The organism is Pedobacter sp. N23S346, from assembly GCF_048515415.1.
In the GTDB taxonomy this organism is placed as follows: domain Bacteria; phylum Bacteroidota; class Bacteroidia; order Sphingobacteriales; family Sphingobacteriaceae; genus Pedobacter.
The window spans coordinates 115,344-230,686 of the sequence record NZ_JBLYEE010000006.1 but is presented as its reverse complement, the minus strand read 5'-3'; the positions used below and the strand labels follow the sequence as shown (position 1 = coordinate 230,686).

General features: G+C 37.3%; 106 protein-coding genes and 1 tRNA gene (2 of these 107 cut by a window edge). 57 read left to right on the top strand and 50 right to left on the bottom strand.

From position 1 onward, the window contains the following. Positions 1 to 650, top strand: the 3' portion of a protein-coding gene (locus ACN1CD_RS12920; protein WP_419130807.1) for a flavin reductase family protein. 238 nt of this gene lie to the left of the window's left edge; only the last 650 of its 888 coding nucleotides appear in the window; its start codon lies off the left edge, out of view; it ends in the stop codon at positions 648 to 650. Positions 651 to 814: 164 nt separating this feature from the next. Next, entirely contained in the window at positions 815 to 1,414 is a 600-nt protein-coding gene (locus ACN1CD_RS12915; protein ID WP_419130806.1) for a YdeI/OmpD-associated family protein, read from the top strand. Here the strand turns inward: ACN1CD_RS12915 and ACN1CD_RS12910 are convergent, their stop codons facing one another. The 10 genes from ACN1CD_RS12910 to ACN1CD_RS12865 form a co-directional block, all read right to left on the bottom strand. Then, the gene (locus tag ACN1CD_RS12910; RefSeq protein ID WP_419130805.1) at positions 1,415 to 1,963 is read right to left on the bottom strand and encodes a C40 family peptidase; all 549 of its coding nucleotides are present in this window, start codon (positions 1,961 to 1,963) and stop codon (positions 1,415 to 1,417) included. A 115-nt stretch (positions 1,964 to 2,078) separates the two neighbouring features. After that, positions 2,079 to 2,444: a DUF4870 domain-containing protein gene (locus ACN1CD_RS12905; protein ID WP_419130804.1), complete on the bottom strand. Its 366-nt coding sequence runs from the start codon at positions 2,442 to 2,444 to the stop codon at positions 2,079 to 2,081. Between the two features lie 57 nt (positions 2,445 to 2,501). Further along, positions 2,502 to 3,203 (bottom strand): SDR family oxidoreductase, encoded by a 702-nt coding sequence (locus ACN1CD_RS12900; RefSeq protein WP_419130803.1) that lies wholly within the window; start codon positions 3,201 to 3,203, stop codon positions 2,502 to 2,504. 196 nt (positions 3,204 to 3,399) lie between these two features. Further along, the gene (locus ACN1CD_RS12895; RefSeq protein ID WP_419130802.1) at positions 3,400 to 3,645 is read right to left on the bottom strand and encodes a hypothetical protein; all 246 of its coding nucleotides are present in this window, start codon (positions 3,643 to 3,645) and stop codon (positions 3,400 to 3,402) included. Positions 3,646 to 3,663: 18 nt separating this feature from the next. Beyond that, entirely contained in the window at positions 3,664 to 5,445 is a 1,782-nt protein-coding gene (locus ACN1CD_RS12890; RefSeq protein ID WP_419130801.1) for an aromatic amino acid hydroxylase, read from the bottom strand. 144 nt (positions 5,446 to 5,589) lie between these two features. Then, positions 5,590 to 6,093 carry a GtrA family protein gene (locus ACN1CD_RS12885; RefSeq protein WP_419130800.1) on the bottom strand — a complete coding sequence of 168 codons (504 nt, stop codon included), beginning with the start codon at positions 6,091 to 6,093 and terminating at the stop codon, positions 5,590 to 5,592. Between the two features lie 115 nt (positions 6,094 to 6,208). Next, complete coding sequence (locus tag ACN1CD_RS12880; RefSeq protein WP_419130799.1) at positions 6,209 to 6,907, bottom strand: CAP domain-containing protein; 699 nt, start codon at positions 6,905 to 6,907, stop codon at positions 6,209 to 6,211. 130 nt (positions 6,908 to 7,037) lie between these two features. Further along, positions 7,038 to 7,802, bottom strand: coding sequence for an SDR family NAD(P)-dependent oxidoreductase (locus ACN1CD_RS12875; RefSeq protein ID WP_419130798.1), 765 nt, complete (start codon positions 7,800 to 7,802; stop codon positions 7,038 to 7,040). 65 nt (positions 7,803 to 7,867) lie between these two features. Then, positions 7,868 to 8,272: a helix-turn-helix domain-containing protein gene (locus ACN1CD_RS12870; protein WP_419130797.1), complete on the bottom strand. Its 405-nt coding sequence runs from the start codon at positions 8,270 to 8,272 to the stop codon at positions 7,868 to 7,870. Positions 8,273 to 8,615: 343 nt separating this feature from the next. Next, positions 8,616 to 10,259, bottom strand: coding sequence for a glycine--tRNA ligase (locus ACN1CD_RS12865; protein ID WP_419130796.1), 1,644 nt, complete (start codon positions 10,257 to 10,259; stop codon positions 8,616 to 8,618). A 328-nt stretch (positions 10,260 to 10,587) separates the two neighbouring features. Between ACN1CD_RS12865 and ACN1CD_RS12860 the strand changes: the two genes are divergently transcribed. The 9 genes from ACN1CD_RS12860 (at position 10,588) to ACN1CD_RS12820 (ending at position 19,084) form a co-directional block, all read left to right on the top strand. Then, on the top strand, positions 10,588 to 11,505 hold the full coding sequence (locus ACN1CD_RS12860) for a glycerophosphodiester phosphodiesterase family protein (protein ID WP_419130795.1): 918 nt from the start codon (positions 10,588 to 10,590) through the stop codon (positions 11,503 to 11,505). Between the two features lie 105 nt (positions 11,506 to 11,610). Continuing rightward, the gene (locus ACN1CD_RS12855) at positions 11,611 to 12,318 is read left to right on the top strand and encodes an ATP-binding cassette domain-containing protein (RefSeq protein ID WP_419130794.1); all 708 of its coding nucleotides are present in this window, start codon (positions 11,611 to 11,613) and stop codon (positions 12,316 to 12,318) included. Positions 12,319 to 12,430: 112 nt separating this feature from the next. After that, entirely contained in the window at positions 12,431 to 13,129 is a 699-nt protein-coding gene (locus ACN1CD_RS12850; protein ID WP_419130793.1) for an outer membrane beta-barrel protein, read from the top strand. Between the two features lie 128 nt (positions 13,130 to 13,257). Then, on the top strand, positions 13,258 to 13,983 hold the full coding sequence (gldF, locus tag ACN1CD_RS12845) for a gliding motility-associated ABC transporter permease subunit GldF (RefSeq protein WP_419130792.1): 726 nt from the start codon (positions 13,258 to 13,260) through the stop codon (positions 13,981 to 13,983). Further along, positions 13,947 to 15,668 carry a gliding motility-associated ABC transporter substrate-binding protein GldG gene (gene gldG, locus ACN1CD_RS12840; RefSeq protein WP_419130791.1) on the top strand — a complete coding sequence of 574 codons (1,722 nt, stop codon included), beginning with the start codon at positions 13,947 to 13,949 and terminating at the stop codon, positions 15,666 to 15,668. The genes gldF and gldG overlap by 37 nt, the downstream gene beginning before the upstream one ends. A gap of 33 nt (positions 15,669 to 15,701) precedes the next feature. Then, the gene (dnaN, locus tag ACN1CD_RS12835) at positions 15,702 to 16,826 is read left to right on the top strand and encodes a DNA polymerase III subunit beta (protein ID WP_154279445.1); all 1,125 of its coding nucleotides are present in this window, start codon (positions 15,702 to 15,704) and stop codon (positions 16,824 to 16,826) included. An 80-nt stretch (positions 16,827 to 16,906) separates the two neighbouring features. Further along, positions 16,907 to 17,584, top strand: coding sequence for a DUF4397 domain-containing protein (locus tag ACN1CD_RS12830; RefSeq protein ID WP_419130790.1), 678 nt, complete (start codon positions 16,907 to 16,909; stop codon positions 17,582 to 17,584). Between the two features lie 59 nt (positions 17,585 to 17,643). After that, on the top strand, positions 17,644 to 18,336 hold the full coding sequence (locus tag ACN1CD_RS12825) for a DUF4397 domain-containing protein (protein ID WP_419130789.1): 693 nt from the start codon (positions 17,644 to 17,646) through the stop codon (positions 18,334 to 18,336). 61 nt (positions 18,337 to 18,397) lie between these two features. After that, the gene (locus tag ACN1CD_RS12820; protein WP_419130788.1) at positions 18,398 to 19,084 is read left to right on the top strand and encodes a DedA family protein; all 687 of its coding nucleotides are present in this window, start codon (positions 18,398 to 18,400) and stop codon (positions 19,082 to 19,084) included. A 47-nt stretch (positions 19,085 to 19,131) separates the two neighbouring features. Here the strand turns inward: ACN1CD_RS12820 and ACN1CD_RS12815 are convergent, their stop codons facing one another. From ACN1CD_RS12815 to ACN1CD_RS12800, 4 genes are read right to left on the bottom strand one after another with little or no spacing between them, the layout of a single operon-like run. Continuing rightward, positions 19,132 to 20,088: a zinc dependent phospholipase C family protein gene (locus ACN1CD_RS12815; protein ID WP_419130787.1), complete on the bottom strand. Its 957-nt coding sequence runs from the start codon at positions 20,086 to 20,088 to the stop codon at positions 19,132 to 19,134. A 43-nt stretch (positions 20,089 to 20,131) separates the two neighbouring features. Continuing rightward, positions 20,132 to 21,253: a suppressor of fused domain protein gene (locus ACN1CD_RS12810; protein WP_419130786.1), complete on the bottom strand. Its 1,122-nt coding sequence runs from the start codon at positions 21,251 to 21,253 to the stop codon at positions 20,132 to 20,134. A 10-nt stretch (positions 21,254 to 21,263) separates the two neighbouring features. Next, positions 21,264 to 22,496 (bottom strand): DUF3999 family protein, encoded by a 1,233-nt coding sequence (locus ACN1CD_RS12805; RefSeq protein ID WP_419130785.1) that lies wholly within the window; start codon positions 22,494 to 22,496, stop codon positions 21,264 to 21,266. Then, positions 22,474 to 24,846: a DUF2339 domain-containing protein gene (locus ACN1CD_RS12800; protein ID WP_419130784.1), complete on the bottom strand. Its 2,373-nt coding sequence runs from the start codon at positions 24,844 to 24,846 to the stop codon at positions 22,474 to 22,476. Before ACN1CD_RS12800 ends, ACN1CD_RS12805 begins: the two co-directional genes overlap by 23 nt. Before the next feature lie 179 nt (positions 24,847 to 25,025). Between ACN1CD_RS12800 and ACN1CD_RS12795 the strand changes: the two genes are divergently transcribed. After that, positions 25,026 to 25,466: a DUF4395 domain-containing protein gene (locus tag ACN1CD_RS12795; protein WP_419130783.1), complete on the top strand. Its 441-nt coding sequence runs from the start codon at positions 25,026 to 25,028 to the stop codon at positions 25,464 to 25,466. A gap of 2 nt (positions 25,467 to 25,468) precedes the next feature. Here the strand turns inward: ACN1CD_RS12795 and ACN1CD_RS12790 are convergent, their stop codons facing one another. Next, the gene (locus tag ACN1CD_RS12790) at positions 25,469 to 26,500 is read right to left on the bottom strand and encodes an Atu2307/SP_0267 family LLM class monooxygenase (RefSeq protein ID WP_419130782.1); all 1,032 of its coding nucleotides are present in this window, start codon (positions 26,498 to 26,500) and stop codon (positions 25,469 to 25,471) included. Positions 26,501 to 27,659: 1,159 nt separating this feature from the next. Beyond that, positions 27,660 to 29,516 carry a molecular chaperone DnaK gene (gene dnaK, locus ACN1CD_RS12785; protein ID WP_419130781.1) on the bottom strand — a complete coding sequence of 619 codons (1,857 nt, stop codon included), beginning with the start codon at positions 29,514 to 29,516 and terminating at the stop codon, positions 27,660 to 27,662. Between the two features lie 269 nt (positions 29,517 to 29,785). On the opposite strand from dnaK, the gene ACN1CD_RS12780 reads away from it, so the two are divergent. Further along, complete coding sequence (locus tag ACN1CD_RS12780; RefSeq protein ID WP_419130780.1) at positions 29,786 to 32,521, top strand: TonB-dependent receptor; 2,736 nt, start codon at positions 29,786 to 29,788, stop codon at positions 32,519 to 32,521. 72 nt (positions 32,522 to 32,593) lie between these two features. Here ACN1CD_RS12780 and ACN1CD_RS12775 read toward each other — a convergent pair whose 3' ends face one another. The 3 genes from ACN1CD_RS12775 to ACN1CD_RS12765 all read right to left on the bottom strand — a co-directional run bounded on the left by ACN1CD_RS12775 (position 32,594) and on the right by ACN1CD_RS12765 (position 37,606). Then, positions 32,594 to 33,739, bottom strand: coding sequence for a PepSY-associated TM helix domain-containing protein (locus ACN1CD_RS12775; protein WP_419130779.1), 1,146 nt, complete (start codon positions 33,737 to 33,739; stop codon positions 32,594 to 32,596). Positions 33,740 to 33,744: 5 nt separating this feature from the next. Continuing rightward, on the bottom strand, positions 33,745 to 36,225 hold the full coding sequence (locus tag ACN1CD_RS12770; protein ID WP_419130778.1) for a TonB-dependent siderophore receptor: 2,481 nt from the start codon (positions 36,223 to 36,225) through the stop codon (positions 33,745 to 33,747). 151 nt (positions 36,226 to 36,376) lie between these two features. After that, entirely contained in the window at positions 36,377 to 37,606 is a 1,230-nt protein-coding gene (locus tag ACN1CD_RS12765) for a glycosyltransferase (RefSeq protein ID WP_419130777.1), read from the bottom strand. A gap of 180 nt (positions 37,607 to 37,786) precedes the next feature. Here ACN1CD_RS12765 and ACN1CD_RS12760 point away from each other — a divergent pair, with 180 nt between their 5' ends. Further along, positions 37,787 to 38,368: a tRNA-(ms[2]io[6]A)-hydroxylase gene (locus tag ACN1CD_RS12760; protein ID WP_419130776.1), complete on the top strand. Its 582-nt coding sequence runs from the start codon at positions 37,787 to 37,789 to the stop codon at positions 38,366 to 38,368. A 55-nt stretch (positions 38,369 to 38,423) separates the two neighbouring features. Here ACN1CD_RS12760 and ACN1CD_RS12755 read toward each other — a convergent pair whose 3' ends face one another. The 4 genes from ACN1CD_RS12755 to ACN1CD_RS12740 form a co-directional block, all read right to left on the bottom strand. Next, on the bottom strand, positions 38,424 to 39,497 hold the full coding sequence (locus tag ACN1CD_RS12755) for a DUF3810 domain-containing protein (protein WP_419130775.1): 1,074 nt from the start codon (positions 39,495 to 39,497) through the stop codon (positions 38,424 to 38,426). Between the two features lie 31 nt (positions 39,498 to 39,528). Next, entirely contained in the window at positions 39,529 to 39,726 is a 198-nt protein-coding gene (locus tag ACN1CD_RS12750; protein WP_419130774.1) for a DUF2683 family protein, read from the bottom strand. A 231-nt stretch (positions 39,727 to 39,957) separates the two neighbouring features. Further along, positions 39,958 to 40,140 (bottom strand): hypothetical protein, encoded by a 183-nt coding sequence (locus ACN1CD_RS12745; protein ID WP_419130773.1) that lies wholly within the window; start codon positions 40,138 to 40,140, stop codon positions 39,958 to 39,960. A 75-nt stretch (positions 40,141 to 40,215) separates the two neighbouring features. Further along, positions 40,216 to 41,550: a dihydroorotase gene (locus ACN1CD_RS12740; protein WP_419130772.1), complete on the bottom strand. Its 1,335-nt coding sequence runs from the start codon at positions 41,548 to 41,550 to the stop codon at positions 40,216 to 40,218. Positions 41,551 to 41,874: 324 nt separating this feature from the next. Between ACN1CD_RS12740 and ACN1CD_RS12735 the strand changes: the two genes are divergently transcribed. The 4 genes from ACN1CD_RS12735 to ACN1CD_RS12720 all read left to right on the top strand — a co-directional run bounded on the left by ACN1CD_RS12735 (position 41,875) and on the right by ACN1CD_RS12720 (position 44,588). After that, positions 41,875 to 43,221, top strand: coding sequence for a DEAD/DEAH box helicase (locus ACN1CD_RS12735; protein ID WP_419130771.1), 1,347 nt, complete (start codon positions 41,875 to 41,877; stop codon positions 43,219 to 43,221). Continuing rightward, a complete protein-coding gene (locus ACN1CD_RS12730) occupies positions 43,222 to 43,494 on the top strand; it encodes a hypothetical protein (RefSeq protein WP_419130770.1) in 273 nt (90 codons plus the stop codon). It abuts the gene before it with no gap. A gap of 132 nt (positions 43,495 to 43,626) precedes the next feature. Further along, positions 43,627 to 43,962 (top strand): gliding motility protein GldC, encoded by a 336-nt coding sequence (gldC, locus tag ACN1CD_RS12725; RefSeq protein WP_056871223.1) that lies wholly within the window; start codon positions 43,627 to 43,629, stop codon positions 43,960 to 43,962. Positions 43,963 to 44,165: 203 nt separating this feature from the next. Continuing rightward, positions 44,166 to 44,588 (top strand): hypothetical protein, encoded by a 423-nt coding sequence (locus ACN1CD_RS12720; protein WP_419130769.1) that lies wholly within the window; start codon positions 44,166 to 44,168, stop codon positions 44,586 to 44,588. Here the strand turns inward: ACN1CD_RS12720 and ACN1CD_RS12715 are convergent. The 3 genes from ACN1CD_RS12715 to ACN1CD_RS12705 form a co-directional block, all read right to left on the bottom strand. After that, entirely contained in the window at positions 44,566 to 45,069 is a 504-nt protein-coding gene (locus tag ACN1CD_RS12715; RefSeq protein ID WP_419130768.1) for a lipocalin family protein, read from the bottom strand. The genes ACN1CD_RS12720 and ACN1CD_RS12715 overlap by 23 nt on opposite strands. A 569-nt stretch (positions 45,070 to 45,638) precedes the next feature. Then, a complete protein-coding gene (locus ACN1CD_RS12710) occupies positions 45,639 to 46,025 on the bottom strand; it encodes a hypothetical protein (RefSeq protein ID WP_419130767.1) in 387 nt (128 codons plus the stop codon). Positions 46,026 to 46,037: 12 nt separating this feature from the next. Next, positions 46,038 to 46,523 carry a methylated-DNA--[protein]-cysteine S-methyltransferase gene (locus ACN1CD_RS12705; RefSeq protein ID WP_419130766.1) on the bottom strand — a complete coding sequence of 162 codons (486 nt, stop codon included), beginning with the start codon at positions 46,521 to 46,523 and terminating at the stop codon, positions 46,038 to 46,040. 157 nt (positions 46,524 to 46,680) lie between these two features. Here ACN1CD_RS12705 and ACN1CD_RS12700 point away from each other — a divergent pair, with 157 nt between their 5' ends. From ACN1CD_RS12700 to ACN1CD_RS12685, 4 genes are all read left to right on the top strand, one after another. After that, complete coding sequence (locus ACN1CD_RS12700) at positions 46,681 to 47,346, top strand: heme exporter protein CcmB (protein ID WP_419130765.1); 666 nt, start codon at positions 46,681 to 46,683, stop codon at positions 47,344 to 47,346. Between the two features lie 281 nt (positions 47,347 to 47,627). After that, entirely contained in the window at positions 47,628 to 48,290 is a 663-nt protein-coding gene (gene ccsA / locus ACN1CD_RS12695; protein WP_419130764.1) for a cytochrome c biogenesis protein CcsA, read from the top strand. Between the two features lie 137 nt (positions 48,291 to 48,427). Beyond that, positions 48,428 to 48,646, top strand: coding sequence for a CcmD family protein (locus ACN1CD_RS12690; RefSeq protein WP_419130763.1), 219 nt, complete (start codon positions 48,428 to 48,430; stop codon positions 48,644 to 48,646). Between the two features lie 133 nt (positions 48,647 to 48,779). Next, the gene (locus ACN1CD_RS12685) at positions 48,780 to 50,201 is read left to right on the top strand and encodes a Glu/Leu/Phe/Val family dehydrogenase (protein WP_419130762.1); all 1,422 of its coding nucleotides are present in this window, start codon (positions 48,780 to 48,782) and stop codon (positions 50,199 to 50,201) included. A gap of 195 nt (positions 50,202 to 50,396) precedes the next feature. On the opposite strand, the gene ACN1CD_RS12680 is transcribed toward ACN1CD_RS12685, so the two are convergent. The 4 genes from ACN1CD_RS12680 to ACN1CD_RS12665 form a co-directional block, all read right to left on the bottom strand. Then, positions 50,397 to 52,001, bottom strand: coding sequence for a Na+/H+ antiporter (locus ACN1CD_RS12680; protein WP_419130761.1), 1,605 nt, complete (start codon positions 51,999 to 52,001; stop codon positions 50,397 to 50,399). A 70-nt stretch (positions 52,002 to 52,071) separates the two neighbouring features. After that, on the bottom strand, positions 52,072 to 53,418 hold the full coding sequence (locus ACN1CD_RS12675) for a hypothetical protein (protein WP_419130760.1): 1,347 nt from the start codon (positions 53,416 to 53,418) through the stop codon (positions 52,072 to 52,074). 128 nt (positions 53,419 to 53,546) lie between these two features. Beyond that, the gene (locus ACN1CD_RS12670) at positions 53,547 to 55,541 is read right to left on the bottom strand and encodes a hypothetical protein (protein WP_419130759.1); all 1,995 of its coding nucleotides are present in this window, start codon (positions 55,539 to 55,541) and stop codon (positions 53,547 to 53,549) included. A 1-nt stretch (position 55,542) separates the two neighbouring features. Continuing rightward, entirely contained in the window at positions 55,543 to 56,223 is a 681-nt protein-coding gene (locus ACN1CD_RS12665) for a hypothetical protein (protein ID WP_419130758.1), read from the bottom strand. A gap of 309 nt (positions 56,224 to 56,532) precedes the next feature. On the opposite strand from ACN1CD_RS12665, the gene ACN1CD_RS12660 reads away from it, so the two are divergent. From ACN1CD_RS12660 to ACN1CD_RS12615, 10 genes are all read left to right on the top strand, one after another. Then, positions 56,533 to 56,967 (top strand): cytochrome c maturation protein CcmE, encoded by a 435-nt coding sequence (locus tag ACN1CD_RS12660; protein ID WP_419130757.1) that lies wholly within the window; start codon positions 56,533 to 56,535, stop codon positions 56,965 to 56,967. Positions 56,968 to 56,972: 5 nt separating this feature from the next. Continuing rightward, the gene (ccsA, locus tag ACN1CD_RS12655; protein ID WP_419130756.1) at positions 56,973 to 59,441 is read left to right on the top strand and encodes a cytochrome c biogenesis protein CcsA; all 2,469 of its coding nucleotides are present in this window, start codon (positions 56,973 to 56,975) and stop codon (positions 59,439 to 59,441) included. Between the two features lie 3 nt (positions 59,442 to 59,444). Then, complete coding sequence (locus ACN1CD_RS12650) at positions 59,445 to 60,209, top strand: Rossmann-like and DUF2520 domain-containing protein (RefSeq protein ID WP_419130755.1); 765 nt, start codon at positions 59,445 to 59,447, stop codon at positions 60,207 to 60,209. A 40-nt stretch (positions 60,210 to 60,249) separates the two neighbouring features. Beyond that, positions 60,250 to 60,582, top strand: a complete 333-nt coding sequence (locus tag ACN1CD_RS12645; protein ID WP_419130754.1) for a 2Fe-2S iron-sulfur cluster-binding protein — start codon at positions 60,250 to 60,252, stop codon at positions 60,580 to 60,582. A gap of 126 nt (positions 60,583 to 60,708) precedes the next feature. Then, positions 60,709 to 60,954, top strand: coding sequence for a Fe-S cluster assembly protein IscX (gene iscX / locus ACN1CD_RS12640; protein WP_419130753.1), 246 nt, complete (start codon positions 60,709 to 60,711; stop codon positions 60,952 to 60,954). 75 nt (positions 60,955 to 61,029) lie between these two features. Continuing rightward, entirely contained in the window at positions 61,030 to 61,557 is a 528-nt protein-coding gene (locus tag ACN1CD_RS12635) for a KdsC family phosphatase (RefSeq protein WP_419130752.1), read from the top strand. A gap of 351 nt (positions 61,558 to 61,908) precedes the next feature. Further along, positions 61,909 to 62,292: a hypothetical protein gene (locus tag ACN1CD_RS12630; protein ID WP_419130751.1), complete on the top strand. Its 384-nt coding sequence runs from the start codon at positions 61,909 to 61,911 to the stop codon at positions 62,290 to 62,292. A 68-nt stretch (positions 62,293 to 62,360) separates the two neighbouring features. After that, complete coding sequence (locus tag ACN1CD_RS12625; protein WP_419130750.1) at positions 62,361 to 62,927, top strand: Maf family protein; 567 nt, start codon at positions 62,361 to 62,363, stop codon at positions 62,925 to 62,927. An 82-nt stretch (positions 62,928 to 63,009) separates the two neighbouring features. Next, positions 63,010 to 63,609, top strand: coding sequence for a hypothetical protein (locus ACN1CD_RS12620; RefSeq protein ID WP_419130749.1), 600 nt, complete (start codon positions 63,010 to 63,012; stop codon positions 63,607 to 63,609). A 71-nt stretch (positions 63,610 to 63,680) separates the two neighbouring features. Further along, on the top strand, positions 63,681 to 64,358 hold the full coding sequence (locus ACN1CD_RS12615) for a hypothetical protein (protein ID WP_419130748.1): 678 nt from the start codon (positions 63,681 to 63,683) through the stop codon (positions 64,356 to 64,358). A gap of 3 nt (positions 64,359 to 64,361) precedes the next feature. Here the strand turns inward: ACN1CD_RS12615 and ACN1CD_RS12610 are convergent, their stop codons facing one another. The 8 genes from ACN1CD_RS12610 to ACN1CD_RS12575 form a co-directional block, all read right to left on the bottom strand. Next, positions 64,362 to 65,276, bottom strand: coding sequence for an exopolyphosphatase (locus ACN1CD_RS12610; protein WP_419130746.1), 915 nt, complete (start codon positions 65,274 to 65,276; stop codon positions 64,362 to 64,364). A 205-nt stretch (positions 65,277 to 65,481) separates the two neighbouring features. Continuing rightward, positions 65,482 to 66,012 (bottom strand): hypothetical protein, encoded by a 531-nt coding sequence (locus ACN1CD_RS12605; RefSeq protein ID WP_419130745.1) that lies wholly within the window; start codon positions 66,010 to 66,012, stop codon positions 65,482 to 65,484. Next, positions 66,009 to 68,306: a patatin-like phospholipase family protein gene (locus tag ACN1CD_RS12600; protein WP_419130744.1), complete on the bottom strand. Its 2,298-nt coding sequence runs from the start codon at positions 68,304 to 68,306 to the stop codon at positions 66,009 to 66,011. Before ACN1CD_RS12600 ends, ACN1CD_RS12605 begins: the two co-directional genes overlap by 4 nt. A 49-nt stretch (positions 68,307 to 68,355) precedes the next feature. Continuing rightward, positions 68,356 to 68,829 carry a TspO/MBR family protein gene (locus ACN1CD_RS12595; protein ID WP_419130743.1) on the bottom strand — a complete coding sequence of 158 codons (474 nt, stop codon included), beginning with the start codon at positions 68,827 to 68,829 and terminating at the stop codon, positions 68,356 to 68,358. Positions 68,830 to 68,872: 43 nt separating this feature from the next. After that, positions 68,873 to 70,222 (bottom strand): M28 family metallopeptidase, encoded by a 1,350-nt coding sequence (locus ACN1CD_RS12590; RefSeq protein WP_419130742.1) that lies wholly within the window; start codon positions 70,220 to 70,222, stop codon positions 68,873 to 68,875. A 137-nt stretch (positions 70,223 to 70,359) separates the two neighbouring features. After that, entirely contained in the window at positions 70,360 to 70,875 is a 516-nt protein-coding gene (locus ACN1CD_RS12585; RefSeq protein ID WP_419130741.1) for a hypothetical protein, read from the bottom strand. 1,139 nt (positions 70,876 to 72,014) lie between these two features. Then, positions 72,015 to 72,848: an alpha/beta fold hydrolase gene (locus ACN1CD_RS12580; RefSeq protein WP_419130740.1), complete on the bottom strand. Its 834-nt coding sequence runs from the start codon at positions 72,846 to 72,848 to the stop codon at positions 72,015 to 72,017. 177 nt (positions 72,849 to 73,025) lie between these two features. Continuing rightward, the gene (locus ACN1CD_RS12575) at positions 73,026 to 73,553 is read right to left on the bottom strand and encodes an OmpA family protein (RefSeq protein WP_419130738.1); all 528 of its coding nucleotides are present in this window, start codon (positions 73,551 to 73,553) and stop codon (positions 73,026 to 73,028) included. A 227-nt stretch (positions 73,554 to 73,780) separates the two neighbouring features. On the opposite strand from ACN1CD_RS12575, the gene ACN1CD_RS12570 reads away from it, so the two are divergent. Continuing rightward, positions 73,781 to 73,969, top strand: coding sequence for a Sec-independent protein translocase subunit TatA/TatB (locus ACN1CD_RS12570; RefSeq protein ID WP_419130737.1), 189 nt, complete (start codon positions 73,781 to 73,783; stop codon positions 73,967 to 73,969). 532 nt (positions 73,970 to 74,501) lie between these two features. Beyond that, positions 74,502 to 76,610: an ATP-binding protein gene (locus ACN1CD_RS12565; RefSeq protein WP_419130736.1), complete on the top strand. Its 2,109-nt coding sequence runs from the start codon at positions 74,502 to 74,504 to the stop codon at positions 76,608 to 76,610. On the opposite strand, the gene ACN1CD_RS12560 is transcribed toward ACN1CD_RS12565, so the two are convergent. Beyond that, positions 76,602 to 78,305, bottom strand: coding sequence for an ArnT family glycosyltransferase (locus tag ACN1CD_RS12560; protein ID WP_419130735.1), 1,704 nt, complete (start codon positions 78,303 to 78,305; stop codon positions 76,602 to 76,604). The genes ACN1CD_RS12565 and ACN1CD_RS12560 overlap by 9 nt on opposite strands. 279 nt (positions 78,306 to 78,584) lie before the next feature. Beyond that, on the bottom strand, positions 78,585 to 78,917 hold the full coding sequence (locus ACN1CD_RS12555) for a winged helix-turn-helix transcriptional regulator (RefSeq protein WP_419130734.1): 333 nt from the start codon (positions 78,915 to 78,917) through the stop codon (positions 78,585 to 78,587). Between the two features lie 114 nt (positions 78,918 to 79,031). On the opposite strand from ACN1CD_RS12555, the gene ACN1CD_RS12550 reads away from it, so the two are divergent. Together ACN1CD_RS12550 and ACN1CD_RS12545 are read left to right on the top strand one after the other, a co-directional pair. After that, positions 79,032 to 79,928, top strand: a complete 897-nt coding sequence (locus ACN1CD_RS12550) for an SDR family oxidoreductase (RefSeq protein ID WP_419130733.1) — start codon at positions 79,032 to 79,034, stop codon at positions 79,926 to 79,928. 7 nt (positions 79,929 to 79,935) lie between these two features. Continuing rightward, complete coding sequence (locus ACN1CD_RS12545) at positions 79,936 to 80,325, top strand: nuclear transport factor 2 family protein (protein ID WP_419130732.1); 390 nt, start codon at positions 79,936 to 79,938, stop codon at positions 80,323 to 80,325. A gap of 59 nt (positions 80,326 to 80,384) precedes the next feature. Here the strand turns inward: ACN1CD_RS12545 and ACN1CD_RS12540 are convergent, their stop codons facing one another. Then, on the bottom strand, positions 80,385 to 81,251 hold the full coding sequence (locus ACN1CD_RS12540) for an AraC family transcriptional regulator (RefSeq protein ID WP_419130731.1): 867 nt from the start codon (positions 81,249 to 81,251) through the stop codon (positions 80,385 to 80,387). A 164-nt stretch (positions 81,252 to 81,415) separates the two neighbouring features. Here ACN1CD_RS12540 and ACN1CD_RS12535 point away from each other — a divergent pair, with 164 nt between their 5' ends. Both ACN1CD_RS12535 and ACN1CD_RS12530 read left to right on the top strand, forming a co-directional pair. Further along, the gene (locus ACN1CD_RS12535) at positions 81,416 to 82,255 is read left to right on the top strand and encodes an MBL fold metallo-hydrolase (protein WP_419130730.1); all 840 of its coding nucleotides are present in this window, start codon (positions 81,416 to 81,418) and stop codon (positions 82,253 to 82,255) included. A gap of 800 nt (positions 82,256 to 83,055) precedes the next feature. Further along, positions 83,056 to 83,127: transfer RNA gene (locus ACN1CD_RS12530), tRNA-Arg, on the top strand. Between the two features lie 203 nt (positions 83,128 to 83,330). On the opposite strand, the gene ACN1CD_RS12525 is transcribed toward ACN1CD_RS12530, so the two are convergent. The 3 genes from ACN1CD_RS12525 to glmS all read right to left on the bottom strand — a co-directional run bounded on the left by ACN1CD_RS12525 (position 83,331) and on the right by glmS (position 89,907). Further along, positions 83,331 to 84,728, bottom strand: coding sequence for a SusD/RagB family nutrient-binding outer membrane lipoprotein (locus ACN1CD_RS12525; RefSeq protein WP_419130729.1), 1,398 nt, complete (start codon positions 84,726 to 84,728; stop codon positions 83,331 to 83,333). Between the two features lie 22 nt (positions 84,729 to 84,750). Then, the gene (locus tag ACN1CD_RS12520; protein WP_419130728.1) at positions 84,751 to 87,762 is read right to left on the bottom strand and encodes a SusC/RagA family TonB-linked outer membrane protein; all 3,012 of its coding nucleotides are present in this window, start codon (positions 87,760 to 87,762) and stop codon (positions 84,751 to 84,753) included. Positions 87,763 to 88,068: 306 nt separating this feature from the next. Next, positions 88,069 to 89,907 (bottom strand): glutamine--fructose-6-phosphate transaminase (isomerizing), encoded by a 1,839-nt coding sequence (gene glmS, locus ACN1CD_RS12515; protein WP_419130727.1) that lies wholly within the window; start codon positions 89,905 to 89,907, stop codon positions 88,069 to 88,071. Positions 89,908 to 90,321: 414 nt separating this feature from the next. Here glmS and ACN1CD_RS12510 point away from each other — a divergent pair, with 414 nt between their 5' ends. The 17 genes from ACN1CD_RS12510 (at position 90,322) to ACN1CD_RS12430 (ending at position 107,688) form a co-directional block, all read left to right on the top strand. Then, entirely contained in the window at positions 90,322 to 90,828 is a 507-nt protein-coding gene (locus ACN1CD_RS12510) for a UpxY family transcription antiterminator (RefSeq protein ID WP_419130726.1), read from the top strand. Between the two features lie 11 nt (positions 90,829 to 90,839). Continuing rightward, positions 90,840 to 91,604 carry a polysaccharide biosynthesis/export family protein gene (locus tag ACN1CD_RS12505; RefSeq protein ID WP_419130725.1) on the top strand — a complete coding sequence of 255 codons (765 nt, stop codon included), beginning with the start codon at positions 90,840 to 90,842 and terminating at the stop codon, positions 91,602 to 91,604. A gap of 8 nt (positions 91,605 to 91,612) precedes the next feature. Further along, positions 91,613 to 94,015: a GumC family protein gene (locus ACN1CD_RS12500; protein WP_419130724.1), complete on the top strand. Its 2,403-nt coding sequence runs from the start codon at positions 91,613 to 91,615 to the stop codon at positions 94,013 to 94,015. Between the two features lie 41 nt (positions 94,016 to 94,056). Then, positions 94,057 to 95,055 (top strand): mannose-1-phosphate guanylyltransferase, encoded by a 999-nt coding sequence (locus ACN1CD_RS12495; protein WP_419130723.1) that lies wholly within the window; start codon positions 94,057 to 94,059, stop codon positions 95,053 to 95,055. A 26-nt stretch (positions 95,056 to 95,081) separates the two neighbouring features. Further along, positions 95,082 to 96,029 carry a GDP-L-fucose synthase gene (fcl, locus tag ACN1CD_RS12490; protein WP_419130722.1) on the top strand — a complete coding sequence of 316 codons (948 nt, stop codon included), beginning with the start codon at positions 95,082 to 95,084 and terminating at the stop codon, positions 96,027 to 96,029. A 26-nt stretch (positions 96,030 to 96,055) separates the two neighbouring features. Next, positions 96,056 to 97,153, top strand: a complete 1,098-nt coding sequence (gene gmd, locus ACN1CD_RS12485; protein WP_419130721.1) for a GDP-mannose 4,6-dehydratase — start codon at positions 96,056 to 96,058, stop codon at positions 97,151 to 97,153. Between the two features lie 52 nt (positions 97,154 to 97,205). Continuing rightward, positions 97,206 to 98,561, top strand: a complete 1,356-nt coding sequence (locus tag ACN1CD_RS12480; RefSeq protein ID WP_419130720.1) for a nucleotide sugar dehydrogenase — start codon at positions 97,206 to 97,208, stop codon at positions 98,559 to 98,561. Positions 98,562 to 98,569: 8 nt separating this feature from the next. After that, positions 98,570 to 99,955: a lipopolysaccharide biosynthesis protein gene (locus ACN1CD_RS12475; protein ID WP_419130719.1), complete on the top strand. Its 1,386-nt coding sequence runs from the start codon at positions 98,570 to 98,572 to the stop codon at positions 99,953 to 99,955. 10 nt (positions 99,956 to 99,965) lie between these two features. Continuing rightward, positions 99,966 to 100,589, top strand: a complete 624-nt coding sequence (locus ACN1CD_RS12470; protein ID WP_419130718.1) for an acyltransferase — start codon at positions 99,966 to 99,968, stop codon at positions 100,587 to 100,589. Then, positions 100,586 to 102,001 (top strand): O-antigen polymerase, encoded by a 1,416-nt coding sequence (locus ACN1CD_RS12465; RefSeq protein WP_419130717.1) that lies wholly within the window; start codon positions 100,586 to 100,588, stop codon positions 101,999 to 102,001. Before ACN1CD_RS12470 ends, ACN1CD_RS12465 begins: the two co-directional genes overlap by 4 nt. Further along, complete coding sequence (locus tag ACN1CD_RS12460; RefSeq protein ID WP_419130716.1) at positions 101,895 to 102,761, top strand: glycosyltransferase family 2 protein; 867 nt, start codon at positions 101,895 to 101,897, stop codon at positions 102,759 to 102,761. Before ACN1CD_RS12465 ends, ACN1CD_RS12460 begins: the two co-directional genes overlap by 107 nt. Before the next feature lie 52 nt (positions 102,762 to 102,813). After that, a complete protein-coding gene (locus tag ACN1CD_RS12455; RefSeq protein WP_419130715.1) occupies positions 102,814 to 103,935 on the top strand; it encodes a glycosyltransferase family 4 protein in 1,122 nt (373 codons plus the stop codon). Between the two features lie 2 nt (positions 103,936 to 103,937). Beyond that, complete coding sequence (locus ACN1CD_RS12450; RefSeq protein ID WP_419130714.1) at positions 103,938 to 104,486, top strand: DapH/DapD/GlmU-related protein; 549 nt, start codon at positions 103,938 to 103,940, stop codon at positions 104,484 to 104,486. Positions 104,487 to 104,703: 217 nt separating this feature from the next. Next, the gene (locus tag ACN1CD_RS12445; RefSeq protein ID WP_419130713.1) at positions 104,704 to 105,468 is read left to right on the top strand and encodes a WecB/TagA/CpsF family glycosyltransferase; all 765 of its coding nucleotides are present in this window, start codon (positions 104,704 to 104,706) and stop codon (positions 105,466 to 105,468) included. Positions 105,469 to 105,502: 34 nt separating this feature from the next. Continuing rightward, complete coding sequence (locus tag ACN1CD_RS12440) at positions 105,503 to 106,126, top strand: hypothetical protein (protein ID WP_419130712.1); 624 nt, start codon at positions 105,503 to 105,505, stop codon at positions 106,124 to 106,126. A gap of 7 nt (positions 106,127 to 106,133) precedes the next feature. Further along, positions 106,134 to 107,489 carry an exopolysaccharide biosynthesis polyprenyl glycosylphosphotransferase gene (locus ACN1CD_RS12435; RefSeq protein WP_419130711.1) on the top strand — a complete coding sequence of 452 codons (1,356 nt, stop codon included), beginning with the start codon at positions 106,134 to 106,136 and terminating at the stop codon, positions 107,487 to 107,489. Further along, a complete protein-coding gene (locus ACN1CD_RS12430; protein WP_419130710.1) occupies positions 107,473 to 107,688 on the top strand; it encodes a hypothetical protein in 216 nt (71 codons plus the stop codon). The genes ACN1CD_RS12435 and ACN1CD_RS12430 overlap by 17 nt, the downstream gene beginning before the upstream one ends. 22 nt (positions 107,689 to 107,710) lie before the next feature. Here the strand turns inward: ACN1CD_RS12430 and ACN1CD_RS12425 are convergent, their stop codons facing one another. Beyond that, positions 107,711 to 108,076: a response regulator gene (locus ACN1CD_RS12425; protein ID WP_419130709.1), complete on the bottom strand. Its 366-nt coding sequence runs from the start codon at positions 108,074 to 108,076 to the stop codon at positions 107,711 to 107,713. Positions 108,077 to 108,476: 400 nt separating this feature from the next. Here ACN1CD_RS12425 and ACN1CD_RS12420 point away from each other — a divergent pair, with 400 nt between their 5' ends. Continuing rightward, positions 108,477 to 109,283, top strand: coding sequence for a sensor histidine kinase (locus tag ACN1CD_RS12420; protein WP_419130708.1), 807 nt, complete (start codon positions 108,477 to 108,479; stop codon positions 109,281 to 109,283). 278 nt (positions 109,284 to 109,561) lie between these two features. Here the strand turns inward: ACN1CD_RS12420 and ACN1CD_RS12415 are convergent, their stop codons facing one another. The 5 genes from ACN1CD_RS12415 to ACN1CD_RS12395 form a co-directional block, all read right to left on the bottom strand. Next, complete coding sequence (locus tag ACN1CD_RS12415; RefSeq protein WP_419130707.1) at positions 109,562 to 110,212, bottom strand: response regulator; 651 nt, start codon at positions 110,210 to 110,212, stop codon at positions 109,562 to 109,564. Between the two features lie 26 nt (positions 110,213 to 110,238). Then, positions 110,239 to 110,898, bottom strand: coding sequence for a hypothetical protein (locus ACN1CD_RS12410; RefSeq protein ID WP_419130706.1), 660 nt, complete (start codon positions 110,896 to 110,898; stop codon positions 110,239 to 110,241). Positions 110,899 to 111,728: 830 nt separating this feature from the next. Further along, positions 111,729 to 112,412, bottom strand: a complete 684-nt coding sequence (locus ACN1CD_RS12405) for a fibrobacter succinogenes major paralogous domain-containing protein (protein WP_419130705.1) — start codon at positions 112,410 to 112,412, stop codon at positions 111,729 to 111,731. 22 nt (positions 112,413 to 112,434) lie between these two features. Next, on the bottom strand, positions 112,435 to 113,067 hold the full coding sequence (locus ACN1CD_RS12400; RefSeq protein WP_419130704.1) for a hypothetical protein: 633 nt from the start codon (positions 113,065 to 113,067) through the stop codon (positions 112,435 to 112,437). Continuing rightward, positions 113,054 to 114,178: a hypothetical protein gene (locus tag ACN1CD_RS12395; protein ID WP_419130703.1), complete on the bottom strand. Its 1,125-nt coding sequence runs from the start codon at positions 114,176 to 114,178 to the stop codon at positions 113,054 to 113,056. Before ACN1CD_RS12395 ends, ACN1CD_RS12400 begins: the two co-directional genes overlap by 14 nt. A 390-nt stretch (positions 114,179 to 114,568) precedes the next feature. Here ACN1CD_RS12395 and mgtE point away from each other — a divergent pair, with 390 nt between their 5' ends. After that, a protein-coding gene (gene mgtE, locus ACN1CD_RS12390) for a magnesium transporter (protein ID WP_419130702.1) crosses the window boundary here: on the top strand, positions 114,569 to 115,343 show its 5' portion. Its footprint extends 602 nt past the window's final position; only the first 775 of its 1,377 coding nucleotides appear in the window; it begins with the start codon at positions 114,569 to 114,571; its stop codon lies off the right edge, out of view.

The following is a 115,343-nucleotide window of genomic DNA, read 5'->3' as shown; positions in this document are numbered from 1 at the left end:
TAAAGGAATGTGTGATCAATATTGTGAATTATGATATGGTTCAACAGATGAGCCTGGCCAGTACGGAATATGCGAAAGGGGTAAACGAATTTGAAAAAGCAGGTTTCACTATGCTTAAATCTGATTTGGTTAAACCACCTAGGGTTGCAGAAGCGCCTGTACAATTTGAGTGTGTGGTTAATCAGGTCATTCCGTTAGGAGATAGTCATGGCGCTGGGAACCTTATTCTGGCGGAAATTAAATTAATTCATATTAATGAAAATGTACTTAATAGCAAAGGTAAAATAGATCAGGAAAAAATAGATCTGGTTGCGCGTTTGGGCGGCGATTGGTATTGCAGGGTTACAGCAGATAATTTATTTAAAGTAGCGAAGCCTTTAGCAAAATTGGGCATTGGTGTAGATTCGCTACCGAAATCAGTACGGTTATCTAAAGTCTTAACCGGTAATGATCTGGGGATGTTAGGAAATGTAGAACATCTTCCAACAGATGAAGAGATAGATTTGATCGCTTCAGACCCACAAGTTAAAGAAGTTTTAGATGCAACCATTGGCGATACCACAAACAGGGAACGGGAGTTACATGAGCTCGCCCGGCAGTATCTCAGTACAGGGCGTGTGGAACTGGCATTGAAGGTCGTTTTGCTTTAATTTACTAGCCATGTAGTATTTTTATAATCCACAAATTCAAACAAAATAAAGTCAACGTTAGAATTGGAACTTTTAAGGAAATAATAAATACTTTAAATAACGAAGCGTACTTAGCGCTTGTTAACCTTAACAGTTCGAATTTGATTATTGTAATTCCCATAGCTATGCATACATCTGTACAAGTCGATCAATACATCATCAAATCGGCACCATTTGCCATTCCAATATTGGAGCATTTAAGAATGCTGGTGCACCATGCTGATGCCAGAATTGAAGAAAAAACCAAATGGGGGATGCCATTTTTTGATTTCAAAGGTTCCGTTTGTCATATGGCGGCTTTCAAGCATCACTGTGCTTTTGGCTTTTGGAAGGGTTCTTTAATAGAGGATGAATTCAATATTTTCGAAACGAGTAGTGCTATGGGGATGCTAGGCAAGATCAAATCTTTTGCAGATCTGCCTGCTGATGAAATTCTGATCGCCTATATTCAACAAGCCATTCAACTAAATGAAGACGGGATTAAACTTCCGGCGAAGCCTAAAGCAAATCCTCAGGAACTCATTATTCCACAATATTTCATAGATGCTTTGCAAAAAGATTTTATAGCTATGGATGTTTTCCAAAACTTCAGTGTTTCTAAAAAAAAGGATTATGTAATCTGGTTAGAAGAGGCGAAGACAGAAACGACCAGACAAAAGCGTTTAGAAACTTCAATAGAATGGATCAGCGAAGGAAAAAGCAGGATGTGGAAGTATGAAAAGTAATTAAATTATACTTACAATCTTCATAAAACGATTTCTGTAATGGCCATTAAGTTCGGTAATGGTAACGCTATGTGCTTTGCCAGAAGAGGCATGGATGAATTTTATTCCATTTTCATCGATTGAATAAACAATACCAACATGTCCGATTCTTCTCACTCTGGAATTGCTTCCGGTAAAGATCAATACATCGCCGACTTTAGCATTTTGCAGGGTAGTTTCTTTTCCTGCACCACTAAATTCTCTTGAAGAACGCGGAACCTTAAAACCAAAATTACTGAAAACATAACTTACGAAACCTGAACAATCAAAACCGATTTTCGGATTACTTGTAGCATAACGATAACGGATTCCGAGCATACTTTTGGCAAAGTCTATTAAAGTTTCAGAACTTGCTGTGGAACCGCTATTAAAGTTTGTTGAAGTATTTCTTGGTAAAGTAGCGACTAACTTTTTAACCAAATCCTGATATTGAGCAGGGATGATGTTTTGAGCATTCACTGCGCTTGCAGACAAAATGAAAAACAGAATTACAAATGTTATTTTCTTCATATGTTGATTGGCAAGATATAAAAAAAAAACAACCGAGGTTAGGAATGTGGAAAACTCGTTAAAACAATGAAGCCCGAACGATTGTCCGGGCTTCATTAAATATACTTTAAAAGTATTAAATACTTGAAAATAAAGTTTGTGCTTTATCGCCAATAACTGGCAAAGGCTTATTTTGTAAATTGCTTGCACTAATTGCACCCATTACGATAAATATCAAATAAATGATACCAATTGCGTAACTGATATAAGCTAAAAATGCTAATGGCGCAATCGTCAGGATTATCGTAATTAAAATATTAATAACGATAATGCTTAAGTGAAGCAATAATGACTGACGTAAGTGATAGGTTGATAAAGAAGTTTTATTTTCTTTATAAATTGCGAAAAAAGAGATCAGCCAGCCGATTAAAAAGATGTAGCTTACGATTGCAGCACCTTTACCGTTGTCTGTTGATGTTGTGAAATTTTTGTTTGTTTCCATATTATTATTTAGATTAAAGTGTTCTCTGGTAGCGTTTAATAACTTGTTAAAGTTTTATTATGGTGTTGAAACTGCAACTGGTATAATTTTTCCATTAAAAAATTTATTTCCTGTTTTTGCAAAGTCTGCAACATATTTACCCATTTCAAAAGCCATTACCGGGCTCTGATAACCCGGAAAAGCTGTTTCCAGCATCTCTGTTTGTGCTGAGCCCAAAGCTAAACAATTTATTTTAATTCCTGTTTCAGCTAATTCAAAAGCCAGACATTCTGTTAACGTGTGTAATGCCGCTTTACTGGCCGAGTAAGCTGATAAGCCTGGGAATTTAACACTGCCCTGAAAACCGCCCATACTGCCAATATTTACAATATGGCTGCCACTTTGTAATAACGGCAAGGTGTTTTGAATCATTCTGAAATGCGAAATTACGTTGCTTTGCAGCATTTCACCCAAATCTACCTCTGTTGTTTCTAAAAATGGCTTATTAATTAATGAACCTGCGTTGTTGATCAGGATATCGATATGCCCCAAATGTTCTTTCAAAAAAGGAATAAGTGCCGCATAATCATCATTTACAATATCGAATTCGACTGGTAGAAGGGTACAATCAGGATTAATTCCCCTGGCAATTTCCAGGAGTTTACGCAATTTATCTGCCGAACGGGCAATGGCAACAATCTTATTTTCTTTCTGTAAACTAAACTCTAATGCAGTTTCAAATCCTATTCCGCTACTCGCTCCGGTAATTATAATGTTCATTAAAAAATGTTAAAAATTGTTGTAAAGTTAAAAGGATGTAATGTTTTAGGACTATAATAATTTTTGAGTGGGTTTGAACAGCAAGTTCGTCATGCTGAATTTATTTCAGCATCTTTCATGCTATAAAGACCCTGAAATAAATTCAGGGTGACGACCGACTTTTAACTTATTCCCAATTTTAACTATTAGATTTCCGTTAATTAATTCCCCATTCATCCCTGATATCTTTTTGCCATTTTGAAGGGTCATCAATGTGCGTTAACACATCATTTCCATCTGCTTTGTCTATCGCTTGCTTGAGTTTTTGATAAGATCCTTTGGGCTCTTCAGCCAAGAAGGAATGATCAACATTAACGGTTTCAACAAACGACAAAGCCTTAAGCATTTTTTCTAAAAGTGCTGCATTTTGTTCATTGTCTACTTGTACCGTTACCGTTGTCATAACCGTAAAGTTAATAAATTATTCGTTAACAATTAATTGGCTCACTGGATTTTTAATCACATGCAAACCATCGTTAATGAGTTTTTTATGATCTGATTCTTTTCCTGCTTTTATTTCCAGGTAAACCTGGATTTCCTTTTCCAACTGATGATAAATCTTCTTATGAAAAATAATCTCTAAAACCTCTAACGCACAGAGCCAGTCTTGCCGGTGATTTCGTTTTAACTGATCAAAAATTTCGGTGAGTGCCTCCAGATTTTCACCACTTTCGCGAATTTCCCGTACGCGTTTGTATAATTGGTGCAACTTTACGGTTTTCTCATCGTAAACAATTTGATGTGTTTTTTCTTCGCTTATCAGCGTAATCACTTCAAAGGCATCCTTATCGGCAGCGCCATTAAAAACAGAAACAATTTTCTCGCCCACAGCCATATCATAATTACCCCATTCTGGTTTAAAAAGAATATTCTGATTGCTTTCGGTTACGGTACAGTTAACAAACGTAATCAGTAATATTTTCCCATCTTCCCTTAGAATTTCGGTGATTTGGCCTTCAACCTTTATTCCGCTTTCGAAGATCAATTGTGCTTTATCTCCATCAACATTTTTTAAGCACTTAACTTCATCATCGCTATAATCATCCAGGGCTTTAGTCGCATCTCTTAATCGGCCAACTGGCGATGAAAATCCATCTGCATGATAATTTTTCCCATGGCTATTTAATTGTTTTCCATTATAAGCCAGGGCAGAAGCACCTGTAGTTTTAAGGAAAGTAACCTCATCAGCTAAGCCTACTCCAATATCGGTAAACACGCCGCTCACCTGCAAACCTGATGAGTAAACGGCTGTAGCGACGTTTTTACAGGCAATGGCTTTCATAATGCTTTCCATGCCACCACGGCGGAAAGCCATGGTATCTGCAAATTGCTCCAAAACATCTTTTAAATTTTGAAAAGTTTCGGTTACGAAAAGCTGAGGCTGTGGTTTGGTAATGTCGTATTGATAATTGATGGTATCCATGTTATACCATAATTTTTTAACTTCTTTAGTCATACAGGATGCGCTTTCACCAATAGATGAAAGTAAGCCTGCACCATAAATTTTTGGGTTTTCCAGCGTTCCAATCAATCCATATTCAACGGTCCACCAGTGTAAGCGACCAAGCAAGGCCATTTCTGAAGGCTCGCCCATATTTTCGCTGATGTAACGCAATGTTTTTTCTGCTTTTGCGATTTGATTTTCATCTGCATCAATAGCCTCTTTCAGAATGGAAAGCTTCCTGATGGCTTCATATAGTTCGAAATCTTTAGCCGAAAACATTGCTTTTGCGCCTATAGAACCGAAATAACTCAGGTAATTGTTGTAATCGGTATCGGCAATAATTGGCGCGTGGCCTGCACTTTCATGGATAATATCTGGCGCCGGAGTATATTCTATATGATTAATCTGACGGATATCAGCCGCAATAACCAGCACCCGATAGGCCTGGTACTCCATAAAAGCCGCTGGCGGAATGAAGCCATCAACGGTAACAGCACCCCAGCCAATCTTGCCCAAGTTATCATTCATGGTTTGTAAATCAGGAATATATTCTATACTTAAGCCTGCTCTTTGCAAACCTTTAATATATGGGTAGTAGGCAACGTTTTTTAAATAGCTGTAGTTCTGACGCATTACGTAGCGCCATACAGCCTGATCTATCGGGGTATATTTTTCGTAATTCTGATTAACAATAAATTGCTTTAAATGATTAGGCAGTTTTGCTACCTGCGCATTATTAAAGTCATTAAAATGGCTCATAGTGGTCATGAAAATAAGTTGGTCGACCGCTAAGTTATGGTGTTGAATTTATCCAAACAAGAAAGCTAACGCCTAAATTGACAGCCGGGCGTAATAAATGCATCAAGCAGAATCTAAAAGATTAGAAATATGAAGTTCGAGTTTTTAGTTTTTATCGCTGCGGCCAAGTTTCTTTACGCTAAAAGTAAAATAATGCTGATATAGGTAACTAAAAAGGGCCATTAGAACGGAAACAGCAATTCTGGAAAGCATGGCTAAAGTTGGGTAATCCCTCAATAATTCCAGTAAAAACTTAAGCAACACGTAATTGGCAAGGATATTAATGAACTGAAGATTTAAAAAACGGAACAGTTGAACACTTCCCTTTAATTCGCTGTGCGTAAAAATAACATATTTATTCAGCAGGAAACTGGTTGGAATGGCTACGGCATAATCTACCAGTAAAGATGCGGTTTCCCGTTGCAATACAATAATTCCGAAATTTACTTCTGAGGTATTGAATATAAAAAAGTAAGCAAAATAATAACTTAAAATGCCAAGCAGCAATGTGCTGCCACCCGTTGCGAGATACCTGAAATTATGTGCAGAGATAAAACTTTTAAATGGTGGATAAAAAAAATCTATAAAGGCGAGAATAATTTTACGCATTGTTGTTTTAGGTAGTTTGGCTGCAAAGGTAAATTATTTTTTAAATTGTTGCTTTCCCGAAATAAAAAGTAGCAAAAGGCTTTGTTGCTTTGCAAAATGTTTAGGTTCTCTTCAATTAAAAATTTTGGTAGGATGGCGTAGTGTTTCCCGGGTTTGCCACATAATCAATCACCGCACACCAGTTGTAAGATGGATGACGCTGAATGCTAATACCCACCATATTTAATCTGCTTTTTTGATCAAGAATAGTGAGCCGATGGCCGAGCGATGGCACGCCGCAATCTAAAAGTAAATGACAAACAATTTCTAAACCATTGGCATTACCGAAATCGATATTTTCGCTCATGGTTTTGCTTGGGTAGTATTTGGAAATTCTTTTCGAGAATTTTTCACCATTGCTGCTCTCATGGGTATCTAAATTATTTCTGTTTAAATCCAATGCATGGTTCCGGCTTACCATTGATAATTTATCATCCGGATAAAACATTGGTAGGTTTTTTATGCCACGCAGATGTTTCAGCAGCGATAGGTAATAAGGGTTGTTTTTTGAGATTTTAAGATCGTTGTAATTGCGATATTTGCGGACTTTTAAATTGTAATCATCAATGTAATCTTCAATAATGGTATCATAAAACTTCTCGCCATCAATACGGGCTAAATTCATGTACAGCACAATGTTTTTCTCTTCACTACTTAAGTAAGGCACATTTGCGGCAGTGTTTGCCTGCTGGTATTCTGCATCTGTCCAGCTTTGTGCATGGGCCATGACGGCTGAGGAGAAGATTAAAAAGGCAGTTAAAACTTGCTTGATCATTAGGGGGCGATTTGTAGAGATAACGCCCGAAGAAATTGTTTATTTTAAGCTTTACAGTTTTGTAGGCTATCAGAACTTGTTGAAGCACCGTTTAGCGCTTCAACAAGTTCATTATCTGTTAGCTTTGATTTTACAAAAACATTCCGCCAGAAATTTCAATGCGTTGTGCATTGATCCATCTTGCTTCCTCTGTACATAAAAAAGCAACTACACCACCAATATCATCAGGTAAACCTACACGACCTAAAGCAGTTTGCGAGGCTATTCCAGCATTCATTTGTTTATTATCACGAACTAAGCCACCGCCGAAATCAGTTTCTATTGCACCTGGAGCAATAATGTTAGACCGAATTCCTTTTGCACCCAGTTCTTTTGCCTGGTATCTGGTTAGGGTTTCCATAGCACCCTTCATTGCACCATAAGCGGCGTATCCGGGTAAAGAGAAGCGGGCTAATCCCGAAGAAACGTTAATGATTGCACCACCATTGTTTATTATAGATAAGGCCTTTTGTGTGAGAAAGAATGGTCCTTTAAAATGGATGTTAACCAAATTATTGAACTGATCTTCGGTTGTTTCCATAAAAGATGTATGAATTCCAATCCCCGCATTGTTTACCAGAAAATCAAAGTAATCTGCATTAAACGTGTTTTTTAATGTCGCTTTTACATCGGCAATGAAATGATCAAAGGTACTGCTGTCTGCCACATCCAATTGAAGCGCTGCTGCATTTACACCTAACTTTTTGATCTCACTAACCGTATTTTCTGCTTCTTCTTTTTTAGATTGATAAGTAACGATGACATCAATTCCTTTTTCAGCAATTTTGAGTGCTGCATTTTTTCCTAATCCGCGGCTGCCGCCAGTAACCAGGGCAATTTTATTTTGTTTTTCCATGTTTTTTTAATTTGATAAACAAAGTTAAATGGAAAGTGATGGAAAAAATGGTGACAGCTTAAGTATTATGCAGTAATTATTTCTTTATCTAACAAAGACATTAAATATGCTTCCCTGTATTGCTTAGGCGTTTGGCCGGCAAAATGTTTAAAAAACTTAGTGAAATTTGAAGGATCGTAAGTTAAAATTCTGGCGATTTCTGAAATGGGCGTTTTTGCATTTTGTAACATGGATTTCGAAATTTCCATTAAGCGCTTTTCAAAGAAATAACATGGAGAATGGCCCGTTGCAGCTTTTACCGTATTGCTTAAATGGTTTGGATGCACATGAACTAAATCCGCGAAGTCTCGCACTTCAAACATTTCTGTCGTTCGGCCAGACACAATATCATCAAGATGTTTATCTAATTCTTTTAAATAATCTGCCGCAATTTCATGGCGACGAGCAAATAATTTTTGAGGAAGTTTCATCTAACTATTAATTAAGAACAAAACAAAGGTAATTTACAAATAATCAGTTTAGAACGCTAAAATTTTAATCACAGCCTTTTTGACTTTGGAATTAAAAAAAAATAATGGTTGGTGAGCCACCAACCATGGGATTCATCAACTTACGAAATTTCAAAGGCCTGAGCGGAGAAGAATTTCGTCAGTTTCAACAATAAACCTTAATGAATATAATTGGTTGGTGAGCCACCAACAGATAGATGAAGTGTGCTGATAAATTCATTTTTCCCAAAAAAAGTCGCAGGCCAAACCCGCGACTAAATATGATAACCTAACTAAGATGTTCTTAGGTTTCTAAGGTGGTCAACTATGCAAGAAGCGTCTTCCAGCTCACTGCTTTCCCAATAATATCTGCTAAATCTGCAATGGCTACGCGTTCTTGCTCCATGCTATCGCGATGACGAATGGTGACCGTATTATCTTCTAAACTTTGATGATCTACCGTGATACAGAATGGTGTACCAACAGCATCCTGACGGCGGTAACGTTTACCAATGGCATCTTTTTCTTCATAAATACAGTTGAAATCGAATTTCAATGCATCCATAATTTCACGAGCTTTTTCTGGTAAGCCATCTTTTTTTGTAAGTGGGAAAACGGCCACTTTATATGGTGCCAAAGCAGGGTGCAAACGCAATAAAGTACGGCTATCCTGTTTGTCTTCCGTGCTTAAATCCTGCTCTTCAAAAGCATTGATCATGGTTAACAAAAACATACGGTCTAAACCAATTGATGTTTCAATTACGTAAGGAACGTAGTTGCCATAAGGTTTACCATCTTCATTCAGTTCGTTATCGAAATATTGCATTTTCTTGCCAGAAAACTCCTGGTGCTGCGTTAAATCAAAATCGGTACGGCTGTGGATACCTTCCACTTCCTTAAATCCAAACGGAAATTCGAATTCGATATCTGTAGCCGCATTGGCGTAGTGTGCTAATTTAACATGATCATGGTAACGGTATTTTTCAGGAGCAGTTCCTAATGCCTTATGCCATTTTAAACGCGCATCCTTCCAGTATTCAAACCATTTTTTATCCTCACCAGGGCGAACAAAAAACTGCATTTCCATTTGTTCAAATTCGCGCATCCGCATAATGAACTGACGGGCAATTACCTCATTTCTGAAAGCCTTACCGATTTGTGCAATACCAAAAGGAATTTTCATCCTTCCAGATTTTTGAACATTTAAAAAGTTTACAAAAATACCTTGCGCCGTCTCCGGACGAAGATAAACCTCATCACTGCCCTCAGCCATGGCACCAAACTGCGTGCTAAACATCAGGTTAAACTGGCGAACATCCGTCCAGTTAGAGGTTTTAGAAATCGGGCAGATAACCTTATAATCAACAATTAAATCTTTCAGCTGTGCTAAATTTTCAGATTTAAGTGCCAGGTTCATTTCTACTTCAAGCACCAAACCCTTTTTAACAAATCTCCAGCTGGCCTCATCGATAAAAGGATATTTAGCGCTATCCAAAATTCCGTCTTCATCCTTAAAGCTTGGAATCCAGCTTGCTTGTCCTTCATCGCTTAAACCTAAAATTTCTTGTTGAAATTCCAGGAATTTAGCTTTGTTTTCTGTGCTGAAGTTGGCTAATTCTGAATATAATTCATCAATTTTATTTTCCAGTAACTGGTCGGCACGGTAACGTTTGTTCGAATCCTTATTGTCAATCATCGGGTCGTTAAAACCATCCACGTGTCCGCTCGCTTTCCAAACTTTCGGGTGCATAAAAATAGCAGAATCAATCCCTACAATATTTTCATGCATTTGTACCATGGCTTTCCACCAGTACGATTTAATATTATTTTTTAACTCAGCACCCAATTGCCCGTAGTCGTAAACAGCACTTAAGCCATCATATATTTCGCTGCTTTGAAACACGAAACCGTATTCCTTAGCGTGTGAGATTACATTTTTAAATTGTTCGTCGTTATTCTTTTGAGCCATAATGGAGGCAAAGATAATAAATATGGTAAAAGGTGAGCGGTAAAAGGTAAAAGGTTTTTGACCCTGGTTTTATAAATAGCTGACTTTAATATTTTGAATATTAACTTAGCTTTTGGAAGGTGCCTTAGGTATTTCAAGATTTTTAGAAAAGCAATTGTAATGCTAATCGGTTCCTATAGTCCCGCTGTACGCTTTACTTCGTTGCACTCCGTGTTCGCTGCCATCGGGTTTAGGTGGCAAAAATTGTAAATCTATTAACGTTTTAATGCATGGAGTGTAGCCTTCCATTTCGCACCCTACATCATCCATTTTTTCCTATTTTTGAAGCATGAAATTTCATCATCTCATTTTATTGGGTTTCCTGGCCGTTTTCTCTTCATGCAGCCAGGAAGAAACTCACCACTATATTAAATTTAAGAATACTCAGGAGTTATATCAATTCTTGAAATGGTCTCCCGAAAATCGCTTCCCATTAATCAGTGCACACCGCGGCGGACCAATGCCCGGCTTTCCCGAAAACTGCATCGAAACCTTTAAAAATGCAACCACCTATAATCCCATGATTATCGAATTCGATATTGCTTATAGTAAAGATTCGGTAATGGTTATTATGCACGATGATAATTTAGATCGAACATCAACAGGAAAAGGCCCGATTGGAAATTACACTTACGAAGAACTTAAGGCATTTAATTTAAAAGACGAGGAGGGCAAAGAAACGAGTTTCAAAATTCCTACTTTAGACAGCGTTTTAAGCTGGAGTAAAGGCAAAGTGCTTTTAACGATTGATTTAAAAAAGGGCGTTTCTTACGCTAAGTTGATTGAGAAAGTGAGACAATATCAGGTAGAAAGTAATTCCATTATCATTACTTATACAGCTAATCAAGCGGAAGAGGTTCATCGCCTTGCGCCAGATTTAATGATTTCTGCATCGGTACAGAAAAAATCAGAACTGAAGCGTCTGAATGATCTGGGCGTTCCAAATAATAGAATTGTGGCATTTGTTGGTGTTTCGGCTCCGGAAAAGGCATTGTATGAGTTTTTGCACGGAAAAGGAATCACCACTATTTTAGGAACAATGGGCAATATTGATAAAAGTGCGATTGCCAGTCCGGCCAGAAATATTTATTACCATTTAATTAATAATGGAGCAGACATTTTATCAGGTGATAATTTGCCCCAGGCATCAGAACAGCTCAATAAATTCAGGTATAATAAAAAGTTAAGTTCAGCAAATATTAATTAAATAATAGCATTGTCACTGCTTTCTGCATTATCATGATTGTAAAATTTTAAGCTTTGCCTTCTTTGCGGAAAACTTTGTGTTCTTTGCGGATAAATAATAAGTAAAATGAGTATTTCAGTTAGAAACCTGTCTAAACATTACGATACACAAAAGGCGGTCGATTCGATTAGTTTTGAGGCCAGGCCAGGTCGTATTTTAGGCTTTCTAGGGCCTAATGGCGCTGGCAAATCAACTACCATGCGCATGCTCACCGGTTATTTAATACCAACGAGTGGCGAGGCAGAAGTTTCAAAAAAAAATATCATCAGCCAATCCATCGAAGCAAAAAAACACATCGGTTATTTACCAGAAAACACACCCCTTTACACAGATATGTATGTAAAGGAGTTTCTCCATTTTGTTGGCCAAACTTATGCGCTAAATAACCTTTCCAGCCGGGTAGAAGAGGTAATCAAATTGGTTGGCTTAACGCCAGAGCAGCATAAAAAAATTAGTATGCTGTCTAAAGGTTATCGACAAAGGGTAGGATTGGCACAAGCCATTATTCATAATCCTGAGGTCTTGATTCTGGATGAACCTACATCAGGTTTAGATCCGAACCAGCTGGTAGATATTCGTGCGTTGATAAAAGAACTTGGCAAAAATAAAACAGTAATTATTTCCACTCACATTATGCAAGAGGTGGAAGCCATTTGCGATGATATCATCATTATTAATAAAGGTAAAATTGTAGCTAATGATTCTTTGGAAGGGATTAAGAAAGTCTACAATCAAGATTCGCTCGAAGATATTTTTAGAAAACTTACTTCCTGATTCTGGTTTAACAGGCTAATTTGGCTTTACATAATTATTCGCATTTCATTTAATATATTATTAATCTATGGCTTAAGTTTTTTTCATAACTTTATCTCCTCTAAAATAACTTATGAAAAAGCTCTTCACTACACTATCCATCCTGGTAATATCTGTTTGTGCATTCTCTCAAACCAATCAGGTTAAATTTGGCATCAAGGCCGGCGTTACTTTTCCAACAATTGCTGCCGAAGGCGGTGCATCTGCCTATGATGGGCCTGAACCCTTGGATTACAAAAACAATATTTCTTTTTACTTAGGCGGTACGGTAGATTTTCCGGTATCAGAAGTATTTTCGGTTCAGCCAGGTTTGACTTTAACCGGAAAAGGAGGTAAAGCTCAATATTATGATTCAAATTATGAACTCTTAAATTTATACGTTTTTGAAGGTTCGTATAAATCGAATATCATGTACGTAGAAATTCCTTTAAATGCAGTTTTAAATTTCAAGCTTGGTGGCGGAAAGATTTTTTTTGGCGGTGGCCCATATTTTGGATTTGGAATTAGCGGTAGAATTAAAACAGATGGCATCGCTCAGAGTGGTGGTAATTCGGTTAGTGAATCAACAGCACGGGATATTAAGTTTGGTAGTGATAAAGATTTTAAAAGAGGGGATGCTGGACTCAATTTTTTAGCCGGTTATCAGCTAAATAATGGTTTTAACATACACGCAGGGTACGGTTTAGGCTTAAAAACAATAACCGGACGTTCAATTAGTTATTACCAGGAAAAAAACAGGGTATTTTCTGTTGGGCTTGGTTACGCTCTTTAAATAAAAATCAAACCGAGTTGGCAGATGTTACCGATAGAGGATGCGACCAGACGATTTAATGCTACTTTAACAATTTAGTGCCTTTAATATGCCCAAATATTTAATTAACTTCGGCATTTTAACGTGGTATGTACGCAGTTTTTAAACGCGAGTTATATAGTTTCTTAAGTTCGATGGTTGCCTACATCACCATTGGTGTTTTTTTACTGGTATCCGGACTTTTGCTTTGGTTCTTTCCAGATACCTCCATTCTGGATTATGGCTATGCCGAAATGGGTGGCTTCTTTAGCCTGGTGCCTTACTTATTTATGTTTTTAATTCCTGCCATTACCATGAGGTCTTTAGCCGAAGAGCGCAGGGAAGGAACTTATGAACTTTTAATTACACGACCCATTACACTCTGGCAAATTATTTTAGCTAAATTTTTAGCCAGTTTAGTGCTGGTGTTTTTCGCCTTAATACCAACATTGGTTTATTATTATTCCATTTCAAAGCTGGGTTTTTCGGAAGGTAACATAGATTCTGGAGCAGTGATTGGATCTTACATTGGCTTATTTTTTTTAGGCGCCACTTTTACCGCGATAGGAATCTTCGCTTCTTCATTAACCAAAAACCAGGTGATTGCCTTTGTAATCTGTGCCGCATTGTGTGCCTTTGCATTTTTGGGTTTTGATTATACCAGCCAGGTTTCTGCCTTCAGCAGTTTTCAAAGTAATATTTTAAGCTTCGGCATTAATCAGCATTATACCTCCATGAGTAGAGGCGTGCTGGATACCCGGGATTTATTATATTTCATCAGCTTTACGATGCTGTTCTTATGGTTTACCAGATTAACAATGGGAGGGAAGCGTTAATGGTAAAAGGTAAGAAAGTACTGAACACAATACTCCTGTTAATCGGAATCATCGCCATCAATATTATTGGTAAATATGTTTTTTATCGTTTTGATTTTACTGCAGATCAGCGATTTACCTTAAGCGAAAAGACCAAAACCATTTTAGCTAATAACAAAAAGCCAATTATGGTCACGGTTTTTTTAGATGGAGAACTGCCACCTGCATTTAAACGTCTGCAGTCTGCCGTAAATGATGTTTTAACAGATTATCAAGCTTATTCAAAAGGAGATTTAAAAATTGTTTTCGTTGATCCATTGGCTGGATTAAATCAGTCAGACCAGGATACCGTAATCAATAACTTATACGAGAGAGGCATCGAGGCGACCAATTTAAGTGTGAAAACCGAAGCAGGATTAACGCAGAAACTGGTTTATCCGATGGCAATGATCGAAACTGATAACAAGGAATTCCCGGTTAAGCTCTTCCAGAATTTAGATACCCGTGGCAGTTACGAAGATAATATCAACCGGGCAATCGAAAACCTGGAATACGTGTTTACTTCGAGTTTAAAGAAAGTGATTGCAGGGAAAAATCCCCGGATTGGATTTACCGAATCAAATGGAGAACTAAACGATTTACAGCTTGGCGACGCCATTCGTATGCTTTCCAGTAGCTATGAAATTGGCCGTGTAGATTTAAACACGATAGATAAAGCCGGGCTGGATAAACTCAATATGTTAATTGTAGCGAAGCCCACTAAACCCTTTACAGAAACGGAAAAATACAAAATCAATTATTTCGTAATGAACAGCGGACGGATTGTTTGGAGTATTGATCAGGTAAAAGCGGAACTGGATAGTTTAAGGGGACGAAATGGGCAAATGGCCACTAATAGCAATTTGAATCTCGACGATATGCTCTTTATGTACGGAGCGAGAATCAATTATAATCTCATTGCCGATCCGGCAAACTGTGCAGAAATCCCAGTTTCTACTGGTGTTGTTGGCGGGCAAAGCCAGATGGAGCTACTGCCATGGATTTACTATCCGATTTTGCTTCCGGATACGAGCCAAAGTGTGGTTAAAAAACTTGATGGTGTGAAATCTGAATTTCCAAGCACCGTAGACAGTATTGGCGTAAGGGGTGTGAAGAAATCATTCATTTTAAGTACATCTGCATTTAATAAGGTTTACAATACTCCAAAACCGTTTAGTTTGCAAATGGTGAGTGAGCAACTGGATCCAAGAGCATTCCAAAGTGTGCCACAACAGGTTGGTTTGATGTTAGAAGGAAATTTTCCATCTGTGTTTGCCGGAAGGCCATTACCTGCTGCAATCGTTTCACCTTATAGCATGGAGACGAAAAGTAAAGCCACCAAAATGATTGTACTTGGCGATGGTGATCTATTTAAAAACCAGGTTTCGGAAAGAGATGGTTCGCCTTATCCCTTAGGTTTTGACCGCTACAGCCAGCGAACTTATGGAAACAAGGCACTGCTGTTGAATATTGTAGATTATTTTACAGATGATGATAACCTGATCTCGCTTAGAAATAAGGAAGTGAAGATCAGATTGCTGGATAAATCAAAAATAAAGCTCGAAAAAGCCAAATGGCAATTTATAAATATTGCAGTTCCTTTGTTATTGTTAATATTCTTTGCGATTTTTCAACATTATTACCGTAAATACAAGTACGCTAAATAATTTTTATATTTTTGAAGAAGACTAAATGATATCATGAGATTTATTGTATCCACATCAACTTTATTAAAACACCTGCAAACTGTAAATGGTGCTTCCAGCAGCAGTACAGTTTTACCTATACTAGAAAATTTTCTTTTCGAAATTAAAGACGGAAACTTAACGATCTCAGCTACCGATTTACAAACCAGCATGACCACCTCATTAGCTGTCGAGTCAAAGGAAGAAGGTAAAGTGGCTGTTCCATCGAAAATTTTATTAGATACCCTCAAAACACTTCCAGATCAACCCATCGCTTTTAATATCGATGACACCACTTTTGCTATCGAGATCAGCGCTGGTGATGGTAAGTATAAACTGAGCGGAGAAAATGGTGATGATTTTCCAAAAATTCCGGTGGTTGAAAATGCCTCATCGGTTAATTTGCCTGCATCGGTTTTAACAGAAGCCATTACCAAAACCATTTTTGCGGTAAGTAACGATGAATTGCGTCCGGCGATGACGGGTGTGTTTTGCCAGTTATCTCCCCAGCACATTACCTTTGTAGCAACTGATGCACATAAATTGGTTCGCTATCGCCGTATGGACAGTAAGGCAGATAAAGCAACATCATTTATTCTTCCTAAAAAAGCATTAACACTTTTAAAGGCTGCGTTGCCATCTACAGATATTAATGTCTCAGTAGACTACAATGCAACAAGTGCTTTTTTTAAATTTGATAACATTAATTTAGTGTGCCGTTTAATAGACGAACGCTATCCAGATTATGAGGCAGTTATTCCTCAGAATAATCCGAATAAATTGGTGATAGACAGGGGTTTGTTTTTAAATACCCTTCGTCGTGTAGTTATTTTTGCAAATAAAACTACCCATCAGGTAAGGTTGAAAATTAATGGCAGCGAACTTAATATCTCTTCAGAAGATTTAGATTTCGCTAACGAAGCTCACGAGCGTTTAAGTTGTCAATATGATGGTGAAGATCTTGAAATTGGCTTCAATGCCCGTTTCCTGATCGAAATGCTTACTAATTTAAGCGGTGATGAAGTAACATTAGAACTTTCAACTCCAAATAGAGCAGGTTTATTGATTCCTCAAACGAACGATGAAAATGAAGATGTTTTAATGTTGGTGATGCCAGTTATGCTAAACAATAGCTATTAGTCTACTAAGGCTTTAGTTCAAATATTAAAAATGGCTTGGTTTTTGACCAAGCCATTTTTGTTTATAACCAAACCTAACCTATGAAACGCTATTCTAACCGCCTGGCATTTGTCTTTCTTTCTGGAATTATATTTTCCTCCGTATTCACATCTTGTAAAAAAACTGATCCTAATACAGTAGTAAAGGGCGAATCGAAAGTGAAGCTGGTAAATGCGGTGCAAACGGAATCAGTGCAGGATATTTTTATTGATGGTGAAAAGGTATCTAATACCACATTAGCCTTTGCAGAATCTACCGATTATTTTAAGCTGGTGTCTGGAGATAGAAATGTAAAATTTACTGGCATTAACAATGCGGAAACAGAAAGTGCTGTAAAATATACGCCATCTATTACTTACACTACTTTTTTAGTGAGCGATCGGTCTGGCACTAAAGGGATTTTATCTTACGAAGACAATTTAAGTAATACTGAAGCTGGGAAAGCAAAAATTAAGCTGATTAATTTAACCCCATTCTTTACTACAGGAATTAACGTTAGCGTACTGGCAGGAACACTTTTTGTAAACGGTTTGCAGTACAAGGAAGCATCTACTTATTTTTCTGTAGATGCAAATTTAGATCTGAGGTATAATGTAGTAGGCTCCGGAACAACCAAAACCATCGATAATTCAAACTTTGTTGCCGGCAAAATTTACACCATTTGGTTTAGCGGCAATACAGTAGCAACCTTACAGGCGCATGTGATTACAGATAATTAATTTACCTGTTTTAATATGCTTTCTGCTATCTTTACGTTTTAATTGTGTTAAACCTATTTATGAAGAAAAAATCATTTCTAATTCCTAAACTCTTCCTTTTAGCGCTCGCAACTATTTGTTTAAGTGCTTGTATAAAAAATGATAATTTCATCAGGGGAGATGCGAAAGTTAGAATATTTAACAATGTTATTAACGATACTTCGCGAAATTTTTTCTTCAATAATGTGCTGCTCCAAACAGCCCTTACGTACAATACCAATTCAGCCTATCTGGTTGTGGAAGGTGATAAGAACTATACGATAGAGGCGAGAAATAATATTACATCGGCTGCCAGCGGTTCTTTGGTTTTGCAGGATAGTTTTAAATTGGGTAAAAATTATTCGATTTACTATACAAGAAAAGACACGCTGCCTGCAACTGTACCTAACATGGTCATGTTTGAAGACGATGTTAGGCAAAATATAAATGAGGCTCGTGTAATGTTTATTAATTTAGGATATACTTTAGGCTCTAACGTCCACTTTAGAAGTGAAGATAGAAAACTTGATCTGACCTTAAAAAAGGGTGATAAAACCGATTACATTTCCTTTACCAAGGTAGATTCTACTGCCCGTCTTTATTTCAACCTGGTAGATTCAGCCACTGTGATTGATACCATTTCGTACACTAATTTTGTCAGGGGCAGAGTTTATACCATACTTTTCGATGGAACCCGTCGTGGCAAGGTTAAATATAGAGTAGTAACAAATTAAAATTTTTTAATCTAACCGTTAATCGCTTTCATATTCATACTTTTGCCCAAAATTATATAAATTGGATTTACTACATCAACTCCTAGATTTTATACTTCATATTGACGTTCATCTAGCGCAAATCGTTAACGATTATCAAACCTGGACATACCTCATTCTTTTTCTGATCATCTTTGCTGAAACTGGTTTAGTGGTTTTGCCTTTCTTACCTGGCGACTCTTTACTTTTTGCCATGGGTGCATTAATTGCCGGAGAACATGAAACCGGATTAAGCATTTGGTTAATGTTGGTCATACTAACTGTCGCCGCAATTTTAGGTAATACAGTGAACTTTAAATTGGGAAGTGTTTTAGGAGCAGGAGTTTTTAAAGAGAATAATAAAATCTTGAAATTAAAGTACTACGAACAATCGCACGAGTTTTTCGAAAAACATGGTGGAAAGGCAATTATCTTCAGTCGCTTTTTACCAATTTTTAGAACGATTGCACCCTTTGTTGCTGGTATTGCTAAAATGCCTTTCGGGCGTTTTACCTACTTCAACGTAATTGGTGGTGTAGCATGGATTGTTGCATTATTGTTAGGTGGATATGTGTTAGGACAAATTCCGGTAATTAAAAATAATTTTGAACTCGTTATCGTGTTCATTGCGGTGGTAACCTTTGTGCCTGCGGTATGGGCGGCTGTAAAAAGCAGGTTGCAACCTAAGAAAATTGAAGAGATTATTGAAGGCGACGATGCCAAAAAATAAGATAAAATGAAAGAGGCGGCCATTTATGTTCGCCTCTTTGTTTTAACTCAAATCTCTCTCCCAATAATAATATCTTTTAGGTATTTCTTTTCTGTCTCAGATTCTTGCTTTTTATCGTCTGGTTCAAGTTCAATCTTAATCAGCTTCTTAAGCTCAGGTTGGCCAGCATCTACCCAAGCCGAAAACCAAAAATTACCGATTTCTAATATCGCAGATCGCATCTGTTTTTCTACCATGTTATTCATCCGATCATGATAAGCCTTTGAATAGGCAACAGAATACTGTTTCAAAATCACATTATTCCGTTCTGAGAAACTATATTTCTGATCTGAAGGAAAGGAGGCAGCCAGTTGAGCCTCAAAAGTTAACACCGTATCAACAAGGCTATGTGTGTGCTTTAATATTTTCCAGGCTTCTTTCAAAGGGTTTTCCAGATAGCTAGCCCTGCCAACAACGTAATTGTATTTTGTAGAGAACAGTTCTGGTAAACGGCTTTCCCAAAAAGCATGTATCCCAACCTGGTTGGTCAATTGCCCGTTGTGGTTAGATGTGGTGTGAAGTGGAACATGTGCATCACCAATGTAATGACCTAAGTCTGCAGAGTATTTCAAAATTTTAATAGAATCTCTTGTTTTAAATGCTTTTACCAGGCTATAGTAAGTTCGCTGAATTTGCCAGGGAAGAATACCGTTGGCGCTCAGTGATTTTGATCCATATTTTGCCAAAGCATCGTTCCATTTTTCAGGAATGCTGTCAATTTCCTGCTCATAATTTTCAACGTCCAGATAGTGTCGCGGAGGTTCCAGGGTATCTGCATACCTACGTTTATCAGGATCTACCGCATGTTCGGTAACGTATTTGATATTCTTTTTATAGAAACCAATCATGCCAGATGGCAAAGTGAAAATGGCGAGGTTGTTGATTCTTTGGTGTGCAAAGAAACCCCAGGATGTACAAAGAAGAAGCGGGATGATTAACGCTGTTAAAATCGCTAATCGTTTCATGCCCTAATATAAAAAAAAAATATCGCTGAAGATTTATTCCGATCTAATTTAAATCAATCTCATTTCTGTAGATATTAAAAATTTCTGATCCTATTCTATCTAATTTTTCATGGAAGGATTCAAATCCATTGTCCATAATATAAATTCTTTCATTTTCAGTAATGGGTACCATCCATAATATATTCATTTGGCTACCCCGGTAATCATCAAGTTCTATATCAGGTAGATTAGTTAAATGCTTTACCAGTACAACCGATGTCATTTTAGTATCGTTGAGAACATTAAATGTAACGGTGTGTCCATTTCCAAACCAAGAGATTCTTTTCCATGGAATACTTGCCTGGCCGCTAATCCAACTTCCGATAAGGTTAAGTTCTTCTTGAGGCAGACCAGCATTTAGAAGTAAGCCTAACTCTATTCTGTTAGTCTCATGAGGATGTTCATTATACATTTCAACTGTTGGCATAGGTAGTAGTGAAAGGCCTACCGTTACAAATACATCCTTAACTTCTCCTTTTTTTAAGAATAAGCCTCTGGGTGGCCACTCATTGCCATCTATCGCGAAATATTGATCGCTATTACCTAAATTATTTTCATATTGTTGAAGTAATTGAGGTTGAATAATCTGAAATGGATTAATTTCCTGATCCCACAATTGCCAGTATTCTTTTGCCTTTTCGACTCTTTCTAGTAAGGCATTAGAAGATTTAAGTTCCCAGCCATATTCTCCTTCTCCAACAGAATCTCTGGTATAACCAGAAAAACCATTTATACCTGCCCAGGATGGAATAATGGTAATAACTTGTCCCTTTTCCATTAAAGCCGCCCCGTCTCCTTCTTCAAACCAAACAATTTCCAAATCGTTTATTTGCAAAGGTGTCTGTCCTTCCGGAAATTTGCAGTATGCTTTGTTCAACATTGGTGGAATTCCTTCTTCCAATTGTTTTAAATCCGTATCAATCGGGGCTTCATCCAGATTTCTGATCCAGCATGCTTTAACCCCGAAATCTGAATCCTCATCACCCCACAAATAAAAATAAGCTACCTGATTATCCTGCTCAACAATGGCAGTAATCGGACAACTTGGACTTCTCAACTCTATGAGTACTTTTGGCTCTTCTCTCTTTGGAGAATCTGAACCAAATAACTTTTTTAAAAAACTCATTGTAATAATATTAATTCTTCAACATTTTAAAAGAAAACCAACCTAACAGCACAATGATTATGGTCATTAGTGCCCATAGCCAAATCTTATTTTCAAATAAGGGTTTTTCCGTTTTGATAGCATAAGCCGGGTTTTTTTCTTCCTCTCCAACCAGAACAGTAGTTAAGCCTGCAGGGATTTTACTTTCAAATTTTTCTATTTCATAACTGGGTGCAGTTGCCTTTTCATTACCATAATAAAGGGAATAATCGCTTTTTGTGTCATCAAAGCGTGCAATAATTTCGTAGACATTGCCTTTTATTTCTAAATGACTGATTCGTAGAGGCTTGTTGTCATTATTCTGAATGGTTATTCTAAGTTTTGAGGTGATGGTATTGGCAAAGGTAAATGCAGCTTCTTCTAACGAGCTGATTGTACCTTCATAAATCTGCGCATAGTTATACTGCATTCCTTTTTCGCTTTTAAAACTATCTGTTACCGCTTCAATTTTAAAAGAACGATAAAAGTCGAAATCACTTTGCGCCTTTAATTTCAAGTAGGAAAGTGGAACCGGATTCTTCAAGTTAACATCTATCATTGTTTGTTTTTGCGCAGCATCATTCGACAGATGATACGTTAACAAATTTGCCTGTTTATAAACACCGCTAACAGTGTCGGTTTTGTTAAGCTTGGCCGCGATCAGATCGGGTTGAATGCTACTTTTAATGGCAATTCGGAAATACTGATATTTCGAATCCGGAAATTTAAGTGTGGTGAATTCATAGTTCGTATCTGTATTTTGAATAGACAAAATCCGATAATTTTTCAAAATGGAAAACCATTCCTTATTATCATTACTTCCCTCAAGCGTTACCTGCCAATCGAAATTAGTTTGTTTAAAGCTCAGGTTAATTTGATTAATTGTATATCCACCAGGTGATTGAAAAGTATAATAATATCCTTTTTCATTGGCACTTTGATTAATCATTTTGAAAGAAATTTCCTTTGTATTAATCTGATCAGCACGCTGTTTAAGCAAATAGGGTACTTCAATGGTGTCTTTTCCGCTTATGCCAAAAATCCTTAAATCTTCAAAGCCGGCAGTTGCATTTTTATACAATTCATCAGGCAATGCTAGCTTATGCCAGGTCGCATTTATGCCAGTAATTTTTCGTTTAAACTTATAAATATTGGTCTGTGCATTTGCCATTCCAACGCAGAAGACCAATAAACAGAATACCTTAATTGTTTTCTTTAACATCATCAATAATTAAATGTTTGTACTTGTTATAAAGGAAAGAAATGATGAGCAATAATATTCCAAGCGATACAAAAACAATTGTTTTGGAAATGGTACTGAGGTAGGCAATATCGTAAACAAAGAGTTTAACCAATGTAATACCAAATAAAACCATGGCGCCGATTCGCAAATGTTTTTTGTTTTTCGCTATTCCCATGCTGATCAGGAACAATGAATAAATACCCCAAACAATGCTTAATCCGAGCTTGTAGCTATCTGTCAATCCTGATAATGATAAAAGGTTAATCAATTCACTGCTGATAATCCACAATAAAGAAGTGTAAAGCAGGTAATCGAACATGATTTTTAAATCGCTTTTCAAAAGGCCTGATTTCATTAATTTATAGCATTGATAAATTAACAATCCAAAAAAAGCGATACTTAAATAACGGATGCCGATATTAAATGAACCGACATTAAAATACTTGCTTTCATTAAATAAGTAAGCATCTCTAAGCTCACTTAATTGATATAGGCCATGGGTTAAAAATGCCACTATGGTAATAAAATTGATGATCAGGTTGGCTATGGCAAGTTCTCCGTTCCTTAATTTTTTGATATTTACAAATGTTAATAACGATACAAAAAATAGTGTGTAGATATAAGTCCAGGCCGTTTTAAGTTTGTCGTAATTATAATTGTATAAATAATTTGCATACTCTTTATTAGCGGTAGGGGTGGTGTTAATCTTGGTAAGTTCACTTAGGTTATTGAAATATTTAGAAATTTCTATGCTAAAGGTTAGATAAGTAACCAGCAACAAAACTGAAGGGATAAAATAAGTGAGTATCTGTCTCATCCATATCCATTCTGCAGGGTTTTCTACCGATTTCTTACCAACAAAATATATCCAGGTAAAGCATGTGATAAAGATTACGGCTGTTAAGAAACCCACATTAAATAGGGGTATAATGTTAGCATTGGTAGTGTAAGAATCTGTTTGGATGCTCCAGTCTTGGATCAAACTGAAAAAAGCAAGAATGATTAGTGGAAAAGAAAGCTTTTCATAGACGGCGATGAGCTTAACTCTGCCCAAATAAAATAATACGGCCGCTTCAACAGTCCAGAAAATGGTTACCCATCCACCATTCAGCTGAACAGGAATGGCCATCGTAATGAATGTAATCACTACGGCAAGAATGAGGTAAAACAGGTTTCTGTCAGCTAATTTCTTTTTGTAAATAATTACACTTACCACAAAGTGGATCACTGCATTGGCTAACGTAAACAAGCCTAATAACTCTGCGCTGTTCTTGTTTTCAGAGAGAATTAAGTAGCCTACGCCATAATAAATAAAAGCGTTTAAAAGAATAATGGCCACATCGCTTAAGCCAAAAACCTCTTTTTTGCTTACTTTATAAGCGAGATTAGTCACGTAAAAAGTAGCGAAAAATAAGGCTGAAAAGAGGAGGGATAAATAAAAGAAATTGGCTTCAAGACTTAAATTTAATCGCCATGATATAAATATAATCCAGGTTAAGGCAAAGGATGCATAAAACAACGGTTTCCAGTATTTTTTGAAACTTAAGATCAAAATTCCGATGTTAATGATCGTCATATAAGTAAACAAGACACCCACATTCCCTGATCCATTGCTTAATAAAAATGGAACGGCGTAAGCGCCAACCAGGCCAATATGTGCAATAACCTGCTTGTCGTATTTAATGGCTGCGACAACCGTAAACGAAGTAAAGACCACCATCAGGGCAAAGGCAAACGCCTGAGGAATAAGTGAATAAAAATCGTAAGCCGCATAGGTGATAAAATACATAATTGCAATCGCACCACTCACCAGCACAGCTGAAAAGTTCTCGTATTTGGCCTTGAGTTTAATTGCAAAAGCCATTAAACCCGCACCAACGGCATAACCCAACACAATTCTGGTAAGCGGACTGATCATTTCGTGATCAATGGCATATTTTGCGCCAATGGCTACCCCAATAATTAAAATCAGAATACCAATTTTGCTAATCAGATTTTCGCCGATAAACTTTTCAAAATCAGACTTAACCAGGTTTTCACGCTTAAATTTATCCGCAAAATTTGGTTGCTGCTGGTTATTTTTAGGTGGAATAGATACAGTACCAAGTTGTGGTGTTGTACTATTTGTGATTTCCGCAATGGGCGGAGCAATTTTGGGAGGCGGCGGTGCAACAATTGGTGTGCTTGCTATGTGTGGGAGGTTAACTCCAGGTGATTGCAATGCACTTACTTCATCCCTCAAAGCTTTTATCTCTTCTTCAAAACCTTGCTGCCTGAGTAATAAATTTTCTAGCTTGACTAATAACAGGTTTAACTTTTTCGAATCATCCATTCTATATTTTTAAGTGCGTTATTTACTTTTTTTAAATATAGGAATGAAACTTACAAAGTAAAGAAATTAATGTAACAGCCCGAAGAGATGAAAGGACAACTCATAATTTAAACGTAAAAAATTAGATCGCCGGATAAAGGCTTTTGAGAAAAATAATATCTTAGTCTAAAATTTTTAAAATGGAAGTTTCCTGCCCAATATCGGCTGAGCGAGTAAATGAAAACGTAGTCAGAATTATTGCTTTTATGGTTGCTGCAATTGCAACTTTCTGTTTGATTTTTTCAAACTATTGGGCTATGGTATTCTTATTGGTCGATTTTGCAGCAAGGGCGTTCGGTTCTGGTAATCTAAGTATGCTGAAGCTGATTGCCATGCAAATTGTAAAAGCTTTGGCATTAAAACCACAGATGAAAGATCTGGTGCCAAAGAAGTTCGCCGCAACTTTGGGCTTTGGATTTTGCTTACTCATTACGGCGATGTTCTTATTAAAATTACCGCTGCTGGCTATGATGCTAACCGCATTGATGGTTGTATTTGCATTGCTCGAAAGCCTTTTTGCAGTTTGTGTTGGCTGTTATGTTTACAGTTTTATTCAAATGTTAAAGAGAAAGAAAGTTTAAATCTATTTCTGTAACGCTTTTCTAACTGCGGGTGCAATTTCATTTCCGAAAATCTCAATAGATTTCATCATCGCTGCGTGAGACGGACCACCAACATCCATGTGTGCAGAGAAACGGGTTAGGCCAAATGTTTCTTCTAAGGCTAATATTTTATCAATTGATTCATTTGCATCACCAATAATTAAAGCACCGTCAGCACTTCTGCCCGCCTCAAATTGGTTTCTTTGGAATGGTGCCCATCCACGTGTTTTGCCAATTCTATTCATTTGTCCGGCATATAAAGGGAAATAATAATCTGAAATTTCCTGACTATTTTCTCCATACAAGGAATGGATGTGAACACCAACTTCAAATTTAGCCATATCATGACCGTAAGCTTGGTATACTTTTTTGTAATAATCGAAAAGTGGTTTAAACTGCGCTGGTGCACCACCAATAATGGCAAACATTACAGGTAGGCCCAATCTTCCTGCCCGTTCAACTGATTCTGGCGTTCCGCCAACTGCCACCCAGATTTTCAAATGATCATTTACTGCTCTGGGAAGTACCTCCTGATTAACCAATCCTGCTCTGAATTTTCCATTCCAATTAATTTTTGGAGTGCTGTTAATCTTTAACAGTAACTCGAGTTTTTCTTCGTAAAGTTCATCATAATCCTGAAGATCGTAACCAAATAAAGGGAATGACTCTATGAAACTTCCACGACCAGCCATTAACTCGGCTCGGCCATTTGAAATTAAATCTATTGTAGCGAAGTTCTGATACAACTTTACCGGATCTGATGAACTCAACACCGAAACGGCACTACTTAATTTAATATTTTTTGTTACAGTTGCTGCTGCGGCTAAAATTATTTCTGGGCTTGAAACGGCATAGTCAGGACGGTGGTGCTCACCAATACCATAAAAATCAAGACCAACCTGGTCCATCAATTTAATTTCTTCTATAATTTCCTGAAGTCTTTGTTGTGCGGGTTGAATTTCTCCTTTTGCGTTGATTTGCAAATCGCCAAACATGCCAATACCTAATTCCATAATTGCTAAAATTTGTTAAGCAAAGTTAATGGGTTAGGTGGTAGCGATTTTTGATGTATGGTAAGAAAAGATATTAAGATCATTAACTGCAAAATGACTCAACAAATTTAACCGCAAAGGGCGCTAAGTTTTTCGCTAAGTGCCGCAAAGGTTTTAACCACATAGGGCAAAGAGATTCTCACCGAGGAACACGGAAGTTTTTAGGCGCTATATCTTCGGACCTTGGACTTCTGACTAAAGACTTTTGACTATAATTAACCGCAAAGGTCGCTAAGTTTTTCGCAAAGTGCCGCAAAGGCTTTAACCACGGAGGGCAAAGAGGTTCTCACCGAGGAACACGGAAGTTTTTAGGCGCTATATCTTCGGACCTTGGACTTCTGACTAAAGACTTTTGACTATAATTAACCGCAAAGGGCGCTAAGTTTTTCGCTAAGTGCCGCAAAGGCTTTAACCACAGAGGGCAAAGAGAATTTTCACAGAATAGCACAGAGGTTTTATGGACTTATAATTAACCGTAAAGGGCGCAAGCCGTTCTGGCATTCCTGGTGCACAGTTGATGTATGATGATTTGAAACCAATGTTTCTCGGGGCGCAGTAAAAGTATTATAGCGTCAGAACAATAATTTATTTTTTTAAAAAAGCTCATTTTTTGTTATTTAAAAGTACCTCCGAAGACCAATTTGGTGTTCGGAGGTACAAAAAGGTTCTACTAAACTAGAAAGAATAACCCCAGAAGTAGAAAGAGGTTGCTTATAGGTAGAAAGATTACTCTCAAAGGTAGAAAAAGGTTGCTTCGAGGTAGAAATAATATGTTTATAGATAGAAAGAGTTCGTCCTGAACTAGAAAAAATAAGTTGAGAAATAGAAAAAGGTATCCTAATCTAGTGGTTGATGTCTCAATAACCACTCCAAGAGGCTTTTAACTACCTAGGGCAAAGAGATTTTCACAGACACAGAGGTTTTTAGTCGCTATATCTTCGGACCTCAGACTTCTGACTAAAGAGTTTTGACTATAATTAACCGCAAAGGTCGCTAAGTTTCCGCAAAGTAAAATAAAGGTTTAACCACCGAGGGCAAAGAGATTTTTACAGAGGAACACAGAGGTTTTAAGGCACCATATCTCCGGACTCCGGACTAAAGACTTCCGACTCAAACTAAATTACTCAATCTTCTTTCCTTTCATCGCTGTCGAAATCGCGGCATCCATCACGCGTTCTGCAAATGGACGGGTAAATTCGTTCAGTTCATCCGCTTTTTTGAGAATCGTATCTTTATCTGCACTCGCTAAAGCAGTTTTTAAGGCTTCAATATGAGTTTTAGTTTCCGAAATTTCTTCTTCAGTTAAATGTTCAGCATGTTTTTCAATAAAACGTTCTGCGGTGTAAAGCAACTGTTCACCTTCACTTCTGGCTTCGATTAACATCCGTTGTGCAACGTCGCTTTTGGCATGTGTAATACTGTCGATCAGCATTTTCTCTACCGTATCATCACTTAAACCGTAGCTCGGCGTAATTTCGATTTCCTGTTTCACGCCAGAACGTAACTCGATCGCCTGAACGGTTAATATCCCATCTGCGTTCAATAGAAAGTTAATATCAACTTTAGGTAATCCTGCAGGCATAGCCGGAATGCCTTTTAAGTCAAATTCAGCGAGTTTACGATTTTCCTGAACTAAATCACGTTCGCCTTGGTAAACTGAAATTTTCATGTTCACCTGTCCATCGATGGAGGTGGTGTATTGGCGGCCAGCTTTCGTTGGTACTTTACTGTTGCGGGCAATAATCACATCCATTAAACCACCCATTGTTTCGATTCCTAAGGAAAGGGGGGTTACATCAAGCAAAAGAATATCAGAACGGTTTCCGGCGAGAACATCAGCCTGAATAGCGGCACCAAGCGCCACAACTTCATCCGGGTTAATATTGTCTTGTGGACTTTTACCGAAGAAATTTTCTACCTGCTGTTTTACAAAAGGTGTACGGGTGGAGCCACCAACTAAAATCACTTCATCAATATCTGCGGCTGTTAAATCTGCATCTTTCAATGCATTTTTGCAGGCAGTGATGGTTTCTTCAACCTTTGAAGAGATTAGTTGTTCGAAAGTTTGCTTATCTAATGTACACCAGATTTCACCAACTTTTTCATTGTATAAATTTTGAGAAGATAATGCTTTCTTTGCTGCCTCGGCCTGTAAACGCAGGGTTTGCATTAAAATATTATCCTCAGCTAATACGTTAATATCTAAATTATTTTTCTCAATCCAGTGGTTTAAAATAGCGTTATCAAAATCATCGCCACCTAAATAGGTATTTCCATTGGTTGATAATACTTCGAAAATTCCGTTTTGAATTTGAAGGATGGAAACATCAAAAGTTCCACCGCCTAAATCATAAACGGCAATGGTTTTTTGTTGAGATGGATCTAAACCAATACCATAAGCTAAACTGGCTGCAGTGGGTTCGTTCACAATTCGCATTACGTCTAAACCGGCAAGTTTGCCTGCATCACGGGTGGCCTGGCGCTGGCTATCATTAAAATAAGCAGGAACAGTAATAACAGCTCTGTTTACAGGCGTTTTTAATGCATGCTCAGCTCTTGCTTTCAGTTCCTTTAAAATTTCTGCTGAAAGTTCAATAGGGGTGTAAAAACGATTTCCAGCCTGGATTTTTACCAGGGCATCACTGTCATCATCAATAATTTTATAGGAAAAAGTAGCCGCATGATCGGCAACATCTTTATAAGAACGGCCCAATAATCTTTTAACAGAGAAAATGGTATTGGCAGGGTCAGTGGTTAAAAATGCTTTTGCCTCGTTACCTACAATAGCTTCGTTTTGGTTATTGAAGTAAACCACAGATGGCACCAATAAGCCCTTTCCGGAATCGTTTATTACTTGTGGATTTTTATCTGGATTGATAAATGCCACCAAGCTATTAGTGGTACCCAAATCGATTCCGACTATGATTTCTTCCTTTTGAAACGAACCTGTAGCAAGGTTAATTGATATTTTTGCCATGGGAACAAAAATATGATTTTTAAGTAAAGGTTATGTCATTCATTTGTTAGCAAGGAAATGTCTCTATAGTGGTTTTATCTAAAGTTAAAGACGTCTGATTTTATATATTTTTTAAAAATTAGTAAACTTATTTGTGATTCGGAGCTGCTTTTTTTGGTATTATGGTGCTTTATTATTGATAAATAGCTATTTTTTGATTGGTATTTTATTTCTGTTTCCATATTTATGTATTTTTATTCTATATTGGCTGTATATCTAGCAACATAAATATGAAAAAACGATTACTACACATTTTATTTTGGGTTCTTGTGCTCCCGATCACATCTTTTGCGCAAAATGTTATTAAAGGGAAGGTCAAAACGTCAAAAGATGAAGGTATTATTGCTGCATCTGTTAAAGAAAAAGGAACAGGTAAGGGTGCAGTTACCGATCAAAATGGCGACTTTCAGATTTCAGTATCTGATCAGGCAACTTTAGTAATCAGTGCAATTGGTTATGAAACAAAGGAAGTAGCGGCAACATCAGCTTCACTTTCTATTACGCTGGTAGAAAGTTCACAAAATCTGGGGGATTTTGTGGTGGTGGGAACGCGTGGTAAAGGTCGTTCTTCTATTTTAACTCCTGTTCCTGTTGATGTGATTAAAATTAACCAGGTTAACATGCCTACGGCGAAAATGGATTTAACTTCCATTCTAAATTCTGCTTCTCCATCATTTAATTTTAATAAACAAAGCGGGTCTGACGGTGCAGATCAAATAGATTTGGCTACGCTAAGAGGTTTAGGGCCAGATCAGACTTTGGTTTTGGTAAATGGCAAACGCCGCCACCAGACTGCTTTTGTTGCGGTTTTTGGAACCAGAGGGAGAGGGAATTCCGGAACAGATTTAAACGCAATTCCAGAATCATCAATAGACCGGGTAGAGATTTTAAGAGATGGTGCTTCTGCACAATATGGATCGGATGCCATTGCAGGCGTAATCAACCTGATATTGAAAAAAGATGTTGGTGTATTAAGTGTGAATACAGGTTATTCGGGTTATTATGATCCAAGAAATAATACCCACTACGCTAAAGAACTTGGTCAATACCGTCATGGTAGCGCAATTGATGGGAATGCTTTTTCTTTAGGCACTAATTATGGTGTGGCGCTTGGCAAAAATAATGGTTACATTAATTTCTCGGGAAACTTTTTTGCCAATGGTAAAACTTTTAGGCAAAACTTAAATACCGATTTAAGCACAGAAGATGGTCTTCCCATAAATACAGTTAGAAGAGCTACCGGAGATGGGTCGGTTACATCCGGAGGGTTGATGTACAACATGGAATTGCCTGTAGCCAATACAAAAACAGTGATCTATTCATTTGGTGGTGGAAATTTTAAAGCATCAGAATCATTTGCGTACACCAGAAATTTATCAGAAAGGCCAGAGCGTTTTCCTGACGGAGTTACCGGAAATCCTATTTTACAAACTACAATTGATGGTGAAACTTATTTTGATCCGATGATTCAGACTAAAATTCAGGATTTATCTTTTGCAGCAGGTGTGAAAGGAATTTGGGGAAATGACTGGAACTGGGATTTAAGCAATACTCTGGGGCGCAATAATTTTCATTTTTATGGCGATCAGACTTTTAATGCTTCTCTGGGCCCAAATCAAACTCATTTCGATGATGGTGGTTTTTCATTTTTGCAGAACACAGTTAATTTTAACTTAAGCAAAGCGATACCGGATGTAGCATCGGGATTAAATTTAGCTTTTGGCCTGGAGCAACGATATGAAAATTATAAGATTTATGCAGGAGAAGAAGCTTCTTATGCTAACTATAATCCCAATAAAGCGACGGGTGCCCAAGGTTTTCCAGGTTACCAGCCAGCTGATGAAGTGGACGCCAGCCGATCTAATGTGGCAGCTTATGTAGATGCAGAATTAGATGCTACTGATAAATGGTTGCTTGGTGTGGCCGTTAGGGCAGAAAACTATAACGATTTCGGTTTTACAAGTAATTATAAATTTGCTACCCGTTATAAATTAACCAACAATTTTAATGTTCGTGGATCGATAAGTACTGGTTTCCGCGCTCCGTCATTGCAGCAAATTAACTTCAGTAATACATTTACAAATGTTCAGGGTGGTAATGTTTTCGAAGTTAAAATTGCTCCTAATTATAGTCCTATTACCAAAGCAGCTGGAATTCCTGATTTAAAACAGGAGAAATCTGTTAATGCCAGTTTAGGTTTTTCGTGGAAGCCAACCTCAGAAATTACGGTAACCTTAGATGGTTATCGTATCAACATTAAAGATAGGGTAGTATTATCCGGTCAGTTTGATGAGAGTATCCCGGCATTAAAGCCCATCTTAAACCAACTGAATGTTGCGCAGGCACAGTTTTTTGCAAATGCAGTGAACACCACCAATTATGGTTTGGATTTAGTAGTAGATTATACCAAACGCTTTGATAATAAAAGTATTAGGGTATTGTTTACAGGAAACTTAAACCAATTAAATATTGATAAAATTAATATCCCAAATGCATTGAGTGGTTCTTATGAAAACCAACAGGCATTTTTTAGTGATCGCGAGCAAGCGTATATTAAAGCATCGGCTCCTCCGGTAAAACTGGGTTTAAACTTAGATTATGGCTTTGGGAACTGGATGGTTGGAACGCATTTCTTATACTATGGCAAGATTTCGATTTTAGGGTATGGCTACGAAAATACTTATCCTCCTTTGGTTGCATTAGATAACGACCCTGGTACAACTGTTTTAGAACAATTTAATTATTCAGGAAAAATGGTAACCGATCTTTTTGCTTCTTATAAAATCTCAAAAAGGGTTACGGTGTTTTTTGGTGCAGATAATGTATTTAATGCTCACCCAGATTATGGTTATGTTCCAGGGGCTAAACTTTCTGCTTACGATGGTGAAACAGGCGGTGCATGGGATGCCGTTCAAATGGGTTTTAACGGGCGCAGGCTATTTACTAAACTGGCCTTTAACTTTTAAAACAGGTTAATCTAATTATAAAAGAGGCTTCTGATTTAATCAAAAGCCTCTTTTGTTTTTTAGCATAACTAACTATCTTTTCTTTTTCTTCTTCTTTCCCAACCAGATTAAAAAGCCTGTTGTGGGTAAAGTAGCAATGATCAGCGCTGCCAGAAATGCCAGGATTTTAGTTGGCCATCCGTATATTCCTCCATCATGAATATCGAGATTCGAATTTCGCCACTTCATGCCAAGCGACTTGTCTTCATGTAACATTTTGTCAAATAGCATACCTGTGTTCGGATTGAAATATAAATAGCTCAGTCCCCGCCAGGCATCTCCGCTTTTAATGATTTGAACAGTAGCCATCATGCTTGCCTTTTCTTCCTCCGGATAATTAAGCAGGATTATTTCGAAGTTACCCTGATTCAGTTTCTTGATGGTGTTTAAGGCAATGTTACTCGCTTCTTTTGTTTTTATCTCGCCAGGGAGCTGTATGTATTCCCTTGTCAGATTTGGTTTTTTAGCCGTTCCCAGCGATTTATAAACACCAAGTTCCCACCATTTAAATGACCATACTAAACCTGTAACCACAAGGATGAGGGCAAAGGGGATTACATAAAAGCCAAAGGTACTGTGCAAATCCCAGTTGAGGCGCTTAAACTTCGCATTCCATTTAACAGTCAAACGTTGCTTTAGATTTTTTAATTTCTTAGGAAGCCAGATCACAAATCCGGTAATAATGATGATTAAAAACATCAGCACAGAAGAGCCTACAATTAAACTTCCTACTTGCTTTTTTAACAATAAAAATTGGTGGGTCATCCTGACAAGCCTGAAAAATTCATACTTGCGGTTAATCACGCTTTTTACCTTCCCTGTAAACTGGTCAATATAAACATCTTTATTGTAAGCAACCTGATCAAGAAAAAAAATGGATTTAGATTTTTTGTTAGCTCTATTCGCTGAAAACATATATGCATATGCATCAGACTTTACCTGGAGTAGATTAATTTCTTCGCCTTTTGGAAGTGCCTTTTGTGCATTTTCTTCCAAAACGTAAAGCGGCAACGGTTTGCCCGCTGCCTTTACGTAAACAATATCCTGATGAAAAAAATTGAATAACTCTTCTTCGAAAACGAAAATACAGCCGGTAATAGAAACTATCGTGATGATAATTCCACTGATCAGCCCTAGCCATAAATGCAGAAATGCTGCTGCTTTCTTTAAAGTATTCAAAATTATTAATTGAAAGTATAACCCAAAGTAAATAAATAATTTGATGGTGTACCTGGGAACAATCTTATGTAATCATATCCACCAACCCAATGTACCTTGTTTGTAATGTTATTCATATTAAATTGCACCTGCACTTTACCAATATTGTAATATAGTGCGGCGTTAAATAAGGTATAGCTTGGGATTGTCTGGTTGGCATTTATAGATAAAATCCTGGAATCTACATAATTTGAACCACCGCCAATTCCCAATCCTTTTAACAAACCATCAGTGAAGTTATATTTTGCCCAGATATTAGCTGTATTGTGTGGTGCATTGGGTTTTTGCCTTCCGATTTCAGATGCAATTGGGCTATCAGTAATTGATGCTTTATTGTATGAATAAGAAGCTAATATGCTTAATTGTGGGATAATTCGGCCAATAATATCAAATTCAATCCCCCTGGAGCGTTCTTCGCCTACGGCACGCAAAAGATCTGGCTGACCTACAGCATTAGCAGGATAAAGCACATTTGTTTGTTTGATCTGATAAATGGCAGCTGAGGCGGTTAAGCGATCATCCAGCCAGCTTGTTTTTGCGCCAAATTCGATCATATTGCTTTCCAAAGGATCAAATGGTCCGCCTGCATTTGGGTTAGAAATGGCAGAGGCTGTTTGTGGGGTGTAGCCCATTACGTAAGTTCCGTAAAGGTTAATGTTTTGTGTGGCAGAATAAACCAAGCCAAACCTCGGCAATAATGCTTTAGAGTGCGCCTTAGCTTCCGTTGGTTTTAGATAATTAGCGAAATCAGTATAATATTCATATCGTAAACCGAGCAAAGCCTGCAATTTTCCGAATTTGATATTATCTTGTGCATAACCAGCATGTAAGAAGTAATAAGTAGGATCGTATGCTGCCTGAACAAAAAAGTTTTTACTATCATCCTGCATCCTTTGTGAACCCATTACATCGTTCAGGTTAAAGGATGGCACGTTTGGAACAAGTAAGTTGTTTACCACAAGAAAGCGTCTGATGTAATTAGTCGGGTCTTTATCGTATTCAGATTTCACAAAACTGATTGAACCCGTGTTAGCAGCATTACGATAATTTGAAGCCGTAAGTTGAGAGGCACCAACAGGAAGTTTTTCGCTGGCAAAGTCATATCCAGCAACAATGGTTTGTTCTATTTTACCAGTTTTAATCTTGTAGTTAATAAATCCAGAGAAGTTATCAATATATCTTTTACGGATCCGGTTAAAAATCTGCATGGCAACTAAATTATCTACTGCTTTTCCGGTTGCATCCAATGCATATGCGTTTGCACTTCTATGCTCATACAAATCTTCGCTATAACCAGTTTTCATGTAAGAAGCCGTGAAATTCAGGTTATCGCTAAAACGGTGATTCAATGAAAGGGAAACATTGTAAGTTTTTTCATTCAGGCGATCGTTTCCCGTATTTAATGAAGTAGACTGGGGTGTGGAGTACAGATTCCCGTTCCCGAAAACGGATTGACCACGATCTAAACGACTTTTTGAATCATTATAAACCAAATCAAAATTTAAACTGGTGTTTTTTGAGGGCAGAAAAGTAAGGGAAGGTGCAATGACCACATTCTTGTCGAATTGTAAATCGCGGAAGGAATTGGCATCTTCATAACCAAAGTTTAAGCGATAAAGCAAAGTACTGTCTTTATTTGCTGGTCCGGTTACATCTGCCAGGGCACGGAAAGTATTGTAGCTACCCAAAGAAAGACTAAGCGATTTACGGGTTTCAGCCAAAGGTTTTTTAGTTACCCGGTTAATTACGCCACCCGGACTTGCATTACCATAAAGTGCTGATGATGGTCCTTTTAAAACTTCAACACGTTCCAGATAGTTTGCCAGTGGTTGTTTCCAGAACCCGGTACTGGTGCGCATGCCGTTGATTAACTGCGTATTACTGCCGCCATTAATTCGGAATCCACGAATCGTGATGTCATCATAAAAAGTAAACTGATTTACGCCACTAAAGTTTTTTACCACTTCACCTACTCGTACAGCCCCCTGATCTGCAATAAGCTCCTTACTTGCATAAGAAACCGACTGTGGTAAGTCTTTCAAGAGAATTTCAGATTTACTTCCAATAAAAGTTGCCGTATTTTTATAGGTTTTCTCCTTACGTCCGGTGATTTCAACTTGCTGTAAATCTGATTTGGTTGGCGAAAGACTAACATTCAGGGTTATTTTATCGCGATTTGAATTGATATTTCTGCTGGTTGTGATGTAGCCAACATAACTAAATTTAATTGTTTGTGTGGTTTTACTAACCGATAACATGAAATTTCCTTTATTATCTGTTGTGGTTTTTTCAGTGCCATTATCAGCATACACATTCACCCCAGGGATAACATCTCCTGTTTCGTCGGTTACTTTACCACTAATAGTTACTAACTCCTGAGCGGAGACAAGGGCATAAGCGCCCATAAAAATGATCAGTAATGATAATTTTTTGTAGATATGATACATCGAATTTGTTTGGTTTTATTTAGACTAAATTTAAATAATGCGCAAATCTAAAATATATTTCGGAAATGTTACAAACGAAATTGAAAATTATATTGGAGATCTTGAATAGTTCTGCGAATGCTTTAGTGCAGAAGTTAGCCAGCGTGAATTATTAACGCTTATTTTTCTCTTCAATCCAGAGTGACATGTATTTGGTATGCTGTACAGCCTGGTGATTTAGTATTTGTCCGAAGAAATTGTTACGCCGATGTGCCATTAATTGCAACAGCAATTCTGCAATTTTAATTTTAAAATCTTCTATAAAATAAAGTGAATTGTAACGTTTGTTAATGATTTGGATACCATTGTGTTGCGCAGAAATCCATAAAGCTTTATCGCGGTATAACCCGATTGCTTTATCTGTAAAAATATCTAAATCATCCTCGACAAAACCATTCCATTCTAGTTCACCTTTCATTGCTTCCGCACCAATTTGAGTAGTGATAGACGGTGTTCCAACTTGCATGGCATCAATAAATTTTCCTTTAACACCAGCGCCAAACTGGATAGGGGCAAGTAGAATTTTATGTTTTGCTAAGGTTTCACGAGCATCGTCGGCTCTACCTTTGATAAAGAATTTTTCATTTTTATTCTCCAATTGCAGTACTTTTTGCGAAGCATAGGAGCCATAAATATGTAAACTAACATCAGGAAGTTTCTTTCTCAAAGATGGCCAGATTCTGGTTTTTAGCATTTGTACTGTATTCCAGTTGGGTTCATGAAGAAAGTTGCCAATGAAAGCAAAATCTGCCCGTTGTTCAAATGGAATCCAGTCTGCTGCTATTTCTGGAGTAATTTCATTTTCCAGAAATGGTAGATAATATAAAAGCGAGCCATCAATTTTAAACTGTTGGGTTAAAATTTTCATCTCTGCCTCAGAAATGATTAAAGATAAATCGCAACGTAAAATGGAAGCGATTTCACGCTTTGCCAGATCTGAAAACAAATCGATTTGCACATTTTTTTTTGTGCTTTGCTCCCGAGAATTTCTTAGAAAATGTAAGTCTTCTGTGTCTAAAATTCTCAATGCATCAGGGCATTCCTGCTCAACTCGCCAACCATATTGTTCTTCAATCATGAATCTATCGAACAATACGAGGGTTGGATTTAAATGTTTTACAAATAAGTTGAAGCTGCTATCGTTTAGTTTAATTTCATGTTCAAGCACATTTTTTCCTGTGAAGTCGAAGCTAAAATCGCTTTTTGATGCGGCACAAGCGAAGGTGATTTGATAATTATCGCTTAAAAATGCATCAACCAATTGAATCATTCTTGTTCCGGCTGCCGATGAAGTAGGTTCAGGCCAGACTAATCCAATGATCAATAGTTTCTTTTCGCTCATTATTAAAAATTTCTGCAAAATAGAGGTTTTTTGTTTGGGTTGAATTAATTTCCCGTAGATTTAAAATGATCAGGTTCGCAGATTTATAGATAAACGCTAAATCCATTTAAATCTGTGGTTTTAAATCTGTAGCTATCTATTGGAAATTCTTAAATTTGCAGCTCAATTATAAAGCACTACATGTTAGGATTAAAATTGTTGACAGACCCACGCTGGGCGAATATTGCTGAATCTAATTTAGAAGAAATTTTATCTGACCACGCCTGGTGCGAACAAAAAGCGGCAACAAATGCCATTACTTTAATTACGCAAAACTCTGAACACCAGGATCTGGTTGAAGAATTAACTGCAATTGCGATTGAAGAGATGCAACATTTTCAAATGGTGATCGATATTATTAAGCAACGTGGCTATATCCTGAGTCGCGAGCGAAAAGATGATTACGTTGGCCGCTTGGTGAAATTCAGCAAGAAAGATGGCAGTCGAAATCAGGCTTTTATTGATCGGCTTTTATTTGCAGCAATGATCGAAGCCCGAAGCTGTGAGCGTTTTCGTGTGCTTTCTCAAAATATTAAAGATGAAGAACTGGCTAAATTTTACCATGAATTAATGGTATCTGAAGCAGGTCACTACACCACTTTTTTGAACTTTGCCCGTAAATACACTATTGATGTTGACGTAGATAAACGCTGGAAAGAATGGTTGGATTTTGAAGGCGAATTGATTCAAAGTTTTGGAACAAGGGAGGCGATACATGGTTAAGAGTTATAAGTTATAAGTTATAGGTTTTAGGTTTGGGCGCCTAGCCTTTGAACTTTCAACCTTTAACTTTCAACTCATTTTTATGTATATTCCACAACCAAATCACAATATCCTGATAACTATCTATTCCTTTTTTTTGGTTATTCAGTTTTAAGAAACGATCGAAAGTAGCATCCATATAGGCGAACATTTCACCGTTGTATTTGCGCCAGAATTCTTTTTCAGTTTTAAAATCAGCTAAAACCGCAGGCGATAATTTATCATGAAGTAATTTATAATCTTCAGGTGATTTCATTCTGATTTCAAATAGGATATACCTGAGCATTTCATAGTTCGCGGAATATCGATAATTTACATCCGGACTATTACTAGCCGTTAAATAACCTAAAAGATTAGCCTCATCTTCATAAGCGATACCCAGCTGATGGGCAATTTCGTGGCAGGAAACATAAGGTTTCACAAAATCTGGCAAATTCATGTTCATATTGGCTTCGCCAGATAATGGCGCATAATATCCTTCAATTCCTACTTTACTGATGATCCAGGAATTTAAAACTGATTTTAAACATGGATTTGGATAGCTGAACAATGGGTTTTTATTTTCCATTAAATCATATGCTTTTGCAGAGTGTGTTTCTAAATCAGTGATGGAATAAGTAGTGATTTTAATTTGCTTTACTTTTAAATCATTCGTTTTTTTAACAAAATATTCACCAAGAGAAATCAGCTCTTTTACTGAATATTTTGCATTTCCAATTCCCAATTCTTCACTCACACCTGGCCTGCTATAGTTTAAGCCCCAAAAGATTTTAAAAATGATAAAAAGAATCAATAAGAAGTTCAAAACCTGTAGTGGAATGATTAGTCTGTCTTCTCGTTTTAAAGCTTTTCGTTTTATGAAAAATCTGATGATTCTGTAAAGAACGAATCCGATTAAAAAAACATAAATGATATCGCCAATCGCAAAAGGAAAAACTGAAGAAATAAATCTAAGCGAAGAGGAAATATAAGGATAAATGCCTGTTGAATAATGTTTTTGGACTAATGAAGGAAACAGGCCAAATATGTAAATCAGGATGGTTAGACTGATTATTACTGAAGTCTTTATTGTTAATTTCTTTGGAATCATTATAGAAGGTGGTGGCCTACTGAAACAAACATTATTTCAATAAATCTTCAACCGTGATTTTTACACCCTTACCGCTTTTAATGTCTTCCCTTGCTTGCAAGATATCCTTTACAAACTCTGTATTGTATGGGTCTTCTTTCGTTTCAAAATCAATTTTCAAAACTTTCATAACAGCTTTTAAAGCTTCAGACTCTTCTTGATTTTTAGGATGAATTGTCAACGTTTCCATATCATTTAAACTCTATTACAACAAATATAGCAAAACTAAAATTTGAAATGACAGGTCAGATTAAAAGTTTCAAATCTTCAATACCTATAAGTGCTTTTTCTTGAACCAATTGAAAAAGCCTGCTTTTTGATTTGTCTGTTTTCCTAAAGTAATCTATTAGTATAGACGTATCAACCATTATTTGGTTCGCCATTCATTTATTGAATTGCTGGTTTCTTTTATTTTGTTGATTTAATCTTCTGAAAACACGGGCCCCTGAAGTAAGAAAGTTGTTAAATTTGACTTATAGGTTGCCTGAGGTTCTTCAAAGATTTTTGGAGAACTGTTTTTTAATGATTTTACAAAAACAGATACCTGTTCCTTAAAGTTAGAAGGCAGCGAGGATATTTCGGCAAATAGTTGTAAATTACTCATTATGGTTTAATTGATAAACTAATTTATGAAAATATTCTCAAAATCTCTAAAAAATAAATGATTTTTCTTAAAAAACTATCTCTCAAAAGTTAGTCGCTTGCCAATCTGGTCTGTCATGAATCTGCCTTTTTGATAAGCCAGATTTCCAGATACAAAAGTATGCGTTACGCTAGCCTGGAAGGTATCACCATCAAAAGGACTCCAACCACATTTATAGAAATTGTTTAAGGTGGTTACCTTCCAGGAGTCCTTTAAATCTACCAAAACTAAATCAGCCCAGTAACCTTCGCGAATAAAACCTCGCTTTTCAATATCAAAGCAAATGGCCAGATTGTGCGCTGTTTTCTCTGCAATTTTTTCTAAAGAAATTTTACCCTGCAGATGCATTTCCAATAGCGCAGGCAATGCATGTTGCACCAATGGTCCGCCGGAGGGTGCCGAAGCATAAGGTTGCTGCTTTTCCTCTAAAGTATGAGGTGCATGGTCGGTAGCAATTACATCGATATTGTCATTTAATACCCCTTGTAAAACGCCATTTTGATCAGCTTCAGTTTTTACTGCCGGGTTCCATTTAATGAAATTTCCCTTTGCTGCATAATCTTGATCATTGAACCACAGGTGATGAATACAGGCCTCGGCAGTAATTTTTTTATCTTTTAATGGAATGGTATTATCAAATAATGCAATTTCTTTTGCTGTTGAGATATGGAGGATGTGCAAACGGGTTTGGTAACGTTTGGCCAATTCTACCGCTAAAGATGAGGATTTATAACAAGCCTCAGCACTGCGAATAAGTGGGTGCATATCGATGGTTAAATCATCACCATATTTGGCTTTATATTCTGCCAGATTATTTCGGATGGTCGCCTCATCTTCGCAATGTGTGGCCACCAAAATTGGTGCTTTGCTGAAAATGTTTTCTAAGGTCTTTTCATTGTCAACCAGCATATTTCCGGTAGAAGAACCCATGAAGACCTTAATTCCACAAACGTTTTTGGAATCGGTTTTAAGCACTTCTTCGATATTGTCGTTGCTTGCTCCCATATAAAATGAGTAATTGGCTAGAGATGTTTCTGCAGCTATTTTATATTTATCAGCTAATAACTCTTGTGTTAAAGTATTTGGAACAGTGTTTGGCATTTCCATGAATGAGGTAATTCCGCCAGCTACAGCAGCCATACTCTCTGTAAAAATATCAGCCTTATGGGTTAAACCGGGTTCCCGAAAATGAACCTGATCATCAATCATTCCTGGTAAAAGGTATTGTCCTTCGGCGTTAATTTCCTGCGCTTCAGGTGCGGAAAGATTTTGACCAATTTTGGCAATTAATCCATCTTTAATTAATACATCAGCAACAATTTTTTGTCCTTCGTTTACAATTGTGGCGGCTTTTATCAGGTAAGAATTCATGGTTTCAAAGGTAGTAAATTAGTAGCAAGTCAGTATCAAGTATTAAGTAGCAAGTATTAAGTAGGAAGTATCGAGTAGCAAGATTGGGCGGATGAAAGGTAGGAATGGAGTTGGATGTTGCTGTCTTGAGTTAAATAAACCTGACAGCAGCGGGCACGGAGTGTAAGGAAGTAAAGCGAATGGTAGGGCTGTCGTAACCGAAGGATTACTGAAATTGCTTTTTTGAACATTTGAACATATAAAAATGTAAGAGCATTTAAGCGTTTTGTGCTTTGGTCTTTAAGCTTTAAGCCTTTCAGCTTAAAAAACCTATCTTTGTGCGCTATGGCAAAATCGTTCGAAGAATTTAAGTTAAACAGGCAAATTTTAAATGCAGTTGCCGATGCAGGTTATACCGTTGCCACACCCATACAGGAAAAAGCAATTGCACCTGTATTATCCGGACAGGATATTTTTGGGATTGCGGAAACGGGTACAGGTAAAACTGCGGCTTTTGTTTTGCCAATTTTAATGCAATTGAAATATGCTCAGGGCGAAAATCCTAGGGCTTTGATTTTATCGCCAACACGCGAATTAGCGATGCAAATTGCAGAACAAGTAAAGTTATTTTCGACTTATACTGATTTACGTTCAATGGTTATTTTTGGTGGAATTGGTCCGAAAACGCAGAAAGAACAAATTGCGAAAGGCGTAGACATCCTTATTGCCACACCAGGGAGATTCCTTGATTTGTATTTAGCAGGTGATATCAATACGCAGAGTTTGAAGTTTTTGGTATTGGATGAGGCAGATAAAATGATGGATATGGGCTTTATTGGTTCAATTCATAGAATTTTGGAAATTGTGCCGCGTAAACGCCAGAACTTACTTTTCTCTGCAACAATGAGCGAGTTAGTGCAGAAGATTGCCGGTGATTTCTTAAATAATCCATTGGTTATTGAGGCATCAGCACAAGCTACACCAGCAGCTAATGTAACACAGGCTTTGTATTATGTTCCGAATTTTAAAACGAAAATTAACTTGTTGCAACATTTGTTGAAGAATGATGAAGCTTTTAGTCGCTTGATTATTTTCTGTAAGACAAAAACTGTTGCCGATAATATTTTTAGTTTTATTGAACGTAGATATGGTGCTGATAACGTTCGGGTGATCCATGCCAATAAAGGACAAAATACCAGAATTAACTCGATTAATAGCTTTAAAGAAGGAAATATTCGTGTCTTGGTGGCAACAGATGTAGCGAGCAGGGGGATTGATGTAAGTGATGTGAGTCACGTAATCAACTTCGATGTGCCTATTATTATTGAAGATTATGTACATAGAATCGGTCGTACAGGAAGGGCTTTTTCTAAAGGTGATGCGATTACCTTTGCAACAGATGCCGAAAAATATTATATCCGCAAAATTGAAAAATTAATTCGCCAGTATATTCCGGTTGCTGAAATTCCTGAAGGTGTTTTTATTGATGAAACGCCTTATGAAGAACGTCAGCATATTGCCAAGGAAATTGACATGCAGAAACGTAAGGAAGATCCTGATTTTCAAGGCGCCTTTCATGAGAAGAAACATGCTGCAGCAATAGAGAAAAAGGCGAGAGAAAAGGCTAAAGCCAAGGCTGGAAAAGAAATTAAGAGTTTCAAAAAAGGTAAAAAATTCGATAAGAAAAAATAAATGAAATTTAGGATTACCCCGCTGAATATCATTGGCGCAGTTGCATTGGGATTGGCGGCTTTTAATATTTTAAGCCCTAAAAACAATGCGCCAGGGCATGTTGATATGAGTGGTTTTTACCTGCTGATTTTAGGTTGTTTAATTCTGGTCACTTTTATTACAGATTTGATTTTTCGATTTACACTTAAAGATTTGAAAAGAATCTGGATTGTTGAATCGATATTTATAGTTTTTACTGCAATCCTGATATTAATCATTCAAAAGTTATCGTAATTCGACAGTAAAAAAACTGGTGTAATCCAGTCATCAGTGTAATCAACCTAAAAATTAAGCATCTTTGCAACCGTAAAAATAAAATAATGCAGATTAATCTTTATAATCAGTTTTAATCTGTAAAATCATTGTATGAAGACAGCAGAAATAAAGTTAACAGTTGAGTTAGACGAAGGCAATAATCCAGATAATATTCTTTGGGAAAGTACCGATTCTGGAAATGCAGATAAAGTACCAGCAAAAGCGATGTTTTTATCTGTATGGGATCATAACTATAAAAATACCCTGAAAATAGATTTATGGACTAAAGATATGCCTGTAGATGAAATGAAAAGATTCTTTTATGAAACTTTACAAACCATGGGCGATAGCTTTTTAAAGGCCACAAATGAAACTTTAATTGTTGAAGATTTGCGAGATTATTGTGCGCATTTTGCAGAGAAGATGGGGATTGTTGAAGGACAGTAGATGGTTAGATGGTTAGATGGTTAGATGGTTAGATGGTTAGATGGTTAGATGGTTAGATGGTTAGATGGTTAGATGGTTAGATGGTTAGATTAAAATGCCACACAAGTTAACCAGAAAAAAACATCCAAACAATTTATAAATATCTGTGTAATCTTTATATCTGTGCAATCAAACCGCAGGAAATTTAAGAAATCATTTCTATCATGTTAATACTAAATAAATTCAGGGCTTTTGTAGGTGTTTTGCTTTGCATTATTGCCAGTTTTTGTCCGATGTTGAAGGTGCCAATTAAAGGAAACTGGAATCTGTATCAATCTGATGCACGTTTGTTCTTAATTACTTATGCCATCATTGCGCTATCAGTGCTTTTCTTTTTTATCAGGAAAGCTGGTGCCTTCAGGTTCATGAGTTTTGTAATGGCCATCTGGTATGTATTGGCAGTTGTGGCTGTTTATTTCACGGCTAACAATTATACAAAATATGGCTTCGCAAATAAATTAATCGGCAAAGTTGTTCATTTTCAATGGGGTTGGATTGTGTTTTTAGTCGGCGTTTTATTTATGCTGTTCAGCACAAAACGTGGCGATAAAATTATAGCCGCAACTAATCCTGAAATTGTGAAGTAAGCTTACTTACTTCGTATCCCTTTGCTTTACAACGGGCAACGATTTCATCATGAGTTTTTTTCAGCATCGTTTGATTACGACTCATGATGAACAAAAATTTATGATCCGGGTGACCAACTACTACATAAGAATAATCATCAGCCAGTTCAATTATCCAATAATCTACCTTGATAGGCCATATAAATTGCGCTTGCAATTCGCCGTTATTACCATCTTCTGAAGGGAACATTTTTGAATTTCTTAAATATACTTTTTTGTCGTTTGGCTTCTTATAAGTGGTTAGCACATTATAATAACCATCTTTATTAAGGGTATATTTTGTTGTGGTCTCGCGACTTCCTTTATCAAAAATGGTAGGAATAGAATATAAGGAATACCATGTGCCCGAATATTTTTTTAGGTCTAAATTATTAACCGGACTATTTTTATCGGCAGGAAAGAAGCTGAATAATACAAACAGTAAGGAACAAATAGTTTTCATAAGATCAAGGTTTGATCCTTATTTACGAGTTTAATGCCACTATGGTTTCCTGTTAGTACTATCGTTATTGAGAAACGGTTTTTCAGCTAATAAAGCAATCTCTTTTACAAAGCCTTTCGACATAGATTGCTTCAGCAAATGAAGGATTAGCAATGACGATCTCTCTTTTACTATCGTCCTTTGCGGTTAACTTTCTAACAAGGAAATTAACCGGTTTAAATGAAAAACTGTTCTTTGTGTTCTCTGTGCCTTCTCTCTAGTTAAGCCTTTTTACCACAGAGGCCACAGAGGTTGACACCGAGTTAAGGGGAGAAAACTATGCTATGCTTTCTTCACCTTCTCTCTGCAATCTTTGCGGTTAATTTTTTGCCACGGAAGGTTCCAAGTTGAGAGGAAAAAGCCCATACTTTGTGTTCTCCTGTGCATTTTTTCGGCGATCTCTGTGGTTAAGCCTTTTTACCACAGAGGTCACAGAGGTTAGCACCGAGTTAAGAGGAAAAAACCATGCTTCGCGTTCTTTGCGCCTTCTCTCTGCAATCTTTGCGGTTAACTTTCTAACCATGCCTAAATTAATCCGCCACAAAAAGATCATCGGTATCCTCATCCAAAGGAATGTAAATTCTTTCCCATTCATCGCCATCTATAATTTCCCAGGTATGTCCAATTCCCTTGGTATCATTGGCAATTAAAACAATTCCCGGTTCGATGATGAAAGTTTCTCCATTCGTTACGCCAAACTTTAACTTCCCTTTTATGGTGATAACATATTGCCTGCGTGGTGCAGGGTGTGGTATTCCTTCCAATGCGGAAACATCCGTTTTAGCAAAAAAGTAACTGGCATTGATGTTTTGAAGTATCGGGATTTTTCCAATTTTAAATGCACAATCATCGTTTTCGATATTAATCAGTCTAATGGCTTTTAAATAATTTTTAGTTTCGGCTTTTTCTGATGTCATCTTTAATATTTTTTAAAATTTAAATGTGGTTTGTCCTTTTTGTGCGATCTCTCTTTCATGTTGCAATAACCACTGCTTCCGCCACAAACCACCTGCATAACCAACCAGTTTGCCATTGCTGCCAATAACCCTATGACAGGGAATAACGATGGCAATGTTGTTTTTCCCATTCGCTGCTGCAATAGCCCGGATGGCTAAAGGTTTATGTTCAGAGAACTTTGCATAGGAGATCGTTTCACCATAAGGAATTTTTAATAAGTTCTGCCAAACCTCCTGCTGAAATTCAGTTCCCTTTTGTTTAATCGGGAAATTGAAATTTTTTAATTCACCATTAAAATAATCTTCCAATTGTTTGGCAACTCTAATGGTTAGTTCATTTTCAGTTAATGCCTCAATATTTTTTTCTTCAAAAGTAATGCAATAAACAAAATTATCGTCGGCGAGGATGGTCATTTTGCCAACAGGCGATTCTATAATAGATGCGTAGTAATTTTCCAATGTGTAGGGGCTGCAGACTCGCAGATTTTGATTTTGAATTATCTAATGAATAATATTAAAAATAATCTACGAATCTGCGGCTAAATTTTTAGACAATATTACAACAATCCAACAAAATACATCTCAATAATTTATCAATAAAAGTATCTTTGCGGTTATGCAACTGGCCAAAGAGGTTAAATATTTAATCCATAAGGAAGTACTGTTAGAGTGGCGCTCCAAATATACCATCAATGGAATCCTGTTGTATGTGGTTTCTACCATCTTTACTTGTTATTTATCTTTTGTAAGTCTGGGTGATAAGCTTGCCTGGAATGCTTTATTCTGGATAATTATACTTTTTGCCTCTATTAACGGGGTTTCTAAAAGTTTTCTACAGGAAACTAAAGGTCAGCAATTATACAACTATATCTTAGCGAGTCCGGCGGCAATATTAATTTCTAAAACGGTTTATAATATCCTGTTGATGCTGGTTTTAACGACTATCGCATTGGGGTTTTATACCTTGGTTTTTGATACATTTACGCCACCCGATTTATTACTTTACTATGTGGCTGTAATTATGGGAAGCATTAGTTTTTCAACTGTTTTTACCATGGTTTCAGCAATAGCGAGTAAAGCTGGAAATGGTGGAATGCTCATGGCTATTCTCAGTTTTCCTATCATCATTCCGGTATTAATTCTCTTAATAAAATTAGCTAAAAATGCAGTAGATGGTTTGCCATGGGAGAATAGTTACGATGAAATTGGAATGTTGTTATTGGTAAATGTATTGACCGTTGCTACCTCTTTGCTGTTATTTCCATACCTTTGGAGGGATTAGGGAAATGATTGAAGGAGTGAAGGAGAGAATTATAGAAGGACTGAGTTAGAGAATGATTAAGTGATTTAATGGAACGGAAATATTCAATAATTCTATCATTCAAAATTCAATAATTAAAAGATAATAAAATGTTAGATGAATTAAATGATAAATTGGAACGGAAACATTCACTCATTCAAAATTCACTAATTTAAAAATGATAGAATGAGAGATGAATTGAATAATAGAATGGAACGGAAACATTCAAAATTCAATCATTCAAAATTCAATAATTAAAACATATGAATAAAATTTGGTGGAAAATATTAGGATCGGTGTTGGTGATTTATACCGCAATTGCAGGATTATTGCTTGGTGTGCCACGTTTGCCTATTATAAACGAATCGATCAGGAATTTATATTTCCACGTACCCATGTGGTTTGCCATGATTGTTTTGTTTTCCATATCAGTTTTTTACAGCATCAAATCTTTAAGTACTAAAAGTGAAATAGACGATATGAAGGCGGTAGAAAGTGTAAATGCAGGAATCGTATTCGGCCTTTTGGGATTAGTTACCGGAGCAATATGGGCTAAATATACCTGGGGTCAGTTTTGGAGCTTTGATCCGAAGCAAAATTTTGCTGCCATTTCAGTATTACTTTATTTTGCTTATTTAATTCTCCGCAATGCGATGGATGAAGAGCAGAAAAGAGCTAAAATATCTGCCATCTATAACATCTTTGCATTTCCTATGATGGTGGTTTTGCTTTTCGTTTTACCCCGTTTAAAAGATTCACTCCATCCAGGTAATGGCGGCAATCCTGGTTTCAATAGTTATGATTTAGATAGCCGCATGCGAATGGTGTTTTACCCGGCATGTTTAGGCTGGATTATAATAGGTTACTGGGTGTATACCATTCGTTTCAGAATACGTTCAATAGAAAACAATCAACAACAAAATTAATTGAGCAAGGAACAAAGAGCAAGGATCAAAGAATAAGGGGCAGCGATTAAAGATAAGTTGCAGAACCTTTACTTTTTTGTTTTTTAGCTTTCCAATATTATAACTTTTCAACCCCACACATTCCAATAAAAAACAACATGAAGAAGATATTTCTCTCCCTTACATTATTGCTGGCCACTATGCAATTATTTGCTCAGGATAATGGCGTAGAAATGGCAGATCAGTTGCGTAAAGATGGTAAAATATATGTGGTAGTGACTTGTATTGTCATCATTTTAGTCGGTTTATTGGCTTATCTTTTCTCTATCGATAAAAGATTAAAAAAAATAGAAAAAGAAAACACAGCCAAAAAGTAAGCTTAAACGTTTTAAAGCTATTTTTTCGACCATTTGCAATTGGTGTTTCCTTTACACTAAGTGTTTTTTCATTTGGATATATGCAGTTTTTTTAGGCAATTTTGCGGCATACTTAATTCATAAAAGATAAATAATGGCTAATCTAGCAGACGAGAACAAGTTTTTTGCAGATGTATGCAAGAACTTTGACAGTGCGGCTCAATTCACCAACCACCCGGAAGGTTTATTGAACCAGATTAAAGCGTGTAATAGTGTGTATCGTTTCCAATTTCCAATTCGCAGAGGAAACGGTTTTGAAGTTATTGATGCATGGCGTGTAGAGCACTCGCACCACATGAGTCCAACCAAAGGCGGTATTCGTTACAGCGAAATGGTTAACGAGGATGAGGTGATGGCACTTGCAGCCTTGATGACATACAAATGTGCAATCGTAAATGTACCTTTCGGAGGTGCAAAAGGTGGAATTAAAATTAACACCAAACAATATAGTGTAGCTGAGTTAGAAACCATCACCCGTCGTTACACCACCGAATTAATTAAAAAGAATTTTATTGGTCCTGGTATTGACGTTCCTGCACCGGATTACGGATCAGGTGAACGTGAAATGAGCTGGATCGCTGATACGTACATGACAATGAATCCAGGTCAATTGGATGCATTAGGTTGCGTAACGGGTAAACCAATTGCATTGCACGGGATCCGCGGACGTAAAGAAGCTACTGGTCGTGGCGTTGCTTACGCCGTGCGTGAGTGTGTTGATGTTGCTGAAGATATGGCTAAAATTGGCTTAAAGGCTGGTTTAGGCGATAAAAGAGTAATCGTTCAAGGTTTAGGTAACGTGGGTTACCACTCCGCAAAATTCCTTGCTGAATTTGGTGCAACCATTGTTGGTTTGTGTGAGTACGAAGGTGCGATTTACAATCCGAACGGTTTAAATGTTGATGAGGTTTTCGCTCACCGTAAAAATACAGGTTCTATCTTAGGGTTCCCGGGGGCTACCGATTTCAGAAATTCAATGGAAGGTTTGGAGCAGGATTGTGATATCATCGTTCCTGCGGCTTTGGAAAATCAATTTACTGAGTTGAATATTCGTAACATTAAAGCAAAAATTATTGCTGAAGGTGCAAACGGACCAACTACGCCAGAAGCTGAAGCTATCTTCACCGAAATGGGCGGAATTATCATTCCAGATATGTATTGTAATGCTGGTGGTGTTACGGTTTCTTACTTCGAATGGTTGAAAAATCTTTCTCACGTAGCATTCGGACGTATGGAAAACCGTTATGCGGCAAATTCAAACGCAAACTTAATTGCTACCTTAGAAAACTTAACCGGCAAAACGATTCTTCCAGAACACCGTTTAATGATTGTTAAAGGGGCATCAGAGTTAGAATTGGTAAACTCTGGTTTAGAAGATACGATGATTCATTCTTACCATGAAATTCGTGAAACTTTGAATGTGAAACCAGGTACACAAACATTGAGGACTGCAGCTTTCGTTAATTCGATTGATAAAATTGCAGTTTCTTACATGAATTTAGGTGTTTGGCCTTAGTAAGATTTAAGCTAAAAGTCTAAAGCTAAAAGCTGAAAATCCTTGCAGATGTATAATTTGCAAGGATTTTTTATTTTGGAAATGTACGGTTCTGTTCTAATACGAGAGGTTTATGAAAGGTCGTCTTTGCAAGGCAGCTTTTTTCAGCGACGAAGCAATCTTATTGCTGCGGGTAAACAGAAGGAGGTAATACACTTATGATGTAATCCTCAATTCCTCTAAATCGAGCCTCCATTCTTCCTTTCTAATAATGTCATCATCATAGCTTTTATTACCCTTCAAATGGTGAAGTTCATCACGTTGAACCTGAATTAAATCCAGCACAATCTCGTTGTAGGCTTTTAGGTCTATGGTATTAATCTCCCCTTTTTTAAATGCCTGAAGCGTATCTTTTTTCTCTATTAATGAATGTTGTAATTCGGCTTTCAAATTAACCATCAGCTCATTATGGGTGCATTGATGCTGGTAGTCTGTTGCTAATTTTTCTAGTGAGAGATCGATCAATTTCAGTTTAATCTGGCTAATCTGTTCCTGTTCAGAGAGCTTATGTTTCGCTTCCGGGATCTTCAAAAATTTAATAAACAGCGGAAGGGTTAAGCCTTGAACAACCAACGTAACGAAAATCACCACGAAAGTGATAAATAGAATCAGGTTTCTTAATGGAAATGGGATCTGATCAGAAATCATCACCGGAATAGAAAGTGCAGCTGCTAATGATACCACACCCCTCATGCCTGCATAAACGATTACCAATGATGAGTGCCAGGTTAAATCCTGATAACGTACCCTGGTTCTTTTATTAAAAATTTTGGTGATCCTTGCTGTAGAAAAAAACCAGATGAAACGAACCAAAAGCGCTAAAAAGCTGATGCCCACACCATAGCCAATTGCCTTTGTAATAGGATAATCAGGACCTAAGCCATTCACGATGTCGGGTAATGCTAAACCAATCAAAATAAATACCACTCCATTTAGTAAGAAAATAAGAGCAGACCAAACCGAAACTGTTTTAATTCTGGAGTTTGAGGTGAGAATAATATGCGATTGACTGGAAAGCAACAGGCCTCCTGAAACGACGGCCATAACACCTGATGCTTCAAAATGCTCAGCAACAATGTACATAAAATAGGGCGTGAGCAAGGTCAATACGGTATCAATGTTTTCCGTAGTTGGCAGCCAGCGATGTATGGCGTAAAATATACCACCAATCGCCAGTCCGATTACAATACCTAAACCAGCCACTGAAACAAAGCTCAATGCGGCATCCTGCATCACAAAAGTGCCGCTTACTACTGTTGCCAGTGCAAACTTGAACACAATTAAACTGGATGCATCGTTTACTAAACTTTCGCCTTCTAAAAGTGCGCTAACGGTTTTAGGGATTTTCAGGCCTTTAAGTACGGCTGCAGCAGCTACAGCATCTGGCGGAGAAACAATTCCGCCCAGTAAAAAACCAAGTGCTAAGGTAAAACCAGGGATAAAAGCAACAGATGCGTAAGCAACCGCTACTGACGTCATAAATACCAAACCAACGGCCATTAAAAAGATCGCACCTTTGTATTCCCAAAAGGCTTTCCACGAGGTAAACCAGGCTGCTTCGTAAAGCAGGGGAGGTAAAAACAGGAGAAAGACAATATCGGGATCAATTTTGATGTGTGGCATCCCGGGGATAAACCCGATTACTAATCCTGCAATAACTAAAAAGATAGGGTAAGAAATCTTGAGCTTCTGACCAACCATCACCAAAATGGTTACGCCAAGCAAGAGCACAAGGATGAGAATTAAATTATCGTGTAGCATGTAAAAGAGATGTTCATTCAAATATCATAAATATAAAGGAAATGTGACTGGAAAAAAGCAGACCTGGCCCTTAAAAATCTTTCAGTAACTGGTATAATGAATTAATATTTTCATTAATTAAAGTGAGTTTTCCATCTAATCGGATCTGATGCCGATTTACGGATTTACCTTTCACCTCTAATTTGTTAAAACTTTTAAGGTATCTGTTTACACCAGTTATATTAATTTGAGCATTTAATTTCCTAAAATTCACATCAAGAGAAAAGAAATCAGTTGAACGCTCTTTATTTTCATTGACTTTAATATTTTCAGTCGTTCCGATATAAAGTTGCTGATCATCGCCACCAACAAATGCCTTATAAAGCGGAAATACCGATTTGTTTACCGTACCACTATCCAGATTGATGATTTTTTGCCGACTTAGGTAGCTTTTCAAACCGTTGGCATCGGCAGCTATATTTAAGGTGAAATTTGGAACCTGCCGTTTTTGAAGCGTTATTTTCTCAACCTTTTCAAAATCGTCGTTGTACTCGTAAGTAATGATAGAATCGGTTTGTGGCGTGCTATTGGTCCATTCAAAGTCGAGGTAGCCTTTATAATATTTCAGCAAGCTATCTTGCGCTATTGTGGTGTTTTTAAATTGATATGTTTTATGAGCTGCTTTTGAAAAATCGGCATTCAGCCAAATGCTGGCCGTACTTTCTTTGTTGAAAGTTCTATGTTGAGGTTTGGCGGCAGGAAGAATTGATTCAGTCAAAAAATCGGCATTAAAATTTATTGCTCCATCTTTAAAATCTGCAGTAAAGCTATTTTGATTATTGATGTAAGCTATATGATTCGTTAAATCTTTCAACTTATTAAATTTACTATCACCAAGTTTTACAAAGTTTTCTTCTTTTAATATTGAAATTAATACGGAATCAAAATTTTTAATCTCGCCGGAGACTACAATAGCTGCTGCTTCATTATTGTAGCAAATAACAACATTTCCCAAACGTGCACTTGCGAAGTTAATCCCGTTTGGTCTTTTTACAACCTTAAAACCAAGTGTATGTGTTAGAAATGTTTCAAAATCCTTTAGTTGTTTAATCTCGAATCTTGAAAATATTGCTGTTTTCGGTTGATTTTGGAGGAAGTATAAATACAAGCTTGCTGGTATTTTTAAACTACTACTTAGTTTGCTCTTTTCTTTTTTTAGTTTTTGCTTGTCTTCTGATTTCAAGTAAAAACCCGGATTCGAAATCATATTCGCTGCCAGGCTCTCAAGCATTTCATCCACGCCAATTTTGAGTACAGATTCTGCATTAAGTGGAACAGAAACCTGATTGGCCTGATATTGCCTGTATTTAAAAATGCCCACAAAAAAAATAAGCAGCGATAGGATTATCACTGCTATTATTTTAAAAAATTTCTTCATAGCTTATTCAATCATAATTTTGCCACAGCATTACGAAAAACACAGAAGTACTTTCCGTGACTTCTGTGTTTCCGTGGCAAATGTTTTTTTGGTGATCAATTTATCTGTTAATTGCCAACCGAAAACTGTTATTTCGCTGCATTTTCAATTAGCGAAAACAAATATTTTAAAGCATTTTCATGTCCGTTAGGAATTTCAGCGCTAATATCAGCGGATACCAGATTCCCTTTAATTGGGTTCGATTTTATATAAACGTTACCCATTTTACCCAGCGTTTCATTAAATTTCTTTGCTGTTTCTTCACCTCCAAACTCTTGATCAGGAACTTTTCCAACCAGGTTCTTTGCATTAAATAAGAAGCTGAAATTATTCTTACTTAATAGTGTTTTATGCGTTTTGCTAATGCCTGCACGAAAGGTGTTATCGTTAATGCTTTGCATTTCGGTTAAAGAGTTTCCAAAAAATACGATGTTATCTTTAATCATGAAATAGATATCAACCGGACTTTTCTTTTCCTCAATTTTATAAATGTTTTGATTAACACTTACCCGGTTTTTATTTATGCCATATTTAATCAGCTTATTCATTAAGCGTTGATCTTCCGAAGAAAACATAAAAAGAAAATCAGGTAACGTTTCTTTTTTCGTTTTAGTTACTTCAGTTTGATTGTAATCTTCATCATATTCATAAGTAGTATAGTTTACATCGCGGCTATTTAACCCGTTGATGATAAACAAAGCATCACCTTTAACTACTTTACCTACCGCTTCTTCATCTAACAGGAGCGAGAAGAGGTCAGTACCCAAAGAAATTTCTTCATCCATTTTACCACCCAAGAAAGAACCATACGTTTGCTGCATTAATTTAGGAAATTCTTCTAAATAAGCTTTAGTATCAATGGCATAACCCATAAATCCGATCGCTTTTTCACTATTTACATAATTCAGGAATTTTTTATTGATCTTCCTGTTCATGATTTTTTTATAAGAATCAGCTTGTTCTTTGGCTAGTTCCAAGCCTGTAGAAATGCGGAAGCTTTTGTTATCCATAAAAAGTTTCGAGCTTAAACTTCCATAACCTTTCATTATGCCCGCTTTTCCATAGGTGCCAAACTCAGGAGAGATGGAATTGTAAACATCCTGCAAACTGGAAACCCAAATTTCGGCAATGGCATTTTTATCTAAACTAGCATTATAAGATTTATTGCTTTCTATTGATTCGTAGCTGGTGTTAAAGATTTTATCAGCCTGAGCACTGATCCAAACAAATGTTAATGCTTTCATTTTTGCATCCTGCTCTGCCTTATCTTTCTGATAACCATCATACTGGTAAGAATCATCTGTTGTGCCTATAGAATCCATTACCGCATAGTCGGCATTTTCAACAGTTTCAATCTCTACCTGGCGAACTTTTTTGGCTTTAGCAGATGTTTTTTTCTTTCCAGATTTCTTTTTGGTGCTGTGTTTCTTCTTTGCAGGTGTTTTGTGAACTTTCGTTGGTGCAACAACAGGTGGTGCAACTTCCGTTTCAACCATTGGCTCTACCGCATAGGTTGAATCTGCCACAACTGTAGCACTATCTGTAATGATGTCATCGCTTTGATAGCGAATATCTTTAATGCCGTATTTGGCAGATTTTAATGAATCGGCAAAAAAGGAACTTTTAATGCTGCCGGTAACAAAGTACATCATATTATTATTCCATTTAATAATGCTTGTACTATCCGGTAGGATCATGGTTCTGATCTCTCCATCAACCTTAAATTTTTGTTCCTTGTCGTTAATCATTCCCTCAAATTTGGAAACATCTTTAATTGGAATCAGGAAACAGTTATACGTTATACTATCGCTTAGTTGATTAAAGTAATACATGTTTTTCTCCAGGTTAATCCCGAAGTCTTCAATGCTGGTAAAGTTTTTATCAAGTGATTTTGAAGTCTCTGTTAATAATTTTTTGCCTACGAAAGATTCGTTAAAATCTTTTACAAACATCATTTTAAATACATTGTCACCTTTTATTGTAGCGACGGTAAAGGCATTTGCAGGAATTTTTTTAACTAAATCCTGAGCATAATTTTGAATGCTGAAAAATAGTAAAGCGAGCGCAAAGAGAAGTTTTTTCATTTTATTTTGATAGTTGTATTTGATTGGAAACATTAATTTTTCCGTTTATTAAATTGGTGATACTGCTTTTTAGCATCACGGCCTTTTTTGTTTTCGACAGGTTTGATGCCGGATTGGTCACATTTGTTACGGGCGACTCAAAACGATAAATACTGGTGTACATTGCGCCATTAAAAACTGCCTTATCCTGATTTTTCAATTTATTAAATTCGGATTTGGCAGTTGTTACCGTTTGATACTTTCGGGCAAATGTTTTAGTGGCTTTGTTAAAGCTATAAGAAGAGGTATTGGTGGCTTTAATTTTTTGTTTGGCCAATATGTTTCTGGTGATGTTGTTGATATTTGATACATCCTTAAATGTGAAACTAATGGTCGCGATGTAATTGGTAAAGTCGCTGCTGCTTTTTACATTCAAAATGCCCTCAGATTTTTTGAGGTAGGCAACTGCCTCTGCCAGTTCTTTCTGAATTTTTTGCTTACTGGGTACTTTATAGCCTTGTACGCTATCTAAGAGCATTACCGATGCTACTTTCGTTTTACTTTGGCTCAGGTTAATCGTCAGCATCACATCACCCGTTCCGTCATTGCGCTGGTTAATTTCTTCTACAATTTCGAAGCAGGATGATAAAGTGGGAATTAGAAAAATAAAGAGAAGGAGTTTATAAAACTGCTTAACATTCATATCTATAGAATTAAGTTATTAGGTACGTTAAAGGATAATTATCTGATCGCCAAACTTAATCATTTAACCCATAATTATCGTTGTTCTTTTTCTTCAATGGCGATAATCAGCCCTGCCCATATTCAGATAAGGTAATGCCTGAAAAAAAACTGAATTCAAAGTATCACTACTCGTTAATTTCTAAATTGTTTTATCAACGAAAATAGAAAATCAGTTAATTGTCAATATAACGACACGAAAAAGGTAAAAGAACGTTCGCTAAGGCTATTTTTCTATCTTTGTTGCCAGCTTTTACCACAATAACACAACATGAAAAAAAGTGCAATCATTGGATTAATTACTATCGCAATTTCTGTAGGAATCTTATTTAGCTTAAATGCAAATACTGATACTTATTCGAATTTCAAAGAGGCTGCTAATTCTCAAAAAGAAGAGCATGTAATGGGATATTGGGAGAAATCTAAAGGAATGTATTACGATGCTGCCAAAGATGCCAATCATTTTGCCTTTCACATGAAAGATGAAAAAGGTGAGATCAGAGAAGTGGTTTACAATGGTACTAAACCTCAGGATTTTGAAAAATCAGAGAAATTAGTACTCATTGGAAAAATGGATGGAGAGAAATTTTACGCTTCTAAAATTTTAATGAAATGTCCGTCTAAATATAACGATAACCTGGTAGAGGTAAATCAAAATGGCAAGGTTGATACTGTTGGTAAGTACGGCGAAAAAAAATATAACTAATTTTAATGGATATTCAATTTGTAGGCGAAAACCTGTTGCCGGGTAAAATCGGACAGTTTTTCATTGTGCTGGCGTTTAGTGCATCATTACTTTCAACCATATCATATTTCTTCGCCAGTGGTGATAAAGAATTAAAGGATAAATCCTGGCGAAACCTTGGCAGAATTGGATTCTTAGTGAATTGGGCCAGCATCATTGGTATAGGGGTTACTTTATTTTATCTTATTCTAGGTCACCACAACGAATACAGTTACGTTTACTGGCACTCATCAAAAGAATTACCAATTTATTATATTGTATCTGCTTTTTGGGAAGGGCAGGAAGGTAGTTTCTGGCTTTGGGCGTTTTGGCAATCCTTTTTAGGTGCATTGCTGATCTGGAAAGCAAAAACCTGGGAACGCCCGGTAATGACAGTTGTGGCATTTTCACAAGTGTTTTTAACATCAATGATGTTAGGCGTTGAAATTTTTGGCGAACGTATCGGAAGTTCTCCATTTATCCTGTTGAGAAATTCTCTTGATCTGAAAGCAATGGCTCCTGTTGTTTTTGCCAATCCGGAAAATTTTGCCAACTATCTGAAATTTATTACCGATGGGAGAGGATTAAATCCTTTACTACAAAACTATTGGATGGTTATTCATCCACCTACTTTGTTCTTAGGCTTTGCCAGTATGGTTGTTCCTTTTGCTTACGGAATTGCTGCGCTTTGGCAGAAACGATATAAAGAATGGATTAAACCTGCAATGCCATGGACGCTTTTTGCGGTGATGATTTTGGGAACAGGTATCATTATGGGTTCGTTCTGGGCTTATGAAGCCTTAAACTTCGGTGGTTTCTGGGCCTGGGATCCGGTAGAAAATGCTTCATTAATTCCTTGGTTAACTTTAATCGGGGCAGTTCATGTAATGATTGCCTATAAAAATACTGGTCATGCTTATTTCACCGCAATTGCCTTGGTGTTTTTAAGTTTCCTATTGGTGCTTTATGCATCGTTTTTAACCCGGAGCGGGATTTTAGGAGATACCTCCGTACACTCATTTACCGATATGGGAATGTTTGGTCACCTGATTCTTTATAATGTCGTGTTTGCCGTATTGGCTATAGTGCTCATTGTGATGAGATGGAAAGAATTACCCATCACTACTAAAGATGAGGAAACTTATTCACGAGAATTCTGGATGTTTATTGGTGCCTTAGTGGTAACTGTTGCCTGTATTCAGATTATTTTTTCTACCTCAGTTCCGGTATTTAACAAGGCCTTTGGTACGAATTTCTCTCCACCTATTGATGCAATAAAATATTACAACCAGTGGCAGGCCCCATTTGCCGTTTTAATTACTTTGATCTCGGGTTTTTCACAATATTTAAAATATAAACGTACTGATCCGCGTAAATTCTACAGCAGTTTGGTTTCTGCAATTTTATTTGCGCTGGTAATCACTGCTGGCTTGGTTTGGGTAGCAGATATCTACACCAATACGATGTATATCATGATCACATTTAGTTGTGTATTTGCGGTACTCTCCAATGCAGCCATTTTGTACCAGGCGTTTGGTGGTAAAGCCAAATTAGCCGGATCTGCAGTTGCACACATTGGTTTTGCCTTTTTAATATTAGGAGCGCTAATTTCGGCAGCTACGAATAAGCCTTTGTCTATCAATGCCAATAACTTTATCCCGGTAAAAGATTTTGAGAAAACGGAGAAACCAGGCGAAAACATCATGTTATACAAAAACGAGCCTAAAGAAATGGGCAAGTATACGGTAACTTATGTGAGCGATACTACGGAGGCTCCGAATACGATTTACACGCTTAATTTCAAAGTATTAGATAAAGAGACAGGAAAGGTTAAAGAAGATTTTAACTTACATCCTCATGTTCAGGATAATGAAAAAATGGGGCTGATTGCTTCTCCGGATACCAAGCATTATTTAACATATGATGTGTATACCCACATCACTAGTGCGGCAATTAAGCAAGAAAGTCATGGTGATCATGAAGGTCATTCTGATGATGAAAATTATAAAGCACCGAGAATTGTTAAAGTTTCTGTAGGAGATACGATTCATACCTCTAGCGGTGTGGTTACAGTGAAAGCACTGAACAATAAGCCAGTGGCTAAAGATTTAGTATTGGCCCAGGGAGATTATGCAGTAGGTTTACCTCTGGAAATTAATTCTGCAGGAAAAATCTACAATGCCGAACCAATGTTCTTAATTAAAGGGAACAATACATTCGATTTCGCCCGTAAAGTGGAAGGACTGGATCTTAAATTCCGTTTTTCGAAAGTTTTACCAGATGAGAAAAAAGTAGAATTACAGATTTTTGAAAAACCTCAGCAAGCGAAAGACTGGGTTGTTTTTAAAGCCATCGAATTTCCATTTATCAATTTATATTGGGCCGGAACTATCGTGATGGTAGTTGGTTTCTTACTTTCTATTTTCAGAAGAAGAAAAGAGGCGAAAATCGCATAGATAATGAAGATTGTTTTATTAGGTTCTGGAAATATTGCTACACATCTTGCTCAGGCTTTAGTAGCCAAAGGCGAAGAAATTGTGCAGGTTTTTAGCCGGAACCTAAACCATGCTAAATTATTAGCCGATGTAGTTGGTGGCGAACCGATGGATCATCTGACTAACATCAAAAATGATGCTGATTTATATATGATCGCGGTCAAGGATGATGCAATAGCAGGGATTGCAGATCAGTTGAGATTGGTTACGGGCTTGGTTGTACATACATCCGGAACAACAGATATTAGTGTTATATCATCGAAAACTGAACATGCCGGAGTATTTTATCCGCTGCAAACTTTTTCAAAAACTAAGGTAATATCCTTTGATCAGGTTCCACTGTGTATTGAAGCGACTGATGAAAGACAACTAGCGGTATTAAAAACTTTGGCTTCGAAATTAAGTAAGCAGGTTTACCAGATTGATGGAAGTCAGCGGAAAGTATTGCACCTCACTGCAGTTTTTGCCTGTAATTTCCCTAATCATCTTTATGCTTTGGCGAATCAATTGCTTCAGCAAAATCAGCTTGATTTTGAAATTATCAGGCCTTTAATTAAAGAAACCGCAGATAAGGTAATGACTGATTTACCTGAAAATATGCAGACCGGACCGGCAATCAGGGAAGATGAAACGACTTTAAATAAGCATTTTAGCATGTTAAGCAACATGCCTGAACTGCAAAATATTTATCAAACTTTAAGCAACAGCATAAAATTAATGTCTAAATAGCACATTTACCGCTTTAGCTTATTACTTTTGCAACATAATTATGAGCATTTTTAAACTAAAAATAAATTTTGAAGAAGCCGATCACGAATCTTTAGAATTACCCATAGCTGCCGGAGAATCTGTTTTAGACGTCTGTCTGGATAATGGAATTGATCTTCAGCACAATTGTGGTGGAGTTTGTGGCTGCAGTACCTGCCATGTCTACGTAACAAAAGGGATGGATAATATCGAAGAGATTTCTGATAAAGAAGAAGATTTTATCGATAGAGCCGTTCGTCCGAAAATTTCATCCCGCCTAGGGTGCCAATGTGTAGTCATTAACGGTGATATAGAAGTAACAATTCCAGATCAGTCTGGCTTTATGGGACATTAGATTAGTCTTTAGTCAAAAGTCCTTAGTATTATTGAGTCTGCATAATTCTTTTGAAATTGATGATGCTATAGATGTAGTAATCCAGACCTGTAACTTTCAACCTTTAACTTTCAACTTTACAACAACATGAACAACGATAAATTTGCCTTACCTTTTTACTGGAATGATTACGAAGATATTGCCATGTCTTTATATGAGAAATTTGGCGACGACTTTTCTGAAGCAAAAATCTATCGCGTTCGTTTTACCGAACTTTTAGAATGGGTTTTGGAACTTCCGAACTTTAAAGGTACCCGCGAAGAAAGTAGCGAAGGACATTTGGAGCAAATTCAATCCGCATGGGTTTACGAGTGGAGAGATAATCAAGATTAAGTTACCAGTTACGAGTTGCGGGTTGAAGGTCTAGGCCTTCAACCCGCAACTCGTAACCCATAACCTGTAACTGAAATGTTTCTACAAAAGCTAAAACAAATCACCACCTTCATCTTCGATGTTGATGGCGTATTAACAGATGGATCTGTACAGGTGACTGACACTGGTCAATCGCTGCGTACTTTCAATATCAAAGACGGTTATGCCATGCAATTAGCTGTAAAGAAAGGATACAACCTTTGTATCATCTCTGGCGGAGACGGCATTGCAATGGGAAAACGCTTTCTTAATCTTGGCATTACCGATGTATTTTTAGGTACAGGAGATAAGGTTTCAGTTTTTAAGCAATATCTCAATGATAAAAACATTACTGCGGATGAAGTGCTTTATATGGGTGATGACATTCCCGATTTAAAAGTAATGAAGCTGGTAGGGCTTCCAACTTGCCCTGCCGATGCGGTAGAGGAAATTAAAGCCATCTCTACCTTCATATCGCCTTACAATGGTGGTAAAACTGCCGTTCGCGATATCATAGAAAAGGTAATGAAAGTGCAGGGGAGATGGCTCGATGAAAATCCCAATGCTGCTGATTCTGGTAAGTAAATTGGTTCATTAGTCATTCGTTCATTGGTGAGTAGGTTCATAGCCATTCATGGTTAGTGTCTCCCAGGTCATTCAGTTGGTATTAATACGATCGTCATTGCGAAGCCAATTCTTCATTGGCTGAGGCAACCTCATTGCTGCTAATCGTGTAGCAGAGACATTGCCACGAACCTTATAGATGAGAGATCGGAGTATGTTTTAAAAAAGACTTACGAAGTTTCCCTTTCATATGAACCCATCAAAACTTCGTAAGTCAATTATTTTTGTTTGCAACGGTGACGTTACATTTCAGGATTAAACTTTGTTTCTCCACCATACTCCAATCAGTCTAAACTTCAAAAAGACAACAACATGAAAAAATTAATGATGATCTGCGGATTAATGCTAGGCATGGCTGGTTTCGCTCAGGCACAACAAGGAGGCGGAAGAGGCATGATGATGAAACCAGAAGAGCGGGTTAAACAACTGGATGAGAAACTGAAATTATCGGATGATCAAAAAACAAAGTTAACAGCTGTATTTACCGAACAAGCTGATACCATGAAAAAGTTGCGTGAGGAAGGACAAGGCGGCGATCGTGAAGCAATGAGAGAGAAAGTGCAAAAGCTTCGTGCAGATAATGATATAAAAGTTTCTGCGGTATTAACCGATGACCAAAAGAAAACTTACGAAGCCTGGCAGAAAGAGCAACGTGCCGAAATGCAGAAACGCATGCAAGGTGGTGGAAACAATTAATCTGATAAAATAGTGAATAAGAAAAGCGGCTTTTGGTCGCTTTTCTTATTTTAGCAAAAAATTAATTTATGGCCATTACTTTTCCGCCAATTATCCTGGCATCAAAATCTCCTCGCAGACAAGAACTTTTAACACTAATGGGGCTAAACTTTGAAGTGTTACTTAAAGATGTCGACGAAAGTTATCCCGAGGGCTTAAAACCAGCTGAAATTGCGGTTTACATCTCTGAACAGAAGGCTAAAGCTTTTTCTGCTGCTGATGAAATTGTAATCACTGCAGATACGATCGTGGCGCTAAACGGAGAAATTCTTGGGAAACCTTCCAGCCGTGAACATGCGCAGGAAATGCTGGCAAAATTATCTGGCAGCAAACATGAGGTTTATACTGGCGTAACGCTGGTTAAGGGCGATAAGATCCATTCATTTTATGATAGAACTGAGGTTTATTGCAAATCTGTTAGCAGTGAAGAAATAGACTTTTATATCGATAATTTTCAACCTTACGATAAAGCGGGCAGTTACGGTGTGCAAGACTGGTGGGGCCTGGTTGTAGTGCAGCGAATTGAAGGTTCTTATACTAATGTAATGGGTTTGCCAACTGAAAAATTGTATAGTGAACTTTTAAAGTTTGTCTAACCATCAAATTATTTTAATAATACATAAATAATAATTAATATTAAGTAGATATAATGTTTAATCTATAAAAAAAACGCTCTAAATGGTTGATAATAAAACAATATTTAAGAAACTTACTATTTGGGGAATAGTATGTCTATTATTAATTTACATATTTTACTTTGCGATTCCAATCGGTACCTATCAATCAGCAACAACGCTTCTAGCCATTACTGGAGCCATCAGCATTACAGTTTGTATATTCGTTTTTTTTTCTGGTATATTTTTCTTATTTGATAAATATGATGAGAATGGAAAAGTTAAAGAAAGACCGTTTCAAGGAATATTTCTAATGATTATATTGTTAGTTTCACTTTTTGGAAATGCGATCTTAATCCTTTGGGTAGAAGTTAATAGAGAATCTCAGGAATTAGAAAAAAATGGAGTGATAGTAATGGCAAAAATTGTTGATGGTAGCTCTTTGGCTGGTCGTAGTATTGATCTCAGTAACATATCTGTAGAATTTACGGATACAACTGGCGTAAAGCACAGGTTAAAAGTAGAGTTATCAAAAACTGAGTTTGAAAAGTTTTATCTAAATCAGGAAGTCCCTATTGTATATTCAACGAAATATATGAATATTAATAGCGTATTATACAATGAGGCTGAATTTTTAAAATATCCAAAACAGCAACAGCAGTAATATACTTAGATTTAAAATGGCAACTACTTATGGAATCCTAAATTCTTTTTCATCATCTAAGCAAATCCAACATGATGAAAAATTCACAAACACAAGTTACCATTAGCGAACTTTGCACTCAAAACTGGGAAGAAATGGAAAAAGGTGCGGGCTTCAATTTCTGTACAGCCTGTAGTAAAAATGTAATCGATTTTAGCGGATACAGCAATGCTGAAATTATTTCAGTATTATCTGGTTCTGTATCTGTTTGCGGCCGTCTTAGTGAAATGCAACTCAACCAGCTGAACTATTATTTATTGGTTAAGCCGAGCAATAGAAACTGGATGAAATATTTAGGCGTACTGGCGATTGGTGCAAGTATCTTTACGCAAGATGCCAGGGCTGCCGTTTATTCTTCAGCTACAGAAGTTTCAAATGCGATTAATAATCATGATGACGATAAAAAGCCAATAGTGGTTAACAAAGTTTCAGGAAGAATTTTAGGACCTGATAAAAAGCCACAAGCTGGTATTCGGTTGGTGATTCTAAACACTAAATATTATGCGCTGACTGATGAGCAAGGCAAATACGAAATCAAGTTTAATAATGGACCAGACGTTACAAAAAATAGACTTTCTGTTCAAAGCCCAAGATATTCTGCAACACTGATCATCGATTATTCGAAGATTAAACAAAATGACATTGTGCTTCAGGAAGAACCGATGATAATGGGAGAAATTATAATTCAAAATCCTAAAAAGAAATCTTAGGTACTATAACTGGTGAGCCAGAATACCCATTTTTAAATCGTAAGTTGATAACCGGAGCTGATTAATTTTCAGTCTGCCCAAAACAAAGTTGGTGATTAGGGCAGCAACTACAATCATATCTACCCGCAAGGGAATAATGCCTGGCATTTCTACACGTTGCTGATGGGTGGAATTAATGAGTTTAATGGATAGCGCAATGTATTCATCAAAGTTGAATGCATAGGATTTGATTGCCGCTACATCAATTTTTTCATTTTTTGCACTGTTTACTAATTCGGCAAAGGTTTCAAAAGCGCCTGCTGAACCAATTAACGTTTTAGGTTGATGGTATTTGCAGATTGTAAATAAGTCTGTCAGTTCTTCTTGTATGTGGGCCAGGATATTATTTTTGTCCTGATCAGAAATTGGATCCGAATTAAAGAAGCGTTGCATTAAACGTGCTGCGCCAATATTGTAACTCTTTTTCCAGATTAGTTTTTCGGTATCGCAAAGGATAAATTCTACGCTTCCACCGCCGATATCCATAATTAAAGATAGTTCTTCGATCGCACCACTCAATTTTACGCCTTCGTAAATGAGTGCAGCTTCTTCCTCTCCTGATAAAATTTCAATATCAATTTCAGCCAGTTCTTTTACTGCCTTTACGAAATCTTTTCCATTATCTGCACTGCGAACGGCAGAGGTAGCGGTTGCTTTTACCTTTTCTACCTGGAAACTTACTATTGTTTCTTTAAAATTTTTAAGGCAATTAATTCCCCTTTCAAATGCTGCCGGAATAATAATATGATCGTTTATTCTTCCCTCTCCCAACTTTACCGGAACATTCGTTTTATACAATACCTTAAAATCCTGAGCATTTGTTTCTGCAATTAGCAGGTGAAAGGTGTTCGTACCAAGATCAATAACCGCTACAAGCATATTTGATGAATATTAAGGAAATTTGTCAAAACTTAGAACTATCTAAATTTCATGAATGAAGATCAACTTGCGAAGTTTTCGTGGCCTTTGTTGTGGGAAATACTTCGAAAGTTTTAGGGTACTGTTATCAAAACTTACGAAATTCCTCAGCGCACAGGCTTTTGAAATTTCGTAAGTTGATAAATTATAATTTTCAGATAGCTTCTTACACCAGATTTCTTAACCCGTCAAATATGCTTTCGAAAAATGTAGAAAGGTTTAAACCTGCGCTGTGGTTAAAATATACGAACACCAAAAATGCAATTACGACGAATATAATAAGCTTTCTAAATGCGAATGCAATGACTACAAGTGCAATTGGAATAATAAACAGCCATAGGCTATTGATGGTGTAAGGATTAAGGTCATTCTCTTTTTTGTAAACGTAAATGAGCTTACTGTGTGTGCCAGAATCGTTTTGATGTTTAATATAAACAAAAGTAGATTTATCTATTGGTAGTGGTAAAACAGCTATGCCATCATTAAATTTGAGTACCTGCGTAAATCCGCTTACGCTGAAAGTATAAGTGCCGTTGATATTTTCATTCGGAACATTCAATGAATCGGCGGCTATAATGGCCAGCTTATTATTTTTAATCAGATTTTCCTTCACCAGGAAATTGTTAATGCTTGCTGTTTGGGCTGAGCTAAAAAATGCAATTAAGCAGAGCGAGCAAAATAGGATGATTTGTTTCATTCGATAGAACGTTTATTGTAAATTAAATAACCGATATGCAATAATACACCATTTCTTTTAATGGCATCATTATATATATTATAACTTAAGCTAACAGGGCCGAGGGGTGTATGGTAAACCATGCCAGCTGTTGCGGCGTATCGGATTTTGGTAACAGCTTTTGCATAGGTTATATCCTGAAAGCCAGAACGTTCAAATTCTTTGTGTGGCAGGAATAAGTAAGCTTCTCCTCTGAGATCCAGATTTTTTTTAAGATTGTAAATATTCTTTAATCCTCCGGCAGCATAGGTAGAGGCACGAAATTTATCAAGGAAAAGTGAACGGCTATCCTGAAGCGGGTAGAAGGCTGGAGACACCAATAAGGTTGAATAATAATTGTTAAATAAGGGCTGGTTTGAAACAACACCCTCGATAATGTAACCCAGCGTATATTTTTTTAGGTGTAGAAAATAATTTTCCTGGGTAATCTTTATACTGCCCCAATGGTGTAACCGACTAATTGCATCAGCTTCAATAAAACCTGGCGTATTGCGAAATATGTTGCCGGGGTTATAGTTTTCTCTACCCGTGGTATAATTAAAGCTAAGGGAGAAATTTTGTCCGTTGGTGGCATACTGTTTTCTATTTAACGAATTTTTCTCCAGGTTTAACGATCCCCTGAAACCATTAAAAATGGTTTGATCGAACAAATCACCTACCGAAAATGTGTTGTTTGGACTGTAACGGTCATTGTTATTGATGAAAGTAGAATGTAAAACAATTTTGGTGTTGTAATTTAACGGAACGCCCATCATCAGATCAATCTTTCTATCAGATTGTTCGATGTAAATTGGACGCGGATTTTCGATAAAAATCTGACTGGTATTATAGTAATTCCAGTGGTTGTAGGTTAGTTCTGCGGCCAAAAACAGGGGTAATTTTGTTGGGTAATCTACCCGGCCGTTTAATTGAACGGATTCATAAAAGCGACCAGAATAAAAACTGGTACCAAAAGTATAGGCCTTGCGGTTTAAGTAATTGTATTCTGCGCCCAAAAAAACATTGCTGATGGGGCGGGTAGAAATGTTACCACCCAGTTCGAGCTTAAAACTTTTCTTCGGCTGCGCCACCACTTCAAAAGTATAACTATCAGTTGTGGGTTGATAGGAAATTTTTGGATAAACGGTTTCGAAAGTCTGATCGGCAACTAGCTTGTAATAACCACGTTTAATATCCTGTAAGTTGAAAGTGGCCTGATCGCTTTTAAACAACCTTTCGATGTATTTCTTTTGCTGGCTATTTACCCCTGAAACAGAGACATTACTAAATTTTAAGTCGGGTTTTCTTGAATTGAATTTCGCTCTTTTTTGCGCCAGTTCATCATCACTCACCCGTCTTTTAATTAATTCCTTTATTCGTGGCATATTCGCCATGGTGGCATCATAACCTTTTTTAATCAGTTCTTTAACTGGTCCGAAGTTAGTTACACTGTATTCTGCCAGTTCTGGCTGAATATAAACACCATTTTCACCAATCATGGTAGAGTCTGATTTGGAAAGAAACATATAAACCAAAAAGCGGTTCATTAGCCTATCGTCGGTGTTTTTTGGGTATTCATTATAGGTTTTGGAAGATACATTGGCGCCAATCATGTAATCTGGCTTAAACTCTTTCACCATCACATCTGCAGGGAAGTTGTTGTACAACCCACCATCAAAAACATATTTTCCATCGAGCTTGATGGGCCGATAGATAATAGGAACCGTCATTGTGGCCCGAACGGCCTCTGCTAAACTGCCTTTACTTACGGTGATACTTTTTTGCGAAAGCACATCGGCCACCATACAACGGTAGGGTACAAAGAGGTTATTAAAATCATCTTTGGATACGGCTGAGGCCTGAGAAAACAGTTCCAAAAAAGCAAAATTTAGTGGAATATCATTGATCAGATTGGATCGGAAGCTAAAATGAAAACCAGTATCTATCGCCACTTTTGCTGTAAGCATGGATGCGTTTGGCGCTTTCTTTTGAAAATAATAAGTATAATCACTGGTGTAACGGCCATTTACCCAATTTTGAAATTCATCGCTTACCGCTATTTTTTCTATTTCTAAGGGCGAATAGCCTGAAGCATACATTGCACCAACAATACCGCCCATTGATGTTCCGGTAATATAATCTATTGGAATGTGGTTTTCTTCGAGTGCTTTTAATGTGCCAATATGGGCTAAGCCTTTTGCACCGCCGCCACTAAAAACCAGACCTACCTTTTGCGCATGCAATTGGGTATAGCACAGTACGAAGAGTATCAGCAAAGATCTTTTAAAAGCTACCACTCCTCTAAAATAAGGTTTTCTTTTAAAATTAATTCAATATGAATAGGTTATAAGTTAAAAATGATGCAAAACTTACCCATAGGATGTAAGGAATAAAAATTAAACCAGCCCATTTGTCGATTTTGTAAAACATCACGGCATTTAAAATAATCACAGCTAGGAGCATCAGAATTTCTGCTAAAGCAAAACCAATTTCATGCAAGTAAAAAAATATAAAAGACCAGGCTAAATTTAAAATCAGTTGTATAAAGTAGATGGCAACCGTTCTTGGAAAATGAACAATCTGATCTCTTTTTACCCAAACCAGATAGGCCGCAATTCCGATTAAAAGATAAAGGCTCGTCCAAACTGGTGCAAATAACCAGTTTGGCGGATTAAAAGATGGCTTGTTTAAGGTTGGATACCAGGTTCTTACGGACTGTGCTGTTGCCAGGCCACCTAATGCGCCTATGGATAATGTGATGGCTATATTGATAATAAATGCAACAGGCTTAAATTTCATGGTGCTAATTTGAGGTTAAACAATTAAAAAACCTAGTTTTTTCTTAGCGGCCAATCCCCGGAACAACAGGTAAACTCTCATTATCTTCGCTACCTACGCTCTGCACTGCAAATAAATAATTATCCTTACTGTATGGAATTCTGAGTTCTGTAGCGGTAGTGAAAAATTTCTTTTCCCAAACCGGGCTGCTGGTTTCCCGTATCAAAACATAATAGCCTTTCGCGCTTCCATTTGCTGGGGCCTTCCAATATAAAAAGGAAGAATTGCTTAGGTTTTTTACATCGATCTTTACTTCTGTTGGTGCAGCTGGTGCTTTGGCAAGGTTGGCTAAAACGGCAATATTCACGCCTGTGTTTTTTCTAAGGTATTCAAAATCCATAAATTCCTGAAGATCTCCATATCTGATGCCGTTCTCTGTTCTCAAATCCTGATGTTGATGCTCAAAGTTTTCATTCATTTCAGTAATCCTTACGGCAGTAAATCCATTTTCTACAAATGGCGTATGGTCGCCGCCACGCAAAAACCTGTCGTTTCTATAAATCAGTTTAACTTCCAGTTGATCAACATAACGTTCGCCAACCTCTTTAACATAACGCGCTAACTGACGGCTTTTGCCATCATTTTCCAGGCCAAACTGTCTGATGTTTTTAGCATTTTTATCTAAGTCGTATGCTGGTAATCCTTCGCTAAATACGCGTAACCTGGTATTATCAATAATCTGTGTTTCACTGCTGTTGTTGCTGCCAATCATATCATTATTCAGCATTGCATCAACATTCCAGCCTTCTTTTTTTGCTGTAGCAGCCATAAAACCCGATCCTAATAAAGATTGCTCTTCGCCACCTACCGCTACGAAAATGATGGTAGCAGAAAACTTATATTGGCTCATTATTCTGGCCGCTTCCATTACACCTGCAACACCACTCCCGTCATCATTGGCTCCCGGAGCATTACTTGTTCTGTTCATTACGTCCGTAACGCGGCTATCTAAATGCCCGCTCACTACATAAACCCTTTTATCATTAGGGTCTGTTCCCTTCAATACCGCAACAGCGTTTCCTAAAAGCGTTGGCTGATCGATGCGTTTTCCATCGGGCTTAAAGGTTGTGGTATCCAGGTAAGCGGTAAGCCTGCCATCATTTTGTTTAGCAAACTGGTTAAACTTACTTACCACCCAATTCCTGGCTGCACCAATTCCTTTGGTTTTACTTTTTATATCACTTAGCGTATTCCTGGTGCCAAATGAAACCATTTTTGAAATATATGATTTCATGGAATCTTGATTTACAGATTTAACCATTTTATCAATATCGGCATGACGGTTAACCGTGGTTTGTGCATGAACCGAGGTAATTAAAAATGAAACAAGCAATAAGGCGTAGGTTTTTTTCATATGAAGCTAATTGATGCGCTAAGATATTGAATGTTTACAGCATTGAAAATGAATGAATGCGAAAATCCTGTAACATTTTACGCATAAAAAAAGCTCCTGAAACTAAATTCAGAAGCTTTAAAGTGAGATAACAAAAATTATTTGGCTTCGTTAGTTATTTCGTGTATACCTGATTTTTTCCAGTTTCCAAAAGCGTTTTTTACTGCCACTTTTGCATTTGCTAAGTTTACATCGCCCGCTACTGTTAAAAATGTTTTTTCTGGTGATATTTCATTGTAGAAAGCTTGTACATCTAATAAGCTTAATGCTGAAATAGATTTTTCATTCACTGTCTGGTCAAAATCGTAATCCTTTAACTTTAAGCTGGTTAATAGTTTTGCTTTGCCGATATTAAATGTTTTTTGATTAATTGTAGCATTTTGAATAACTGCTGCCATCTTTGTTAACTCTTGAGAAAGATCTGCATTTTTTGTTGACAGCCTTCCACTATTATCTTTAAAAACAATATTGTCGTTTTTTACCACGCTCTCATTAAGTACGGCATTTAGTAATTCTACAATACCATCTTTTTTATTTTGAAATGATTTTGAATCTAGTGTAAAACTCGAGAATGCACCTTTCGAATGGCTGTTCTCTGAAATGATAATTTTCATACCATTCTTTAAAGTATAATCTACTGGCTCGCTCATGCCATTTTGTGCATTACTAATGTATGCAGACGAAATAAGTAATGAAAAGGTGAAAAATTTCTTAATAATGTTCATGTGTTTTTTTGTTTTGATTAAATTCTGTTAACATCCTGTTAAATATGGCGTTGAGCGTTTGAAACGCATACATTTCAGGTGCATGGTTGTATATACGTTATAAAAATTTAATTGGTTTTTCAAAATGAATGATTTATTCATTTTATTCATTGTATGACATTCACATTATTTTTCTATCTAGAAGCAGATTAAGTAACTAAACATTTACATTATAGTTGATGATTGCGCTATGAAATAGAGGCTATTCCTGACAAATGTTCAAAATGAACGGGTTGTTGATTGGAATGTGTTAATACGAATCGTCATACTGACCTGTAGCGCAGCGGAAAGCTACGCAGTAAATTTAGTTCAGCACCTATCTAAGAAAGATCCTGAAACAAGTTCAGGAGGACGATTCTTCGTAGGTTCATAAGGACAACCTATCGGAGAATGCTATCACCAAATCGTCATGCTAAATTTATTTCAGCACCTATTTAAGAAAGATCCTGAATCAAGTTCAGGAGGACGATTCTTCGTGGGGTTCATAAGGACAACTATCGGGGAATGCTATCACCAAATCGTCATGCTGACCTGTAGCGCAGCGGAAAGCTACGCAGTAAATTTAGTTCAGCACCTATCTAAGAAAGATCCTGAAACAAGTTCAGGAGGACGATTCTTCTTGGTATTCAGAAAGACGATCCCTGAGCAGAATCTTCATTGCGAGGAGGCATGATGAAGTAATCTCATTTGTAGATTCTTCGATGGAGATTGCTTCAGCAGATAAAGAATCTGCCTCGCCATGACGAATTTTTTGAAGGGATGTGTTAACACGAATCGTCATGCTGACCTGTAGCGCAGCGGAAAGCTACACAGTAAATTCAGTTCAGCACCTATCTAAGAAAGATCCTGAATCAAGTTCAGGAAGACGATTCTTCTTGGGTTCAGAAAGACGATCCTGAGCAATCGTCATTACTAGAGGCACGATGAAGCAATCTCATTTGCAGATTCTCCGACGGAGATGATGAATGCGAAGGCAATAAGTTATATTCTTATTCCAGACTGCTCGTATACGAAATAAAGTTTTTAATTTCCCTTATGGTTTCTTCGGGCGCACAAATGTGTGGATAATGGCCGGTGGCGTTCATTACCACTAAGAAATTATCTGGCGTATATTCCTTAATGTATTCGCCAACATTCAGCGGAACCATTGGATCATTTTTGGTAGATAGGGTGAGGCTGGGAACGGATAGGTCCTTTAATTTTTCTCTGCAGTCTGATTTAAAGGTGGCCATTGCAAAGGCCAACGCGATATCCGGACTGGTTTCTTCGAAACATTCCAGTAAAAAATTGGTTAACTCTGGTTGGTCTGGACAGGCCATCACCTTAGGTGAAATTGATTTTGCCCAACCCAGGTAATCTTCTGAGATAAGGTTGAAAATATTTTCTATGTCTCCAGCTTCAAAACCTCCGATGTAATCGTTATCATTTAAATATTTAGGCGAAGGCCCAATGAATACTAATTTTTTAAATACATCTGGTTTTTGCAGTGCAGCGATCATGCCAATCATACTGCTTACAGAATGGCCTACAAAAATGATGTCTTTAAGATTAAGCGCTTCTATAATATCAATTACATCACATGCATAGCCATCTAATGTAGCGTATTTATGATAATCATATTGGCTGATGTCTGATTGCCCCGAACCAACGTAATCAAATAAAATGACTTTGTAATCTTCCAGAAATGCATCGGTAATGTATTTCCAAGTGGTTTGCGCACAGCCGAAGCCATGTGCAAAAACAATAACCTGGCTTCCTTCACCAAGAATTTTAACATTATTTCTAATTAAGATTGGATGCACAACTATTGATTTAGATTCCATATAGAGCTGTCAATTTTCGTTGAATTTAAAAATTGTTGATGCTAAAGCAAAATAATCCTGGATAATGAACAAAAGGACAAAAAAAAGATACCTAAGTTGACCTGAATACAATCCGTAATCAGGTGAACTTAGGTATCTAAATGATTGTTTCTGGAAGTGAGGTTAATTAAGAAACTATTAGTTTTTAACCCTGATCTCTGTTCTTCTGTTTAATGTTCTTCCTTCTTCGTTATTATTGGTGCTTATAGGTTCTTTTTCGCCATGTCCAACTATCGTGAAGTTATCGCCATTTAAACCAGCATTTACGAAATAGGATTTCACAGAATTTGCACGGTCTACAGAAAGCGACATATTATGTTCTGGTGTACCTTCGGCAGATGAATGGCCATGTAATACGAATTTAGTTGTTGGCGATTTTTTCATTTCTGCCACCGCTTTGTCTAAAATAGCAAATGAAGAAGTTTTAAGTACAAAGGAGTTAAATTCAAACTGAATATTGTCGAGGTCAAAATTTGGCTTATCAGATGGTGCTGGTTCAGCTTCTTTTTCTGGTACTGGCTCTGGTTTTTTTTCTTCTACCGGAGGCGCTGGTTTAGCTACCGGTGCAGGGGCTGGTTTGGCAGCCAGTTTTTTCGTTTTGCAAGAATAGAAGGTTAACGTAGATAAAGCAATGAGCGTAGTAAATAAAATGTTTTTAATGTTCATCTTTTTTTTAAGGTTTTAAGGGTTAAATTTCGTGCCTGAATCAAAAATACAAAATTCCGATTATAGCTATAACGATCTTTTTTAAAGAACTTGTATAAACATTAATCTACTTACTGATTGGAGACCGTTAACGGATGTTTTAAAGCTAGTTTGATAAATTAAAAATATAATTGAAAAACCTTAATTAAACTTCTTGCGTATATGAAGATACCAAAAGCACAGAACCTATGAAAGATTTCACTATTGCCGCATTATTAGGTGGCCCGGAAATGATCATCCTCGGCGTTGCCATATTATTATTGTTTGGAGGAAAAAAAATCCCCGAACTAATGAAAGGCTTAGGCAAAGGGATTAAAGAATTTAAGCAGGGGCAGGCAGAAGAGCCGGTTCCAGCACCAGTAAATGAAAAGGTTTAATCGCACTTTTTAAGAAGCAACACCATACCAGTGTTGCTTTTTTTTGTGATCAGATTTTCAAAGTTTTGATAACTTTCCTGATGCGTTTGCTCAGATATTATCAACACGGTTTTATTGCTAGTCACGAATAGGCTCAACGGGAGAGAAATTTATGCGCTAACCTAACACTCTCGTCATTGCGAGATACGAAGCAATCTTAACACAATCGCTATTGGATTTGGTCGTAGCGAGACGCTACAACCAGGTTTTTTATCAAAAAATAACATCAATAATTATCAAAACTGATAGGAGTAAAAAAATCAGCAATAATGTAAAAAAAAATGAGGAATTTAACAAAGGAGCAAACATAAAATGGATTTACTAAAAGGCTTTAGAGGAGCTTATTAAGGTTTATTAAAAGGAACTTTTAAATCACGCCTTCAGGAAAGATAACGATTGCAGAATCACTGCATCTATAAATTATCTCGGCTATAGTATTTATACGCTATTCTACCTCAAACATATCTCTGCTTTAGCTGTTACACCAGTGAAAATGATTGAAAATACCTTTGGCATCAACATCGTGCCCGATAATGATGATGATAGACTGAAAGCGCTAAAGCGTTACCGAATTTCAGATACACCATCCGAAGATAGCTTCGATGGGATTGCCAAACTGGCTACCCAAATTTTTAATGTTCCCATTTCATTACTCTCGTTAGTTGATGCAGAAGCGGTGTTTTTTAAGGCAAACGTGGGCATGGGGAGAGCTAAAGAAGCCAATAGGGGGAAAAGTTTATGTGCGCTAGCCGTATTAGATAAAAACGTAACCGTATTTGAAGATGCCTTAAAGGAACCATGTTTAATGGCCAATCCGAATGTGGTAGGCGATTTTGGATTAAGATTCTATGCCGGAGCCCCTTTAATTACTAATGATGGCTTCCTCATCGGTACACTTTGTATCATCGATCAACACCCAAGAATATTTACAGATTTAGAGCGAAGCATTCTGGAAGGATTGGCCAGCACGGCCATGGATCAGATTGAATTGCGAAGATCTGCATTAGATACCATTGATGAACTCACCACCTCAAATACCTCTTTAATTACAGCCCAACTTGATCTTAAGACAAGTATTGAAGAACTTGCGGCAACCAATGAAGAACTTAATGCATTACATGAAGATCTGAATAAATCGTATGAACTTGCTGTTCTTCTAAATAGCAACCTGGCGAAGAGCGAGCTTCGATTCAAATCTTTTATTAAAAAAGCGCCTATTGCCATCGGAATCCTGAGTGGCCGGGAACTGGCAATTGAGGTTGCCAACGATATGTTGTTAAGTGTTTGGGGCAAGCAAAAATCAGTGCTTGGAATGCCCTTTGCTGTAGCAATGCCTGAGTTAAAAGGCGAGCCCATTTTGTCTGTTCTGGATGATGTTTTAACTACCGGTATAATGTATACCGGAAAAGAAGTAGTGGTACAACTGAATTCTGAAGGCTTGCTGAAAGACCATTATATGGATTTTATTTATTATCCGCTCAAAAATGACAAAGGTGAAACCAATTCTATTATTGTAATTGCTAATGATATTACTGATCGGGTAACCGCACGCGAGGAGCAGCAAATGCTTAACCATCAACTGGAAATGGCATTGCGTGCAGGCAGATTAGGTTCTTACAGTATGGAGATTGCAACTGGTGATATTACTTGTTCAGCGCAATGGAAACATAATTACGGGCTAGCTGGTGAAGATAAAATTAACCAAACTAAATTGCTGGAAATGGTTGTTCCAGACTACCGGATTTACGTGACTGAGCTTTTAGAAGATGTAATTGCAAATCAATCTGAGTATCATGCAGAATATGTGGTGAAGTGGCCTGATGAATCGTTGCATTGGATCAATGCATCTGGTATGTTGCTCTATGATGCAGATGGAAAAGCTACCCACCTAACCGGTGTAAGTGTAGATATTACCACCCGAAAAAACTATGACCAGCAAAAGGATGATTTCCTCAGTATTGCAAGTCACGAGTTGAAAACACCGATTACCAGTTTAAAGGCAAGTTTGCAATTGCTTTCAAAGTTGAAAAATAATCCTACGCACGAAATGCTGCCGAGACTGATCGAACAATCGAGCAAAAGCATGGAGAAGATAAATGCTTTGGTTAATGAGCTGCTTAACATGAACCGGATTAGCGAAGGCCAGCTGGAACTGGAAAAAACAACTTTCAAAATATCAGAAATGCTTGATAGCTGTTGCAACCATATTCGGGTGGCTGGTAAATATGATCTGGTAATTAAAGGCGATTTGGATTTAGAAGTATTTGCAGATGAACATAGAATTGATCAGGTTTTGGTAAACCTTGTAAATAATGCGGTGAAATATGCATCAGACTCATCCGAAATTCATCTGATTGTAGAAAAGATCGAAGATCAGGCAAAGGTTACGGTAAGGGATTTTGGAAATGGAATCAGTGAAGATGTTCAGCCCTATTTATTCGATCGGTATTACAGAGCGAGCTACAATGGCAAAGCTTATTCTGGTTTGGGGCTTGGCCTTTATATTTCATCCGAAATTATTAAAAGGCATGGAGGAAAAATGGGTGTAGATAGTAAGTTAGGTGAAGGAAGCAGCTTCTGGTTTACCATCCCCTTAAAATAAGTTCGCAACAACCCTGAGTATATTCTTATCGTTTATTTTTTTTGACATTGTAGCTAAGCTGATGCCTTCTATGGGGCTGAAGAACTTTCTCCGATCATTGATGTACTTTTTTCTAAATGTTTCGTTTACACCCGAAAGGATATAAATGTTAACCCCCTTAAGGTGGGAATTTTCCAGTTGCAATTCTTCGGAAAGTAACACATGCCGGGCAAGTTTGGCCACTACTTCTTTGGTATCTTTAGAAAGATAGAGTATTGTACCCGATGGAAGATTAACCGGCGATTCCAGCATAAAACTATTATTAGCAGAAATAACCTGAGGTGTTGAAAATGTAGCGTAATATTTTAAGGCGCCTGCAATGGCATAATTGTCGGTAAGGAGCACCATAGGTTTACTGTGCTGATTATTGCGCTGAACAGTTGAGATCTTATCAGAAAGCGTTTTCCATCCCGTCATATCTGCAAAAAATTGGGGAATAGTACCACTCGATCCATCTTCCCATACCATTGGCCTGGAGAATGAAGTGTAAGCCACCATTTTTTTTATGTAATTGCGGCAAATGTAAATAGGGAAAACCGGGATAACGAGTGGAAGGCAAAGTAAACCGAATAAATAAATGGTACCCACAAAAATATACTTTGGCAACACACGAGATTTAAACATCATTTCCCAGCAACAACCTCCGGCAGCAAATAATATCGGGAACATCCCAAGGCCATAATACAGTTTACCTTTTAATAAAGCGAGCAAAATTACGAGTATCACCAGCGTAACCGGCCATAACAGGTTAAACTTATTCCTGTTTTTCTTCATAATGAGGAAGAGAAAACCTGCTGTCCATACGGAAACGCCCGCACCATGAAAGAAAAAGAGCTGGAATAGGTAATCAGATACATCAAGAGAAAAAGCCTGCGTTCCCACCAGTTTCAGGTAACCGAAAATTGGAAAGCCATAAAACCACTGCCACAACAGGTTTGGAACAATAAGCAATGTAAACAGCAAACCAGGCCCGATCAGCTTTCGTCCAACAATTTTTAAATTCCGGTTATAAATGATCAGCCAGCCTAAAACAATCGCCGTAAGGTACATTACAATGGTATATTTATTTAGCATCCCAAACCCTAAAGCGCAGGCAGCAAGATATAGAAATACTGTTTTCTGCGTTTGCTGAAACCTCAGTATGGAGAAGGCCAGAAGTGCCCAGAAAAATTCGTCGAATACAACAGGCTGTAGCAGATAGGAGGTAGCCAAAAAAGCAGGTGAACAGATAATAGCGGAGCAAGCAATTGTAATTCCAAGTTTCTTTGCACCCAGGTAATGCGCCATTAATCCGGTAAGCATTACTGTTACGGCAGCGAAAATGCAAGGTATAATTCGCCAGGCGGTAATGGAAGTACCAAACAAAGCCGAAGCAATTTTTGCCATCCAGGTTACAAAAGGAGAAATATCTAAAAACCCCCAGGCAAAACGTTCACTTAACGAAATATAATAGAGTTCATCTGCGTGGAGCCCATAGTTAGAAATGCCTGTTAAATGAATACCAAATTTTAAAAGACCAAAAAAACCAATAAGCAACCAGGTTTCTTTGCCTGTTTTTAATGCCGGCAATAAGGTTTTAGAAAACACTTTCTGCGTTGGCTGATGATTCTTTTCCTGGCTAGAGACATAAAACGAACTTCTGCTAACTACATTCATTATCTACAAACGCCATTTTTTTTCCAGGTGATCAACCTTAACAGGATGCTATCATTCATAAATTTATACTTGCTTCAAATTTAAGCGACCCCAATTTTGTTGACGGTTGATGATATACATAGCTTCTATAACACCAATTTACATCAGATGGATTTAAAAAAAAATATTTTAGGTGAATCTGTAGATTTTATTAATAATTGAGCAATTAATTTTAATGATGATTTACCCTTTGAATTTCTTCAGTAGTTATTTTTTAGGTGCTTATAATATCTTGCTGAATTATACTAAATTTCCCTGACCAAATTCAATTAACTTTTCTATAATCGGCATTGTTTTCAGGCCAAGTTCTGTCAATCGATATTCTACTCTGGGAGGGATCTCAGGATAAGCTTTCTTAATAACAAGTTTATTTTCGACAAGCATATTTAACTCTTGTATAAGCATTTTCTCACTTATACTTGGAATAGCTCTTTTCAACTCGCCATATCTCATCACATCATCATTAATCTGGAAGATAATCAGTAGTGTCCATTTACCACCTAGAAGACCTAAAGATGCTTTAACAGGACAATTATCGTCGCAAGGTATAATTTCTTTTAATTTTTTTTCCATTGATATTCAGCTATTCTAACTAAAGAGTAAGTACCCTACCGTTCAGTAGGTACTTGTACAAAGGTAGGTAATTATTGAAATTTGTTCAAGTTTAACTTTATAACCATAGAAAAAATGAGAATTTTAGTTTTTGGAGCCACCGGCTCACAACAGTTTAATATTATAGCAGAAGCAAATAAAAAAGGTGCCCAAGTAATTGCTGCAACGAGCACTGAGAAAAGTTTTGGAAAATTAAAAGCGGCCGGAGCGGAGCCTGTTTTAGGGGATATGAGCAACGCTGCCAGAATGTTAGAGATTACCCAAAACATTGATGCAATTGCCTTTATGATTCCGGTTTCTTTACCAAATCCTTTTGATGGATTGGAATTTTCTAAAAATGTTATTGATGCTGCCAAGGTTAATAAGATCAAAAAGATTGTTTGGAATACCAGTGGCTGGCTTCCCGAACAAAAAACTGGTATACCCACTGATGATGTTAAATTAGATGTGAGAGATTACCTGGTAAAAAGTGGACTGGATTATGTAATTATCGAACCCACAATTTACATGGAAAATATGATGGGTGGCTTTTGTGCGCCATTTATTTCTAGTGAAAGGAAATTAGCCTATCCTACTCCTGAAGCAATGCCTATCGGATGGATCGCTTCCAGAGATGTGAGTGCGCTAGTGGTTGAAGCTATTTATCATCCTGATTTGAAAGCTGATACTTTCCAGGTAAGTGGTTTGGAAAACTTAAAGGGTGAGGAGTTGGCAGATAGGTTTTCAACCGGCGTTGACGAAAAAATAGTTTATTATACCCAACCACCTGCAGAATTTAAAGGTATTCTTGCTCCATTTGTAGGTGAAGCAGCCGCAGCAGCTGTTGCATCCTTTTACGAATTCTTGCAAAATGCAAAGGAATATCCTTCTAAATTTAATCCAAACATGAGTGATATTCTGGAAAAATTACCTGTTGAAATGACTTCCTTAGCGCAATGGGCAAGAGATAACAAAAGCTTTTTTATTAAATAATTAACACATGGAAGCAAAAGAAGTTGTAGCATCATACTTTGATGCTTTGGCAAATGGTGAAGTGGAGAAAGCACTATCCTTCTTTACACCAGAAACCAAATGGAGCCAGCCAGGAAACAATAAGTTTTCTGGATTGAAGAATAATCTTGATGAAATTTTCAAAATGTTTGAAGGCATAATGACTGATACATCGGGGAACATGACAGTAAAACCTGATGGCGCAATGATGGAAAGTGGGGAGCTGGTAGCAGTTCCTGTTTGGTTTACCGCAAAAAAAGAAATGAATAGTATGGCGCTGGGTGGAATGGACCTATTTGAAGTTAAGGCGGGAAAGATTGTTTACGTCTGGACATTCTCATACAATCAACAAGTGGATGATGAATTTTGGGGAAAGTAAAAACCTTAAGTAATATAAACGGGGACGGTTGGCAATTTAAGCCATGCCGCTTCGTTTTTTTATTTTAAACGCAGGTTTTTCTCTTCTATAAATTCTGAAGTAGTCAAACCTGTTTGAGATTTAAAAAAGCGCATCAGATTGTTTGGCTCAGAAAAGTTTAAGTCATAAGCAATTTCATTTATCGTCTTATTGGAATGAATAATCTGATTCTGAATTTCAAATATTAGGCGTTGTTTCAGCAGTTGACTTGATGTAACTTGAAATTGTGCTTTTACTACTTTATTAAGAGAAATTCTACTTACGCCTAGCATATCGATATAGTCACTAACGCGCTGTTTTTCCCGAAAATGTAACTCGATCAGGTTTTTGAATAAAAATGGTATTTGATTATTACCCTCCATATTCAAAGATAATCCCTGTTGAGTGGCGTATTGGCGATTAAGTGACTGTAAAAGATAGTAAACCAGGGAGCGAATAATGTGAGAACTATCAAATTTACTATCTATCAGTTCAGACTTGATCTCGGTTAAACTCCCGCAATATTTGAGAAGGTCTTCTTCACTAACTGTTATGGATAGCGGAAAGTTTAACTGGTAAAAATATAGCAGCCGATAGGTGAAGAGCTTATCAGAAAAAAAATCATTCAGGAATTCTTCCTGAAATATTAATGCAGTAACTTCCAGGTTGCCCACATTCAAATTCCAACTTCGCTTTTGATATGGAGAGATAAAGACCAGGGAATTATTTGAAACAGTAATTTTCTTTTCATTAAGGAAGACAAAACCTTCTGCTTTTTTGAAAAACAAAATTTCAAAATAGTCAGTGTTAAAGGTTGTATTCTGCCTGTAATCAATATCCTTTTCGGTTAATACATTTAACAGAAAATCTACACCGCATTCACCTTTGTGAAACTTTATTGTTTTCAATTTTTTTTGATTCAAATACAAGGAATAAAAATCGCTATTATTTATTTTGGATGCTTATCAAAATGCTAGTATTTAAGCTTGATTTGATATCCTTAAACCATAATTTTCTAATGAACTTTGTTTCTTTTCCGATGAAGGAAATTTAGTAAAAAAAATATTAAATCATGAAAAAAGTACTATTATCAGTTATTTTATCGATAACAGCAATAATCGCATTTAGCCAAAGTAGCTCTAATTCAAAACCTAGTATTCAGCTCATACGAAATGCCACACTAATCATTCATTATGGTGGACACAAAATTTTAGTAGATCCAATGCTATCTCCAAAAGGGGCATTTGAATCTTGGGCTGGCATTGCCAAAAATCCTACAGTGGATTTAAAACTACCGATGCAGCAAATTACGGATAGTGTTGATTTGGTTTTGGTTTCTCACACTCACGCAGATCATTTTGACGATGCTGCCAATAAGGAATTAAGCAAATCTATTAAAATCATCAATCAGCCTGCAGATAAAACATTCTTTAGTTCAAGGGGATACACAAATGCAGAAACACTTGAGCATAAAACAAAATGGGAAAATATTAATATTGAAAGGGTAAACGGAGCGCATGGATCGGGCAAGGTGCTGGAAATGATGGGTAAAACTTCGGGCTTTATTCTTAGTGCAACTGGTCTGCCTACGATATATATTATGGGAGATGCCATCTGGACAGATCATATAAAGGAAAATATTAAAAGGATTAAGCCAGATATTATTGTGGTTAACTCTGGTGGTGCTCAGATTAAGGGATTTGAAAATGTTCCAATCATTATGGATGAAAAACAGACAATGGATTTAATTGCTTCAAGTGGCAACGCGAAAGTTATTGCAGTCCATATGGATGCTTTGGATCATTGCCGTACCACGAGAGTTTCTCTTGGTAAAGAAGCAGCAAAAAACCATGTCGCTAAAGATAAATTAGTAATTCTGAAAGATACGGAGACGTTTTATCTTGCAAATTAATTACCATTGAGGCTATAAGTGGGGTAGGGTTATGTTCTGTGCTTAGTGGGTTTTCATATTTTCTGGATTATCACAAAATAGGTTCTGAATCAAGTTCAGAATGACGCCCGTGTTTAATTATGAAGTTTTACCTTAATGTCTTAATGTTTCAAATAAATGGACTTGATTTGGTTCTGTGCTTTGTAGGTTGGGGATTTTTCGTTGCGCTACCATTGACGTTATTTTCAATTAATTGATAATGAGTCTTTTTACTATTTTTGTTTTCGCCTGGCTAAGCCTAAGTATTGCATCTTCGTTCCGCTCAAATCGGCCTAACAAATTTTTGGGGATAGCTTATTTAAGCCTAACCACAAACTTTAAAACAAAAATTTTAAGCCGACATTTATTAATGTGTTATTTATTGTTTTTTTTCTGTATTAATGAGCTCGTAGAAATGCTCGGTTTTGTTTCTTTTGATGCCAAAAGAAAAAAGCCCGTCTGGCCAGGACAAATTAATAACCCCGCCTTGCGGGCACCTCCAGATAAATCGGTAGGAATTGCATATCGCAGAACCTATATCCTGCACAAACGTCATTTATATTGATTTTTATAAAATAAATTACCCCTCTGAATGACAATAATTCTTAATGCCTTAATAAGTTAATTAAACTGACGAAGTTCTGTTACGCGCTTTCCCTTTGAAACTTCGTAAGTTAAACTTGTTGCCCTGATCTTCAATCTCAGGTTCTCAAAATTATATTGCACTATTTTTATTTTCATACGCCAAAATTGCCTGGCAAGTTATATATTTGCCGCTCGAAGTTCCCATAGTTCAATGGATAGAATTGTGGTTTCCGGTACCACCGATGGGGGTTCGAATCCCTCTGGGAACACAAAAAGAATTAATTCTTACTGAACATTAAAAAAGAAAGGAAGCACGATGGCTTCCTTTCTTTTTTAGCAACTCTGGTTGACTCCTTCTACCAAAATTTTAAGTGTATCTATCATTTCTTAGGTAAAGGCTAAGAAAGCAACAAAAAAGAGGTTGCTCATTTTTTTCAATGATGCAACCTCTTTTTTAATTGCTTAAAAAAACTTAATTATTATCCCACCATAAACGATCTACAATTTTAGCTCGTTGTTGCGGTTGTGGATTTGAAGTGATTTCCGAATTTGGATATAAAACCCTTCTTGGAATCTCAGACAGCGCATTTTTTACCCTTGTTAAAGCCGGAAATCCCGTTCTACGCCAGTCGGTATAATTTTCCGAATTAAGGAAATTAGATATAAATTTTTCCTCTATAATTAAGCGGAGGGCATTTGAAGCATTTAACGTACCTCTTGCGGCCAGGTAATTATTTGCATCAGTAGTGCTTACCCCAACTTTGTCCATATGGCGCTGAACACCTTCTGTATAAAATGGTTGTGCAGCATTTGCACCGGAAAGAATGAAAGTAGCTTCCGCTTTTAAAAAAGCAGCTTCAGTATAATTAACCAAGTAATTACTGGCACTTGCACTTGCATAAAACTCAGCAGGAATGGAGTACGATTCTAAACTGCCAATCTCTTCAAGTCCAATTTGTCTGCCGGTATATAAACCTGTCTGAACGGCAGGCTTAATCATTTTGCTTAATCTTGGATCATTTCTCAATTTAAAGTTGTCAACAAAAGTATTGGCCAGCACGAATGTTGTGCCTGGTAAAAAGTTCTGTTGCCATGGGTTTTCTGCACCTGCAGCACCACTAAAAGCTATTTTACAATCGTCGCTATTATCTTGCATACCATTGGCTAGCGCGGTTAATGCCAGTTGCGCCTGTGCTGCGGCCGTTGTACCGGGGGCTTTGGTAAGGTGCATATAATAACGCGCTTTTAAGGTGTAGGCAAGTTTTTTCCATTTTGCCATGTTTCCCAGGTACATCAGGTCATCTGCACCGGGTGCTAAGCCAGTATTCCGATCGATATCTGAGATGCTTTCATCTAATAAGCGCTGAATTTGCACATAAATCTGTTGTTGAGTATCATAAACCGGGGTAGGTGTTGTAGTTCCTTTAAAAGCCTGACTGTATGGAAGATCTCCCCAGGCATCAGTTGCATAACCCAAAGTGTAAGCGCTCAAAATCTTCGAAATCGCAGCATATTTAGAGTTACCGTTAGAAGTGGCCTTTGTACTAAGTATGTTAAGGTTGTTAAGTGTTCGCACGTATACGTTATTCCAGTCGCCATCCATGTCTACGCTGAACATTTGGTAAGTGCCAAAGTTGGGCGCAACCTGGTTTAGTGCCATTACCTGCAGGTATTGCTGAAGAACCACACTCAGATTGGCATCGCCGGAAGCATTAATATTTTGTGAGATCAGCATCTGTATTGGCGGCAGCATGAGCGACTCCTTTACATCTATTGGCCTGTTTGGATCGTAATTAACGTCTATATATTTTTTGCATCCAGCGAAAGCCGTCATCAATGCAAAACTTAGAATAAAATATATCTTTTTCATGTTGATTATTTCTTTGTGATACCTATAATGTTAACTTCAAAGCAAAATCTACCGACCTTGATGTTGGGGTGGAGAATGAATAAATTCCTTGCGAACCATTAGAAGATCCAAAAGAACTTACTTCAGGGTCTCCGCCAGTAAAGTGTGGTGCATAGATCCATAAGTTTCTACCGGTTACCTGAATGCCAACGGTTTTAAAAGGAGTTTTTTGAAGCCAGGTTGGTTTAAAGTTATAACCGAAACTTACGTTTCTCAATTTTACATAAGTACCATCCTGAATAACCGATTCAAGGATACTATTGATCCGTTGATAATAAGCTTGTCCTGAAACGGTTACGGCGTTTGGTAATCCGGTAGTGGCATTTACACCTTCTACAATACGAGGATCGCGGTTTTCAGTTACTTTAGGCGTACCATAGAAATAGCCATAACCATCAACATTGTTTTGAATATCGCCACCTTTTTTCATATCGAAAGAGAAACTCAGGGTGAATTGTTTATACCTGAAGTTATTGATGATCCCACCCATCCAATCAGGATTAATGTCGCCGATAATACCTTGCTCATCCGCTGCAAATGGTAAGCCGTCGTCTCCGATGGATAATTTACCCTCACTGTTTCTGGCATAACGGGTTCCATAAATTACACCATAAGGTTGATCTACAAATATGAAGGTAAACCCGTTACCTACCTGATTTAGGTTGTTGTAGATGGATAGTACCTTATTTCTGATTCTACTGTAGTTTAAGGTAAGGTCCCAGCTAAAATCTTGAGTTTTGATTGGTCTGGCAGTTAACAATACTTCGATACCTTTATTGCGCATGGAAGCTGTGTTCACACTGGTTGAATTGAAGCCAGTTGATGGTGCCAATGCTACATTCGGGATAATTCCATTCTTTGTTTTTTTGTCGAAATAGGTAACTTCCAAACTTAAGCGATTTTTAAAGAAACCAGTTTCCAGGCCAACTTCAAATTCATTGATCCGCTCATTTTTTAAATTTGGATCACTTAATGTACCGCTAATTAAGAAGCCCGATTGACCCTGATACGGGAATGCAATGTTTCTAACATTTTGCGATTCATAAGGCGTTAGCAAACTGTATGGGCCGATACTAGCATTTCCAACTGTGCTGTAAGACAATCTCAACTTTCCAAAGCTCATGATGTCAGAAACTTCTTTAGAAAAGAAATTGGAAAAGATGAAGCTGGTTGCAGCCGATCCGTAAGGATAAAAGCTGTTGTCTTTAGCCAGCACAGATGTACCATCGTACCTACCCGTTAGCGATAGGATCAGGAACTTTTTATAATCGATATTGGATTGAAGATAGAATCCTATTTTTCTGGTGAGGTAACTTCTCTCTGAAAAATTTATCGTTGATGTTGAGGCAATGTTATCAAATCCTGGAACGGTGATACCAACGCCATTGGCATAAGAATTTTGATAATAGGTAGAAATGATATTATTTCCCAAAAGTGCGTCAATGGTAAAGTCACCTAAATTCTTGTTTGCGCCAATGATCAGGTCATTATTATATTGTCTGAAATTAGAAGAGTTGTTTACAATCCGTCCATTAGGATTTGAGACTGATAATAAAGATTCATGATACTTTCCTAGTTCCGTGTAAACGTCAGCTCCAAATCTTTCGGTTATCGTTAACCAGCTTAATGGCTTGTAGTTGGCATTAAAGGTTGGCAAAAATCTGTTTACTACTGAAGTATTGCTAATGTTATCCAATACCCAATAAGGGTTATTTCTGGAGAAGCGGAATAATCGTTGCGATCCATCCGGATTTGTAGCCGGTTGCAAATCATAAGATACCGGGGCAGAAAAAATGGTCCATACCGGGCTTTCTAAAGCATAACCTTCTGGTAACCTGTTATTTTTGGTATTGGCGTAATTTAGGGAGAAGGTCATGTCCAGATTCTTTAAAATCTGCGTACTAAACTTTCCAAATACGGTATTTCTATCGAAAGATGTGCTGGGTACCGTTCCTTCCTGTGCAAGGTTGGTGTAAGAAAGAAAATAAGAACTGTATGTGCCACCGCCATTTAAACCGATTGTATTGGTGTAGGTTTTACCCGTTTTAAAGAATAAATCAGATTGATCATAAACCTGTGCAGGCTGGCCATTTATTTTCAGTGTGTCCATTCTGGCACCCCATGAGGTACTTGTTTTTTGCGTAATTCCGTCGAAATAGTTTCCGTTAGATCCCAATGAATATTTATTTTGAATTTCTGGCAGTAGCGGAGTTTCCAATGATAGGGAAGAAGAGAAGCTAAGCGATGGCTTTTTGTTCTGTGCACCTGCTTTGGTGGTGATGATAATTACACCTTTTGCACCATCAGATCCATAAAGAGCTGTTGCTGCCCCACCTTTTAATACGTTAATGCTTTCAATAATGTTGGGGTCTAAATCTGCAATCCTGTTTGTTCCCGGACCTGAATTTAAATTTCCGGTTTCATCATTATTTACCGGAATACCATCAATTACCATTAATGCTTCGTTATTTCCATAAAGCGAATTGGCTCCACGGATCACGATTCTGGATGAACTACCTGGTGTGCCCGAAGAACTGGTAATCTGTACGCCTGAAACTTTTCCAGCCAGCGCATTAACCAGATTTGGTTCTCTGGTTTGGGTAAGCTGGTCGCCTTTTACTTCCTGTGAACTGTAAGTAAGGTTGCGTTTCTCGCGCTTTACACCCAAGGCAGTCACTACCACTTCGCTCAGGTTTTGCTGATCGTCTGTAAGGGAGATAATTAATGCACTTTGCCCGGCATAGGCAAATTCTCTGGTTTGAAATCCTATTCCACTTACAATAAGTACTGAAGGGTTTGGACTTTTGATTGCGAAATTACCTTGTGAATCTGTTGATACACCTTGCGATGTACCTTTAACTTTTACGGTAATACCTGGAAGTGCTGCCCCAGATGCATCTGTAATTTTACCGTTTACAAGTGCTGTTTGGGCATGTAATTGGATAAAACAAAGCATGGTTACGGCTAGCAAAGCAGTCTTTAGTTTAGTTAGCATGTTGTTAGTTTGTTGGTCTGTCCAAATTTAGGCGACTTTCAAACCACATCTAACGATGATTTTATCAGGTATTAACCATAAATTAACAAGAATGTTACTTAGTGCTAAAATTTGATTGAAGCATATTATTCAATTTATTAATGCCATAAAATAATAGCCTTGCCCTTTCGGGAAAGCTTTAGTTCCTCAAATTAATGGTTACGTTTTGTTAGAAATGCAATGAGATTGGATTCTAAACCCACATCGGTGTTTGCATATGATACGTTTGATCCTGATCTGAAACGCAGCTTAATTATTCAGCTTAACCTATTCAACGGTTACAGATTTAGCCAGGTTTCTAGGCTGATCAACATTACAGTTTCTCATTACAGCAACATAATAGGAAAGCAATTGCAATGGAATAGTAGCCAGAAGGGGCAGGAAAGCTTCGTTGGCATCGGGAATTTCGATACAATAATCTGCCATTTTCCTCACTTCAGTGTCGCCCTGCGTTACTATAGCGATCACCTGTCCCTTTCTAGCTTTCACTTCCTGAATATTACTGATGACCTTCTCGTAGGAAGAATTTTTTGTGGCGATAAAAACCACTGGCATATCTGCATCTATAAGCGCAATCGGGCCATGTTTCATTTCTGCCGCAGGATATCCCTCAGCATGTATATAGGAGATTTCCTTTAATTTTAATGCACCCTCCAGTGCAACAGGAAAACCACTTCCGCGACCGAGGAACAAACAGTTACTGACATCCTTAATTTTTTCTGCTACCTGCCTGATGAGCTGATTTGATTTTAAGGTTTCCTGAACCTTCTCTGGTATGGCATCCAGTTCAGTTAACAATTCAATTAATTTTGAAGTGGTAATGGTTCCCTTTTGCTGTGCAATGTAAAAGGCAATCAATGTGAGCACCGTAACCTGAGCGGTAAAGGCTTTGGTGGAAGCTACACCGATTTCTGGTCCGGCATGGGTATATACTCCAGCATGTGTAAGGCGTGGAATGGATGCGCCGATCACATTACAGATTCCAAGGATAGTTGCCCCACGTGCTTTTGCCATTTCGATGGCAGCAATGGTATCGGCAGTTTCTCCCGATTGGGAAATGGCAATCACGACATCTTTCTCTGTAATGATCGGGTTTCTGTACCTGAATTCTGACGCATATTCTACTTCAACCGGAATACGGGCATATTCCTCAATTAAATATTCTCCAACTAAACCTGCATGCCAGGATGTTCCGCAGGCAACAATGATAATCCGGTCTATATTTTCTAACTTTTTTACAAATTCTTTAATTCCACCAAGGCGTACTTCTCCGGTTTCAGGGTAAATTCGGCCACGCATACAATCCCTGATAGAACGTGGTTGCTCAAAGATTTCCTTGAGCATAAAATGATCAAAGCCTGCCTTTTCCAGCATCTCCAGTTTTAGTTCAAGCTCCTGAATCATTGGTGTCTGGATAATGTTGTCCAAATGTTTTATCAACAGACTGGTAGGGGTAATCAGAGCGATTTCATCATCATTTAAGTAAATCACATTTTTAGTGTATTCAACAATTGGTGTCGCATCTGATGCAATGAAGTATTCTTCTACACCAACTCCAATCACCAAGGGGCTACCTTTTCTGGCGGCAATCAGGCAGTCTGGTGCATTACGGTCCATAATTACGATGGCATAAGCACCGCTTACCCTTTGCAATGCGAGCCGAACGGCCTGGTCTAGTTCCAGGTTTTCGATTTTTTGTATTTCTTCAATGAGGTGAATCAGGATCTCTGTATCGGTATCACTTTTAAATTGATGCCCGCGTTCAATAAGTTCCTCTCTTAACGTTGCATAGTTTTCAATAATACCGTTGTGAATAATGGAGAGTGCACCATCATTGGAAAGATGCGGATGAGCATTTCGGTCTGAGGGTTCACCATGGGTTGCCCAACGTGTATGCCCCATACCTGCTTTGCCCGATTGATCAAGTTCTGCTGCAAATGCCTCCAGTACTGCTACTTTTCCAGCTTTTTTATAAACATACTGACCATTATTACCTGCAATAGCAATTCCGGCACTATCGTAACCCCTGTATTCCAGTCTTTTCAAACCTTTGAGTATTACCGGCCAAGCTTCCCTATAACCAATATAGCCAACTATTCCACACATATTTATTTTATTATTTGGCGGCAAATATATCTGATAAGAACAGCTGCTTTATCCCTGATTGTAGGGATGAAAGGATGAAAACAGGCAGAAATAACGGGGTCAACTTGCGAAGTTTTAAAGGGAAAGCGCATGGCAGAACTTCGTCAGTTTATTAAACATTAAGAAGCCTATATTAATGCCCTACTATTTCAATTAAATAATGCGGGCGTGGCGAAACAATATAGAGGCCAGTCAAACAAAACTTCATAGAAAAATCAAAATAAAAATATACACATGCCTTATTTAAGGGGTATGGTTTATTCCAATCAGCTCTAAATTTGCTCGAGAGATAAGAAACATTATTTCATGTTACTTAATGAAGTCACCTGATGTTAGTCAGGTTCAGCGAAGCTATTGCCTACTCAAAATTTAAATATGATAAATGCCTCAACAGAATGGTATGCGGTTTATACAAGGCCGAGATTCGAAAAAAAAGTATCCGAAAGGCTTGCTGCAAATGGATTTTCACATTATTGTCCGTTAAACAAGGTTGTTCGGCAATGGCACGATCGCAAAAAAACAATCTTGCAACCTTTGTTCCCATCTTATGTATTTGTAAAGATTGATAAGAAAGATATGTGGCGGGTAAAGGAAACTGATGGAGTGGTAAACTTTGTTCATTGGCTGGGGAAGCCTGCCGTGATCAGAGAAGTAGAAATTACAGCAATTATGGACTTTCTGAACGACTATTCTGATGTAAAGGTAAACCAGGAACAGATCAGAATTAACGATAGAATCAGAATTAATTCTGGTTACCTGAAAGGTAGAGAAGCCAAAGTAATCTTTATAACAGATAAACAGGTTAAGCTTGAAATCCCTTCACTCGGCATGAGCCTGACCGCTATTGTTAACACATCAGATTTATCCCTTATAAAAAACTAATCTAAATTATTTTGAAGGCTATACGAATATCCGCTCACCTGGTTGGATTTATCTTAATTCTCGATCTTTTATCCTGTGGAACAAGCAGAAAAATTAATTATTTCGATGATTTAAAAAATCAGCAAACCTATAGTATTCCCAAAACACCCATTATAGATACCATTAAAAAAGGCGACTTGCTTTATATCTATGTAAACAGTGCAGATGTATTGGGATCAGCTAATTTTAATAATATTCTTGCCGGAAGCGTACAAACGGATGTTTTACAACTCAATGGATACCTGGTTGATGAGAACGGCCAAATTAATTTTCCGGTGCTTGGGCTCATTAATGCTGCGGGGAAAACCAAAAGCAAGCTAAAAAATGAATTGGGCAAATCGCTCGAAGCCTATTTAAAAGATCCTGTAGTTACCATCAGGCAGCTAAATTTCAGTGTCACGGTAATAGGGGAGGTAATGAAGCCTGGCAGCTATAAAAAGTTAGATGAACGAATGACCTTACTAGACGCGATAGGCGAGGCGGGCGGGCTTACCGAATTTGGAAATCTGGAACGGGTGATGCTGATCCGCGAAAATGAGAAAACCCAGGAATATCATCGCATTGATATGACCAACAGGGCTTCTGTAGCTCAGGATTTCTTTTATCTCCAGTCAAACGATGTCATTTATGTTGAGCCGAGAACAACCAAAAAATTTAGAACCAGCCAAACGGCTACACTCATCCCTGCTATCATTACAGCGGCGGCACTGGTTCTCGTAAACACCATTTTCAAATAGATAAAGCATTGAATAACGAAATTAACAATCAGTTTCAAATGGCTGATAATCAGGAGAAAAATATTCTGGGCAATATGGTTCAGCGTTTTCTTCCCTTTTGGCCACTATTTTTGCTCAGTACGCTGATCACACTTACATGTACCTTTCTTTACCTGCATTATACCAGCCCGATTTTTAAAATAGATTCGAAAATTCTGGTAAAAGATGAGAAGAAAGGCGTTGATGCCGGGAAGATATTAGATGCATTAAACATTTTTGGAGAGAAGAAAATTGTAGAGAATGAGATCGAAATTATCCGCTCTGCACCACTCATTCAAAAGGTAATCAAACAACTTGATTTGTATGTTACCCAGGTACATGAAGGCAGAATAAGGAAGGTGGAATGGTACGGAAAAGACGCGCCTTTAAAAATCTATGCCCTGGATAAGGAAGATTTACCAAAATCTCTAATTAAACTTAATGTATCTGTCAATTTTAAGCAGAAAACCATTAGCATCAACAATAAAAACTTTGCACTGAGTAAAGCTATAAAAATTCAGGGGCATGATTTTGTATTTGCAGCAAATCCGGATTATATCGCCAAAGATAACTCCGGGCGTACAGAAGATCTTATGGTTATTATTAATCCATTAGAGGAATTGGCAAAAAGCCTGCAAGAGGATATTAAGGCAGAAGCCAGTTCAAAACAGTCGTCTGTAATTTCCATCAGCATGGAAGAATCAGACCCGGAAAAGGGTAAGAAAATTATCAATGCGCTTTTTGGTGCCTATAATGAAGCGGCTATTGAGGATAAAAACGTTATTGCCGTAAACACACTTAGGTTTGTAGATGAAAGACTTAAACTAATTACCAGAGATCTCGAATCAGTTGAACAGGATATTAAAGATTTTAAATCAAAAGAGGGCATTTTCGATATCAGTGCACAGGGGCAGATTTACCTGGAAACGGTTAAGGATAATGACGAAAAGCTTTCTCAGGTAAACCTGCAGTTGCTGGTTTTGAAAGATGTAGAGAATTATATTAATGGCAAAAAATCAAATGCCGGAATATCTCCTTCACTGATGGGCATTGATGATGTGGCACTGGCAAATTTACTGACTAAACTTTTTGATGTAGAAGCCCAGCTTTCCAGAATTGATGGCATTACCGGGAAACAAAACTATCAGCAGCAACAGCTTAATGAAGAACTTAAAAGGTTAAAGAAAGCCATTTTAGAAAACATTAATAACATCCGTACCAATTTAAAAACTTCTGCCAATAGTCTGGATCGCGATATTAACGCAAGTAAAGGGATGCTTAAACAAATTCCCGGAAAAGAAAAAGCGCTGATTGATATATCGCGCCAGCAGGAGATTAAAAATGGAATTTATACTTTTCTGTTGCAGAAGAGAGAAGAAACTGCACTTTCCTATGCATCTGCCGCGGCCGATAGTCGGTTAATTGAACCAGCATCTGCAAGTTCAAAGCCAGTTAAGCCTAAAAAGGTCTTTATCTATTTTATTGGGTTGGCCCTCGGGATAGGAATTTCAGTAGGATTAGTATGGCTAAAAGAAGGGCTTATGCAAACTGTTATGTTTCGTGAAGAACTGGAACAGCGGTTACCAGTCCCAATTTTAGGAGAACTATCTTATAACAAAAATAGACACAACCTCGTTGTGGCTGCAGGCAGTAGATCTGTAATCGCAGAGCAGTTTCGAGCCTTGAGGATTAACCTGTCATACCTGGGCCTTGGTAAAGAAGATAAGATTATCCAGGTCTCCTCTTCCATACCCGGAGAAGGTAAATCATTTGTGGCCCAAAACCTAGCGATTGCCATGTCATTAATCGGAAAAAAAGTACTGTTGCTGGAGCTAGATTTGCGCAGACCCAAGCTAATTAGAGGTTTTCCGGAACTGGATGGCCCGGGGTTAACAGATTATCTTATTGATACTGCAGATATTGATGGGATTATCCAGCAGGCTAAAGTAAACGGTAAGCCTGTAGAAAACCTAAGCCTGATTTCTTCAGGTGGTATTCCACCAAATCCGACAGAATTAATAGGGAGCGAAAAATTCTCTGATCTGATGGAAAAGCTCAAAAATAAGTTTGATTACATTATCGTTGATACACCTCCAATTAGCTTGGTGAGCGATGCACTGGTATTCGCTAAATTTAGTTCGGTATCGCTTTATGTGGTCAGACATGAATACACGCCAACAGTCTACCTGAAATTTATCAGGCAGTTGATTGATGAACAGAAATTAAAGAAATTAACCATCGTATTTAATAGTGTAAAGCAAAGGGGAATGGGAGGCTACGGTGGAAATTATGGCTATGGCTATGGATACGGTTATGGCTATGATTATAGCGCTTACACAGAAGAAGTGACCGGACTTAAAAATGGTTTTTTTAGTTTCTTCCGAAAAAAATAAGCTGAAAATCTCAGCCTTAAAAATAAAACATTAAGCATTTTATGATTTATAACGTTATCCTCTCTGGTGGAATTGGCAGTCGTTTATGGCCACTTTCGCGAAAATCTGCACCGAAACAATATCTGCCCATTATAGACGGAAAATCGATGTTTGAATTAACCTTAGCCAGAAACAAGGCTATTTCAGATGCCTGTATCATTGTAGGCAACAAAGATAACCATCAGCTTTCGCAGCAAGTGATGGCAAATGGGAACATAAACAATTATTTCTACATCGTTGAAGCTGCTCCAAGAAATACTGCTGCTGCCATTGCTTTTGCCTGTTTTGGATTGGCATACAACGATATTGTAATCGTAACACCCGCTGATCATATGATTAACGGCGATGCAAAATACCAGCGGGTAATGGCAGAAGGAATAAACCTGGCAGCACAGGATGTACTGGTTACTTTCGGAATCCGTCCGTCAAAACCCGAAACAGGTTATGGCTACATCGAAAGGTCTGATAACCGGGTGCTTTCATTCAGGGAGAAGCCTGATGTAGAAACCGCACGTGGCTTCGTAGAAAGCGGTTCCTTTCTATGGAACAGTGGCATGTTCTGTTTTAAGGCAGGCGTATATCTTAAAGAACTGCAACAACATGCCCCCACGGTTTACGAAGCAGCTTATAAAACATGGCTTAACAGGTCTGGGGCTTTTATGCCAGAATTTGAAACTATGGAAATACCTTCTATAAGTGTGGATTATGCAGTAATGGAGCGTTCTAATAACCTCAGGGTAATTGAGGCCGATTTTGAATGGAGTGATCTCGGCTCTTTTGATGCCATTTGGGATTATAGGGAGAACATTTCCGGAAATTATAAAGCAATGCCTAACCTCGTAATGACCACGCTAAATAAACATGTGGAATTTGTTGGACTGGAAAACCTGATCCTGGTAGAAACGAATGATGCCATTCTTGTTATTCCTCGAAACCAAAGCCAGAAGGTGAAAGAAATTTATGAAAGACTGGAGCTGGAAAAGCCAGACTTACTGCAATAAAATAAATTAAAGAAATTATCAAAAATATGGATAAAAATGCAGTCATATATATTGCCGGTCACCGTGGCATGGTAGGATCAGCCATTTATAGAAAGTTAAAAAAAGAAGGTTTTAATCGGATCATTACCAGAAGTTCGAAAGCACTCGACCTCAGAGACCAGCAATCGGTTGCTGTTTTTTTTGAAGAAGAAAAACCAGAATATGTCTTTCTCGCCGCCGCAAAGGTTGGTGGAATTGTAGCCAATAATACTTACAGAGCAGATTTTTTATATGATAATCTTAAGATTCAAAATAATGTGATTCACCAGTCATACCTTAACGGTGTAAAAAAACTGTTGTTTCTGGGAAGCAGCTGTATTTATCCTAAGCTAGCACCGCAACCATTAAAAGAAGAATATTTACTTACCGGCTTACTAGAACCCACTAATGAACCCTATGCCATAGCGAAAATAGCAGGTATAAAACTTTGTGAGGCCTACCGGGATCAGTATGGATGCAACTTTATTAGCGTAATGCCCACCAACCTGTATGGAGAAGGTGATAACTATCATCCGGAAAATTCGCATGTACTGCCAGCCTTAATCAGAAAAATTCATGAAGCCAAAGCAAATGACTATTCATCGGTTAGTATTTGGGGCAGCGGAGAACCTAGAAGAGAGTTTTTATATGCTGATGACCTGGCTGATGCCTGTTTTTTTCTGATGGAGAATTACAATGAAAAGGAACTGATTAATATCGGTACTGGCGAAGATCTAAGTATTAAAGAACTTGCTTTACTCATCTCCAACGTTATTGGTTTTAAAGGGAATCTAATTTTCGATCAAAGCAAACCAGATGGTACACCGCGTAAACTTATGGATGTTTCGAAGTTACACGCTTTGGGTTGGAAGCATCAGATAATTTTAAAGAATGGAATCATCAGGGCATATCTAGATTTTCTGGAATCTACCCAGGCTCTCCTTCAATCTAACTAATACAATAATAAAATAGATAAAATATAATGAAAACAGCTCTTATTACTGGTGTTACCGGGCAAGATGGTGCATATCTGGCCGAATTACTTTTAAAGAAAGGATATTTTGTACATGGACTAAAAAGAAGATCTTCCCTGATTAATACCGGCCGCATCGACTTTTTGTACCAAGATCCACATGTAGATGGATTAAGATTTAAACTACATTATGGCGACATGACAGATAGTACCAATCTGATCCGCATTATACAGGAAACCCAACCAGACGAAATTTATAACCTGGCAGCCATGAGCCACGTAAAAGTGAGCTTTGATACCCCCGAATACACAGCTAATGCCGATGGAATTGGAACGCTACGTTTGCTGGAAGCCATCCGCATTTTAGGCCTGGAGAAAAAAACACGTGTTTATCAGGCATCTACTTCAGAGTTATATGGTTTGGTACAGGAAGTTCCACAAAGAGAATCCACACCATTTTATCCACGCAGTCCATATGCGGTAGCTAAATTATATGCTTATTGGATTACTGTGAATTATCGCGAAGCCTATGGGATGTTCGCTTGCAATGGTATTTTATTTAACCACGAATCTCCTTTGCGTGGCGAAACTTTTGTAACCCGTAAAATTACGATGGCAGTAGCAGCGATAGCCATGGGTTTTCAGGATAAACTTTATTTAGGGAATATGGATGCACTCCGGGATTGGGGTCATGCTAAGGATTATGTAGAAGCCATGTGGCTTATTTTACAGCAAGATACACCTGAAGATTACGTAATCGCTACCGGGATAACAACTAAAGTAAGAGACTTTGTGCGCATGGCATTTGCCGAACTGGGCATTGCAGTAGCTTTTGAGGGGACGGGATTGAATGAGCGGGGTTATGTTGCCGCATGTGATCACCCGCAGTATCAGATTAGTGTTGGTAAAGAAATCATAGCAGTAGATGAGGCTTATTTCAGGCCAACAGAAGTAGAACTCTTAATCGGTGATCCTACAAAGGCGAAAACTAAATTAGGTTGGATACCTCAATACGATCTGGCTACACTGGTACAAGAGATGGTAGCAGCAGATGTAGAAAACCTGAATATGGAAGCAACCAAAAAATACAGGCACCAAATCATATAGTGTAAACCAGTATTCGGGATGCAACCTTTTAAATAATTAGATCAGGAGAAAAATGGATAATAAAAAAATTGTAGTCATTGGACTAGGATATGTTGGCTTGCCACTGGCGATAGAATTTGCCAGGAAATATACAGTGATTGGATTTGACATCGATACCAAAAGAATTGCTGAACTCAATAATAGCTTTGACCGCACCAGAGAGGTTAGCGAAGCAAGTTTAAAGGCTATCCTTAAGGCTAAAACCCACTTGTCTTTTGCAGAAGCAGAAATACCAGGTAATGGTGTAGCTGATGAATTAATAGAGGCTGAATTGCCCGGAGAAGGCAGCATCTTTTTTTCTTCTTCCATTGAAGAAATTCAGGATGCAGAAATATTTATTGTTACTGTACCTACGCCTATAGATCAGTTTAAAAAACCGGATCTCAATCCACTGTTAAAAGCAAGTGAAACTGTAGGCAAGGTTTTGAAGAAAGGTGATATTGTGATTTATGAATCAACCGTTTATCCCGGTTGTACCGAAGAAGATTGTGTTCCGGTTTTAGAAGCCAACAGCGGATTAAAATTTAACGAAGATTTTTACTGCGGTTATTCACCTGAACGGATTAATCCAGGTGATAAAATCAATACATTAACTAAAATCAAAAAAGTTACTTCCGGTTCTACTCCTGAAATTGGAAGGGAAGTTAATGCGCTTTATGCCTCAATCATTACCGCAGGAACACACCTGGCACCCAGTATTAAAGTAGCAGAAGCGAGTAAGGCGATTGAAAATGCACAACGGGATATTAACATTTCTTTTGTTAATGAACTAGCATTGATCTTCGATCGCATTGGTATTGATACCACTGATGTTATTGAAGCTGCATCAACTAAATGGAATTTTTTGCCATACAAGCCTGGCCTGGTAGGTGGCCACTGTATTGGTGTAGATCCCTATTACCTGGCCCATAAAGCAGAATCGTTTGGTTACCATCCGCAGGTTATTCTTTCAGGCAGAAGGGTAAACGACAGTATGGGCGGTTTCGTAGTAAATAAGGTGCTTAAATTAATGATCAAAAAAGGGCTCTTAATCAAAAATGCAAAATGCCTGGTTTTGGGTTTCACCTTTAAAGAAAACTGTCCGGATGTTAGAAATACACGGGTAATTGATATTTACAGGGAATTAATTCAGTTTGGCCTGAGTGTAGATGTTTACGACCCTTGGGCAAATGCAGATGAGGTATACCACGAATATGGCGTAAGAATTATGAATAATCTCGATCATGGAAGTAATTACGATGCCATCATTCTTACTGTAGCCCACCAACAATTCCTGAGTCTTGATCTCGAACAATTCAAAAACAAAAACGGGGTAATATTCGATGCCAAATCTGTAATAGACAGAGATTTGGTAGATGGTAGACTATAAATATGGTGGTGAAAAAGCTTACTATCGAAATTCTTACCTCATTTAAACGGAAAGTTTCATTTTTCTTTGAGAAAAAAGATGCCCGGGAACTGAAAATCTTTAAAAACGTAATCATTTCCTTTGGGGTTAAAGGTGGCAGCATCCTGGTGGGATTAATCTTGGTACCACTCACCATCAATTACATCAGTGCCACCAATTACGGGATCTGGCTAACTTTAAGCTCACTCATGAGCTGGATGAGTTTCTTTGATATTGGAATGGGTAACGGACTCCGGAATAAACTTACACATGCTATCGCCCATGAGCAATATGATGAAGCTAAAAGATACATCAGTTCTACCTATGCCGCCTTAATTCTGATTTCTGGTAGTGTGTTTCTGCTCTTTTGCTTAATTAATCCATTAATTAACTGGCGTGGTTTTTTAAATATCCCACCTACAGTTACGGCAGATATGCATTTGCTTTTGCTGGTATTGATTGGGGCATTTTGTATTCAGCTAAGTGTTCAGATCATCAATGTGGTGGTTACCTCCATTCACCAGTCGGCACTGGCCGGATTCATCTCTTTCCTGGGGCAGTTAGGGGTTTTGATTACGGTATTAATACTAAAATATACGGTGCAGGCAAGTTTGCTCATGATGACGATTGCACTGGCATTTGTGCCTTTGTTCATTCTTTTAACAGCCACATTTATATTATTTAATGGCAGGTTAAAGAAAATCATCCCTTCTGTAAGGCATGTTAAGCTAACATATGCAAAAGAAATACTCCATGTTGGAGGGTCGTTTTTTTTGATTCAGCTCGGTGCACTTGTACTTTTTCAAACCGACAATATCATCATCACCCGGGTAATCGGACCTGAAGCAGTAACCTGTTTTAATATTGCCTACCGTCTGTTTTCAATCGTCATTATGGCATTCACGATTTTGATGACACCCTATTGGAGTGCATTTGCAGATGCATATGCAAAGAAAGATTTGGTATGGATGAAGACAAACCTAAGGAAGATGAAAAGAATCTGGTTATTGATCTCCATCTTGATTATTCCAGTATTATTTCTGCTGTCTGACGTACTTTACAGCTTGTGGATAGGTAATTCGGTGGCGATTTCGAAGACACTTTCTTTTGCCATGGCCTGTTATGCCGTGGTATATACCGGAATGTCTTTGAATAGTTATTTTCTCAATGGTTTGGGTAAGATCAGGCTGCAGCAGTACCTCTATATTATTGCCTGTTTTGTTAATATCCCGCTCTCTGTTTGGATGACAGGAAAGATAGGTGTGGCTGGTGCTGTGTTTTCTAATGTGCTCGTACTGGCTGTAATGATGACTTTACTCTGGATCCAAAGCAATAAAATTCTGGCCGGAGTAAATAGTGGCTTATGGGCCAGTTAAATGTTTTTATATGAACTTTTTTAATCTGATGTACCGCACTTTAAGATGGGGCTACAGATCAGTTTCCTACTTATTTCAATATGTGATTTCTATTATGCTTTTAAAAGCAAACCTGGTATCATTTGGTCGTGGGTTAAAATCGAATGGAATTCCATACCTGGATATTTCCCCATCCGGGAAAATGAGTATTGGAGAAGATTTCAAGATGAATAACGGTGGAAGATACAATATGATTGGCAGGCAGCAAAAATGCTGTTTTGTAGTTAGCCAGGGCGCTGCATTAGTTATTGGGCAAAATGTAGGGATGAGCGCTGTTGCCATTATCTGCAGCGATCGCATTACCATTGGCAACAATGTAAAGATTGGTGGCAATACTGTTATTTATGATACAGATTTTCACAGCACGGATTATTTACAAAGAAAAAACTGGGACCAGGATGTGGCCAATAGAAAAAGCGCTGCGGTATTAATTGGTAATGATGTGTTTATTGGCGCCCATACTACCATTTTAAAGGGGGTGAAAATAGGTAGCCGGTCTATCATAGGTGCAGGTTCAGTCGTAACGAAAGATATCCCTCAGGATGAAATTTGGGCAGGTAATCCCGCCAGGTTAATTAAAATAATCACGTCATGATTACGCTTCTTAAAAAATATTACCCCTATCTGCTCATTGCATTCATGAACCCAATTGTAGGCTTTCTATTTCAGCGGTCTAATAAGGTTATCTATACACCAACAGATGTTTTGGTATTCGCTGCATTTTGCTATTGGGCATCAACTTTTGTTAGCAATAAATACAACCTCTTGCTGGCAAGGTTCTGGATATCGTTTTTTTTTCTGGGCGTATTAAATATTAACAGTGTAATTGTGTATGATACCACCTTCAATGTAAATATTCATGATGCATCGATTCTGTATTTTCTGAATCTGATGGTGTTTATCATTGCCCTGATTGGTTTCGAGTCGAAAAATAAACCAGTTATCCGCATAAAGCCTGGCAACAATTTTCATTTAAATAATCCGGTACTTAACCTTGTTATTCTGGTTTTTCCCGTTTTGTTTATTATTTCGTTATACAAAGCGGTCGGTTTCCTGCCTATTCTATCTGGCGATAACTTCGTTGATGAGATGTATAATTACGATTATGGAGCCTTATATGGTTATAAATTTATTTGTGTATACAGCTTTCTTTTGACCGTTTATTTTTTTAAGCTCAAAAAATACCGTGTACTCAACATCATTTTTGCGCTCGCTATTTTATTTATTTCATCAGTTGATGGAAAAAGATTTATCCTTTTTATCTGCCTGCTGGCCTTTATTCCTTTTAATGATTACCTGAAAAAGTTGCTATCACCTAAACAAAAAACATCCTATGTGCCAATCATTATGATTTCCACTGCAATAGTGGTGATTTATATCAGCATGCTGGCCATCCGCCTTGGCAATAATAATGTAGATGAATGGTTGGGCATATTTATCGAGAAAATCCCTTTTGGGGTAGAATACAAGGATTTTGTGTATTCATTCGAAAAATTCAGTGATACTACTGTAAAGAACTATGATTTTGTTTTGAGTAATATGGGCGCTTTTTTCAACTCGGGCATGTTAAACTTTTTCGGTTTTGATAAAGAGGCTCTTACGCATATGGGGAGCGCCTATGTATGGATGAATGCTTACAACATTGAATTTGGGATCAGAACGGGAATTGTATCGGAGTTGTATTTTGCTTATGGGATCTGGGGCGCATTGGCGATGATTCCACTGGCTTATTTTATCAATAAAACCTCTGTTAAACTAACACAACCAGGTTCTGTATTTGAGCTCATTCAATATGCTATCCTTTATGCCCTTTATATCTTAATTATCAATGGTCAGGCTACTGTTTTTTTCGGATGCCTTTCTATGATGCTCTACGTTTACTTTTTCAAGTTATTGGTTAATGGAATATTCAAAAGTGAAAGATTTGGTTTATATCGTTATCCCGGTATTCAATCGAATCAGCTATACTATAAATTGCCTGAGGAGCCTCGACAATCAGGATACTAGTGGTTTCAGAATAGTGGTGGTAGATCATGGATCTACAGATGGAACCGCCGCTATTATCAAAGAAAATTTTCCACAGGTTATCGTTTTGCAAGGCAATGAAAATATGTGGTGGACAGCTGCCACAAATTTAGGCGTGAAATATGCGCTAAGCCAACAGGCAGCTTATATTTTAACGCTAAATAATGATCTTGAGGTATGTTGGGATTACATAAGCAGCCTATTAAAAGTAGCATCTATTCATCCAAAAACTATAATTGGGAGCATAAGTGTAGATATCGCTGATTTGCAGAAAGTTATTTTCGCTGGCACCAGTTATAATCTTTGGACAGCCAGTTATAAAAGCAAGGTAAATTTATCGCTTCGTTATGATGATTTAAGACAAGCCTATCAAACAATAAAAACCGATCTTTTGCCTGGGAGAGGAACATTAATTCCCGCTGAAGTATTCTATGATATAGGTTTATTCGATCAGAAAAACTTTCCTCATTATGCAGCTGACGAAGATTTTAGTCTTCGTGCAAGAAAACATGGCTATTCATTAATCATCAGTACGGAGGCATTGGTTTACAGTTATGTACAGGAAACAGGCCTGGCATTTGAAAGGTTTTCACTGCCTTATCTGATTAAAATTTTCAGTTCCATAAAATCGCCAAGAAACTTGAAGATTAGGTGGCGCTGGGCACTCAGGCATTCCAAAACACCCGCACCTTTATATTTTATGATTGATTTTGCCAGAATGGTTGCTGGAATAGTATTCTAAACCGAAAACCAAATAACATCTTTTTTTATACGCTCAATACCAATTTAACCAAATGAAAAATGTATTAATTCTTTACAAGTCGATGCCACAGTATCGTCTTGAATTTTTTTCATTACTCCATAAAAAATTAGCAGAAAAGTCTATCCACCTTCATCTAATTTATGGAAATGTAGACTCGCAGGGAAAAAATGATAGCCGTGAAATAGACTTCGGGCAATTCAGACCAAACAAGTTTTTTAATCTCGGAAAGAAAGCCTTTATATGGCAACCCTGTTTAGCAGAAATAGAAACCGCCGACCTCGTTATTGTAGAACAGGCAAATAAGTTGCTCATTAACTATGTATTACTTTACAGGAGGTTAGTTTCAGGGAAGAAATTTGCCTTCTGGGGCCACGGCAGCAATATGCAGGCGAATGAGGGATCGTTGCTGAATCGCTTCAAAAGAATATATTCCAATTATACTGATCACTGGTTTGCTTATACTGGCAATATCAAGCATAAGCTAATTGGTAATCATTATCCATCGGATAAAGTAACTGTAGTGGAGAATGCTATTGATACCCGGGAGTTGATTAATGATATTAATTCCATTACCCAGGCAGAAGTAGCCGAGTTGCGGTTGGCGCTGAATATTACTGAAGATGAAAAAGTACTGATCTATTGTGGAGCACTTTACAAGGAGAAAAGACTAGATTTTCTGATTGAAACCTGCGACAGGCTTTATGCTATGGGTTATCAGTTCAAGCTGATGATCCTGGGTGGGGGACCGCTTCGTGAATATGTAAATGAGGAAGCCCTCAAAAGGCCATGGATGCTGATGGTTGGCCCAAAATTCGGTAGAGATAAAGCGCTGTATTTTAAGATTTCAACACTTTTTTTAATGCCTGGAGCCATTGGATTGGCCATATTGGATGCTTTTGCATTTTCTACTCCTATGGTCACCACTGATTATGAATTTCATGGGCCAGAATTTGAATACCTGGTTAATGAATATAATGGTATTGTTTCTAAAAATAATTTAACGGATTACCTTAAAGCCATAGTAGAATTATTAAATAAACCCAAAAGGATTCACCAGTTAAAAGTGAATTGTGAAGCTTCTGCAAAAAAGTATACGGTAGAAAACATGGTGGATAATTTTGTTACCGGCATTACCAAAACACTTCAGGTTTAGCAATGGGAATAGTATCACTGGTTAAACTGATTAGAATCAAACTACTGCTTAAAACCATTTGGCGAAGGTATAATATTGCCGAAGGTTTTCATGCTGGTATCCGGACAAGATTGTGGGCAAAAAACAGACTGGTTATTGGAAAAAATTTTTATATCGGAAGAGATTCACAGATTGAGGCAGACTGCATCATTGGTGATCACGTCATTTTCGGAAACAGGGTTGCCGTGGTGGGAAAGTACGATCATAATTTTCAGCAGGTAGGCACACCTATCAGAATGGCTGAACAAATCAGAAGTCCTGATTATCAATGGAAAGGAAAAGGTTTAGTCACCATTATCGGCAACGATGTGTGGATAGGTTATGGATCAACTATAATGAGTGGTGTAATTATTGGAAATGGCTGTATTGTAGCTGCTGGTTCGGTGGTTACCAAAGATCTTGATGCCTACTGGATTTATGCAGGAGTGCCTGCAAAAAAAATCAGGAAAAGATTCGAAAGTGAACTCGAGGAAATGGTACACATTCGCAACATTAATCAACACCCCTGGTAATTGCCTGCTTACTCCTGCTGGGAAGTATAAAAGATAAAAACAAGTGGCGCCAATCAATCAGGCGCAATAATCAAAAATAAATCTATCACCATGCTGGTTTAACCTATTTGGTTGAGCCAGGAACCTGTTTTTTAACAGTAATGGCAGCGCTATGCCCAAAAAATACCTGTGCCTCATCTCCTGAGTGCCAAAATTTTCGCAAACCAACCAAACAATAATGGAATTAATATCCCAAAAATCAATCTTCTCGTTCAATTTTTCCGTATTGAACTTTACTGATGCCGTATCGGCCATTATCCGTCTTGCGGAGAAAAAGAACTCTGCTTATATCTGTGTATCTAATGTACACATGGTAATGGAAGCTAAAAAAGATGTGGCCTTTGGCATGGTTCTCCAGCATGCAGATATGGCAGTGCTTGATGGAATGCCCCTTTGCTGGAGTATGGCGCTGCTTCACGGCATTAAAACCGATAGAATTGCAGGCCGTCACCTGATGGATGCCATTCTTCAAAAATGTGCGGTGCAGCAATTGCCAGTTTACTTTTACGGTGGGAAAGCAGCTACACTCGAGCGGGCTGTAAGCTTTATCAAGAAAAATTATAATGGTATACAGGTTGTAGGTAGTTATTCTCCACCTTTCAGGCCACTCAGTGATGAGGAAGATCTGGAAGTAATAAGGAAAATAAAAGAATCAGGCGCTGCAATCGTATTTGTAGCCTTAGGCTGTCCAAAACAGGAAAAGTGGATGGCCCATATGAAAAACAGAATCCCTGCAGTAATGCTTGGCATTGGCGTTGCACTCGAAGTACTCACGCAGCAACAAAAAAGTACCCCAATGTGGATGGAACGCTATGGACTGGAATGGTTCTTCAGGTTATGCAAAGAACCGCGCAGGCTATTTAAACGATACCTGATCACCAATACAGGCTTTGTATTCCTGCTGTTGCGCACGTTGCTTTCTAAACGCAATCAAGGTAAATAATACTACTTCTTAAATAATCTCTAAAACAATCTTTATGAAATTTTTACTTTTACTTCTTACTTGTGCATTCATCACAACCGGTGCCTTCTGCCAAATTTCTGATGCTCAAAATCAGAATAACCAACCCCCTTATCAAAGCAATAGCACTTCCGGTATCTATACTTTTAAAAAAAGATGGATTGTCGGGGTTGGCATTAATGCCATAAATGATGGTGGATTTGATGCTGAAAACAGTAACAGATACTTTAAGAATTTTTTTAATACCAAAAGCTGGGATGTTAGTGTATTAACGCTTTTTGCCGATTATGGATTTAGTAAGAGTTTTTCTGTAAACGGGATGCTGACAGGCAACAATGATCGCTTTAGTGGCGATAAGCTCTTCGCGGCAGATTTAAATCTAAAATATAGTTTTGCTAAACTAATGCCAAGAGATTATTGGTTTGAACCTTACCTTATGGCAGGTATTGGTTATACCTGGCGTGATGCAGCAAGAAAAGATAAGTTTAATACAAACTTTGGCTTAGGCACGTTTATTTGGGCCAATAATCAGTGGGGCTTAAATTTACAAGCCATGGGGAAATTAACATTAAACAAGAATCCATACAGCTACAAGCAGGGGGTATTAGGAATCGTTTATCGAATTGAAAACCAGTATTAATTCAAAGATGAGAAACAGATACAAATACATCGCCATGATATCTTGCATGGTGTTGGATATCATGGCCTTACTAATCTCTATTCACCTGTTTCATTATTCTATTACAAATAATAATTACAGTCTGATCAATCTGCAACAGCTGGCTGTTTTGGCCTGGGGGCTGGCGGCAATTGTTTTTAAATTATATCATTTCAAACAGGATTTAAGTGTTGAAGCGTTTTTCAGACAAACCTGCTTTGTGTTTGCCCTGCAACAATCGCTCACTTATTTTAGTTTATGGCTCTTTCCTATTGGAATAAGCCTTGTTCCTCAATTATGGCAACTTACAGGCATGCTCCTGTATTTATTGTTTTCCAGGATCTTAATGGGTTTTTTACTGGTACGAATACAAAGCAGATCTCCAAAAATTGGAATCTGGGGCTTTAATCTGGCCGGGATTAGATTGGCTGCTTATTTTGAAGCCATTAATCAACCAGTACAACTTTTTAATGAAAATGAATCTAACGTACATGACCATCCAGATAAACTTAGGGCATCATTGGTTAATACCATTAACATTGCTGCAAAAGAAAAATTGAAGGAATTATACGTGGTGGTACACCAAGACTATCTCGAAGACATGGGGCTTTGCATTAAGTTGGCAGACAGCCATTGTTTAAGAATTAAATTTATACCTTTTTATCCCGAAACGTCTGTTGATCAGTTCACTGTTAGTACGCTTGCGGGGTTTCAGGTAATCTGCTCCCGGCCTGAACCACTTGCAGACAGCATTAACCGCTTAAAGAAAAGAACCTTTGATGTAGTCTTTAGTTTGCTAGTTATCTTATTTATTCTCAGCTGGCTTTATCCGATTTTAGCTTTAATGATTAAGTGGGAAAGCAGAGGCCCGGTATTATTTAAACAGCTTCGGACAGGTGAAAATAACAAAGCGTTTTGGTGCTATAAATTCAGAAGTATGAAGGTAAACACCGAAAGTGAAACCCGGCAAGCCCAAAAAAAGGATGATCGTTTAACCAATATCGGACTTTTTATCAGGAAGACCAGCTTGGATGAACTTCCACAATTTTACAACGTATTGATCGGGGAAATGAGTGTAGTTGGACCAAGGCCACATATGTTAAAACATACTTGTGATTACAGTCAGGTTGTTGAGAATTATATGGTCAGGCATTTTATAAAACCCGGAATTACCGGACTATCTCAAATCAATGGTTTAAGGGGGGAAACCAAACAAATTGTGGATATGCAAAACAGAATAGACTCAGATATTGAATATCTTACTTATTGGAGTTTTGTGAAAGATCTTAAGATTTGTTTACTCACCGTTTTTACCGCCCTGAAGGGGGATGAAAAAGCATTTTAAATTAACTCAAAATACTATGTTTGCTTATTTTATAGCTGGCGCAATTTCTGGCATTTGCCTGGCCTCTTTTTTCCTGGGTAATGAACTTTACCGCATTTCCAAAAGAAATTTTATTCAAAAAAACGAGATTGAAAGATTAATGATGCTATATAGCAAAATCAAGGCATCGCGGGGCCGTGAACAACATAAAGTTTCTTAATAGTGAAACTGAAATAGTGATCTTAATAATTACCTGTATATTTTTTAATCAATAAGATTAAATCGTTAATCAGAAATGGCTTTCTCAGAAATCCAGAAGCTTCGGCAATTGCCCTTTTCTGATGATTGTCAAAGTATCTGGTCCCGGTTAGCAAGAGAATTGGAGTCTGCGCTAAAGCACTGGTTTTAATTTTAGTGATAAATTCTGGTCCGTTCATTATTGGCATATTCAGGTCGCAGATAATTAAATCAGGTTTTAAATGTAGCGTTTTTTCATATCCTTCCTGTCCGTCGACTGCGGTATATACAATATATCCGTATAACTCCAGTATTTCGACAATATTTTGTCTCAGTCGTTCATCATCCTCTATGAGGAGTATTTTGATCATAAAGTTAATTTAGAAATCAATGTTAAGGATAAAAGTTTTTAATTAAGATATTGTAGTTCAAATTTGAATGATAAAAACTACAATAAAATTAAATAATGTTTAAAAATATAATCCTGTTTAGCTTTTTAAACTAACAATTGCCTTGAATCTTGCTGTTAAAACGCATTTTTTCTAAAGAGTTATAATTATGCTGCTCGAATGAAAAAATGTATTTTTTTTTGATGCTAAATGTCAAATTAGTCGTTGGACTATAGATAACTATTGTATTTTGCCTAAGATTGTTGATTGTTAAATACTATTTAACAATCAACTCTGTTTTTATGCCAATCAAAAGATCTTCGATTACAATGCGCTTATTTGTTGATTGCATTTGTTAACGAAGCTAATCAAGATGCGCATCATGATCAAAAATGAGATTTCATTATCGTTTTTTGCTAAAATAGGCAGATCCATACTGATTAACTGGCCTTTTAAGCATATTTATAAAGAACTTCAAAAAGCCAGGCGACTCAATACATTCCGTTCAAGGTTTGTAAATATGTCTGTCCACGATCTGGGTACCCCATTATCGAATATTAAACTCAGTATTGAGATTTGTAAAATGCTATTGGATAATAAACCGGATCAAAAAAAATTAGATAGGGTTACAGAGAAGTTAGATCATATTCTTGCCGAAACCGATAGAATCTCGACCATGATCAACGCTTTGTTTGAGGTAAATAATAGCGAAGATTGCCGATTGCCTTATCTGCCAGATACTGTTCGGTTCAATGATTTTATTTATAGTTATCTGGAAAATTATGGGAGGGAGATAGTTGGCGAAAGAAACTTGCAAATCTCTCTTTTTACAGATGATGCCATGGTATTCATAGACCCTGCTTTAATGACGAGTGTTATTGAAAACATCATCAGTAATGCTGTAAAATACTCACCCGATGATACTCCAATATCTATTCGCACCAAAGATCTGCATGATCATGTGTTATTGGAAGTAAGGGATCTGGGCATAGGGATTTCAGCAGACGATAAACCTTTTCTTTTCCAGGAGTTTTTCAGGGCAAAAAACGTCGGAAAAATTCCCGGCTCAGGCCTCGGATTGTCAATTGCTAAAACCTATGTAGAAATGAACCATGGAACAATAGAAATTGAAAGCATCGCTAACAAAGGCACTATTGTTAAAATTACTTTAGCAAAGTTAATTGAATAGATACTGCACCCAAAGTCTTTCTGCTAATTTTTAATATTGAACTTCAATCAAAATTTAATATTTAATTATGTCTATCAAATCAAGGCTAAGGATAATTATTAAGCTTATCCGCTATCTTTTTATAAAAAATGTTGATTCGTGGTCTGAGGTAGAGAATAAAGTATCATTAAAAATTATTATTTTCATTCTGCCAGATGATTAAAAAGCGTTGATTTAACACCATTAGATATTGGTATTTAGCTCTGATAGATAAAGCAAATCATTTATTGATCATCTAGCTAAATTTGATTGGAAAGTACTTTTGAAATAAGCGCTGCTTTTGAGTTGACATTAAATTTAATGTAAATGTTTTTAAGATGTTGATTAATCGTAGTAGGCTTCAATCCAAGTTTTATTGCTGCACCTTTGTAGGATAAACCCTCTATTAGACATTCTGCAACCTGTTTTTCTCGGGGAGTTAAAGTCTCAAATTCCTTTTCTTTCTTTTTGTGCAGTTGGCCAATGTATTCGAATATTTTTTTTATAGCCAATGGACTTGTTGCTACACCACCTGATTTGTAGGTATCCAAAGATAGCTTAATTTCATTCAAAGGCATTCCTTTTACCAGATAACCGAGTGCACCACTTTGCACCGACTTAATGATATATTCAACATCCTTATAGGCTGTTAGCATAACAATAATTACCTTTGGATAATATTTTTTAAGGATAGGAATCGCATCTATTCCAGAAATATCCGGAAGATTAATATCCAGCAATATGATATCGGCGTTAAAAGAACTGTCTTTATTGCTCTTTTCAAAAATGCCGAAGCTCTTAAAAGCAAAACTAACCTGATACTCTTCCTGCAGATCAAAATAATCATTATAATTTCTAAGAAGATATTCGTTATCTTCAATGATTCCGATTTTTGTTATTTTTTGAGACATGGGATGTGACAGAAATATTGCAAGGATTAGATTTTTAAGGAAAACAGAAAATTATCCAGCAAATTGCTGGTGCTGAGCATTTGTGCTTTAATGTCAGAGTAGTATTCGCTTTTGTTTCTTCCTGCTGTATTTGTTTTAGAACTCATCATTTCCAGAAGTTCAATGCTGGATAAAATTCCGGCGTGGGCGGAATTGATGTCATGCAGAAAATCTTTTAATAGCTTAATTCTTCTTATTTGTTGTTCATTTTCGTCGCTTAAATGTTTGAGCAAAGTATTTTGCTCTTCTCTCCATTTGGTAATGTCGATAAATGTTCCCCATACCATACTACTATTTGTATACTTATCATTTTTAAGTAGGTTGGCGGTTACCCATTTAAAAGAATTTATCGTCTTTATTTTTAATTCGATATTCAAACTTCGCTGTTGATTGCTAAACATAAAATCTTTGATTTGTTTAATTTGTTCTTGGTCTTCAAGGTAGGAGAAGATAGATTGCTGAAGTGAATATTGGATATCATATCCAGAAAGATAAGTCCAGGGATTATTTAGTTTAATGAATTTACCGGTTGAATCAAGATTAAAAACAACCTCTGTCAAAAGATGGTTAATCTCGTTTTCCAATTGCATCCTTAAATCAAGTCCCGTTGCCCTCATATTTTCAACATTTCCCCTTAGTTTACTCATATCTGTTGTATATGGCATGATTATTCGTGAATTATAAAATCTTAAATGAACGTGTAGATCGCCATTTTTTTTGTAAACGTAATAATGGTATTTGATCTTCCATGATGCGTGTGCTATTTTCTTTTAATAGGATAGACATTAGTTATAAACTAAACCATTATATTTTGAAGGCAATTCAGAAATACCGCAATGGATTTTTTAGCTCAAATCACATTAAAATTGATAGTTCTAAATCTTGGCGTGCAAAAAAAAATATAATACTGGTTGAATAGAAAAATAGTTTATACCTCAAAGAAAGGTGAATGGCGTATATTCTGTGTTACTTATTTAAGGGATATTAACAGGAAGAAAGACTTTTTTTTTAGAACTATTTTATATTACATTCTAGTAGCTATTATAGCAATTATGTTTAGCTAATTGATAATAATTAGTATTGTCAATTCTAGTTTGGTAGAAATGACTAATTATATTTTTGATTACTTTTGGGAATCAATCTAACTTTAATTACTAACTTAATAGTAATAATCTGCGGAGAATAAGTTTTGAGAAATCTCTATCTCCTTTTTCCTTGAAACATAAATACAGCCCTAATATTATCGAATATTAGGGCTGTATGTGAAGTTGATTTACATTAAGACTGTATCTGTGATGTGCATAAAAATATCTGGTAGCCTATTGGCTTCCTGTATATATTTTTATATCAGTATTATAATTTTAGTGCTTATAAGGCAGCCAAAAGAAATCATTCTTATGCCTGCTTTAAATTAAATTTTAGAGGATAGTAATGCATTTCTGCATGTGAGTGAAAATCTGGTTATAAGATAATAAGACTATTGGTCGGTATCTTTAATACATCTTATTGAAAAGCCATATTTCATAAATACCGGATCTCTTTGGATATTGGCAAAAGCCTGGAAAACCCTCGAACTCCAGTGATACATTTCAAAACTGCCCTGGGTGGTCCAATAATAACCATTACTCTGGCGCATATAGAAATTTCCATTCACATCTCGATAGCCACCGGGGCGTGCAGAAAAGCCAGTTGAGTTGGTTCCTGTAGTAGGCGATGGTAGCCAGTGTAAATTTCCCGCTTCTTTTAATAAAGTGGCTGCGATGGTATCAGAACCAATAAATTGCAACAGTTCGTTTAGGTCCGTTTCAGTAGGGATTCGCCAACCTTTAGGTGCAATTTCTCTTTTATCGCCAATGCAGTACCAGTTATAGAGCAAGCCATAATCTTTAATATTAGAATTTTCCAGGTTATAGGCGCTATAGGCCGGAAGATCAGTGGCTTTCCACCCTGTCTTCGTATCCTGTTGTGCAATAGTATCGCCATTTCTAAATCTGGTGGTTTTCAGGTTTTCTACCATCCAGGTTTGTTTCCCAATTTGAACACTATGGTAAATGTTGCCATCAATATCTGTAAAGGTATCGCTGTTCCCACAGCCATAAACAATTGTAATGAATAGGAAAGAAATCAGGTAGGCGATGTTTTTTATTAAAAAAATCTTCATATTCTAAAATTGACAGGTCGAACTATTTCATGTTGAAAAAGGCAATCTCACCTTCATTTTCATAAATGATAATGTTATCCTGCTCCAGTTTTTTAATCAGGAATCCATTTTTTTGAAGCAATAAAGAACTGGTGGATGGTTTTACGATATCCGTACGTCCGGCTGGTTTGATTTCAATGCAGAAGTCTACACCTGTTTTTTCCAAAAGGCCAATTGTAAAAGGCGAAAGCCAGTAGCGATATTGGCGACCATCGGATAGGGCAATGGCTACCTTAAGCACATCATGATCTCGAACAATATACCCGAAGTCACTCTTCTGATCGTTGTTAATATCAGTTGTAGCGGTAGCAGGTAGCGTTTCTGCATCATAAAAATCCCAGAATAAAGGCGCATAATCTGATTTTTTGATCGGTACCAGGTTTGGATATTTTTGCTGCAAACTTTTAACTATTTTCTCTGGAAAAGTATAAGCAGCATTATAAACGGGAACAGGCTTAACAGTTTTTTCTGCGTTGTTTTCAGATGGGACATGACAGCCTATGCTCAGTTGAATCAGAATAAAATAAAGAACAAAAGAAAATGCTACACTTTTGAGATTAAATAAGCGGCAAATTAAATACCGCCTATTTAATAATTGGATCTTACCAACTGCCATTTGTAGCGGTGTAGGTTTGTCCGTTAACTTTTGTACTGCAATTTACCGCATTTTGATGTTGTACGTTCGGGTGTCCATTACTTACTGTACCTGCTAAAACTTTGGTATTAGTTGCATCCTGTAATAAAATTCCTTGTATAGCAGTATTGGCGATATCTACGGTGTTCACTGTGCAGCCGTTACTGCCTGTAACACTAAAAAAACCACGGCCACTACCACGTGAATAAACTTTTGCACAGGTAATGTTTGGACCATTGCTATTGGCGCAGCGAAAGGTAGCATAGCCGGTAACCGAACCAGTGGTGCTATTATTGGTGCCGGTAACTGTGCCTACAGTGCCATTTTTCGACTGATTAAGTAAAACACCACAGGCTGCATTATTGCTCGATGTAACATTGCCGATGCTGAAACCATCAAGTCCATAGGTTTCGATAGAATTATCGCCGCCCGTAATGTTAATGGTTCCGCTTACTGTTAGGTTGCTGGTAGAACCTGAGCTGTTATCCACCCTGATCCCCAGGCCGAGATCTGTTGCAGGAGGTGAAATATTCATGGTAATGTTGCTGATGTTCATACCCGTGCAACCTTTAAACCAGATGCCATATCGTGGCTTGCCCGTTACTTTTAGATTTTTAACTTCGATATTTGATTTTCGATCTGCCCATACAGGGATAATTAGCGCATCGCCACTATTTGCATTAAAAGTATTACCAGAAAAATCAAGACCGGTATTGCTTGCCATGTTTACATATTTCAGCGATCCACCCGAACTTCCTGATGCTCCGGAGGTGCGAATCGTTACCCATTCTTTAACTGTTCTTCCGGAAGAGAGTCCGTTTATTGCAGCTTGGATTGCTTGAATGTAATTGGTGCCCGTGTATTTATTTACGCCATTTACAGTGGCTGTAAAGTTTCCCCCAGTGCCGGTAACCTCTCCTGATGACGTCGCTGCGGTTGCGGCGGCGGTAGCCATTAATTTCGATTGATTACTGAAGGTTGCCAGTTCTGAGGGATCCTGCAGATTGTCGGATTTCTTGCACCCGTTTAAAGAAAATAAAAGCATAAAAACAGCCAGGCCTTGCCAGGTTACTTTTTGAATTTTTTGATTCATGTGAGTTTTATAATTTGGTTTACTCAAATCTATTAACCTTTAATTTACAAACCGTCATGTACAGTTATGTCTATTAAAAAATACATTCTTGTTTTGTGTGAAAAGTCTGTAACGCCTCGTTTAACCATACTAATATTTAGTGAACGTTTTAGCATTTAACATTGATCAAAGAAAGGAACCAGGTTTCAGTTTATGTGTATATTTTGCATTAAAAAATTATTAAATCTTTTCATAGAAACTAAGTTGTAACTTATTTGTATCTATTTCTGCTGGATTGGAGCACTTTGATAATTGAATTTGAAAGCCCATCGTTTGCTTTATAAAAATAAAAACGCACCTTTGCGAATCGCTAATAGAGGTTAAGGCATGTAGTAAAATAAATAGTTGTTTATGGAAGAATTGGTTGTAGAAGAGGTTCGGGAAATACTCGAAAGAGAGGATGATAAAGCGTTAAAGCAATATCTGGATGAGCTCAATATCTCTGATGTTGAAGCTTTGATTGACGAACTTCCCCAGTGTGCAGCTAAATTTATCGATACCATTTCACTTAACCGGGCAGTAAACGTTTTCAGAATTCTTGATTTCCCTACCCAGGAAAGGATCATTAAAAAACTTTCAGGCAATAAACTGAATCAAATCATTAAAGATTTGCCTCCTGATGATCGTACAGCACTTTTCGGAGAAATGAAGGGCGATGTAGTGAAAAAAATGATTTCATTGCTGCCTTCAGAAGAACGAAAAGAATCACTGGCACTTCTTGGTTATAATGAATATAGTATCGGCCGCTTAATGACTCCGGATTATATAGCTGTAAAGCCAGAATGGTCTGTAACCAGGGTATTGTCGCACATTAGGCGGTATGGAAAAAACTCTGAAACCATTGATGTGGTTTACGTGATTGACAAAGACGGAATTTTACTTGATGACATCAGAATCAGGGAAGTATTACTCGCCGATCCGGATGCGATTATTGGAGAACTTACCGATAAACGGTTTATTGCTTTAAAAGCGAATGATCCACAGGAAGATGCCATTAATATCTTTCGGATGAATAACCGGGTAGCTTTACCTGTTGTTGATGAAAATAATATCCTGCTTGGTATTGTAACCGTTGATGATATCCTTTGGATTGCCAATGAAGAGTATACTGAGGATATGCACAAAA

Excerpts from the sequence above, each read along its gene's own strand:
- ACN1CD_RS12745 (WP_419130773.1), bottom strand. The coding sequence starts at position 40,140 with ATGAGTAATTTACAACTATTTGCCGAAATATCCTCGCTGCCTTCTAAC.
- ACN1CD_RS12585 (WP_419130741.1), bottom strand. The coding sequence starts at position 70,875 with ATGAAAATTATCATTTCAGAGAACAGCCATTCGAAAGGTGCATTCTCG.
- ACN1CD_RS12590 (WP_419130742.1), bottom strand. The coding sequence starts at position 70,222 with ATGAAAAAAACCTACGCCTTATTGCTTGTTTCATTTTTAATTACCTCG.
- ACN1CD_RS12425 (WP_419130709.1), bottom strand. The coding sequence starts at position 108,076 with ATGATCAAAATACTCCTCATAGAGGATGATGAACGACTGAGACAAAAT.
- ACN1CD_RS12395 (WP_419130703.1), bottom strand. The coding sequence starts at position 114,178 with ATGAATCAAAAAATTCAAAAAGTAACCTGGCAAGGCCTGGCTGTTTTT.
- ACN1CD_RS12405 (WP_419130705.1), bottom strand. The coding sequence starts at position 112,412 with ATGAAGATTTTTTTAATAAAAAACATCGCCTACCTGATTTCTTTCCTA.
- ACN1CD_RS12400 (WP_419130704.1), bottom strand. The coding sequence starts at position 113,067 with ATGGCAGTTGGTAAGATCCAATTATTAAATAGGCGGTATTTAATTTGC.
- ACN1CD_RS12645 (WP_419130754.1), top strand. The coding sequence starts at position 60,250 with ATGAGCATTTTTAAACTAAAAATAAATTTTGAAGAAGCCGATCACGAA.
- ACN1CD_RS12435 (WP_419130711.1), top strand. The coding sequence starts at position 106,134 with ATGAGAAACAGATACAAATACATCGCCATGATATCTTGCATGGTGTTG.
- ACN1CD_RS12780 (WP_419130780.1), top strand. The coding sequence starts at position 29,786 with ATGAAAAAACGATTACTACACATTTTATTTTGGGTTCTTGTGCTCCCG.
- ACN1CD_RS12630 (WP_419130751.1), top strand. The coding sequence starts at position 61,909 with ATGAAAAAATTAATGATGATCTGCGGATTAATGCTAGGCATGGCTGGT.
- ACN1CD_RS12685 (WP_419130762.1), top strand. The coding sequence starts at position 48,780 with ATGGCTAATCTAGCAGACGAGAACAAGTTTTTTGCAGATGTATGCAAG.
- ACN1CD_RS12805 (WP_419130785.1), bottom strand. The coding sequence starts at position 22,496 with ATGATGTTAAAGAAAACAATTAAGGTATTCTGTTTATTGGTCTTCTGC.
- ACN1CD_RS12850 (WP_419130793.1), top strand. The coding sequence starts at position 12,431 with ATGAAAAAGCTCTTCACTACACTATCCATCCTGGTAATATCTGTTTGT.
- ACN1CD_RS12710 (WP_419130767.1), bottom strand. The coding sequence starts at position 46,025 with ATGACATCAGAAAAAGCCGAAACTAAAAATTATTTAAAAGCCATTAGA.
- ACN1CD_RS12830 (WP_419130790.1), top strand. The coding sequence starts at position 16,907 with ATGAAACGCTATTCTAACCGCCTGGCATTTGTCTTTCTTTCTGGAATT.
- ACN1CD_RS12610 (WP_419130746.1), bottom strand. The coding sequence starts at position 65,276 with ATGCTTGTAGCGGTTATTGATCTTGGTACGAACACCTTTCACCTGCTA.
- ACN1CD_RS12595 (WP_419130743.1), bottom strand. The coding sequence starts at position 68,829 with ATGAAATTTAAGCCTGTTGCATTTATTATCAATATAGCCATCACATTA.
- ACN1CD_RS12410 (WP_419130706.1), bottom strand. The coding sequence starts at position 110,898 with ATGAGTAAACTAAGGGGAAATGTTGAAAATATGAGGGCAACGGGACTT.
- ACN1CD_RS12675 (WP_419130760.1), bottom strand. The coding sequence starts at position 53,418 with ATGAAGAAATTTTTTAAAATAATAGCAGTGATAATCCTATCGCTGCTT.
- ACN1CD_RS12430 (WP_419130710.1), top strand. The coding sequence starts at position 107,473 with ATGAAAAAGCATTTTAAATTAACTCAAAATACTATGTTTGCTTATTTT.
- dnaK (WP_419130781.1), bottom strand. The coding sequence starts at position 29,516 with ATGGCAAAAATATCAATTAACCTTGCTACAGGTTCGTTTCAAAAGGAA.
- ACN1CD_RS12545 (WP_419130732.1), top strand. The coding sequence starts at position 79,936 with ATGGAAGCAAAAGAAGTTGTAGCATCATACTTTGATGCTTTGGCAAAT.
- ACN1CD_RS12495 (WP_419130723.1), top strand. The coding sequence starts at position 94,057 with ATGATTTATAACGTTATCCTCTCTGGTGGAATTGGCAGTCGTTTATGG.
- ACN1CD_RS12615 (WP_419130748.1), top strand. The coding sequence starts at position 63,681 with ATGATGAAAAATTCACAAACACAAGTTACCATTAGCGAACTTTGCACT.
- ACN1CD_RS12855 (WP_419130794.1), top strand. The coding sequence starts at position 11,611 with ATGAGTATTTCAGTTAGAAACCTGTCTAAACATTACGATACACAAAAG.
- ACN1CD_RS12810 (WP_419130786.1), bottom strand. The coding sequence starts at position 21,253 with ATGAGTTTTTTAAAAAAGTTATTTGGTTCAGATTCTCCAAAGAGAGAA.
- ACN1CD_RS12750 (WP_419130774.1), bottom strand. The coding sequence starts at position 39,726 with ATGGAAACGTTGACAATTCATCCTAAAAATCAAGAAGAGTCTGAAGCT.
- ACN1CD_RS12815 (WP_419130787.1), bottom strand. The coding sequence starts at position 20,088 with ATGAAACGATTAGCGATTTTAACAGCGTTAATCATCCCGCTTCTTCTT.
- ACN1CD_RS12765 (WP_419130777.1), bottom strand. The coding sequence starts at position 37,606 with ATGAGCGAAAAGAAACTATTGATCATTGGATTAGTCTGGCCTGAACCT.
- ACN1CD_RS12800 (WP_419130784.1), bottom strand. The coding sequence starts at position 24,846 with ATGGATGATTCGAAAAAGTTAAACCTGTTATTAGTCAAGCTAGAAAAT.
- ACN1CD_RS12480 (WP_419130720.1), top strand. The coding sequence starts at position 97,206 with ATGGATAATAAAAAAATTGTAGTCATTGGACTAGGATATGTTGGCTTG.
- gmd (WP_419130721.1), top strand. The coding sequence starts at position 96,056 with ATGAAAACAGCTCTTATTACTGGTGTTACCGGGCAAGATGGTGCATAT.
- ACN1CD_RS12525 (WP_419130729.1), bottom strand. The coding sequence starts at position 84,728 with ATGAAAAAGATATATTTTATTCTAAGTTTTGCATTGATGACGGCTTTC.
- ACN1CD_RS12720 (WP_419130769.1), top strand. The coding sequence starts at position 44,166 with ATGTTAATACTAAATAAATTCAGGGCTTTTGTAGGTGTTTTGCTTTGC.
- ccsA (WP_419130756.1), top strand. The coding sequence starts at position 56,973 with ATGGATATTCAATTTGTAGGCGAAAACCTGTTGCCGGGTAAAATCGGA.
- ACN1CD_RS12905 (WP_419130804.1), bottom strand. The coding sequence starts at position 2,444 with ATGGAAACAAACAAAAATTTCACAACATCAACAGACAACGGTAAAGGT.
- ACN1CD_RS12885 (WP_419130800.1), bottom strand. The coding sequence starts at position 6,093 with ATGCGTAAAATTATTCTCGCCTTTATAGATTTTTTTTATCCACCATTT.
- ACN1CD_RS12825 (WP_419130789.1), top strand. The coding sequence starts at position 17,644 with ATGAAGAAAAAATCATTTCTAATTCCTAAACTCTTCCTTTTAGCGCTC.
- ACN1CD_RS12690 (WP_419130763.1), top strand. The coding sequence starts at position 48,428 with ATGAAGAAGATATTTCTCTCCCTTACATTATTGCTGGCCACTATGCAA.
- ACN1CD_RS12580 (WP_419130740.1), bottom strand. The coding sequence starts at position 72,848 with ATGGAATCTAAATCAATAGTTGTGCATCCAATCTTAATTAGAAATAAT.
- ACN1CD_RS12555 (WP_419130734.1), bottom strand. The coding sequence starts at position 78,917 with ATGGAAAAAAAATTAAAAGAAATTATACCTTGCGACGATAATTGTCCT.
- ACN1CD_RS12565 (WP_419130736.1), top strand. The coding sequence starts at position 74,502 with ATGATTGAAAATACCTTTGGCATCAACATCGTGCCCGATAATGATGAT.
- ACN1CD_RS12890 (WP_419130801.1), bottom strand. The coding sequence starts at position 5,445 with ATGAGCCATTTTAATGACTTTAATAATGCGCAGGTAGCAAAACTGCCT.
- ACN1CD_RS12670 (WP_419130759.1), bottom strand. The coding sequence starts at position 55,541 with ATGAAAAAACTTCTCTTTGCGCTCGCTTTACTATTTTTCAGCATTCAA.
- ACN1CD_RS12660 (WP_419130757.1), top strand. The coding sequence starts at position 56,533 with ATGAAAAAAAGTGCAATCATTGGATTAATTACTATCGCAATTTCTGTA.
- ACN1CD_RS12795 (WP_419130783.1), top strand. The coding sequence starts at position 25,026 with ATGGAAGTTTCCTGCCCAATATCGGCTGAGCGAGTAAATGAAAACGTA.
- ACN1CD_RS12420 (WP_419130708.1), top strand. The coding sequence starts at position 108,477 with ATGATCAAAAATGAGATTTCATTATCGTTTTTTGCTAAAATAGGCAGA.
- glmS (WP_419130727.1), bottom strand. The coding sequence starts at position 89,907 with ATGTGTGGAATAGTTGGCTATATTGGTTATAGGGAAGCTTGGCCGGTA.
- dnaN (WP_154279445.1), top strand. The coding sequence starts at position 15,702 with ATGAGATTTATTGTATCCACATCAACTTTATTAAAACACCTGCAAACT.
- ACN1CD_RS12735 (WP_419130771.1), top strand. The coding sequence starts at position 41,875 with ATGGCAAAATCGTTCGAAGAATTTAAGTTAAACAGGCAAATTTTAAAT.
- ACN1CD_RS12445 (WP_419130713.1), top strand. The coding sequence starts at position 104,704 with ATGGAATTAATATCCCAAAAATCAATCTTCTCGTTCAATTTTTCCGTA.
- ACN1CD_RS12860 (WP_419130795.1), top strand. The coding sequence starts at position 10,588 with ATGAAATTTCATCATCTCATTTTATTGGGTTTCCTGGCCGTTTTCTCT.
- ACN1CD_RS12415 (WP_419130707.1), bottom strand. The coding sequence starts at position 110,212 with ATGTCTCAAAAAATAACAAAAATCGGAATCATTGAAGATAACGAATAT.
- ACN1CD_RS12875 (WP_419130798.1), bottom strand. The coding sequence starts at position 7,802 with ATGGAAAAACAAAATAAAATTGCCCTGGTTACTGGCGGCAGCCGCGGA.
- ACN1CD_RS12715 (WP_419130768.1), bottom strand. The coding sequence starts at position 45,069 with ATGAAAACTATTTGTTCCTTACTGTTTGTATTATTCAGCTTCTTTCCT.
- ACN1CD_RS12460 (WP_419130716.1), top strand. The coding sequence starts at position 101,895 with ATGGAATATTCAAAAGTGAAAGATTTGGTTTATATCGTTATCCCGGTA.
- ACN1CD_RS12910 (WP_419130805.1), bottom strand. The coding sequence starts at position 1,963 with ATGAAGAAAATAACATTTGTAATTCTGTTTTTCATTTTGTCTGCAAGC.
- ACN1CD_RS12635 (WP_419130752.1), top strand. The coding sequence starts at position 61,030 with ATGTTTCTACAAAAGCTAAAACAAATCACCACCTTCATCTTCGATGTT.
- ACN1CD_RS12895 (WP_419130802.1), bottom strand. The coding sequence starts at position 3,645 with ATGACAACGGTAACGGTACAAGTAGACAATGAACAAAATGCAGCACTT.
- ACN1CD_RS12755 (WP_419130775.1), bottom strand. The coding sequence starts at position 39,497 with ATGATTCCAAAGAAATTAACAATAAAGACTTCAGTAATAATCAGTCTA.
- ACN1CD_RS12740 (WP_419130772.1), bottom strand. The coding sequence starts at position 41,550 with ATGAATTCTTACCTGATAAAAGCCGCCACAATTGTAAACGAAGGACAA.
- ACN1CD_RS12510 (WP_419130726.1), top strand. The coding sequence starts at position 90,322 with ATGATAAATGCCTCAACAGAATGGTATGCGGTTTATACAAGGCCGAGA.
- gldG (WP_419130791.1), top strand. The coding sequence starts at position 13,947 with ATGGTTTACCAGATTAACAATGGGAGGGAAGCGTTAATGGTAAAAGGT.
- ACN1CD_RS12450 (WP_419130714.1), top strand. The coding sequence starts at position 103,938 with ATGGGAATAGTATCACTGGTTAAACTGATTAGAATCAAACTACTGCTT.
- ACN1CD_RS12870 (WP_419130797.1), bottom strand. The coding sequence starts at position 8,272 with ATGAAACTTCCTCAAAAATTATTTGCTCGTCGCCATGAAATTGCGGCA.
- ACN1CD_RS12790 (WP_419130782.1), bottom strand. The coding sequence starts at position 26,500 with ATGGAATTAGGTATTGGCATGTTTGGCGATTTGCAAATCAACGCAAAA.
- ACN1CD_RS12625 (WP_419130750.1), top strand. The coding sequence starts at position 62,361 with ATGGCCATTACTTTTCCGCCAATTATCCTGGCATCAAAATCTCCTCGC.
- ACN1CD_RS12465 (WP_419130717.1), top strand. The coding sequence starts at position 100,586 with ATGATTACGCTTCTTAAAAAATATTACCCCTATCTGCTCATTGCATTC.
- ACN1CD_RS12880 (WP_419130799.1), bottom strand. The coding sequence starts at position 6,907 with ATGATCAAGCAAGTTTTAACTGCCTTTTTAATCTTCTCCTCAGCCGTC.
- gldF (WP_419130792.1), top strand. The coding sequence starts at position 13,258 with ATGTACGCAGTTTTTAAACGCGAGTTATATAGTTTCTTAAGTTCGATG.
- fcl (WP_419130722.1), top strand. The coding sequence starts at position 95,082 with ATGGATAAAAATGCAGTCATATATATTGCCGGTCACCGTGGCATGGTA.
- ACN1CD_RS12440 (WP_419130712.1), top strand. The coding sequence starts at position 105,503 with ATGAAATTTTTACTTTTACTTCTTACTTGTGCATTCATCACAACCGGT.
- ACN1CD_RS12620 (WP_419130749.1), top strand. The coding sequence starts at position 63,010 with ATGGTTGATAATAAAACAATATTTAAGAAACTTACTATTTGGGGAATA.
- ACN1CD_RS12560 (WP_419130735.1), bottom strand. The coding sequence starts at position 78,305 with ATGAATGTAGTTAGCAGAAGTTCGTTTTATGTCTCTAGCCAGGAAAAG.
- ACN1CD_RS12900 (WP_419130803.1), bottom strand. The coding sequence starts at position 3,203 with ATGAACATTATAATTACCGGAGCGAGTAGCGGAATAGGATTTGAAACT.
- ACN1CD_RS12730 (WP_419130770.1), top strand. The coding sequence starts at position 43,222 with ATGAAATTTAGGATTACCCCGCTGAATATCATTGGCGCAGTTGCATTG.
- ACN1CD_RS12535 (WP_419130730.1), top strand. The coding sequence starts at position 81,416 with ATGAAAAAAGTACTATTATCAGTTATTTTATCGATAACAGCAATAATC.
- ACN1CD_RS12865 (WP_419130796.1), bottom strand. The coding sequence starts at position 10,259 with ATGGCTCAAAAGAATAACGACGAACAATTTAAAAATGTAATCTCACAC.
- ACN1CD_RS12680 (WP_419130761.1), bottom strand. The coding sequence starts at position 52,001 with ATGCTACACGATAATTTAATTCTCATCCTTGTGCTCTTGCTTGGCGTA.
- iscX (WP_419130753.1), top strand. The coding sequence starts at position 60,709 with ATGAACAACGATAAATTTGCCTTACCTTTTTACTGGAATGATTACGAA.
- ACN1CD_RS12665 (WP_419130758.1), bottom strand. The coding sequence starts at position 56,223 with ATGAATGTTAAGCAGTTTTATAAACTCCTTCTCTTTATTTTTCTAATT.
- ACN1CD_RS12470 (WP_419130718.1), top strand. The coding sequence starts at position 99,966 with ATGAACTTTTTTAATCTGATGTACCGCACTTTAAGATGGGGCTACAGA.
- ACN1CD_RS12570 (WP_419130737.1), top strand. The coding sequence starts at position 73,781 with ATGAAAGATTTCACTATTGCCGCATTATTAGGTGGCCCGGAAATGATC.
- ACN1CD_RS12915 (WP_419130806.1), top strand. The coding sequence starts at position 815 with ATGCATACATCTGTACAAGTCGATCAATACATCATCAAATCGGCACCA.
- ACN1CD_RS12520 (WP_419130728.1), bottom strand. The coding sequence starts at position 87,762 with ATGCTAACTAAACTAAAGACTGCTTTGCTAGCCGTAACCATGCTTTGT.
- ACN1CD_RS12575 (WP_419130738.1), bottom strand. The coding sequence starts at position 73,553 with ATGAACATTAAAAACATTTTATTTACTACGCTCATTGCTTTATCTACG.
- ACN1CD_RS12760 (WP_419130776.1), top strand. The coding sequence starts at position 37,787 with ATGTTAGGATTAAAATTGTTGACAGACCCACGCTGGGCGAATATTGCT.
- ACN1CD_RS12455 (WP_419130715.1), top strand. The coding sequence starts at position 102,814 with ATGAAAAATGTATTAATTCTTTACAAGTCGATGCCACAGTATCGTCTT.
- ACN1CD_RS12605 (WP_419130745.1), bottom strand. The coding sequence starts at position 66,012 with ATGAAACAAATCATCCTATTTTGCTCGCTCTGCTTAATTGCATTTTTT.
- ACN1CD_RS12770 (WP_419130778.1), bottom strand. The coding sequence starts at position 36,225 with ATGTATCATATCTACAAAAAATTATCATTACTGATCATTTTTATGGGC.
- ACN1CD_RS12650 (WP_419130755.1), top strand. The coding sequence starts at position 59,445 with ATGAAGATTGTTTTATTAGGTTCTGGAAATATTGCTACACATCTTGCT.
- ccsA (WP_419130764.1), top strand. The coding sequence starts at position 47,628 with ATGAATAAAATTTGGTGGAAAATATTAGGATCGGTGTTGGTGATTTAT.
- ACN1CD_RS12550 (WP_419130733.1), top strand. The coding sequence starts at position 79,032 with ATGAGAATTTTAGTTTTTGGAGCCACCGGCTCACAACAGTTTAATATT.
- gldC (WP_056871223.1), top strand. The coding sequence starts at position 43,627 with ATGAAGACAGCAGAAATAAAGTTAACAGTTGAGTTAGACGAAGGCAAT.
- ACN1CD_RS12700 (WP_419130765.1), top strand. The coding sequence starts at position 46,681 with ATGCAACTGGCCAAAGAGGTTAAATATTTAATCCATAAGGAAGTACTG.